Source organism: Streptomyces sp. NPDC017936, from assembly GCF_044328485.1.
GTDB lineage: Bacteria > Actinomycetota > Actinomycetes > Streptomycetales > Streptomycetaceae > Streptomyces.
In genome coordinates, this window is sequence record NZ_JBIRHK010000016.1 from 114861 (window position 1) to 223515 (window position 108655).

At 72.6% G+C, this 108655-nt stretch carries 101 protein-coding genes, 5 tRNA genes, 2 pseudogenes and 1 riboswitch (1 of these 109 running past the window's edge); of the genes and pseudogenes, 33 read left to right on the forward strand and 75 right to left on the reverse strand.

What is annotated here, in order from left to right; translation table 11 throughout:
• The 7 genes from ACH4F6_RS29545 to ACH4F6_RS29575 form a co-directional block, all read right to left on the reverse strand.
• Positions 1-48 carry the start of an inositol monophosphatase family protein gene (locus ACH4F6_RS29545; protein ID WP_397963434.1) on the reverse strand. Its footprint begins 867 nt before the window's first position, so 48 of the gene's 915 nt are visible here — the first part of the coding sequence; the start codon lies at positions 46-48; its stop codon lies beyond the left edge, outside the window.
• A complete protein-coding gene (locus ACH4F6_RS29550; RefSeq protein WP_397963435.1) occupies positions 20-682 on the reverse strand; it encodes a hypothetical protein in 663 nt (220 codons plus the stop codon). Before ACH4F6_RS29550 ends, ACH4F6_RS29545 begins: the two co-directional genes overlap by 29 nt.
• Positions 683-707: 25 nt before the next feature.
• Positions 708-1676, reverse strand: coding sequence for a hypothetical protein (locus ACH4F6_RS29555; RefSeq protein ID WP_397963436.1), 969 nt, complete (start codon positions 1674-1676; stop codon positions 708-710).
• A 74-nt stretch (positions 1677-1750) separates the two neighbouring features.
• Entirely contained in the window at positions 1751-2281 is a 531-nt protein-coding gene (locus ACH4F6_RS29560; protein WP_397963437.1) for a hypothetical protein, read from the reverse strand.
• Entirely contained in the window at positions 2265-2756 is a 492-nt protein-coding gene (locus tag ACH4F6_RS29565) for an RNA polymerase sigma factor (protein WP_397963438.1), read from the reverse strand. The genes ACH4F6_RS29560 and ACH4F6_RS29565 overlap by 17 nt, the downstream gene beginning before the upstream one ends.
• Positions 2753-3409 carry a class F sortase gene (locus ACH4F6_RS29570; protein ID WP_397963439.1) on the reverse strand — a complete coding sequence of 219 codons (657 nt, stop codon included), beginning with the start codon at positions 3407-3409 and terminating at the stop codon, positions 2753-2755. Before ACH4F6_RS29570 ends, ACH4F6_RS29565 begins: the two co-directional genes overlap by 4 nt.
• Positions 3406-3807, reverse strand: a complete 402-nt coding sequence (locus tag ACH4F6_RS29575) for a sortase-dependent protein (protein WP_397963515.1) — start codon at positions 3805-3807, stop codon at positions 3406-3408. The genes ACH4F6_RS29570 and ACH4F6_RS29575 overlap by 4 nt, the downstream gene beginning before the upstream one ends.
• A gap of 176 nt (positions 3808-3983) precedes the next feature.
• Between ACH4F6_RS29575 and ACH4F6_RS29580 the strand changes: the two genes are divergently transcribed.
• The gene (locus ACH4F6_RS29580; protein ID WP_397963440.1) at positions 3984-4931 is read left to right on the forward strand and encodes a 5'-nucleotidase; all 948 of its coding nucleotides are present in this window, start codon (positions 3984-3986) and stop codon (positions 4929-4931) included.
• A 99-nt stretch (positions 4932-5030) separates the two neighbouring features.
• Here the strand turns inward: ACH4F6_RS29580 and ACH4F6_RS29585 are convergent, their stop codons facing one another.
• Positions 5031-6470, reverse strand: a complete 1440-nt coding sequence (locus ACH4F6_RS29585; RefSeq protein WP_397963441.1) for a gamma-aminobutyraldehyde dehydrogenase — start codon at positions 6468-6470, stop codon at positions 5031-5033.
• A gap of 166 nt (positions 6471-6636) precedes the next feature.
• Between ACH4F6_RS29585 and ACH4F6_RS29590 the strand changes: the two genes are divergently transcribed.
• From ACH4F6_RS29590 to ACH4F6_RS29615, 6 genes are all read left to right on the forward strand, one after another.
• Positions 6637-7152: an Lrp/AsnC family transcriptional regulator gene (locus ACH4F6_RS29590; protein ID WP_397963442.1), complete on the forward strand. Its 516-nt coding sequence runs from the start codon at positions 6637-6639 to the stop codon at positions 7150-7152.
• 19 nt (positions 7153-7171) lie between these two features.
• On the forward strand, positions 7172-8536 hold the full coding sequence (locus ACH4F6_RS29595; RefSeq protein ID WP_397963443.1) for an aspartate aminotransferase family protein: 1365 nt from the start codon (positions 7172-7174) through the stop codon (positions 8534-8536).
• A gap of 196 nt (positions 8537-8732) precedes the next feature.
• A complete protein-coding gene (locus tag ACH4F6_RS29600) occupies positions 8733-9479 on the forward strand; it encodes an ABC transporter ATP-binding protein (protein ID WP_397963444.1) in 747 nt (248 codons plus the stop codon).
• Positions 9461-10876 (forward strand): hypothetical protein, encoded by a 1416-nt coding sequence (locus ACH4F6_RS29605; RefSeq protein WP_397963445.1) that lies wholly within the window; start codon positions 9461-9463, stop codon positions 10874-10876. Before ACH4F6_RS29600 ends, ACH4F6_RS29605 begins: the two co-directional genes overlap by 19 nt.
• A gap of 165 nt (positions 10877-11041) precedes the next feature.
• On the forward strand, positions 11042-11461 hold the full coding sequence (locus ACH4F6_RS29610; protein WP_397963446.1) for a VOC family protein: 420 nt from the start codon (positions 11042-11044) through the stop codon (positions 11459-11461).
• 224 nt (positions 11462-11685) lie between these two features.
• Positions 11686-12441, forward strand: coding sequence for an LAETG motif-containing sortase-dependent surface protein (locus ACH4F6_RS29615; RefSeq protein ID WP_397963447.1), 756 nt, complete (start codon positions 11686-11688; stop codon positions 12439-12441).
• 143 nt (positions 12442-12584) lie between these two features.
• Here the strand turns inward: ACH4F6_RS29615 and ACH4F6_RS29620 are convergent, their stop codons facing one another.
• The 9 genes from ACH4F6_RS29620 to rpsB all read right to left on the reverse strand — a co-directional run bounded on the left by ACH4F6_RS29620 (position 12585) and on the right by rpsB (position 22578).
• Complete coding sequence (locus ACH4F6_RS29620) at positions 12585-13604, reverse strand: ABC transporter ATP-binding protein (protein ID WP_397963448.1); 1020 nt, start codon at positions 13602-13604, stop codon at positions 12585-12587.
• Positions 13604-15310: an ABC transporter permease gene (locus tag ACH4F6_RS29625; protein ID WP_397963449.1), complete on the reverse strand. Its 1707-nt coding sequence runs from the start codon at positions 15308-15310 to the stop codon at positions 13604-13606. The genes ACH4F6_RS29620 and ACH4F6_RS29625 overlap by 1 nt, the downstream gene beginning before the upstream one ends.
• The gene (locus ACH4F6_RS29630) at positions 15286-16353 is read right to left on the reverse strand and encodes a thiamine ABC transporter substrate binding subunit (RefSeq protein ID WP_397963516.1); all 1068 of its coding nucleotides are present in this window, start codon (positions 16351-16353) and stop codon (positions 15286-15288) included. Before ACH4F6_RS29630 ends, ACH4F6_RS29625 begins: the two co-directional genes overlap by 25 nt.
• 100 nt (positions 16354-16453) lie before the next feature.
• Positions 16454-16560, reverse strand: a riboswitch (TPP riboswitch).
• A gap of 27 nt (positions 16561-16587) precedes the next feature.
• Complete coding sequence (rlmN, locus tag ACH4F6_RS29635; RefSeq protein WP_397963450.1) at positions 16588-17694, reverse strand: 23S rRNA (adenine(2503)-C(2))-methyltransferase RlmN; 1107 nt, start codon at positions 17692-17694, stop codon at positions 16588-16590.
• A gap of 111 nt (positions 17695-17805) precedes the next feature.
• On the reverse strand, positions 17806-18987 hold the full coding sequence (locus ACH4F6_RS29640) for a phosphatidate cytidylyltransferase (RefSeq protein WP_397963451.1): 1182 nt from the start codon (positions 18985-18987) through the stop codon (positions 17806-17808).
• On the reverse strand, positions 18987-19544 hold the full coding sequence (gene frr, locus ACH4F6_RS29645; protein ID WP_067041614.1) for a ribosome recycling factor: 558 nt from the start codon (positions 19542-19544) through the stop codon (positions 18987-18989). Before frr ends, ACH4F6_RS29640 begins: the two co-directional genes overlap by 1 nt.
• Before the next feature lie 193 nt (positions 19545-19737).
• Positions 19738-20496, reverse strand: a complete 759-nt coding sequence (pyrH, locus tag ACH4F6_RS29650; protein ID WP_397963452.1) for a UMP kinase — start codon at positions 20494-20496, stop codon at positions 19738-19740.
• A gap of 189 nt (positions 20497-20685) precedes the next feature.
• Positions 20686-21522, reverse strand: a complete 837-nt coding sequence (gene tsf / locus ACH4F6_RS29655) for a translation elongation factor Ts (protein WP_397963453.1) — start codon at positions 21520-21522, stop codon at positions 20686-20688.
• A 159-nt stretch (positions 21523-21681) separates the two neighbouring features.
• Positions 21682-22578: a 30S ribosomal protein S2 gene (gene rpsB, locus ACH4F6_RS29660; RefSeq protein WP_397963454.1), complete on the reverse strand. Its 897-nt coding sequence runs from the start codon at positions 22576-22578 to the stop codon at positions 21682-21684.
• A gap of 277 nt (positions 22579-22855) precedes the next feature.
• On the opposite strand from rpsB, the gene ACH4F6_RS29665 reads away from it, so the two are divergent.
• Complete coding sequence (locus ACH4F6_RS29665; RefSeq protein ID WP_397963455.1) at positions 22856-23422, forward strand: peptidoglycan DD-metalloendopeptidase family protein; 567 nt, start codon at positions 22856-22858, stop codon at positions 23420-23422.
• A 161-nt stretch (positions 23423-23583) separates the two neighbouring features.
• On the opposite strand, the gene ACH4F6_RS29670 is transcribed toward ACH4F6_RS29665, so the two are convergent.
• The 17 genes from ACH4F6_RS29670 to ACH4F6_RS29750 all read right to left on the reverse strand — a co-directional run bounded on the left by ACH4F6_RS29670 (position 23584) and on the right by ACH4F6_RS29750 (position 36908).
• Entirely contained in the window at positions 23584-24138 is a 555-nt protein-coding gene (locus ACH4F6_RS29670) for a TetR/AcrR family transcriptional regulator (RefSeq protein ID WP_397963517.1), read from the reverse strand.
• Positions 24139-24232: 94 nt separating this feature from the next.
• A complete protein-coding gene (whiG, locus tag ACH4F6_RS29675) occupies positions 24233-25075 on the reverse strand; it encodes an RNA polymerase sigma factor WhiG (protein WP_397963456.1) in 843 nt (280 codons plus the stop codon).
• 346 nt (positions 25076-25421) lie between these two features.
• Positions 25422-26582, reverse strand: a complete 1161-nt coding sequence (dprA, locus tag ACH4F6_RS29680) for a DNA-processing protein DprA (RefSeq protein WP_397963457.1) — start codon at positions 26580-26582, stop codon at positions 25422-25424.
• The gene (locus tag ACH4F6_RS29685; RefSeq protein ID WP_397963458.1) at positions 26579-28204 is read right to left on the reverse strand and encodes a YifB family Mg chelatase-like AAA ATPase; all 1626 of its coding nucleotides are present in this window, start codon (positions 28202-28204) and stop codon (positions 26579-26581) included. Before ACH4F6_RS29685 ends, dprA begins: the two co-directional genes overlap by 4 nt.
• A 1-nt stretch (position 28205) precedes the next feature.
• Positions 28206-28607 carry a YraN family protein gene (locus tag ACH4F6_RS29690; RefSeq protein WP_397963459.1) on the reverse strand — a complete coding sequence of 134 codons (402 nt, stop codon included), beginning with the start codon at positions 28605-28607 and terminating at the stop codon, positions 28206-28208.
• A gap of 93 nt (positions 28608-28700) precedes the next feature.
• Positions 28701-29009, reverse strand: coding sequence for a DUF2469 domain-containing protein (locus ACH4F6_RS29695; protein WP_003965949.1), 309 nt, complete (start codon positions 29007-29009; stop codon positions 28701-28703).
• Positions 29010-29065: 56 nt separating this feature from the next.
• Positions 29066-29590 (reverse strand): NUDIX hydrolase, encoded by a 525-nt coding sequence (locus ACH4F6_RS29700; protein ID WP_397963518.1) that lies wholly within the window; start codon positions 29588-29590, stop codon positions 29066-29068.
• 25 nt (positions 29591-29615) lie between these two features.
• A complete protein-coding gene (gene lepB, locus ACH4F6_RS29705; RefSeq protein WP_397963460.1) occupies positions 29616-30389 on the reverse strand; it encodes a signal peptidase I in 774 nt (257 codons plus the stop codon).
• Positions 30390-30486: 97 nt separating this feature from the next.
• The gene (lepB, locus tag ACH4F6_RS29710) at positions 30487-31464 is read right to left on the reverse strand and encodes a signal peptidase I (protein WP_397963461.1); all 978 of its coding nucleotides are present in this window, start codon (positions 31462-31464) and stop codon (positions 30487-30489) included.
• On the reverse strand, positions 31352-32449 hold the full coding sequence (gene lepB / locus ACH4F6_RS29715; protein ID WP_397963462.1) for a signal peptidase I: 1098 nt from the start codon (positions 32447-32449) through the stop codon (positions 31352-31354). Before lepB (ACH4F6_RS29715) ends, lepB (ACH4F6_RS29710) begins: the two co-directional genes overlap by 113 nt.
• Positions 32442-33176, reverse strand: coding sequence for a signal peptidase I (lepB, locus tag ACH4F6_RS29720; RefSeq protein WP_397963463.1), 735 nt, complete (start codon positions 33174-33176; stop codon positions 32442-32444). The genes lepB (ACH4F6_RS29715) and lepB (ACH4F6_RS29720) overlap by 8 nt, the downstream gene beginning before the upstream one ends.
• Positions 33177-33221: 45 nt before the next feature.
• Positions 33222-33572, reverse strand: coding sequence for a 50S ribosomal protein L19 (gene rplS, locus ACH4F6_RS29725; RefSeq protein WP_020128707.1), 351 nt, complete (start codon positions 33570-33572; stop codon positions 33222-33224).
• A gap of 134 nt (positions 33573-33706) precedes the next feature.
• The gene (trmD, locus tag ACH4F6_RS29730) at positions 33707-34540 is read right to left on the reverse strand and encodes a tRNA (guanosine(37)-N1)-methyltransferase TrmD (protein WP_397963464.1); all 834 of its coding nucleotides are present in this window, start codon (positions 34538-34540) and stop codon (positions 33707-33709) included.
• Positions 34540-35094 (reverse strand): ribosome maturation factor RimM, encoded by a 555-nt coding sequence (rimM, locus tag ACH4F6_RS29735; protein WP_397963465.1) that lies wholly within the window; start codon positions 35092-35094, stop codon positions 34540-34542. The genes trmD and rimM overlap by 1 nt, the downstream gene beginning before the upstream one ends.
• A 137-nt stretch (positions 35095-35231) precedes the next feature.
• Positions 35232-35471 (reverse strand): RNA-binding protein, encoded by a 240-nt coding sequence (locus tag ACH4F6_RS29740; protein ID WP_003973401.1) that lies wholly within the window; start codon positions 35469-35471, stop codon positions 35232-35234.
• A 2-nt stretch (positions 35472-35473) separates the two neighbouring features.
• On the reverse strand, positions 35474-35893 hold the full coding sequence (rpsP, locus tag ACH4F6_RS29745) for a 30S ribosomal protein S16 (RefSeq protein ID WP_189937321.1): 420 nt from the start codon (positions 35891-35893) through the stop codon (positions 35474-35476).
• Positions 35894-36311: 418 nt separating this feature from the next.
• Positions 36312-36908 (reverse strand): hypothetical protein, encoded by a 597-nt coding sequence (locus ACH4F6_RS29750; RefSeq protein ID WP_397963466.1) that lies wholly within the window; start codon positions 36906-36908, stop codon positions 36312-36314.
• Between the two features lie 540 nt (positions 36909-37448).
• On the opposite strand from ACH4F6_RS29750, the gene ACH4F6_RS29755 reads away from it, so the two are divergent.
• The gene (locus tag ACH4F6_RS29755) at positions 37449-38306 is read left to right on the forward strand and encodes an SAM-dependent methyltransferase (protein ID WP_397963467.1); all 858 of its coding nucleotides are present in this window, start codon (positions 37449-37451) and stop codon (positions 38304-38306) included.
• A gap of 148 nt (positions 38307-38454) precedes the next feature.
• Here the strand turns inward: ACH4F6_RS29755 and ftsH are convergent, their stop codons facing one another.
• From ftsH to ACH4F6_RS29785, 6 genes are all read right to left on the reverse strand, one after another.
• Complete coding sequence (gene ftsH, locus ACH4F6_RS29760; RefSeq protein WP_397963468.1) at positions 38455-40386, reverse strand: ATP-dependent zinc metalloprotease FtsH; 1932 nt, start codon at positions 40384-40386, stop codon at positions 38455-38457.
• A gap of 129 nt (positions 40387-40515) precedes the next feature.
• Positions 40516-42078, reverse strand: a complete 1563-nt coding sequence (gene ffh / locus ACH4F6_RS29765; protein ID WP_397963469.1) for a signal recognition particle protein — start codon at positions 42076-42078, stop codon at positions 40516-40518.
• A 226-nt stretch (positions 42079-42304) separates the two neighbouring features.
• A complete protein-coding gene (locus tag ACH4F6_RS29770) occupies positions 42305-44761 on the reverse strand; it encodes a [protein-PII] uridylyltransferase (RefSeq protein ID WP_397963470.1) in 2457 nt (818 codons plus the stop codon).
• Between the two features lie 26 nt (positions 44762-44787).
• Complete coding sequence (locus ACH4F6_RS29775) at positions 44788-45126, reverse strand: P-II family nitrogen regulator (protein ID WP_003997576.1); 339 nt, start codon at positions 45124-45126, stop codon at positions 44788-44790.
• Positions 45123-46466 (reverse strand): ammonium transporter, encoded by a 1344-nt coding sequence (locus ACH4F6_RS29780; RefSeq protein ID WP_397963471.1) that lies wholly within the window; start codon positions 46464-46466, stop codon positions 45123-45125. Before ACH4F6_RS29780 ends, ACH4F6_RS29775 begins: the two co-directional genes overlap by 4 nt.
• A 324-nt stretch (positions 46467-46790) precedes the next feature.
• Complete coding sequence (locus ACH4F6_RS29785) at positions 46791-48284, reverse strand: hypothetical protein (protein ID WP_397963472.1); 1494 nt, start codon at positions 48282-48284, stop codon at positions 46791-46793.
• A gap of 447 nt (positions 48285-48731) precedes the next feature.
• On the opposite strand from ACH4F6_RS29785, the gene ACH4F6_RS29790 reads away from it, so the two are divergent.
• Entirely contained in the window at positions 48732-49394 is a 663-nt protein-coding gene (locus tag ACH4F6_RS29790; RefSeq protein ID WP_397963473.1) for a bifunctional DNA primase/polymerase, read from the forward strand.
• A gap of 86 nt (positions 49395-49480) precedes the next feature.
• Here ACH4F6_RS29790 and ftsY read toward each other — a convergent pair whose 3' ends face one another.
• The 5 genes from ftsY to ACH4F6_RS29815 form a co-directional block, all read right to left on the reverse strand.
• Entirely contained in the window at positions 49481-50683 is a 1203-nt protein-coding gene (gene ftsY / locus ACH4F6_RS29795) for a signal recognition particle-docking protein FtsY (RefSeq protein ID WP_397963474.1), read from the reverse strand.
• Positions 50684-51046: 363 nt separating this feature from the next.
• Complete coding sequence (locus ACH4F6_RS29800) at positions 51047-52465, reverse strand: sugar porter family MFS transporter (protein ID WP_397963475.1); 1419 nt, start codon at positions 52463-52465, stop codon at positions 51047-51049.
• Positions 52466-52675: 210 nt separating this feature from the next.
• Positions 52676-56401, reverse strand: a complete 3726-nt coding sequence (locus tag ACH4F6_RS29805) for an AAA family ATPase (protein ID WP_397963476.1) — start codon at positions 56399-56401, stop codon at positions 52676-52678.
• 260 nt (positions 56402-56661) lie between these two features.
• Positions 56662-56865 carry a hypothetical protein gene (locus tag ACH4F6_RS29810; RefSeq protein WP_058922942.1) on the reverse strand — a complete coding sequence of 68 codons (204 nt, stop codon included), beginning with the start codon at positions 56863-56865 and terminating at the stop codon, positions 56662-56664.
• Positions 56866-57246: 381 nt separating this feature from the next.
• A complete protein-coding gene (locus tag ACH4F6_RS29815) occupies positions 57247-57528 on the reverse strand; it encodes an acylphosphatase (RefSeq protein ID WP_397963477.1) in 282 nt (93 codons plus the stop codon).
• Between the two features lie 252 nt (positions 57529-57780).
• Here ACH4F6_RS29815 and ACH4F6_RS29820 point away from each other — a divergent pair, with 252 nt between their 5' ends.
• From ACH4F6_RS29820 to ACH4F6_RS29830, 3 genes are all read left to right on the forward strand, one after another.
• Positions 57781-58908, forward strand: coding sequence for a CAP domain-containing protein (locus tag ACH4F6_RS29820; RefSeq protein WP_397963478.1), 1128 nt, complete (start codon positions 57781-57783; stop codon positions 58906-58908).
• A 290-nt stretch (positions 58909-59198) separates the two neighbouring features.
• A complete protein-coding gene (locus tag ACH4F6_RS29825) occupies positions 59199-59708 on the forward strand; it encodes a hypothetical protein (RefSeq protein WP_397963479.1) in 510 nt (169 codons plus the stop codon).
• 143 nt (positions 59709-59851) lie between these two features.
• A complete protein-coding gene (locus ACH4F6_RS29830) occupies positions 59852-60256 on the forward strand; it encodes a hypothetical protein (protein WP_397963480.1) in 405 nt (134 codons plus the stop codon).
• Between the two features lie 58 nt (positions 60257-60314).
• On the opposite strand, the pseudogene ACH4F6_RS29835 reads toward ACH4F6_RS29830, so the two are convergent.
• Positions 60315-60419, reverse strand: a pseudogene (locus tag ACH4F6_RS29835) (NADPH-dependent FMN reductase); the annotation flags it as partial.
• Between the two features lie 136 nt (positions 60420-60555).
• On the opposite strand from ACH4F6_RS29835, the gene ACH4F6_RS29840 reads away from it, so the two are divergent.
• Positions 60556-60957, forward strand: a complete 402-nt coding sequence (locus ACH4F6_RS29840) for a winged helix-turn-helix transcriptional regulator (RefSeq protein ID WP_397963481.1) — start codon at positions 60556-60558, stop codon at positions 60955-60957.
• On the opposite strand, the gene mutM is transcribed toward ACH4F6_RS29840, so the two are convergent.
• From mutM to recG, 8 genes are all read right to left on the reverse strand, one after another.
• Positions 60930-61790 (reverse strand): bifunctional DNA-formamidopyrimidine glycosylase/DNA-(apurinic or apyrimidinic site) lyase, encoded by an 861-nt coding sequence (gene mutM / locus ACH4F6_RS29845; RefSeq protein WP_397963482.1) that lies wholly within the window; start codon positions 61788-61790, stop codon positions 60930-60932. The two genes, ACH4F6_RS29840 and mutM, sit on opposite strands and share 28 nt — an antisense overlap.
• A gap of 70 nt (positions 61791-61860) precedes the next feature.
• Positions 61861-62679, reverse strand: a complete 819-nt coding sequence (gene rnc / locus ACH4F6_RS29850) for a ribonuclease III (RefSeq protein WP_397963483.1) — start codon at positions 62677-62679, stop codon at positions 61861-61863.
• Between the two features lie 19 nt (positions 62680-62698).
• Positions 62699-62872 (reverse strand): 50S ribosomal protein L32, encoded by a 174-nt coding sequence (gene rpmF, locus ACH4F6_RS29855; RefSeq protein ID WP_003951102.1) that lies wholly within the window; start codon positions 62870-62872, stop codon positions 62699-62701.
• 2 nt (positions 62873-62874) lie between these two features.
• On the reverse strand, positions 62875-63519 hold the full coding sequence (locus ACH4F6_RS29860; protein ID WP_397963484.1) for a YceD family protein: 645 nt from the start codon (positions 63517-63519) through the stop codon (positions 62875-62877).
• Between the two features lie 152 nt (positions 63520-63671).
• On the reverse strand, positions 63672-64772 hold the full coding sequence (locus ACH4F6_RS29865; protein ID WP_397963485.1) for a cell division initiation protein: 1101 nt from the start codon (positions 64770-64772) through the stop codon (positions 63672-63674).
• A gap of 99 nt (positions 64773-64871) precedes the next feature.
• Positions 64872-65351 (reverse strand): pantetheine-phosphate adenylyltransferase, encoded by a 480-nt coding sequence (gene coaD / locus ACH4F6_RS29870; protein WP_397963519.1) that lies wholly within the window; start codon positions 65349-65351, stop codon positions 64872-64874.
• Positions 65352-65377: 26 nt separating this feature from the next.
• Positions 65378-65962: a 16S rRNA (guanine(966)-N(2))-methyltransferase RsmD gene (rsmD, locus tag ACH4F6_RS29875; protein ID WP_397963486.1), complete on the reverse strand. Its 585-nt coding sequence runs from the start codon at positions 65960-65962 to the stop codon at positions 65378-65380.
• Positions 65963-66033: 71 nt separating this feature from the next.
• Complete coding sequence (gene recG, locus ACH4F6_RS29880) at positions 66034-68250, reverse strand: ATP-dependent DNA helicase RecG (protein WP_397963487.1); 2217 nt, start codon at positions 68248-68250, stop codon at positions 66034-66036.
• A gap of 166 nt (positions 68251-68416) precedes the next feature.
• Between recG and ACH4F6_RS29885 the strand changes: the two genes are divergently transcribed.
• Together ACH4F6_RS29885 and ACH4F6_RS29890 are read left to right on the forward strand one after the other, a co-directional pair.
• Complete coding sequence (locus ACH4F6_RS29885) at positions 68417-70276, forward strand: HSP90 family protein (protein WP_397963488.1); 1860 nt, start codon at positions 68417-68419, stop codon at positions 70274-70276.
• Positions 70273-73218, forward strand: coding sequence for a tetratricopeptide repeat protein (locus ACH4F6_RS29890; protein WP_397963489.1), 2946 nt, complete (start codon positions 70273-70275; stop codon positions 73216-73218). Before ACH4F6_RS29885 ends, ACH4F6_RS29890 begins: the two co-directional genes overlap by 4 nt.
• A 7-nt stretch (positions 73219-73225) precedes the next feature.
• Here the strand turns inward: ACH4F6_RS29890 and ACH4F6_RS29895 are convergent, their stop codons facing one another.
• The gene (locus ACH4F6_RS29895; RefSeq protein WP_397963490.1) at positions 73226-74920 is read right to left on the reverse strand and encodes a DAK2 domain-containing protein; all 1695 of its coding nucleotides are present in this window, start codon (positions 74918-74920) and stop codon (positions 73226-73228) included.
• Positions 74921-75175: 255 nt separating this feature from the next.
• On the opposite strand from ACH4F6_RS29895, the gene rpmB reads away from it, so the two are divergent.
• The 3 genes from rpmB (at position 75176) to ACH4F6_RS29910 (ending at position 79771) form a co-directional block, all read left to right on the forward strand.
• Positions 75176-75361, forward strand: a complete 186-nt coding sequence (gene rpmB / locus ACH4F6_RS29900; protein WP_003993230.1) for a 50S ribosomal protein L28 — start codon at positions 75176-75178, stop codon at positions 75359-75361.
• 112 nt (positions 75362-75473) lie between these two features.
• Positions 75474-78530, forward strand: coding sequence for an ATP-binding protein (locus ACH4F6_RS29905; RefSeq protein ID WP_397963491.1), 3057 nt, complete (start codon positions 75474-75476; stop codon positions 78528-78530).
• Between the two features lie 35 nt (positions 78531-78565).
• Positions 78566-79771 carry an FAD-dependent monooxygenase gene (locus tag ACH4F6_RS29910; protein ID WP_397963492.1) on the forward strand — a complete coding sequence of 402 codons (1206 nt, stop codon included), beginning with the start codon at positions 78566-78568 and terminating at the stop codon, positions 79769-79771.
• Here the strand turns inward: ACH4F6_RS29910 and thiD are convergent.
• Together thiD and ACH4F6_RS29920 are read right to left on the reverse strand one after the other, a co-directional pair.
• Complete coding sequence (thiD, locus tag ACH4F6_RS29915) at positions 79743-80549, reverse strand: bifunctional hydroxymethylpyrimidine kinase/phosphomethylpyrimidine kinase (RefSeq protein ID WP_397963493.1); 807 nt, start codon at positions 80547-80549, stop codon at positions 79743-79745. The two genes, ACH4F6_RS29910 and thiD, sit on opposite strands and share 29 nt — an antisense overlap.
• Complete coding sequence (locus tag ACH4F6_RS29920; RefSeq protein WP_133930206.1) at positions 80546-81511, reverse strand: thiamine-phosphate kinase; 966 nt, start codon at positions 81509-81511, stop codon at positions 80546-80548. Before ACH4F6_RS29920 ends, thiD begins: the two co-directional genes overlap by 4 nt.
• A gap of 206 nt (positions 81512-81717) precedes the next feature.
• Between ACH4F6_RS29920 and ACH4F6_RS29925 the strand changes: the two genes are divergently transcribed.
• Together ACH4F6_RS29925 and ACH4F6_RS29930 are read left to right on the forward strand one after the other, a co-directional pair.
• A complete protein-coding gene (locus ACH4F6_RS29925; RefSeq protein WP_397963494.1) occupies positions 81718-81951 on the forward strand; it encodes an Lrp/AsnC family transcriptional regulator in 234 nt (77 codons plus the stop codon).
• Between the two features lie 20 nt (positions 81952-81971).
• A complete protein-coding gene (locus tag ACH4F6_RS29930; protein WP_397963495.1) occupies positions 81972-82472 on the forward strand; it encodes a DUF3515 domain-containing protein in 501 nt (166 codons plus the stop codon).
• 77 nt (positions 82473-82549) lie between these two features.
• Here ACH4F6_RS29930 and ACH4F6_RS29935 read toward each other — a convergent pair whose 3' ends face one another.
• From ACH4F6_RS29935 to ACH4F6_RS29945, 3 genes are read right to left on the reverse strand one after another with little or no spacing between them, the layout of a single operon-like run.
• On the reverse strand, positions 82550-83707 hold the full coding sequence (locus tag ACH4F6_RS29935) for a D-alanine--D-alanine ligase family protein (protein ID WP_397963496.1): 1158 nt from the start codon (positions 83705-83707) through the stop codon (positions 82550-82552).
• Positions 83708-83765: 58 nt separating this feature from the next.
• Positions 83766-84776 carry an NAD(P)H-dependent glycerol-3-phosphate dehydrogenase gene (locus tag ACH4F6_RS29940; protein WP_397963497.1) on the reverse strand — a complete coding sequence of 337 codons (1011 nt, stop codon included), beginning with the start codon at positions 84774-84776 and terminating at the stop codon, positions 83766-83768.
• Entirely contained in the window at positions 84773-85603 is an 831-nt protein-coding gene (locus ACH4F6_RS29945; protein WP_397963498.1) for a lysophospholipid acyltransferase family protein, read from the reverse strand. The genes ACH4F6_RS29940 and ACH4F6_RS29945 overlap by 4 nt, the downstream gene beginning before the upstream one ends.
• A gap of 156 nt (positions 85604-85759) precedes the next feature.
• On the opposite strand from ACH4F6_RS29945, the gene cofC reads away from it, so the two are divergent.
• Together cofC and ACH4F6_RS29955 are read left to right on the forward strand one after the other, a co-directional pair.
• Positions 85760-86398, forward strand: a complete 639-nt coding sequence (cofC, locus tag ACH4F6_RS29950; RefSeq protein WP_397963499.1) for a 2-phospho-L-lactate guanylyltransferase — start codon at positions 85760-85762, stop codon at positions 86396-86398.
• Positions 86399-86408: 10 nt separating this feature from the next.
• The gene (locus ACH4F6_RS29955) at positions 86409-86612 is read left to right on the forward strand and encodes a hypothetical protein (RefSeq protein ID WP_397963500.1); all 204 of its coding nucleotides are present in this window, start codon (positions 86409-86411) and stop codon (positions 86610-86612) included.
• A gap of 138 nt (positions 86613-86750) precedes the next feature.
• Here the strand turns inward: ACH4F6_RS29955 and ACH4F6_RS29960 are convergent, their stop codons facing one another.
• The 4 genes from ACH4F6_RS29960 to leuC all read right to left on the reverse strand — a co-directional run bounded on the left by ACH4F6_RS29960 (position 86751) and on the right by leuC (position 90070).
• Complete coding sequence (locus ACH4F6_RS29960) at positions 86751-87398, reverse strand: HU family DNA-binding protein (RefSeq protein ID WP_397963501.1); 648 nt, start codon at positions 87396-87398, stop codon at positions 86751-86753.
• Between the two features lie 137 nt (positions 87399-87535).
• A complete protein-coding gene (locus ACH4F6_RS29965; RefSeq protein WP_397963502.1) occupies positions 87536-87766 on the reverse strand; it encodes a hypothetical protein in 231 nt (76 codons plus the stop codon).
• Positions 87767-88039: 273 nt separating this feature from the next.
• Positions 88040-88633 carry a 3-isopropylmalate dehydratase small subunit gene (gene leuD / locus ACH4F6_RS29970; protein WP_397963503.1) on the reverse strand — a complete coding sequence of 198 codons (594 nt, stop codon included), beginning with the start codon at positions 88631-88633 and terminating at the stop codon, positions 88040-88042.
• Positions 88634-88639: 6 nt separating this feature from the next.
• The gene (leuC, locus tag ACH4F6_RS29975; protein WP_397963504.1) at positions 88640-90070 is read right to left on the reverse strand and encodes a 3-isopropylmalate dehydratase large subunit; all 1431 of its coding nucleotides are present in this window, start codon (positions 90068-90070) and stop codon (positions 88640-88642) included.
• 188 nt (positions 90071-90258) lie between these two features.
• Between leuC and ndgR the strand changes: the two genes are divergently transcribed.
• A complete protein-coding gene (gene ndgR / locus ACH4F6_RS29980; protein ID WP_015036427.1) occupies positions 90259-90975 on the forward strand; it encodes an IclR family transcriptional regulator NdgR in 717 nt (238 codons plus the stop codon).
• A 271-nt stretch (positions 90976-91246) separates the two neighbouring features.
• Here ndgR and ACH4F6_RS29985 read toward each other — a convergent pair.
• Positions 91247-91747, reverse strand: a pseudogene (locus tag ACH4F6_RS29985) (DUF4188 domain-containing protein); the annotation flags it as partial.
• A gap of 81 nt (positions 91748-91828) precedes the next feature.
• On the opposite strand from ACH4F6_RS29985, the gene ACH4F6_RS29990 reads away from it, so the two are divergent.
• Positions 91829-92473, forward strand: a complete 645-nt coding sequence (locus ACH4F6_RS29990) for a MerR family transcriptional regulator (RefSeq protein WP_397963505.1) — start codon at positions 91829-91831, stop codon at positions 92471-92473.
• 115 nt (positions 92474-92588) lie between these two features.
• Here ACH4F6_RS29990 and ACH4F6_RS29995 read toward each other — a convergent pair.
• The 10 genes from ACH4F6_RS29995 to ACH4F6_RS30040 form a co-directional block, all read right to left on the reverse strand.
• A tRNA-Glu gene (locus ACH4F6_RS29995) sits at positions 92589-92661 on the reverse strand.
• A gap of 28 nt (positions 92662-92689) precedes the next feature.
• Positions 92690-92761: transfer RNA gene (locus ACH4F6_RS30000), tRNA-Gln, on the reverse strand.
• Positions 92762-92781: 20 nt separating this feature from the next.
• A tRNA-Glu gene (locus ACH4F6_RS30005) sits at positions 92782-92854 on the reverse strand.
• A gap of 29 nt (positions 92855-92883) precedes the next feature.
• Positions 92884-92956, reverse strand: a tRNA-Glu gene (locus tag ACH4F6_RS30010).
• Between the two features lie 40 nt (positions 92957-92996).
• Positions 92997-93068 (reverse strand) — tRNA-Gln (locus ACH4F6_RS30015).
• A 92-nt stretch (positions 93069-93160) separates the two neighbouring features.
• Positions 93161-93892: an HAD family hydrolase gene (locus ACH4F6_RS30020; RefSeq protein WP_397963506.1), complete on the reverse strand. Its 732-nt coding sequence runs from the start codon at positions 93890-93892 to the stop codon at positions 93161-93163.
• A gap of 79 nt (positions 93893-93971) precedes the next feature.
• Positions 93972-94655: a DUF4241 domain-containing protein gene (locus ACH4F6_RS30025; RefSeq protein ID WP_397963507.1), complete on the reverse strand. Its 684-nt coding sequence runs from the start codon at positions 94653-94655 to the stop codon at positions 93972-93974.
• Between the two features lie 122 nt (positions 94656-94777).
• Positions 94778-96262: a glutamate--tRNA ligase gene (gltX, locus tag ACH4F6_RS30030; RefSeq protein ID WP_397963508.1), complete on the reverse strand. Its 1485-nt coding sequence runs from the start codon at positions 96260-96262 to the stop codon at positions 94778-94780.
• On the reverse strand, positions 96255-97031 hold the full coding sequence (locus ACH4F6_RS30035) for a fumarylacetoacetate hydrolase family protein (RefSeq protein WP_397963509.1): 777 nt from the start codon (positions 97029-97031) through the stop codon (positions 96255-96257). Before ACH4F6_RS30035 ends, gltX begins: the two co-directional genes overlap by 8 nt.
• Before the next feature lie 131 nt (positions 97032-97162).
• Entirely contained in the window at positions 97163-97354 is a 192-nt protein-coding gene (locus ACH4F6_RS30040; protein ID WP_397963510.1) for a hypothetical protein, read from the reverse strand.
• A gap of 598 nt (positions 97355-97952) precedes the next feature.
• Here ACH4F6_RS30040 and ACH4F6_RS30045 point away from each other — a divergent pair.
• From ACH4F6_RS30045 to ACH4F6_RS30080, 8 genes are all read left to right on the forward strand, one after another.
• Positions 97953-101723, forward strand: coding sequence for a nitrate- and nitrite sensing domain-containing protein (locus ACH4F6_RS30045; protein ID WP_397963511.1), 3771 nt, complete (start codon positions 97953-97955; stop codon positions 101721-101723).
• Positions 101724-101732: 9 nt separating this feature from the next.
• Positions 101733-102146 carry a roadblock/LC7 domain-containing protein gene (locus tag ACH4F6_RS30050; protein WP_189937672.1) on the forward strand — a complete coding sequence of 138 codons (414 nt, stop codon included), beginning with the start codon at positions 101733-101735 and terminating at the stop codon, positions 102144-102146.
• Between the two features lie 112 nt (positions 102147-102258).
• A complete protein-coding gene (locus ACH4F6_RS30055; protein ID WP_019058642.1) occupies positions 102259-102657 on the forward strand; it encodes a DUF742 domain-containing protein in 399 nt (132 codons plus the stop codon).
• Positions 102638-103213, forward strand: a complete 576-nt coding sequence (locus ACH4F6_RS30060) for an ATP/GTP-binding protein (RefSeq protein ID WP_132855910.1) — start codon at positions 102638-102640, stop codon at positions 103211-103213. Before ACH4F6_RS30055 ends, ACH4F6_RS30060 begins: the two co-directional genes overlap by 20 nt.
• A gap of 370 nt (positions 103214-103583) precedes the next feature.
• A complete protein-coding gene (locus ACH4F6_RS30065) occupies positions 103584-106841 on the forward strand; it encodes a nitrate- and nitrite sensing domain-containing protein (RefSeq protein WP_397963512.1) in 3258 nt (1085 codons plus the stop codon).
• Between the two features lie 10 nt (positions 106842-106851).
• Entirely contained in the window at positions 106852-107265 is a 414-nt protein-coding gene (locus ACH4F6_RS30070) for a roadblock/LC7 domain-containing protein (RefSeq protein ID WP_004983065.1), read from the forward strand.
• Between the two features lie 96 nt (positions 107266-107361).
• Entirely contained in the window at positions 107362-107943 is a 582-nt protein-coding gene (locus ACH4F6_RS30075; RefSeq protein WP_397963513.1) for a DUF742 domain-containing protein, read from the forward strand.
• Positions 107924-108505, forward strand: a complete 582-nt coding sequence (locus tag ACH4F6_RS30080; protein WP_071369867.1) for an ATP/GTP-binding protein — start codon at positions 107924-107926, stop codon at positions 108503-108505. Before ACH4F6_RS30075 ends, ACH4F6_RS30080 begins: the two co-directional genes overlap by 20 nt.
• Positions 108506-108655: the final 150 nt, after the last annotated feature.

The following is a 108655-nucleotide window of genomic DNA, read 5'->3' on the forward strand; positions in this document are numbered from 1 at the left end:
GGTGAAGCGGGCCGCGGGATCAGAGGGGCGGGTCGGGTTCGGGCTCATGGATCCTCCTGAGGGCGGCCCGGGCGATCCGGACGGTCTGGGCCGCGTCGCACGTCCTGCGGACCACTCGGCGGCCCGGGGCCCGTACCGGCCCCAGGGAGAGGTCCGCCCGGCCGGGCAGTGTCCGCCCCAGCACCAGGGTGGCGGCCGGACGGCCGTCCGGCACCACGGTGGTGTGGAACTCGCCCGCCGGGAGGTCGTAGGTCTGGCCGCGCGCGCTGGTCTGCTCGGCGCCCGGCAGACAGCGCACCAGCCGCTCGGTGGGCCGCAGTTCGTCCACGCCCGAGGGATCGCTGCGCACCTCGAACACCCGGTGGGTGGGGTGCCCGGCGTCCTCGTGGACGCCCATGCGCCGGTTGCCCAGGCGCCCGTACAGCACGGTGCTGGTCAGGTCCCAGCTGTGGGAGTGCACCTGATGTCCCGTCAGGACGGGGTCGGCCGGCCCGAAGAGGTGCACGCACACGCCCTCCGCGCCGTCCCGCAGGACGGGCAGGCAGACGAACCCCAGGGGATGCCGCACCGCGCGCAGCGCCCGGCGTCCCGTGACGACCTGCTCCAGCTCCGATGCGGCCTGCCGCATCACCTCGCCGGCGGCCCCCCGCCGGGCGGCCCGCTCCAGGGCCGGGTAGTCCATCGCTTCCCCCCTCGGCCGGACACGGCTACCTGCGGTAGGGATCCTCCGCCCGCAGCGCCTTGTCGATGATGTCGCCGACGTCCCGGTCGGTGTAGCTCGTCGGCACGGGCAGTGAGAGCCGGTCGAGGAGGCGTCGGACCTCGTCGACGGTCGGCTCGTCGCTCAGCGGCACGGCCTCCCGCAGATCGAGCTTCACCGCCTGCTCGCGGCTCTGGTGCAACTCGGTGACGTAGTAGTCGTACAGCGGCCGGCCCCGCTCCACGCAGAGGCTGACGCGGCGCGGGTCGTCCTGGGTGATGATCAGGCGGCTGTCGGAGAGGTCGAAGCGCAGGGTCGGCGCCACCGGCGACAGGTGCACGTCGATCTCCAGCGTGTCCAGCCGCTGCCGGTGCCAGGCGGCGGCCACCACGGTGGCGTAGGACTCCTTGCGGGTGCGTTCGGTGGTCCACTCCGTGAACGCGCCGCCCTCCTGCCGGTGTCCGAAGGTGCGCCGGAAGCGGGCGTACGCGGCGCAGACCCGGTCGTCGGCCGGATTGACGATGTCGATCTTCATGCTGAGGGAGCGCCGCTGCCGCCGGGCCTCCCGCACGCACTCCGGCAGGGTGACGGCCCGCAGGTAGGTGCCGGTGCCGCCCTTGAACACCCAGCGGGAGGTGGTGCGCCGGGCCTGCTCGTGGGCGAGGGCCACCTCCGGTCCGGCCAGCGTGCGCACCATGGCCAGGTCCTCGATCGCCCGGCCGGTGCCCTCGGTCGCGTGGCGGATGTCGGCCAGCCGCCGCCGGCGCTCCGTCAGCGAGCCGTACACCAGCGCGGCGAGGACCAGCAGGATCGAACCGGTGACGATGTTGTCGTCGAAGTCCTTGTCCAGGATGTCCATCAGTCCGACGACCAGCGCGACCCCGATGGCGACGACGCCGTCCGCGTTCCTGACCGCCCAGGCGATCGTGTCCTCCAGGCGGCGCCCGGACGGCTGTTGCGGTGCGGTGCGCGTCACTCCACCCTCCCCCCGACGGCGGCTTCCAGGGTAGGAGCAGCGACCGGCCTTCGGCTACGGGGCGCGTCCCGGCCTCAGCGGCGCGTATCCGACGGTGAGGGGGCGGGGGGCGCCTCGGTCGGCGCGGCCGGGGGCGCACTCGGCGTCGAGGACGGCGTGTCCGCCGCCGGAGCCCGGTCCGGGGCGGTGGTGGCGGTGGGGATCGCCGCGGTGCCGGTGGGGCTGTCGGTGGCCGGGGACCGGGTCCCCTCGGCAGGGCCCGGGGTGACCGGGGCCGGGGACGCCGGCGGGGTGGGCGTGGCGCCGGCCGGCGCCGGCGGGGCGAGGGGGACCGCCGGGGAGGCGGGCGGCCCGGGCGCCGTCGGGCGGGCCGGCAGCAGGGCGAAGGCGGCGACGGCGACCGCGCAGGCCACGCCGGCGCCGGCGGCGGTGCGCAGGGCCCGGCGGCGGACCGCGCGGCGGCGGATCTCCTCGAACCGGCCGGGAGGCGGTCCGAGACCGCCGGCCGGGGGCCGCAGGAGGACCGTGAGGGGGTCGTCGGCGTCGCGGTCGGGGCCTTCGTCGAAGCCGTCGAAGTCGTCGGAGTCGTCAACGGGTGTGATCAAGGCTTCTCCCCAGATGGGCACGGAGCAGTTCGCGGGCCGCGTGCAGGTCGGCCTTGACGGTCCCTTCCTTGCGCCCGGTCAGCACGGACACCTCCCGGATCGGCATGTCAGCGTAGTAGTGCAGCAGGATCGGCACCCGCAGCCGTTCCGGCAGCGACTGCACGAGCAGACGGACCGAGGGGTCGGCGGTCTCGGCGGGCGGGGTGACGGCGGCCTCGGCGGTGGCCCGGCGCACGGCGTTGCGTTCGCGCTCCAGCTTGCGCCAGTGGTCGCGGACCAGGTTGGCGGCGGTGACGTAGAGGAAGCCCTGGGGTTCGGCCACGGCCGTCCAGCGGGCCCACAGCCGGGTGAACGCCTCGGAGGCGATCTCGTGCGCCGTGCCGTCGTCGTCGACCAGGCGGCGGCACCAGCCGGCGAGACGCGGGTAGAGGGCGGCGAACAGTTCGGCCGCCGCCCGCTCGCGGGATCGTTTCACCGTGCTCCCGGGGAGTTCGCCGCCGGCACCGACGCGGCGAACACGATCACGTTGTCGCGGTAGGCGTCCCCGCTGCGGGGCCCTCCGCACGTGATGAGCCGCATCTCCGGCCGGTCCACGTTCCCGTAGACGGCCTCCGTCGGGAAGTCGGCCTTGGCGACGGTGCGGACGCCGGTGACGGCGAAGGCCGCCGCCGTGCCGTTCTCCAGGCGCGCGACGATCCGGTCGCCCCGGCGCAGCCGGCCGAGGCGGCGGAAGACGCCGTCCCCGTACCGGCCCACCGTGACGTGCCCGAGGATCACGGACGGGCCGGTCCGCCCCGGCACCGGCGAGTACCGGTACCAGCCGGCCCGGTCGTCCGCGGTGATCGGCGGGACCTCCACGCTGCCGTCCCGGGCGAGCCCGAGCCGCATGACGGGGGTGTCGACGCCGATGGCCGGGATCTCCAGCCGGACGGGGACGGAGCTCCCCGTACCGGCGGCCGGTCCGCCGTCGGCGGGCGCCGGGCTCCCGGGGACCGTGGCGGCCGGTGCGGTGGACCGTGCCGGGACCGGCGCGGCCGCGTCCCGCCCGGCCGGTCGGCCGCCGCCGCAGCCCGCGAGCGGAGCCGTCAGGGCCGCGGCGACCAGGGCGCGCCTGGAGAGCGGGCTCATGCGCCGGTCGCCCTCCGGCGCCGCACGACGTAGACCCCGGCGCCGCCCGCCGCGAACACCGCGGCGGCGGCGCCCCCGGCGACCAGCCCGCCGGAGTTCCGCCCCGGCTCCGCGACCGCGCCGGTGTCGGCCGCCCCCCTCGGGACGGCGCTCACCTGGTCCGGGACGGACCCCGGCGCCTCGGTGGGCGCCGGGACCGGTGCGGGGGTGGCGTCCGTGGCCGGCGCCTCGGTGGGCGCCGGAGCCGGTGCGGTGGTCGCGTCCGTGGCCGGTGCGGTGCTCTCGGCCGGGACGGGCGTGGGAGCCGTTCCGTCGGCGGACGCGGGCGCCGCGCCCAGCATCACGGCGGCGCCGGCGACGGCCAGGATGCCGGGGCCCGTTCGGGGTAGAAACCGCATGAGTCGCATCAACCGCTCTCCTTCGTCTCTCCTCCGTCGCGGGTGCGTGACGGATCGAGCGGAGAGACGAGGCGGAGCGGGGGCGGGTTGTAAAGGGAAGGCAAAGGGTGCGACCGGGGTCACGGCCGGCCCGCGCGGGCGCCGCCGTCCCGCGGTGGCGCCGGAGGGGAGCCGTCGTGCCGCCGTACCGTCTCGAGAACCGGCTGGTCATCGGCCTGGCCTCCAGTGCCCTGTTCGACCTGGCGGAGTCCGACGCGGTCTTCCGGAGGGAGGGCGAGGAGAGTTACCGCGTCCACCAGCGCGAGCACCTGGACGACACGCTGCGCCCCGGGGTCGCCTTCCCCTTCATCCGCCGCGTCCTGTCCCTGAACGACCTGGCCCCCGAGGGCGACCCGCTGGTCGAGGTGATCATCCTCTCGCGCAACGACCCCGACACGGGGCTGCGGGTCATGCGGTCCGTCACGGCGCACGGACTGCCCATCAGCCGCGCCGTCTTCATGCAGGGCCGGGCGCCGTACCGGTTCATGCGCGCCCTGCGCATGTCCCTGTTCCTGTCGGCGGACGAGAACGACGTCCGGGAGGCCGTCGCCTCGGGGCTGCCGGCGGGCCGGGTGCTCGGTTCCGCCGTGGCCGACGACCCCGACGACCGGGAGCTGCGGATCGCCTTCGACTTCGACGGCGTCCTCGCCGGTGACGAGTCGGAGCGGGTGTTCCAGCGGGACGGCCTGGAGAGCTTCCGCGCCCACGAGGCCCTGAACGTCGCCACGCCCCACGACGCGGGCCCGCTGCGGGACTTCCTGGGCGAGATCAACACCCTGCAGCGCCGGGAGCGGGAACGGCGCGGCCAGGACGCGGACTACGCGATCCGCGTGCGCGTCTCCATCGTCACGGCCCGCAACGCGCCCGCGCACGAGCGGGCCGTGCGGAGCCTGAACAACTGGGGCGTGACCGTCGACGACGCCTTCTTCCTCGGCGGTGTCGACAAGAGCACGGTCATGGACGTGCTGAAGCCGCACATCTTCTTCGACGACCAGGAGAGCCACCTCGAGGGCACCTCGCGGACGACGCCGAGCGTCCACATCCCGTTCGGGGTCGTCAACGAGGAGGCGCCCGGCGGTCCGTAGCCGACGGGCGCGGACGGTCCGCGGTCACGGCCCCGGAGCGGCCCGTGCCTCCCCGCGCCGACGGGCGCGGGGAGGCACGGGGTCCGCCGGGCGGAGCCGTCACGCGTCCAGGGACGTCATCACGTGCTTGATCCGGGTGTAGTCGTCGAAGCCGTACGCCGACAGGTCCTTGCCGTAGCCGGACTTCTTGAAGCCGCCGTGCGGCATCTCGGCGACCAGCGGGATGTGGGTGTTGATCCACACGCAGCCGAAGTCGAGCTTCTTGGACATGCGCATCGCGCGGCCGTGGTCCTTGGTCCACACCGAGGAGGCGAGGGCGTACTCGACGCCGTTGGCCCACTCCACCGCCTGCGCCTCGTCGGAGAAGGACTGCACGGTGATGACCGGGCCGAAGACCTCCTTCTGGATGATCTCGTCGTCCTGCTTCAGGCCGGAGACGACGGTCGGGGCGTAGAAGTAGCCCTTGTCGCCGACCTGGTGGCCGCCCGCCTCGACCTTGGCGTGGGCGGGGAGGCGTTCGATGAAGCCGGAGACCTGCTTCAGCTGGTTGGGGTTGTTCAGCGGGCCGTACAGCACGTCCTCGTCGTCCGGCTGCCCGGTCTTCGTCTCGGACGCGGCCTTGGCGAGCGCCGCGACGAACTCGTCGTGGATCGACTCCTGCACGAGGACGCGGGTGGCGGCCGTGCAGTCCTGGCCGGCGTTGAAGAAGCCGGCGACCGAGATGTCCTCGACGGCCTTGGCGATGTCGGTGTCCTCGAAGACGACGACCGGGGCCTTGCCGCCCAGCTCCAGGTGGACGCGCTTGAGGTCCCTGGACGCGGACTCCGCGACGGACATGCCGGCGCGCACGGAACCGGTGATGGACGCCATGGCGGGGGTCGGGTGCTCGACCATCAGGCGGCCGGTGTCGCGGTCGCCGGTGACGACGTTGAAGACGCCCTTGGGGAGGATGGAGCCGACGATGTCGGCGATCAGGACCGTGGAGGCCGGGGTGGTGTCCGACGGCTTCAGCACGACCGTGTTGCCCGCGGCGATCGCCGGGGCGAACTTCCACACGGCCATCATCATCGGGTAGTTCCACGGCGCGACCTGCGCGCAGACGCCGACCGGCTCACGGCGGACGATCGACGTCATCCCGTCCATGTACTCGCCGGCCGACCGGCCTTCCAGCATCCGCGCCGCGCCCGCGAAGAAGCGGATCTGGTCGACCATCGGCGGGATCTCCTCGGAGCGGGTCAGCCCGACCGGCTTGCCGGTGTTCTCCACCTCGGCCGCGATGAGTTCCTCGGCGCGCTCCTCGAAGGCGTCCGCGATCTTCAGCAGGGCCTTCTGGCGCTCGGCGGGGGTCGTGTCCCGCCAGCCCGGGAAGGCCGCCGCGGCGGCGGCCATCGCGGCGTCCACGTCCGCCTGCCCGGACAGCGGCGCGGTCGCGTACGCCTCGCCCGTCGCGGGGTTCACCACCTCGGTGGTCCGTCCGTCGGCGGCGTCCCGGAACTCACCGTCGATGTAGTTGCGCAGACGACGCAGCTCGGTGCTCACTGCCGGCCCTCCAAGTTCGGGTGTCCCAATCACTGAGACACCCACACTAATCGCTATCCCGACGTTTTCAACACCCCTGATCCCACCAGGGCTGCGAAATCCGCACGTCTCAGTCGCGTAAACAACGAATTTCATCGCCTCAGCCTTGCGGAACTGTCGAGACGTCGTGCAGAGTGAGCTCGTGGCCAGTCGAAGCGCAGAGCACCGGGACTCCCGCGAGTCCAAGAACGGCACCCCTCACCTGGATGCCGTGAGCCTCGCCATCATCGAGCAGCTCCAGGAGGACGGCCGCCGGCCGTACGCCGCGATCGGCAAGGCCGTCGGCCTGTCCGAGGCGGCCGTGCGCCAGCGCGTCCAGAAGCTGCTCGACCAGGGCGTGATGCAGATCGTCGCCGTCACGGACCCGCTCACCGTGGGCTTCCGCCGGCAGGCGATGGTCGGCATCCACGCCGAGGGCGACGTCGAGGCCATCGCCGACGCGCTGACCGACATGGCGGAGGTCGAGTACGTGGTGATGACCGCGGGCTCGTTCGACATCCTCGCCGAGATCGTCTGCGAGGACGACGACCACCTGTTGGGCGTCATCAACACACGCATCCGTGCCCTGCCCGGCGTGCGCTCCACCGAGAGCTTCGTCTACCTGAAGCTGAAGAAGCAGACCTACATGTGGGGAACCCGATAACCGTGAGGACCCGATAAACGTGAGCACCAAGGACCTCAGCCGCACCGCGTACGACCACCTGTGGATGCACTTCACCCGCATGTCCTCGTACGAGAACTCCCCGGTCCCCACCATCGTCCGGGGCGAGGGCACGTACATCTACGACGACAAGGGCAAGCGCTACCTCGACGGTCTCGCCGGCCTGTTCGTGGTCCAGGCCGGTCACGGTCGCACGGAACTCGCGGAGACCGCGTTCAAGCAGGCCCAGGAACTGGCGTTCTTCCCGGTCTGGTCCTACGCCCACCCCAAGGCCGTCGAGCTGGCCGAGCGCCTGGCCGACTACGCCCCGGGCGACCTGAACAAGGTCTTCTTCACCACCGGCGGCGGTGAGGCGGTCGAGACCGCCTGGAAGCTCGCCAAGCAGTACTTCAAGCTGACCGGCAAGCCCACCAAGCACAAGGTCATATCCCGCGCGGTCGCCTACCACGGCACCCCGCAGGGCGCCCTGTCCATCACCGGCCTGCCGGCCCTGAAGGCCCCCTTCGAGCCGCTGGTGCCGGGCGCGCACAAGGTCCCGAACACCAACATCTACCGCGCCCCGATCTTCGGCGACGACCCCGAGGCCTTCGGCCGCTGGGCCGCCGACCAGATCGAGCAGCAGATCCTCTTCGAGGGCCCGGACACCGTCGCGGCGGTCTTCCTGGAGCCCGTGCAGAACGCCGGCGGCTGCTTCCCGCCCCCGCCCGGCTACTTCCAGCGGGTGCGCGAGATCTGCGACCGGTACGACGTGCTGCTCGTGTCGGACGAGGTCATCTGCGCCTTCGGCCGTCTGGGCACGATGTTCGCCTGCGACAAGTTCGGCTACGTCCCGGACATGATCACCTGCGCCAAGGGCATGACCTCGGGCTACTCCCCGATCGGCGCGTGCATCGTCTCCGACCGGATCGCCGAGCCGTTCTACAAGGGCGACAACACCTTCCTGCACGGCTACACCTTCGGCGGCCACCCGGTCTCCGCGGCCGTGGGCCTGGCCAACCTCGACCTGTTCGAGCGCGAGAACCTCACCCAGCACGTCCTGGACAACGAGGGCGCCTTCCTCTCCACCCTCCAGAAGCTGCACGACCTGCCGATCGTCGGCGACGTCCGCGGCAACGGCTTCTTCTACGGCATCGAGCTGGTCAAGGACAAGGCGACCAAGGAGTCCTTCGACGCCGACGAGACCGAGCGCGTCCTGTACGGCTTCCTGTCCAAGGCCCTCTTCGAGAACGGCCTGTACTGCCGTGCCGACGACCGCGGCGACCCGGTCGTCCAGCTCGCCCCGCCGCTGATCTCCGACCAGGGGACGTTCGACGAGATCGAGCAGATCCTGCGCGCGACGCTGACGGAGGCGTGGACGAAGCTCTGACCGTCAGCCTGATCAGACGATCAACACCGGCCCCGGTGCCGTCCGTTCGAGTGAGAAACGGCGGCCCGGGGCCGTGTGCTGTCCGGATGCCCGGCATGAGCTGCCTAGCGTGCCAGTGACCGACCGGCCCTGCCTTCGTTCCCCCGGACGGGGGAACGGCATCGGGAACTACGGATCTGAACCGAGGTGTACGCCCATGGAGGCCCCGCCGGACAACGACGTGCTGTGGGCACGGTCCCTGCACTTCACGCACCGCGACGGCTCCCCCGCGCTCGGCGGTGTCTCGCTCGGGGTGCGGGAGGGCGAGATCCTCGCCGTCACCGGCCCGCGCGGCAGCGGCAAGACGACCCTGCTGCACTGCCTGTCCGGCCTCGTGCCCGTCCAGCGCGGCGAGGTCTGGTTCAACAGCGTCCCCGTGCACACGATGGGCCCGATGGCGCGCGAGCGGCTGCGCCGCGACCGCTTCGGCTGGATCGACCCGGCCCCGGTCCTCGTCCCCGAGCTCAACGTCTGGGAGAACGCGGCCCTGCCCCTGATGCTGCGCGGCACCGGCCGCCGCCGCGCCAAGGCCGCCGCGCTGGAGTGGCTGGAGCGTCTCGACGTGGGCGAGCGGTCGCGCTGCCGGCCGCACGAGCTGACCCAGTCGGAGCGCCAGCGCGTGTGCATCACCCGCGCCCTGGCCCCGGCCCCCTCGGTCCTCTTCGCCGACGAGCCGACCGCGCCCCTGCACCGCGCGGACCGCGCCCACGTCCTGCGCACCCTCACCACGGCGGCCCGCTCCCACGGCATCACGGTCGTCCTGGCCACCCACGACCCGGAGACCGCGGCCCTCGCCGACCGCTCGGTGCCCCTCCTCGACGGACGCCGGGTGAAGACGGTCCACCTGCCGCCGGTCAGGGAGAACGAGACGGAAGGCCGGGCGGCGTGCTCGCTCTCCGCCTGACCCGCAGCGCCCACCCCGCCGTCCACCTGCGCCGCCTGCTGGTGACGACGGCCTCGGCGGGCACCGGCTTCCTCCTGCTGTGCACCCTCGGCCACGCCCTGACCCACCCCGGCACGCCGGCCGCCTCCGCGCTGCGCCTGGCCTGGTGCACGGTCCCCCTCGCGACGACGGTCCACTTCGCCCTCGCGGTCGCCCGCACCGACCCCGGCACCCGCCCGCGCCCCGGCCTGGCGGCGATCGGCCTGGGTCCCGCCCGGCTGATGGCCGTCTCGGCCACCACCACGGCCCTCTCCACGGCCCTCGGCTCCCTGCTGGCCCTCCTGGTCTTCCTGCACCTGCGCGGCGACCTCACGGGCATGCCCTTCGACGGAGCGGCCGCGGGCCTCCTGGCCGCGGACGTCCCCCTCCCCCTGCCGGCCGCCCTGACCCTGCTGGCGTGGGTCCCGGTGACGGCGTCGGTGGCGGTGGCCCTGTCGCTGCGCCCCCGGGAGACCCGGCCGGCGGCACGGTCCCAGGGCACCGGACGCTCCCTGCGCCGGTTCGACGTCCGGGGACGGGGGGCACGCGAGACGTTCGGGACGTACGGCCGCTTCGGGGCGTGGACGAGGGCCCGTCAGGACGCGGACGGCGGCGCGCCGGCCCGTCGGACCGTGAACGGCGGCGTGACCTCCCGTCACCCCGCGGGCGACGAGGCCGCCGGGGCGGCGCAGGGCGGCGCGGACCGCACCGCGCCGACGCCGGACGGCGCGGACGGCACGCCGGAGGCCGGCGGACGGACGCCGGACCCCACTCCCCCCGACCCCACCGCGCTCCCCTGGGGCGCGGCGTTCCTCGCCGCCGGCCTCGCCGTGGAGGCCTACGCGGCCCACACCCCCGGTGACACGCACGTCACCCTCCCCGGCGGCCCGACCGGCCCCGCCGCGGTCCTCGTCGGCTGGGCGTTCACCGCGCTCGGTCTCGCCCTCGCCGGGCCCGGCCTCACCCACCTGTGCGGCCGCCTGCTGCAGGCGGCCCGCCCCGGCGCCCTCCGTCTGCTGGCGGGCCGCGGCCTGATGCAGGAGGCGTCCCGCATCGGCCGTCCCCTGGGCGTCCTGTGCGCGGTGGCCTCCGGCGCGTACAGCACGGCCGTCCTGTACGACCCGGCCGACCCGGCCCTCGGCCCGCTCACCACCCTCGGCGCCCTGCTCGTCACCGGCTGCACCCTCGCCACGCTCCTCACCGCGGCCGTGGAGGCACGCCAGGCCCGCGCCGACACCACCGCCGCCCTGCTCCGCCTCGGCGCGCCGAACACGACGCTGCGCACCGCGGCAGCGCTCCGCGCCGCCGCCCTGGCGGCCCTCTTCCTCCCGCTCACCCTGCTCGTGGCCGTGCTGGCGGCCCTCCCCCTGGCCGGCTGACCCCGTACGGGAACCGGCACCGGGACCGGGGCGGCGCCCCGCGGGAGAACTCGTGTGAAGAGAATCCGCGAGCGCCGATGAGTTCCGCCCGGTCCCCGGGTCCACCCCACCGAACACCACGCACAAGCGGCGCGGACCCGCCGCACGCACCCCAGGGAGAGACCCATGACCGCCCCCGCCCACCAGCAGATGATCTTCGTCAACCTGCCCGTGAACGACCTCGACGCCTCGAAGAAGTTCTTCACGGAGCTGGGCTACTCGATCGACCCCCGGTTCAGCGACGAGAACGCGGCCTCCGTGGTGATCAGCGACACCATCGTCGCGATGCTGCTCACCAAGCCGTTCTACTCGACCTTCACCAAGAAGGAGATCGCGGACTCCACGAGGACCAGCGAGGTCCTGATCGCGCTGAGCGCGCCGAGCCGCGAGCAGGTCGACGCACTCGTCGACCGCGCCCTGGCCTCGGGCGGCACGCCCAGCGGCGAGACCCAGGACCACGGCTTCATGTACGGCCGGGCCTTCGACGACCTCGACGGCCACACCTGGGAGGTCATCTGGATGGACCCCTCGGCGATCGAGGGCTGATCCGCGGCGGACCGGGCGGTGGCGGGCACGGGCGGGGCAACCGGCTTCGTCCGCCCGGCCGTTCGGCGCGCGGGTGAAGCCGACGGCGGGAAGTGTCCACACGTTGACAGTTCTTATGGAACGCTTATAGACCTGTGAGACTCCCGGGGATGCCGTCGCCTCCGCTTCGGGGGCGTCACCTCCCCTGCCACCCCCCGCAGTTGCGCATCACGTAAAGGACAAACGTGTCCCCATCCCGTCGTACCGCCGCTCGTTCGGTGCGCCTGCTCGGTGTCGCCGCCGCCTCGGCCGCCCTCGTTCTCGGCGCCTCCGACCCGGCACTGGCCACCGACATCCGCACGTTCTCGGCCGAGGCCGCCTGTGACGGCGCGAAGGGCGTCATCACCGTCACCGACAAGGACAAGACGGCGACCCCGGCCGTCGTGACGGTCTTCCTCCAGAACAACAACGCCGATCTGAGGCAGGTCGGCGTGGCCACCACGGTCACCGGCTCCGCCAGGGGCGTCACCATATCCTTCGCCGAGGACTGGGAGCCGGGCGCCGAGTACCGGATCCACGTCAAGGCCGGTGACGACGTCAACGCCGACATCGCACCGAACCTGACCACCCCGTCCAAGGCGTGCACGGCCGAGGACGCCGACGACGAGCCCACCGCTCCGAGCAGCCCGTCGCCGTCCCCGTCGGACTCCGCCTCCGCCCCGGCCGGGACCGGGTCCGCGACGCCGGCCCCGTCGGCCTCGTCGCCCGCGTCCCCCTCGTCGCCCGCGTCGCCCGCGTCGCCCTCGGGGAGTGACAGCACCGCACCCGCGGACCCCGCCGCGAGCAACGCCCCCTCGCCCGCGGTCGGCGAGTCCAACCTCGCCGAGACCGGCGCCGGCTCCCGCACCGGCCTGATCGTCGGCATCGCGGCCGTGCTGGTCGTCGTGGGCGGCGGCGCGGTGTTCCTCGGCATGCGCCGCCGGGGCACGTCCGACCGCTGACCCCCACGGCCCGTTCCCCCGACGGGGGACGGGCCGCCGGTGTCCCGGCCGGACGTCGTCCTCTCCCGCCGGAACCCCGGCGGTCCCCGCTCCCGAGGACCTCCCGCGCGAGCTGTCGCGGCGACGGTCCCGGGGCGGCCCGGTCAGTCGAGCACGACGACCTCGGCCGGGTCGAACGCGACCCCGACCGTGTCCCCGACCTCCGGCGCCAGCCGCAGCGCACAGGCGGCCTCCAGGCGCGGCGCGTCCTCCGGCTGGAGCCGGACGGCGACGTGGGTGCCCCGGAAGGTGCGGGCGGCGACCGTGCAGCGCAAGCCCTCGTCCGCGCCGACCAGCCGCACCCCGGCCGGGCGGACCAGCAGCGTGCGGGGGCCCTGCGCGGAGCCGGCCGGCACCGGCACCTTGCCCCACGGGGTGTCCGCGGCCTCCTCGGCGACGCTCGCCTCCACCACGTTGTCGAAGCCGAGGAAGCGGGCCACGAAGGCGTCCGCCGGCCGCTGCCAGACCTCGAGCGGCGTACCGGACTGGGCGATCCGTCCGTCCCGCATCACCACCACCCGGTCGGCCAGCGCGAACGCCTCGCCCTGGTCGTGGGTGACCGCGAGCACGGTGGTGCCCAACCGGCCGAACAGCTCCCGCAGTTCGACCACCAGTCGCTCGCGCAGCGACCGGTCGAGCTGGCCGAGCGGTTCGTCCAGCATCAGCAGCCGGGGCCGGGGCGCGAGCGCACGCGCCAGCGCGACCCGCTGCTGCTCACCGCCCGAGAGCGCGGCGACGGCCCGGCGGGCGGCGCCCGGCAGCCCGACCAGGTCCAGCAACTCCTGCACGCGCTCGGCCTGTTGGCGCTTGGGCGTGCCGTGCATGCGTAGCCCGAAGGCCACGTTGCCGCCCACGTCCCGCTGCGGGAAGAGCTGGTGGTCCTGGAACATCAGCCCGAGCGCCCGCCGGTGCGCGGCCACCCCGGCCTGGTCGCGCCCGTCGAGCAGGACCCGCCCGGCGTCGAGGGGCTGCAGCCCGGCCACCGCCCGCAGCAGCGTCGACTTGCCGCTGCCGCTCGGCCCGAGCACGCACACCACCTCGTGCTCGGCGACGGCGAGGTCGACGGCGTCCAGCACGGCCCGTCCGCCGAACCGCACGGTCGCGCCCTCGAGCCGCAACAGCATCAGAACTCCCCCGTCCGGTCGATGGGGGTGCCCCCGGTCGAGCCTGTTCGAGACTGGGGGAGCAGCCGCTCCAGCACCAGCAGGGCCACCGCGCACACCAGCATCAGAATCGTCGACAGGGCCATCGCCTGCCCGTAGTTGAGCTCACCGGCCCGCCCGAGCAGCCGCGCCACCGCGACCGGCAGCGTGGGGTTGTCGGGCCGGGCGATGAACACCGTCGCCCCGAACTCCCCGAGCGACACCGCGAAGGCGAACCCGGCCGCGACGAGCAGCGCCCGCCGCACCATCGGCAGGTCCACCTCCCGCCACACCCGCCAGGGCGACGCCCCGAGCACGGCCGCCGCCTCCCGCAGCCGTCCGTCCACCGCCCGCAGCACGGGCAGCATGGTCCGCACGACGAAGGGGACGCCGACCAGCGCCTGGGCGAGCGGCACCAGGATCCAGGTGCCGCGCAGGTCCAGCGGGGGCTCGTCGAGCGCGATCAGGAAGCCGAAGCCGACGGTCACCGCGGAGACGCCCAGCGGCAGCATCAGCAGCGCGTCGAAGCCCCGGACGAGACGTCCGGCGTCCCGCCGGGTGAGGGCCGCCGCGGCCAGCCCGCCGATCAGCAGCGCGAGGGCGGTCGCGGCGGCGGCGTACTCCAGCGAGTTGCCGATCGCCTCGATCGGCGGCACCAGGAAGACGTTGCCCTCCTCGCTGGTCAGCGCCCGGTAGTAGGCGAGGTCCGGCGCGTCCAGCGACCGCTGCACCAGCACGGCCGGCGGCAGCACCAGCAGCAGGGCGATGCTCGCCAGCACCCCGCCGAGCAGCGCCCACTGCCCCGCCCCGCGCGGCCGCCGCGCGGTCAGCTTCGCGTCCACCAGCCGCAGCGCGGTCTCCCGCCGCCGCACCGTCCAGGCGTGCACGGCGAGGATCGCGCCCACGGCCGCGAACTGGACGATCGTCAGGACGGCCGCCGTGGACAGGTCGAAGATCTCGGAGGTCTGCCGGTAGATCTCCACCTCGAGCGTGGAGAAGGCGGGGCCGCCGAGGATCTGGACCACGCCGAAGGAGGTGAAGGTGAAGAGGAAGACCATCAGCGCGGCGGCGGCCACGGCGGGCCCGAGCGCGGGGAGGGTGACCGTGCGCCAGGCCCGCGCCCGGGAGGCGCCGAGCATGCGCGCGGCCTCCTCCTGCCGGGGGTCGAGCTGCGACCACAGCCCGCCCACCGTGCGCACGACGACCGCGTAGTTGAAGAAGACGTGCGCGAGCAGGATCGCCCACACGGTGGTGTCCAGCCGTACGCCCCACAGGTCGTCGAGGAGTCCGCCGCGCCCGACGAGCGCGAGGAACGCCGTGCCGACGACGACCGTCGGCAGCACGAACGGGACGGTGACGACGGCCCGCAGCACCTGCTTGCCCGGGAAGTCCAGGCGCGCGAAGACGTACGCGCCCGGCAGCGCCAGCAGCAGGGTGAGCGCGGTGGAGGCGAGCGCCTGCCAGGTGGTGAACCACAGGACGTGCCGGATGCCGGCCTGCCCGAGCACGTCGAGGAGGCGGCCGAACCGCCACTGCCCGTCGACGTGGAGTCCGCGCGAGACGATCGCGGCGACGGGGTAGGCGAAGAAGATCCCGAAGAACGCGACGGGCAGGGCCATGAGCCCGAGCCGCGCCGCGTTCCCGGAAGGCCTCCTGGCCGGGGTCACTTCAGTACGAGCGAGGTCCACGACGTGACCCACCGGTCGCGGTTCTCGGCGATCCTCGCCGGGTCCATGGTCTCGGGGTCCTGCGCGGCGGGCCCGTACTTCGTGAACTCGGCGGGCACGCCCGCGCCCTCGGTCACCGGGTAGACGAACATGTTGAGCGGCATGTCCTCCTGGAACTCCCGGGAGATCAGGAAGTCGATGAGCGCCTTGCCGCCGGCGCTGTTCCTCGCGTTGCTCAGCAGCCCCGCGAACTCGACCTGCCGGAAGCAGGTGCCGGTGGCCACGCCGGTCGGCGCGGTGGTGGGCCTGGGGTCGGCGAAGACGACCTCGGCGGGCGGCGAGGAGGCGTAGGAGACGACGAGCGGCCGGTCGCCCCCGGCCTTCCTGCCGCCCGCGGAACCGGAGAACTCCTCGTTGTAGGCCTGCTCCCAGCCGGAGACCACCTTCACGCCGTTGGCCCGCAGCTTCTTCCAGTAGCCCTCCCACCCGTCGTCGCCGTACCGGGCGGCCGTACCGAGCAGGAAGCCGAGGCCGGGTGAGGAGGTGGAGGCGTTCTCGGTGACCAGGAGGTTCCTGTAGGCGGGCTTGACCAGGTCGTCGAAGGTGGCCGGCGGGGCCAGCTCGTGGTCGGCGAAGTACTTCTTGTCGTAGTTGACGCAGACGTCGCCGTGGTCGACGGGGGTGACCCGGTGCTTGTCCGCGTCGAGCCGGTACGCGGCGCCGACCCGGTCGAGGCCCTTGGCCTCGTACGGCTGGAACAGGCCGTTGTCGAGGGCGCGGGACAGGAGCGTGTTGTCGACGCCGAAGAAGACGTCGCCCTGCGGGTTGTCCTTGGTGAGGATCGCCTTGTTGACGGCCTGCCCGGCGTCGCCGTCGGTGAGGACCTTCACCTTGTAGCCGGACTGCTTCTCGAAGTCGGCGAGCACGCTCTTCGTCACGGCCCACGAGTCGTGGCTGACGAGGGTGACGGTCTTCGGGTCGCCACCTGATCCGGTGTCGCCGGACGACGAACCGCACGCGGACAGCGTGACGAGACCGAGGCCGACCGCCGCGGCCACGAACATCCTGGTGTGCACTGGATTCCTCCTGGGGTTGACCAGGAAGAGACGCGGCCCTGCCCGGGACCCGCGGAGACTCCGCGGGTACCCGGGCAGGGCGCAACAGCTCGAGTGATGACCGAACTTCCTACCCAGAATGACCTGGGCGAGGTTCAGAGGGTCTGCGGCCGGTTGCCGCACTCTCAGCGCTGTGGCGCTCCCCTGTCGGAATATGAAGGTATGAAGTTGTCCGGGATCAGACTACCGCTCGGTGGCGGCGAGCTGACCACAGGCCCCGTCGATCTCCTGGCCGCGGGTGTCCCGGATGGTGACCGGCACCCCGTGCGCCGCGATGGCCTCGACGAACGCCTTCTCGTCCTCGGGCCGGGAGGCGGTCCACTTCGAGCCGGGCGTCGGGTTGAGCGGGATCAGGTTGACGTGCACCGGTCGGCCCTTGAGGAGCCGTCCCAGGCGGTCGCCGCGCCAGGCCTGGTCGTTGATGTCGCGGATCAGGGCGTACTCGATGGACAGCCGGCGGCCGGACTTCTCGGCGTACTCGAAGCCCGCGTCGAGCACCTCGCGCACCTTCCACCGCGTGTTCACGGGGACGAGGGTGTCGCGCAGCTCGTCGTCCGGGGCGTGCAGCGAGATGGCGAGCCGGCACTTGAAGCCCTCGTCGGAGAACCGGTGGATGGCCGGCACCAGCCCGACCGTCGACACGGTGATCCCGCGCTGCGACAGGCCGAGCCCGTCCGGCGTCGGGTCGGTGAGCGCGCGGATCGCGCCGACGACCCGCTTGTAGTTGGCGAGGGGCTCGCCCATGCCCATGAAGACGATGTTGGACAGCCGGGCCGGCCCGCCCGGGACCTCCCCGTCCCTCAGCGCCCGCATCCCGTCGACGATCTGGTGCACGATCTCCGCCGTCGACAGGTTCCGGTCCAGCCCGGCCTGTCCGGTGGCGCAGAACGGGCAGTTCATCCCGCAGCCCGCCTGGGAGCTGATGCACATCGTCACCCGGTCCGGGTAACGCATCAGCACCGACTCCACGAGCGTGCCGTCGAACAGCCGCCACAGCGTCTTGCGGGTGGTGCCCTGGTCGGTCGACAGGTGCCGGACCACCGTCATCAGGTCGGGCAGCAGCGCCTCGCGCAGCTTGTCGCGCGCCCCGGCGGGGATGTCGGTCCACTCCGCCGGGTCGTGCGCGTACCGCGCGAAGTAGTGCTGCGACAGCTGCTTCGCCCGGAACGGCTTCTCACCGATCTCCGCGACCGCCTCCTTCCGCTCGGCGGGCGAGAGGTCGGCGAGATGCCGCGGCGGCTTCTTGGCTCCGCGGGGGGCGACGAAAACGAGTTCTCCGGGCTTAGGCATGGCCCTACCAGTGTCGCAGATCCACTCGGGTGACCCGGTCGGCCGGCCGGAGCACGCGACGAGCCCCCGTCCGCGGGGGACGGGGGCTCGGGTCGGCCGGGTGCGGACCGGTCAGCCGGAGCCGACGAACAGCACCAGGAGGAGCCAGACGACCGGCGCCGTCGGCAGCAGCGAGTCCAGCCGGTCCATGATGCCGCCGTGGCCCGGGAGCAGCGTGCCCATGTCCTTGATGCCCAGGTCCCGCTTGATCATGGACTCGCCGAGGTCACCGAGCGTGGCGCTGGCCGCGACCGCGAGGCCGAGGAGCAGGCCCTGCCACCAGGTGCCGTCGTCGATGAGGAACTGCATGCACAGCGCGCCGGCGACCATCGCGAACGACACCGCGCCGAGCAGGCCCTCGCGGGTCTTGCCGGGACTGATGCGCGGGGCGAGCTTGTGCCGGCCGAAGCGCCAGCCGACGGCGTACGCGCCGGTGTCGCTGACCACCGTCAGCACCAGGAAGGTCAGCACGCGCTGCGCCCCGTCGTCGGCCGTGAGCATCAAGGCGACGAAGGTGGCCAGGAACGGGACGTAGAAGGCCGCGAAGACACCGGCGGTGACGTCCTTGAGGTAGCCCTCCGGCGGTTCCGTCATGCGCCAGACCAGGACCGCCAGCGCGGTCAGGGCCATGGCGACCCACGCCCCCTCGGCGCCCCTGACGTACCCGGCGACGACCATCGCGGCACCGCCGAGCGCGAGCGGCACCAGCGGCGCCTTGATGCCCTTGCGCTCCTGGAGCCGGCTGGTCAGCTCCCACAGGCCCACGACGACGGCGACCGCTATGACGCCGACGAACACGGCCTTGACGATGAACAGCGAGGCGACGATCACCACGCCGAGACCGACCCCGACCCCTATGGCCGCGCCCAGGTCTCGGCCCGCGCTCTTCTTCTGCGGTGCGGGCGCCGGCTGCGGGGCGTCGGGCATGGGATCCGGATTCTGCGGCACCGCCGCATGGGGCTGCGCCGACGGGGTCTCGTCGCGGAACATCTGGTGCGGGGACGTCCCGCCGTGGAACGTCCCCTCTCGGAACAAGGGGCCGCCCGGCCGGGCGGCCCCCCGGTCGTCATCCTGGTTTCCGCCGTGAGCGGGTACGTCGGGGACGACGGGCATGGGGCGAGTCTGCTGCGCCTCAGGCGCATCGTACGCGGGACCCGCCGGGGCAGCGCCCTGGGCCGGCCCCCGGTCGGTGGGCCCCCAGTACCCGGCCGGTGAACCGGCGTGCGGCGGAGCGCCCCAGGAAGAGTCGTTCATCAGACCTCGAGCAGCTCCGCTTCCTTGTGCTTCAGGAGCTCGTCCACCTGGGCGACGTACTTCGCGGTGGTGTCGTCGAGCTCCTTCTCCGCACGGCGGCCCTCGTCCTCGCCGACCTCGCCGTCCTTGATCAGCTTGTCGATGGCGTCCTTGGCCTTGCGGCGCACCGAACGGATCGACACCCGGGCGTCCTCCGCCTTGCCCTTGGCGACCTTGATGTAGTCGCGGCGGCGCTCCTCGGTGAGCTCGGGGAACACCACGCGGATGATGTTGCCGTCGTTGCTCGGGTTGACGCCCAGGTCGGAGTCCCGGATCGCCTGCTCGATGTTGCGCAGCGCGCTCTTGTCGAACGGGGTCACGACCGCCATGCGCGGCTCCGGCACCGAGAACGAGGCCAGCTGGTTGATCGGCGTCGGCGCACCGTAGTAGTCCGCCACGATCTTGTTGAACATCGCCGGGTGCGCACGCCCGGTGCGGATCGCGGCGAAGTCCTCCTTGGCGACCACGACGGCCTTCTCCATCTTCTCCTCGGCCTCGAGGAGGGTCTCTTCGATCACCACTTGCTCCTGCGTGTCTTGAGTAGGCCCGGCTGCGGTTCCTTGCGGGGGGCGGCGGCCGGCTGCGTCGCGTCTTCTTCCTGCACGGTTCCCGACCGGCAGGACATTGTCCATCCCCCGACCAGGGTCCGTCCCCCGGTCAGGTGTTGCCGTACGGACCGGGTGCGCCGCCGGTCGGACCGGCGGTCACCGGTCAGCTCCGGCTGCCTTGGTCACCCACAAGCGTGCCGATCTTCTCACCCTTGACGGCCCGCGCGATATTGCCCTCGGCCAGAAGCTCGAAGACGAGGATCGGGAGCTTGTTGTCACGGCACAGCGTGATCGCGGTGGCGTCGGCGACCTTCAGCTCGCGCGTGATGACCTCGCCGTAGCCGAGGGAGTCGAACTTGACCGCTTCCGGGTTGGTCTTCGGGTCGGAGTCGTAGACGCCGTCCACCCCGTTCTTGCCCATCAGCAGCGCCTCGGCGTCGATCTCGAGGGCGCGCTGCGCGGCGGTGGTGTCGGTGGAGAAGTACGGCATGCCCATGCCGGCGCCGAAGATGACCACGCGGCCCTTCTCCAGGTGGCGCACGGCGCGCAGCGGGATGTACGGCTCGGCGACCTGGCCCATGGTGATGGCGGTCTGGACCCGGCTGTCGATGCCCTCCTTCTCCAGGAAGTCCTGGAGGGCGAGGCAGTTCATCACGGTGCCGAGCATGCCCATGTAGTCCGAGCGGGCCCGGTCCATGCCGCGCACCTGGAGTTCGGCGCCGCGGAAGAAGTTGCCGCCGCCGATGACGACCGCGATCTGGGCGCCGTCGCGCACCACGGCCGCGATCTCGCGGGCGATCTTGTGCACCACGTCGGGGTCCACGCCCAGGCCCCCGCCGCCGGAGAATGCCTCTCCGGACAGCTTCAGCAGGAACCGGCCGCTCACTTTGCCGTCGTCGCTCTTCTGGGCCTTGGTGGTCATGGGAGATCCCGCCTCTTTCACGTGGTGCACATGCGAAGAAGGCCATTGCCGGTGGGGTGTCGTTCGCAACCCATGCGCGGCAATGGCCTCCTCGTCAGATCTGCTGTCGTCCGTCACGCGTCCAGTGACGACGTACCCGGACGACTGCTGTCGACCCTATCGGGGTCGCGCGTCCGTCGCGGTACGGACTCAGATGCCGACCTTGATGCGCGTGAAGCGCTTCAGGGTGACACCGGCCTCGTCCAGGATCTTCTGGACGGACTTCTTGTTGTCGAGCGCGTACGGCTGGCCGAGCAGCGTGGCGTCCTTGAAGAAGCCGTTGAGACGACCCTCGACGATCTTGGCGATCGCGGCCTCGGGCTTGCCCTCGGCGCGGGTGGTCTCCTCGGCGATGCGGCGCTCGGACTCGACGACCTCGGCCGGCACGTCCTCCTTGGAGAGGTACTTCGGCGCGAAGGCGGCGATGTGCTGCGCGACGCCCTTGGCGACCTCGGCGTTCGGCTTGTCGAGCTCGACGAGGACGCCGATCTGCGGCGGCAGGTCGGGCATCGTGCGGTGCATGTAGGCGAGCACGAAGCCGTCGGCGAACTGCGCGAAGCGGTCCAGGACGATCTTCTCGCCCAGGTTGGCGTTGGCCTCGTCCACGAACGCCTGGACGGTCTTGCCGGGCTCGATCTCGGAGGCGAGCAGGGCCTCGAGGTCGGCCGGGGAGCTCTTGGCGATGTGCTCCGCGATCGTGTTGGCGGCGGCCTGGAACTTGTCGCCCTTGGCGACGAAGTCCGTCTCGCACTTCAGCTCGACCAGCACGCCGGAGGAGTTGTCGTCGGCGATGATCGAGACCACGGCACCGTTCTCGGCGGAGCGGCCCTCGCGCTTGGCGACGCCCTTCTGGCCCTTGATCCGGAGCGCCTCGACGGCCTTCTCGACGTTGCCCTCGGCCTCGTCCAGCGCCTTCTTGCAGTCCATCATGCCGGCGCCGGTGAGCTCGCGGAGCTTCTTGACGTCGGCGGCGGTGTAGTTCGCCATGAGTCTGTGAATCTTTCTCGAAGTCTGGAAGATCGAAGATCTGCACGGTCCGGGAGCCCCGGTCAGCGGGAGCTCTCCGAACTCTGTGCCGACCTACGGGTGAACGGCGGGGGCGGAGTTCATGTCCCTGCCCCCGCCGTCAACGCTGAAGCTGACGGATCAGGCCTGCTCGGCGTCCGCGGCCGGAGCCTCGGTGGCCTCGGCGGCCGGAGCCTCGGCGGCCGGGGCCTCGGTGGCCTCGGCGGCAGGGGCCTCGGCGGCGGCCGGGGCCTCCTCGGCCTTCTTCTCGCCCTCGAGCAGGTCGCGCTCCCACGCGGCCAGCGGCTCGCCGGCGCCCTTGTCGCCCTTGTCGCCGGTGGCGACGCCGGAGCGGGCGATGAGGCCCTCGGCGACGGCGTCGGCGATCACGCGGGTGAGCAGGGTGACGGAGCGGATCGCGTCGTCGTTGCCCGGGATCTTGTAGTCGACCTCGTCGGGGTCACAGTTGGTGTCGAGGATGGCGACGACCGGGATGTTGAGCTTCCGGGCCTCGCCGACCGCGATGTGCTCCTTCTTGGTGTCCACGATCCAGACGGCGCTGGGGACCTTGGACATCTCGCGGATACCGCCGAGGGTCTTCTCGAGCTTGGCCTTCTCGCGGGAGAGGACCAGCAGCTCCTTCTTGGTCAGACCGGACGCGGCGACGTCCTCGAAGTCGATCTGCTCGAGCTCCTTGAGGCGCTGCAGACGCTTGTAGACGGTCGAGAAGTTGGTGAGCATGCCGCCCAGCCAGCGCTGGTTGACGTAGGGCATGCCGACGCGGGTGGCCTGCTCGGCGATGGCCTCCTGCGCCTGCTTCTTGGTGCCGACGAACATGACCGTGCCGCCGTGGGCGACGGTCTCCTTGACGAACTCGTAGGCGCGGTCGATGTACGACAGCGACTGGAGCAGGTCGATGATGTAGATGCCGTTGCGCTCGGTGAAGATGAAGCGCTTCATCTTCGGGTTCCAGCGACGGGTCTGGTGACCGAAGTGGACGCCGCTCTCCAGCAGCTCCCGCATCGTGACGACGGCCATGGCCGTTCTCCTTGGGTTTCTCGGTTGTGCCGCGGATGCCGGACGGCTCCCGCGCCTGACGCCCGCGGTGCGCCGAGCCACGAAGGACCGAGGGGCGCGGATACCGGAGACCGACGTGTCGGATCCGGTACCGGGGCGTGCGAAGTCGACCCGGTGACCCGGATCGCCAGAAGAAGTGTACGGGACCGGCGGGGCGTCGGGTGACGTCGCTGTCCCCAACCGGCGGGTGGTCCACAGGTCCCGGCCGCCGCCGGCGTGTTCGCGGGACGGTTTCCGCATGTTCCCGAAGCGTTGTGCGGCCCTGCTGCCGCTGCTGCTGATCACCGCGGTGGCCTCGTCGGCCCGGGCGGATCCGGCACCGTCCGCTCCCGTCGTGCCGGCCCCTTCCGCACCGGTCCCGGCGCTCGCCCGGTCCTGGCCGGTGGGGGTGCGCCCGGCGGTGGTGCGCGGCTGGGAGCCGCCACCGACCGCGTACGCCCGCGGCCACCGGGGCGTGGACCTCGCGGCCCCGGCCGGCGCCCCGGTCCGCGCGGCGGCGGCGGGCCGGGTCCTGTTCGCGGGACGGGTGGCCGGGAGGGGGGTGGTGTCCGTGGACCTGGCGGGCACGGACCTGCGGACGACGTACGAACCGGTGACGGCGTCGGTCCGCAAGGGTGACGTGGTCGCGGCGGGCGCGGTGGTGGGGCGGGTGGAGGCGGCGGGCTCCCACTGCGCGGTCACGTGCGTGCACTGGGGTCTGCTCAGGGGCCGGTCCTACCTGAACCCCTTGTCGCTGCTCCCGCCGTGGCTGCTGCGCGGGGGGCCTTCGAGGCTGCTGCCGGTGTGGGGGGTGCCGGTGCCGTGACGCCGGCCGGCCGCGCGAGCGGTCGTGTGCCGCCGGGATGGGGAGCCGCCCCTGCTCATGCCGGACCGTGCCTGCTCATGCCGGACCGTGCCTGCTCACGCCACCGGTGCGGTGCCGTGCCGCGCGTGATCCGCACAGGAGGCCCCGGCTCCGAAGAGGCCTCAGCCCCGGACCCCCCGCAGCACCATTCCCACCGCCGCCGCGGTGATCCCGGACGGCTCCTCCGCTCCCAGCTCGATCCTCCGCACGGCCGCGTCCACGACCCCCTGGACGAGCATCGCCGCCAGCCGCGGCTCCGTGTGCCCGAGCTCCGCCAGCGCCTCGACGATCATCGCCACGAGCCCGCCGTGCGCGGCCCGGATCTTCTCCCGCGCCCCCGCGTCCAGCTCGCTCGCCGAGATCGCGACGACGGCCCGGTGCCGCCGGTCGCCCACCAGGGCCAGCTGCCGCCGCACATAGGCCTCGATCCTGGCCTCCGGCCCGTCCGCCGCGGCCATCGCCGCCTCGACCTCCGCCGCCCAGACGGGGAAGTCGACCTCGCACAGCTCCTCGACCACGGCCGCCCGGGACCGGAAGTACTCGTACACGGACGAGCGGGCGAGGCCCGTCCGCTCGGCGAGGGCGGGGAAGGTCAGCGCCTCCGTCCCGCCCTCGGACAGCAACGACCGAGCCGCGTCCAGCAGGGCGGCTCGTTGCATCGACCGGTGCTCGGCCACGGAGGCCGCTCGAATCCTTGGCACGTCGTCCACTGTACGGACGCCGCACCTCCGACGGGAGCGACTCGGCCCGCACGGCCGGCATCCGGCCGGGTCAGCGACCGAAGCTCGCCAGCTTCGCGCGCAGCTGGAGCACGGACTTCGTGTGGATCTGGCTGACCCGGCTCTCGGTGACGCCCAGGACGTTGCCGATCTCCGCCAGGGTCAGCCCCTCGTAGTAGTACAGGGTCACGACCGTCTTCTCCCGGTCGGGCAGCGTGTTGATGGCCCGGGCCAGGAATCTCCGCAGCTCCCGGTCCTCGGCCACCTCGACGGGGTTGTCCGCGGCGGTGTCCTCCAGCGTGTCCATGACGCTGAGCCCGTCCCCGCCCTCGGCCCCGACGTGCAGCAGTTCCTCCAGCGCCACCACGTTGGCCAGCGACAACTGGCTGAACACGGCGTGCAGCTCGTCGACGGGGATGCCCATCTCGGCGGCGACCTCGCCCTCCGTCGGCGTCCGCCGCAGCCGTGCCTCCAGCGTCGCGTACGCCCGCTCCACGTTCCGCGCCTTCTGCCGCACGGACCGGGGAATCCAGTCCAGCGCCCGCAGCTCGTCGATCATCGCGCCGCGGATCCGGGTGATCGCGTACGTCTCGAACTTGATCTCCCGGTCGATGTCGAACTTCTCGATCGCGTCGATGAGCCCGAACACCCCCGACGACACGAAGTCCGCCTGCTCGACGTTGGGCGGCAGTCCCACGCTCACCCGGCCCGCCACGTACTTGACCAGCGGCGAGTAGTGCAGGATCAGCTGCTCCCGCAGCCGCTCGTCCCCCGTCGCCTTGTAGGACCGCCACAGCTCGTCGAGCGTCGAGGGAGCGGGCGGCCGCACGCTGCCACCGTCACGGGCGGCTGGGGGGATCGCCGCCCGGTCGGACCCGGAGGTGTGCTGGGGCATTCGTCGCCTTGTGTCGTTCTGCCGTGAGTGTGTGGGTCGGGGGTGTTCGGGTGAGCTGTCGTGACCGGTGCCGTGGTGATGCCTGTCGTGCCGAACCGTGTGGTGCCGTGCCGTGTGGTGCCGTGCCGTGTGGTGCAGGAGCCTCCGGTCCGTGCCGGAATCCTCGTGAGCGTAGCGTGACTGACGTGTCGCGGTGCGCGAAGAGCGTGGTCGGACCTGTGCGCAGTTGCGTTCCGCGGACCGCGCCGCCGGGGCGCGGCCCGCGCGCCGGGGGGCGGCCGGAACGCGTCAACTGCGGGCGTTTCCAAGGGGTTCGGCGTTCCCCCGGACGGCCGAACCCCGTCGGTCAACACGGGCGACCCCCCTCCCGGACGGAGACCATTGCCTGGCGTGTCAACTTCCAGCCGTCGCCATGTCGTTCGACGTGACCGAGTGCCCTGAGTTCGTACAGTCTCGCGATCGCGTCGTCCGGGGTGGTCGACGCCTCGCGGGCGATCTCGTCGACCGCCGCGGCCCGACGGCCGGGCAGGGCGGCCAGGACCCGCCGGGCGCCCGGTTCCAGCAGGTCGCGCGGCAGCACCGGCCCGCGCCGCTCGGGAGCCAGCTCCCCCATGTCACCGACCAGCTCGACGACCTCGGCCGCGTCGGTGACCAGCACGGCCTCCCCGCGCAGGAGCTCGTGCACCCCCGCCGACAGGCCGCTGGTGGCCGGCCCGGGCACGCCCATCGTGTGCCGGCCCAGCCGTTGCGCCGCCCGCGCGGTGACCAGCGAACCGCTGCGGTGGGCCGCCTCGACGACCACCGTGCCCCGGGTGAGCGCGGCGATCACCCGGTTGCGCTGGACGAACCGGCTCTGCGTCGGGTGGTCCCCCGGCGGCAGCTCCCCCACGACCAGGCCCTGTCCGGCGATCCGGTTGATCAGCTCGGTGTGGCCGCGCGGATAGGGCCGGTCGACGCCGCAGGCGAGGACGGCGACGGTGGCGCCGCCCGCGCCGAGGGCGCCCCGGTGGGCGGCGCCGTCGACCCCGTAGGCGCCGCCGGAGACCACCACCCAGCCGTGCTCGGCGAGGCCGGCGGCGAGGGTGGCCGCCATGTGCGCCCCGTACTCGGTGCAGGCGCGGGCGCCGACGACCGCGACCGAGCGCAGCGCCCACATCCGCAGACTGGGCCGGCCGCGGACCCACAGGCCGAGGGGGCGGGCGTCGCCGAGGTCGTCCAGCGGCCCGGGCCACTCGGTGTCCCCCGGGACCACGAACCGCACCCCCGCCTCCCGTGCGAGGGCCAGGTCGCGGTCCGGGTCGGCCCGCTCGGCCCGCGCCCGCAGCCCGGCCCACCGCCGGGCGGTCGCCCCGGGCAGCGGCTCCCCGCCGCTCCGCAGCCGCCGCGCCACCTCGGCCGCCCCGCGCTCGCGCACCCACTGTCCGCCCACCGGGTCGCCGGGCTCGACGACCCGGGACAGGAAGACCCGGTCGAGCCGGTCCCCGCCCGGGTCCGGGGCGCCGGTCACGCCGGGGCCCCGAGCGCCATCGGCACCCCGCGCGGCACACCCGTGCGCAGTTGCAGCGCCAGGGCGACGTCGGTCGCGTCGGGCCGGTCGTGACCGACCAGGTCGGCGACGGTCCAGGCGACGCGCACGACCCGGTCCAGTCCCCGGGCGGTGAGCACCCCGCGCTCCAGGTTCCGCTCGGCCTCGTCCAGCGCGCCGGACACGGGACGCCAGCGGCTGCGCAGCTCCCGCCCCGGCACTTCGCCGTTGGTCCGCCAGGGGGTGCCGGCCAGCCGGGCCGCCGCGCGCTCCCGGGCGGCGCGGACGCGGTCGGCGACGGTCGCCGTGGACTCGCCCCCGGGGCCGCGGTGGGCGAGCTCGGCCCTGCTGACGGGGTCCACCTCGACCCGCAGGTCGACCCGGTCCAGCAACGGTCCGGAGAGCCGGGCCTGGTAGCGGCGGATCGCCGAGGGCGGGCAGTCGCACAGGCTGTCCCGCTGGGAGAAGCGACCGCACGGGCAGGGGTTGGCCGCCAGCACCATCAGGAACCGCGCGGGGAACCGCACCACGCCCGCGCTGCGGGCGATCACCACGTGCCCCGCCTCGAGGGGCTGGCGCAGGGCGTCGAGGGCGCGGCTGCTGAACTCCGGGGTCTCGTCCAGGAAGAGGACCCCTCGGTGGGCCATGGACACCGCCCCGGGACGCGCCATGTTCGCGCCGCCTCCGACGAGGGCCTGCATCGTGGCGGAGTGGTGCGGCGCGCAGTACGGGGGCACGTCGATCAGGGGCTTGCCGGGCGGCAGCAGGCCGGCCACCGAGTGGACCGCGGTGACCTCCAGGGACTCCTGCCGGTCCAGCCGGGGCAGCACGGCCGGCAGCCGCTCGGCGAGCATGGTCTTGCCCGCCCCCGGCGGTCCCTCCAGGAACAGGTGGTGTCCGCCCGCCGCGGCCACCTCCACGGCCGTGCGTGCCGAGCGCTGGCCCACGACGTCGGCGAGGTCGTGTCCGTGGTCCTGCCGGCCGGGGCCGACGCCGTGCATGCCGGCGGCCGCGCCCGTGCCCGGCATCCGCAGGCCGGCCAGGAGCGGATCGGGGCGGCCCGCCTCGTCCGGTTCCTCCTCGGGCACCGGCTCGTCCGCGAGGACGGCGATCAGCTGGCGCAGACTGCGCACCCCGAGCACGGAGACGCCCGGGACCAGCGAGGCCTCCGCGGCCGCGCACTCGGGCACGACCACCTGTTCGTAGCCGGCGTCCGCCGCGGCCAGCACCGCGGGCAGGATCCCCCTCACCGGCCGCACCCGCCCGTCGAGGCCCAGCTCCCCGATCATCACGATGTCGGCGAGCACCCGTGGGTCGATCCGCTCGGCCGCGCCCAGCACGGCGCAGGCGACGGCCAGGTCGAACCCGCTGCCGGCCTTCGGCACCGACGCGGGACTGAGGCCGACGGTGAGCTTCTTCTGCGGCCATTCGCCGCCCGAGTTGGCCACCGCGGCGCGCACCCGGTCCCGGCTCTCGCTCAGGCTCTTGTCCGGCAGCCCGACCAGGGTGAAGGCCGCGACCCCGGGCTCCAGGTCCGCCTGGACCTCGACCACGACCCCCTCGACGCCCACGAGCGCCACCGAGCACGTCCGTGCGAACCCCATCTCAGGCCACCCCCCGCACGTGCTCGACGACGGGCGCGCCGCGCCGGGGCAGGACGACACCGACGAGGTCGATCCGGACGCCGCCCGGCGGGGCTCCGCCGTGGACCTGGATCCATCGTTCGGCGAGGCCGCGCAGACGCCGGGCCTTCTGCGGCGTCACCGCCGCCATGGGGTGCTGGAAGCCGCCGGCCCGGCGGGTCTTGACCTCGCAGACGACCAGGACGTCGCCCTCCCGGGCGACGATGTCGATCTCCCCGGTCCTGCCACAGCGCCAGTTGCGCTCCAGGACCGTCATCCCGGCGCCGGCCAGCCGCCGGGCGGCCAGTTCCTCGCCGTACCTGCCGAGTGCGCCTCGTGCCAGATCCGTCCTCATGTGGGCACCACCTCCGGCGCCCACGTTCACGCCTGCGCGTCACCGGAAAGGATCTTGGTGCGCAACTCGGCGGCTGTGGACAACTCCACCACCCACAAGGGTGACCGTGTCACCGGGGCCGGCTCACCCGCCCGGGAGCTCCAGGTCGCTCTTGTTCAGCTCCTCGATGTTCACGTCCTTGAACGTGAGGACCCGCACCTGCTTCACGAACCGGGCCGGCCGGTACATGTCCCACACCCAGGCGTCCGCCATCGACACCTCGAAGAACACCTCGCCCTGGACCGAGTGCACCTGCATCTCGTAGTCGTTGGTCAGGTAGAAGCGCCGCTCGGTCTCGATCACGTATTTGAACAGACCGACGACATCGCGGTACTCCCGGTAGAGCTTCAGCTCCATCTCGGTCTCGTACTTCTCGAGGTCCTCGGCGCTCATGGCATGTTCCCCTTCAGCCGTGCGATCCCCCCATTGTGCGCCAGTCCCGTGAACCGCTAGACGATTTCCGTGTCGAGGGTCACGGGGTGGGCCGGGGGACCTTCGTCGAGCAGCCTGCGCAGCAGCTCGGCGAGTCTGGTCGGATACACCGTCTCATGTGCCCGGGTGAGTTCCTGACACGTCCACCAGCGCGCTCCGGCGACGCTGCGCCGTTCCAGCTCGGTCAGGGCGGTGGCCCCGGTCGCCGTCACGGACGTACGCGCCAGGTAGTACCACTCGTCCTGGTCCCAGCGACGGCCCGCGAACGGGAAGGAACATCTGCGCCGCCACACCACCGGGCCGAGCTCGACGTCGGTGATGCCCGTCTCCTCGGCGAGTTCCCTCAGCGCGGCCTGTTCACGGCTCTCCTCGCCCTCCAGGCCGCCGCCGGGCGTGAACCACCAGTCGTCGGCCGGGTCGTCCGGCTCGTGGCCGTGCAGCAGCAGGACGCGGTCCTCGGGGTCGAGGAGGACCACCCGGGCGACCTTGCGCAGCCCGCCGTCGTACGAGTCGACGCCCGCGCCGGCCCCCTCGGCGGGCACGGACGGCTCGGCGGGCGCGGCCGGTTCAGCGGGCACCGGCGGGCTCCTGGCGGGAGCGACGGGAGACGCGCTTGGCGATCGGGCCGTACGCGCCGCCGCCGAGGACGAGGACCGCGCCGGCGACGATCAGCCGGCCGATCGTGCCGATCGGGCCCGGCTGCGAGAGGACGCCGAGGGTCTCGAAGCCGGTGGGGCGCTCGAGCATGCCGTTCATCGGCCAGACGACGGCGTCGACGCGGGCCTTCACGGCGCCGCGCGCGACCGTGCCGCCGGCCGCGTCCGTGAGGTGGGCGGTGGAGTCCAGGGAGCCCTGGCGTTCGTCGCCCAGCAGGAACAGCCGGCCGTCGGGGACCTTCACGGTGGGGAAGTTCTTGATCTCGGCGAGGCTGCCCTCGGGCAGGTACGGTTCCTCGATCTGCTTGCCGTTGACGGTCAGCTTGCCGTCGGTGCAGCAGGAGACCGTGTCGCCGCCGACCGCGACCACCCGCTTGACCACGGGGGCGTTGCTCGCCCAGGTCTTGTCGGTGAAGACCACGACGTCCCCGCGGCGCACCTCGTCGCCGTCCACCACCTCGGCCAGGACCCGGTCACCGGCCTTGATCGTCGGGCTCATGGAACTGGTGGGCACGGTGTACGGCCGGTAGAACAGCGCCGCCCAGCCGAATCCGCCGAGGAACAGCGCGAGGCCCAGCGCGACCGCCACACCGGACAGTCGCTGTCCGGTCCGGCTGCCCGCCGGGCCGCCGCCGGTGCCGCCGCCGGTCCGCGGGGCCGTACGCGTCGTGCTCTCGCCACCCATGGATCCGCACCCTACCCGGCGGTACCGAGCCGGGTCAGCCCTTCGTCCCCGGCCATGGTCACGAGCCGGGGAAAGAGCGTGCCGGGCGAAGGGCGGGTCAGCGGGTCTCCGCCACCCGGGCGCGGCGGCGCCACAGGACGACCGGGACGACGCCGGCGAGGGCGAGTCCCTGCGGGGCGACCGTCAGGGCGGCGGAGGCCGACGCCTGGGTGTTCAGACCGTCCTGGTCGAAGGTGTCCGGCACCGGCAGCGTGCCCCAGCGGTTGATCGGCCAGGCCTTGACGACGGCGCGGCCGACGACATCGTCGACGGGGACCATGCCGTGGTTCTCGTCGGACTGGTTGTAGCGGGAGTCGCGCGAGTTCTGGCGGTGGTCGCCCATGACCCAGATGTAGCCCTCGGGGACCTTCACCGTGAACTGCCCGCCCGAGTCGTCCATGCTGCACGGCGTGTTGCCCGGGTACACGTACGGCTCGTTCAGCGCCTTGCCGTTGACCGTGAGCGGGCCCGTCTTCTTGCAGGAGACGGTGTCGCCGCCGACGCCGATCACTCGTTTGATCAGGTCCTTCTCCTCCGCGGACGGCATCAGGCCGATCCAGCTGAGGAAGGTCTGCACGGCGTTCGGTTCGACGGTGGGCTCGCCCGCGAGCCAGTTGTCCGGGTCGTGGAAGACGACGACCTCGCCGCGCTCCGGCTCGGAGCCGAACCACGGGGTCAGCTTGTCGACGAGGACGCGGTCCCCCTCCTGCAGGGTGTTCTGCATCGAGTCGGAGGGGATCGAGAACGCCTGCACCAGGAACGTCTTGATCAGCAGGGCGAGGACGAGCGCGATGCCGATCAGGATCGGCAGCTCCTTCCAGAAGGAGCGCGGCTTCTTCGCCCTGGGGGACCTGTCGTCCGGCCCGGGCCCCGTCGTGGGGGGCTGCCCGTCCCCGGGGCCGCCGTCTCCGGCCGCCGGGACGTCATCCCCGGAGGTCACGACGCCGTCCGCAACCGGGTCGGACGCGCCCGCGGGACGTCCGCGGTGCTCCTCGCCGTCGTGTCCGGATCGTGCGCCAACCGCCACATCCCCCACGCCAACTCCTCACTCTGTGCCGCTGCCTGCTCCACGTGCGGTGCAGGCCCACCACTCCCATAACGAGCGGGAGTTCCGCAGGGCTCGGGAGTCGGATCATTCCGTTCGGATCGTCGGTGACAACCCTATGCGACGTCCCGGGAGACGCGGCCGTCCCGACGACCGAGTCGGTCACGGAAGAAAAGGTTTGCGGTTCCTTGAGCATGTTCCAGTGGCCCAGGGGCCAGGCGATGACCATGGCGCGTCCCACCACCTCGTCCTCGGAGACGGTGCCGCCGTAGTCGGTGTCCTGATGGGCGCGGGAGTCCGCGGAGTTGGCCCGGTGGTCGCCCATCACCCACAGCCGTCCCTGGGGGACGGTGATGTCGAACTGCGTGGTGGAGGGGGCGTTGCCGGGGAAGAGATAACCCCCCTCGTTCAGGGGAACGCCGTTGACGGTGACCCGCCCTTGCGCGTCGCAGCACTGGACGCGGTCGCCGCCGACGCCGACGACCCGCTTGATGAGGTCCTTCTCGTTGTCCGACGGCAGCAGACCGATGAAGGTGAGCCCTTCCTTGATCTGCTTGACGACGACGGGGTCGTTCTTCTTCGTCGTGGTCTGCTCGTCCTGGAGCCAGCCGCCGGGGTCCTTGAAGACCACGACGTCCCCGCGCTCGGGCTTGGAGCCGAACCAGGGCGTGAACTTGTCCACCAGGACGCGGTCGCCGATCTGGATCGTCTGCTCCATGGAGCCCGACGGGATGACGAAGGCCTGCACGAGGAAGGTCTTCAGGACCAGGGCTATGAGCACGGCGACGCCCACCAGGAGGGGGATCTCCCGGACGGCGCTGCGCCTGCGCTTGCGCTTGACCTTGCGCTGGAGTTTGCGCCGCTCCGCGCGCGTGCGGCCGCCGGCCGAGCCCCCGGCGGCGCGCCGCACCCCGGTGGGGAGGAGGTTGTCCGCGGCGCTGCTCGGGACGCCGCGGGGCTTGCCGCGGTTACCCATGGGCGCCCGCCGCGGTCTTCGGGGCGCCCGCAGCGGGCACACGCGCGTAGGCGTCCGGGCGGTGCAGGCGGGTGAGGTGTGCGGAGGGCCAGACGATCCAGTCGGCGCGGCCGATCACGGAGTCGACGGGGATCATGCCGCCGCCCGGTGAGCCCAGACGGTCGCGGGAGTCGCTGGAGGCGCTGCGGTGGTCGCCGAGGACGAACAGGGTGCCCTCGGGCACCTCCACGTCGAAGGACACCGTGGACGGGCCGTCGCCCGGATACAGGAACGTCGACTCGTCGACCGACCGGCCGTTCACCTGGATCCTCCCCTCCTCGTCGCAGCAGACCACGTGGTCTCCACCCACACCTACAACGCGTTTGACGTAGTCGGCGTCCCCGAAATACCCGGTGCCGTCGAACACAACCACATCGCCACGCCGTGGCTCGGCACCGAAGCGGTACGCCAACCTATTTACGAGAACACGGTCGCCGATCCTCAATCCGTTCTCCATGGATCCGCTGGGAATCTGGAACGGTTTGACCACGAAAGCGTTGAGGAGCAGCAAAAACAGCAGGCAGACCAGCAGGGTCAGGCTGATCCGGCCACCGGGGAGCCGGTCCGTGATCCGTGCCGCCAACGCGAAACGCGACCGTCCCTCCGCCCCCTCCGGATCCGAGGCGTCCTCGGGAACGGAAGGGTGGGAGGAGCGGTCGCGCTCCGTCGGCTGTGCTTCGGTGTCCATCGGAGCCAGATGCTATCCGGCTCCGCTCCGGACCCCGGAGAGCGCTCAGTTGTCGCGCTTCTCCTTGATCTTCGCGGCCTTGCCGCGCAGCTCGCGCAGGTAGTACAGCTTCGCGCGACGCACGTCACCGCGGGTGACGAGCTCGATCTTCTCGACGATCGGGGTGTGCACCGGGAAGGTGCGCTCGACGCCGACGGAGAACGAGACCTTGCGGACCGTGAAGGTCTCGCGGACGCCGGCGCCCTGGCGACGGATCACCACGCCCTTGAACTGCTGCACACGGGAGCGGTTGCCCTCGATGACGCGGACGTGGACGTTGACGGTGTCACCCGGGCGGAAGGCCGGGACGTCGCTGCGCAGCGACGCGGCGTCGACGGAGTCGAGCAGGTGCGACATTTCGTCTGCTTTCTTCGCTGATGCCACAGGTCATCAACGGGAACTAGAGGTTCGGGATGAGAGCCGTGCGCGTCGGGGCGGGCGTCGTGTCCCCCTGTGGCAGGGGCGCACACCGGACGGCGCACAACAGCGGCCTATTCTTCCACGTCCTCTGTCCTGCGCCAAAATCGGCCGTGCGGCTCCCCCTCGGGGTCCGGTTCCCAGCCCAGGACGGACAGCGTCTCGCGGTCCTTCTTGTCGAAGGCCTCGGGCTCGCAGCGCTCGATCAGGTCGGGCCGGTGGGCCGTCGTGCGCCGGAGGGCCTCGTCGCGGCGCCAGCGGGCGATCTTGCCGTGGTGGCCGCTGAGCAGCACTTCGGGGATCTCCCGGCCGCGCCAGGCGGGCGGTTTGGTGTAGACGGGGCCTTCCAGGAGGTTGGCCATGGCGCCGGGCGCGAAGGAGTCGTCGCGGTGGGACTCGGCGTTGCCGAGGACGCCGGGCAGCAGGCGCGCCACGGCCTCCGTGACGACCAGGACGGCCGCCTCGCCGCCGGCGAGGACGTAGTCGCCGATGGAGACCTCGTAGACCGGTATCCGGGTGGCGTACTCGTCGACGACCCGCCGGTCGATGCCCTCGTAGCGGGCCGGCGTGAAGATCAGCCAGGGGCGCTCGGAGAGCTCGACGGCGAGTTCCTGGGTGAAGGGGCGGCCGCTGGGGGTCGGCACGACGAGCGCGGGGGCGTGCGCGCCGGTCTCGTAGCCGTCGGCGAGGACGGAGTCCAGGGCGTCGCCCCACGGCTCGGTCTTCATGACCATGCCGGGGCCGCCGCCGTAGGGGGTGTCGTCGACCGTGTGGTGGCGGTCGTAGGTCCACTGCCGCAGGTCGTGCACGTGCACGTCGAGCTGTCCGCGCGCGCGTGCCTTGCCGACCAGGGAGACGTTCAGCGGGTCGAGGTACTCGGGGAAGATCGTGACGACGTCGAGGCGCATCACGCCTCCTCCTCCGACGCGTCGCGCGTCGAGGCGATCTCCGCGCGGCCGTCGATGAGGCCGGGCGGCGGGTCGATGACCGCGCGCTGCTCCTCCAGGTCGATCTCGGTGACGATCTCCTCGACGAACGGGATCAGCACCTCGGTGCCGTCGGCGCGCTCGACGATGAACAGGTCCTGGGAGGGCAGGTGCGAGATCTCGGTGATCCGGCCGACCTCCACGCCGTCCCGGGTCACCACGTCGAGGTCGATCAGCTGGTGGTCGTAGTACTCGTCCTCGCCCTCGGGGAGTTCCCCGGGGTCCACCTCGGCGATGAGGAGGGTGTTGCGCAGGGCCTCGGCCGCGTTGCGGTCGGCGACTCCCGCGAAGCGCAGGAGGAGACGGCCGCTGTGCACCCGGCCGGTCTCGATCGTGAGCGGCCCCGCCGAGGCGGGGTCCGTGAGCAGTACGGCGCCGGGGCCGAGCCGCAGTTCCGGCTCGTCGGTGCGGACCTCGACGGTGACCTCGCCCTTGATGCCGTGGGCGCGGCCGATCCGTGCGACTACGAGCTGCACTGTTCGAAGATCTCCTGTCGTACTGTCGTCACGACTGTCTCGACGACCGTCGTCTCACTCGACGACCGCTGTCTCAACGACTGCGGGCCGGGGACGGCCCAGTGGCCCTCCCCGGCCCGAGCCGGTTGCGCTAAGCGTCAGCGGACGTGGTCGACGTCGACGAGGTCGACGCGGACACCGCGGCCGCCGATGGCGCCCACGACGGTGCGCAGGGCGCGTGCGGTGCGGCCGTTGCGGCCGATCACCTTGCCGAGGTCGTCCGGGTGGACCCGGACCTCGAGCACTCGCCCGCGACGCAGGTTGCGCGAGGCGACCTGCACATCGTCAGGGTTGTCGACGATGCCCTTCACGAGGTGCTCGAGAGCCTCCTCGAGCATGCTCAGGCCTCGGTCGACTCGGACTCAGCCGCAGCCTCGTCCTTCTTCTCGGCCTTCTTCTTCTGGGTGATCGCCTCACCCTTGCCCTCGTCGTCGCCACCGAGGGCCTCGAAGGACGGACGCGCCTTCTTCGGCTCGGCGACCAGCAGCGGAGCCGGGGCGGGCTCGCCCTTGAACTTCTGCCAGTCGCCGGTCTTCTTCAGGATGGCGAGCACGGGCTCGGTCGGCTGGGCGCCGACGCCGAGCCAGTACGCCACGCGCTCCGCGTCGACCTCGATGACCGACGGGTTGTACGTCGGGTGGTACTTGCCGATCTCCTCGATCGCACGGCCGTCACGACGGGTGCGGGAGTCGGCGACGACGATGCGGTAGTGAGGCGAACGGATCTTGCCCAGACGCTTCAGCTTGATCTTGACTGCCACGGGAGTGGGTTCTCCTGGATTTGACGTGGTGGGGCACGGCGGGAATGCCGCGTGGGGTTGCGGTACCCGAGTGCCCGACGGACGCGTCAGCCGGAGGAGAGAGGGGTCCTGTGCGGCTGTCGAGTACAGCTAGCCATTGTGCCACACCCCGTGGACCGCTTCCGGCCGGGGGCGTCCGGGCACGGCCGATCCACGCGCGGCCGCACGCGCGGCGACCCGCGGGTCCGCGGTCCGCGAGCACGCGGGCCACGGGTACGTGCCGATCGCGGCGCGGGCCCGTGGCCGGGCACGCGTCGCGGTCACGTCGTACGGCGCCGGCCCGGACCGCCCCTCCCCGTCGTCGGGGCGGTCCGGGCCGACGTGCCGTCCGTGTCCTGAACCGGCAGCCACGAGATGCCGGTGTCCGACCGGTCGGCGGTCAGGCCGCGCCCATGACGTCCGGGATCCGGAACGGCTTCCCGCAGCCTCCGCACACGATCGGGGCCTGCGCCAGGACGGACGGCACCACCCGGACGTTGCGCCCGCAGTCGCAGACCGCCTTGACGCGGACACCGCCGCCGGAGGAGCCGTGACGGGCGGCGGGACCGCGGAAGGCGCGGGTGGTTTCGGCGGACGTGGCCGCCGTGTGGGCCTTGAGGGCCCGCTGGAGGCGCTCGATCGTCGGACGGTAGCGGCGCTTGGCCTCCGGATTGAGCGTGACCAGCGAGAAACCGCTGCTGGGATGCGGCTCCTCGGGGTGGTCGAGGCCCAGTTCCTCGGCGATCGCCAGGAATCTGCGGTTGTGGTAGCGGCCGGCGCGGGAGGTGTCGCGGACGCCGCGGGAGGCGGCGATCCCGTGGACTGCCTCATGGAGCAGTCGCTCGAAGGAGAGCTCGTGACCGCAGGCGGACGACGACTCCCCGATCAGGGACTCTGGCGCGGCAAGGTCCGGCAGCTCGGGGTGGTACCGCTGAATGTCGGCCCACGCCTGCGCCAGCTCTGCGGCGAGTACAGGTGGTGTCTGTGTCGTGCTCACGTAATGACAACGAGCGGGGGTGCCACTGTGTTCCTATTCCGGGGCATCCCAAATAATTTGCACGTACCCGTCAGTTTGTACTGATGCGCACTGACGAGGGCGGGTGCGCTGATCTGCGGAGAAGCCTCACAGCTCCCCCCAAGGTGGTGCGTACTTCGTCCTACGCCCCGGCGCGTAACGATGTCCACGCGCCGGGGGGAGGAACGTTCCGCAGGGGCGCAAGAGGCGTTTCGGTCGCTCTCGCGGCGGAGGGCGCCGCCTCCGCGTGCGCGGGCGACGACGGCGACGTTACCGGGTGCGCCCCCGTCCGCCGGCGGCGGCCGCCCCGACGGTCCTCGCCATGGCGTGATGGTACGGCCCCAGGTTGCCGGGGCGTGAAATCTCGCCACACGCGCGCGCAGACCGCAAGCGGGGACCCCCGACCCCTGGACGCCGGGTCGGGTCGGGAGTTACCTGGCATACGGGGGGAGTGCGGGCGCACTGACGGGGGCCACCTGAACGGGTACAGCGGCAACTCTCGGCGGATTGGGGCGCTTTTCCATGACACCTACGCTCGTGCGGCAGCACCTGCCTCACGCGGGGCCGCGGCCTCGCGCTGATCTGGGTGCACGCGCGCGTGACTGGTCCGAGATCCAGGAGCGGATGCTGGTTCCGCTCTACGAGGCCGTCTACGAGCGACTGGAAGTCGGCCCGGGCACCCGGCTGCTGGGCCTCGGCTGCGGCTCCGGACTGGCCCTGCTCATGGCGGCGTCCAGAGGCGCCTCGCTCACGGGGGTCGAGACCTCCTCCCCCGAACGGCTGGCCCTCGCACGCCGGCGGCTGCTGCCGGAGGGCTCGGGCCCGCACGCGCGTGCAGGCGCGCGGCTCGTCTGGGGCTCGCCCGAGGACGCGGCCGACGCGGAGACGCCCGCGTACAACCTGGTGACCGCCTTCGAGCCCGTCGGCTGTCTCGCGGGCGGCTCCGAGGGGCTCGGCGAACTGCTGGCGGCCGCCACGCCGCTGGCCGAGCGGGGTTCGCCCGTCGTGCTCGTCGGCTGGGGCCCGCCGGAACGCTGTGCCACCTCCTCCGTGCTGCGGATCGCCACCAAGCTGGCCGATCCCCTCCGTTCCGCGGGCCGTTGGCGCCCGGCCCTGCGCGACGACCTGGAGGAGGTCGCGCAGCGGGCCGGGCTGAGGCCGGACGGATCGGGGCGGGTGGCCTGCCCGTTCGGGTACGCCTGCGTCGACAGTGCCCTCAAGGGCCTGCTGTCCACCGGCCTGTTCGACGCGGCGATCGCCGCGACCGACCAGGCGCAGGTGGACAAGGAGGTCACGGAGGCGCTGCACCCGTACCGTCGCGAGGACGGCACGGTGTGGATGCCGAACGTGTTCCGGTACCTGATCGCGCGCACCGTCTAGGCGCCGGCCTCCGCCGCGGCGCGGCTCCCCCGCCGGGCGCGGCGGCTCCCGCTCCGGGCGTGGCCGCCCCTTCGGGCGTGACCCGCACGCGGAGCGTGACCCGCGCACCGGGCGCGGCGTCCCCCGGACGGCGCGCGGCCGCGCTCTCCTAGACCTCGCTCTTCGTCAGCCGCGTGATCCCCGCGATGCGGTACGCGTCCTCCTCCTCGAGCGTCTCGTTCTCCAGCAGGGCTTCGGCCAGGGCGTCCAGCTGGTCCCGGTGGTCCTGGAGCTTGCCGCACGCCTCGTCGTAGCACTCGTCGACGATGCGCCGCATCTCGCTGTCGATGACGTCGAGGGTCTGCGGGGCGGCCGCGAGCCCGTACGCCTGCTGGGCGTCGCTCGGAAGGGCGGAGAAACGGCCGACGCGCTCGCTCATGCCCCAGCGGGCCACCATCCCGCGCGCGATGTTGGTGACCTGCTCGAGGTCGCTCTCCGCACCCGTGGTGACGACTCCGTAGACCACCTGCTCCGCCGCCATGCCGCCGAGGGCGCCGATGATGCGGCCGCGCAGGTACCCCTCCGAGTGCGCGTAGCGCTCCACCTCGGGGGTGGACATGGTCACGCCCAGCGCCCGGCCGCGCGGCACGATGGTGATCTTGCGGACGGGGTCGGCGCCGGGCTCGAGCATGCCGAGGAGCGCGTGGCCGCTCTCGTGGTACGCGGTGCGGCGGCGGTCCTCCTCGGGTATCACCAGGGTGCGTTCGGCGCCCAGTTGCACCTTCTCCAGCGCCTCGGACAGATCGTTCCTGGTCACCTGCGGCTGTTTGCGCTTGACCGCGAACAGGGCGGCCTCGTTGGCGAGATTGGCCAGATCCGCGCCCGTCATGCCCGGTGTCACGCGGGCCACCTGGGCGAGGTCCACGTCCGGGGCGAGCGGGATCTCCCGGGTGTGGATCCGCAGGATGGCCTCACGGCCGTCCCGGTCCGGGGGCGAGACGTTGACCACCCTGTCGAAGCGGCCGGGCCGGGTGAGCGCCGGGTCCAGGATGTCGGCCCGGTTCGTCGCCGCTATGACGATCACGCCCTCCGTGCCCGAGAAGCCGTCCATCTCCGTGAGGATCTGGTTCAGCGTCTGCTCGCGCTCGTCGTGACCGCTCACCGAGGCGCCGCCGCTGCGGACCCGTCCAATGGTGTCGATCTCGTCGATGAAGATGATCGACGGCGCCACCTTGCGGGCCTCGGCGAACAGCTCCCGGACGCGGGAGGCGCCCACACCGACGATCATCTCGATGAACTCGGAGGCGGAGGCGGAGAAGAACGGCACGCCCGCCTCGCCGGCCACCGCGCGCGCCAGCAGGGTCTTGCCGGTGCCGGGCGAACCCGCCAGCAGCACCCCCCGTGGCATCTTCGCGCCCATCCGCCGGTAGACGTCCGGATGCTCCAGGAAGTCGACGACGTCGTCCAGCTCGCCCTTGACCTCGTCGATGCCGGCCACGTCGGCGAAGGTCGTGCGCTGTCTGCCCGGCCGGAGCTCGACCGGCTTGGGGGGCGCCTTGCGGCCGAGCATGCCGCCCGCGCCGCCCAGGCCCGCGCCCATCCGGCGGGCGAAGAAGATCCAGACCGCGACCAGGAGCACGATCGGGATCAGGGAGATCAGCAGGTTGGACAGCAGACCGCGCTCCTGGACGACCGGCTGCGCGGTCACCGTCACCTTGTGCGCGCTGAGGCTCTGCCAGAGGTCGTCGTCCGCGAAGGCCGGACGCTGCGTCTTGAACTTCGTGTACTGGCCGCCGCCGTCGGGGTCGTCCCGGGCCTGCTTGAGCTGGCCCTGGATCGCGTCGCCCTTGGAGTAGATCTTGTCCACGTTGCCGGCGTCGACCTGCCGGCTGAACTCGGTGTACGAGATCGTGGGCTCGCCGCCGCCGAGGTAGTTCAGCCCCACGTAGGCCAGCAGGAAGACGATCACCGCGGTGACGATCAGTCCCCACCACCGGGCGCGCATCCTCCTGCCACCGGGCTGCCGCGGCGCCTCGTCCGGGGTGCCTTCGGTGCGCCACGGCTGATCAGGGTTCTTGCGCGGCGGCGCGGCATTGCTCATACCTGGACGTTACGGCACACGGCGGACGTCGGCACGCGCTGAGGGCGCCTCCCCGGCAGGAAGGCGCCCTCGGTGTCCTGCGGCCGCCCGGCGCCCCGGGACCGCCGGCGTCCCGCGTCCGGGCCCCGCTCAGCCCATGAACTTCTTGAACTCGTCCGGGAGCTCGAAGTCCTGGCCGGCCTGCTGGCCCGGCAGGCCGAAGGCGCCGCCGGGAGCGCCGCCCTGGGCGGCGGCCGCGCGGCGGGCGGCGTCCTCCTGCTCCTGCTGCTTGCGCTTCATCGGGTTGCCGGAGCGCTGCTTGCCCTTGGCCTTCTTCGGCTGCTTCTTGGCGCGGCCGGGGCCGCCTCCCATGCCCGGCATCCCGGGCATGCCGGGCATGCCGCCGCCCTGGGCCATGCGGGACATCATCTTGCGGGCCTCGAAGAACCGCTCGACCAGGCCCTTCACCGCGCTGACCTCGACGCCGGAGCCCTTGGCGATACGGGCGCGGCGCGAGCCGTTGATGATCGTCGGGTCCTGGCGCTCGGCCGGGGTCATCGACTTGATGATCGCGGCCGTGCGGTCGACGTCCCGCTCGTCGAGGTTGTTGATCTGGTCCTTCAGCTGGCCCATGCCCGGCAGCATGCCGAGGAGCTTGGAGATCGACCCCATCTTCCTGACCTGCTCCATCTGGGACAGGAAGTCGTCGAGGGTGAAGTCCTGGCCCTTCTTGGAGGCCAGCTTGGAGGCCATCTTCTCGGCCTCGGCCTGGCTGAAGGTCTTCTCCGCCTGCTCGATCAGGGTGAGCAGGTCACCCATGTCGAGGATGCGGGAGGCCATCCGGTCCGGGTGGAAGGCGTCGAATTCGTCGAGCTTCTCGCCGTTCGACGCGAACATGATCGGCTTGCCGGTGATCTGCCGGATCGACAGGGCCGCACCACCGCGGGCGTCGCCGTCGAGCTTGGAGAGCACCACGCCGTCGAAGCCGACGCCGTCGCGGAAGGCCTCGGCGGTGTTGACCGCGTCCTGACCGATCATCGCGTCGACGACGAAGAGGATCTCGTCCGGGGAGACCGCGTCCCGGATGTCCGCGGCCTGCTGCATCATCTCCTGGTCGATGCCGAGGCGGCCGGCGGTGTCCACGATCACGATGTCGTGGACCTTGGACCTGGCGAACTCGATCGAGTTCTTGGCGACCTGGACCGGGTCGCCCACGCCGTTGCCCGGCTCCGGCGCGAAGACGGCCACGCCGGCGCGCTCGGCGACGACGCTCAGCTGGTTGACGGCGTTGGGGCGCTGGAGGTCGCAGGCGACGAGCAGCGGCGAGTGGCCCTGCTCCTTCAGCCAGCGGCCGAGCTTGCCCGCGAGGGTGGTCTTGCCGGCACCCTGCAGACCGGCCAGCATGATCACGGTGGGCGGCTGCTTGGCGAAGCGCAGCCGGCGGGTCTCGCCGCCCAGGATCGTGACCAACTCGTCGTTGACGATCTTCAGGACCTGCTGGGCCGGGTTCAGCGCGCGGGAGACCTCGGCGCCCAGGGCCCTTTCCTTGACGTTCTTGATGAACGACCGGACGACCGGCAGGGCGACGTCCGCCTCGAGGAGGGCGATGCGGATCTCGCGCGCCGTGGCGTCGATGTCCGCTTCGCTCAAGCGCCCCTTGCCGCGCAAGTTCTTGAAGGTCGCTGAGAGGCGATCGGAGAGAGTATCGAACACGGCGGCGTCGGTCCTCGGGGTCGGGGGCGGTATGAGCGTCTTCCAGGGTATCCGGCCGCGCAAGACATTCGTCCCCGCCCGCCGGATTCATTCGGCCGGCGGGGACGGAGAAGCCCCGCGTCGGCGGGGAGCGGCCCGGACCGGTGACGCAGAACACGGCGACGGCGGGATCACTCCCGCTGCGGCGGGGAGCACGCGCGGTACGACGCGTGACGCCTCAGCGGGGTCACGCCCGCAGCGCCTCCTCCAGCTTCCGGGCCGACGAAGCCGCCTCGTCGGCCGGCAGCGGCGCGCCGTCGACGGTGGTCACGTAGAAGGCGTCGACCGCGTTCGAACCGAGCGTGCTCACGTGCGCGCTCCTCACCCGTACCGCCGCGTCCTCCAGCGCGGCCCCGATCCGGAACAGCAGCCCCGGCGCGTCCTGGGCGCGGACCTCGATCACCGTGGCCAGACGGGAGGCCGCCGGGGCCACCGTCACCCGCGGCGGGGGCGCGACCACGCCGCGCCGCCTCGGGTAGGCCGCGTCCCGCTCCGCGAGCCGGCCCGCGATGTCCAGCGAGCCGTCCAGGGCGCGGACGAGGTCGGCGCGGAGCCGGGCGGCCTGGGGCAGCGAGCCGTACTCGGCCGCGACCCGCCAGTCGAGCAGCAGGACGGAGCCCTCGACACCGGCCGGCAGCTCCAGGGCCCGCAGCTCCGCCGTGCGGACGGTCAGCCGGTGCATGGCCAGGACGCCGGCCACCGCGGGCAGCACGCCCTTCTGGTCGGGTACGGCGATGAGGAGCTCCACGCCGAGCGGCTCGGGGTCGCCGGACGGCTGCTCCGCGGCCGGGTCGGCCGGCGGTTCGGTCTGCGCGCGCAGCGCCAGCACGGGGCTGCCCGTGGCGACCGCCTCGATCGCGAGCCGTTCCTGCTCGGCGGTGGCCGCGGCGGTCGCGGGCTCCTCCGGGGCGTCCCCGGCGAGCACCGCCGAGACCCGTGCGACCAGGCCGGCGACGAGCGAGCCCCGCCAGGACGACCAGGCCGCCGGGCCGGTGGCCAGGGCGTCCGCCTCGGTGAGGGCGTGCAGCAGCTCCAGGGTGCCCTGCGAGCGGACCGCCTCGGCGACCGACCGCACGGTGGCCGGGTCCTCCAGGTCACGCCGGGTGGCCGTCTCGACGAGCAGCAGGTGGTGGCGTACGAGGGTGGCCAGGACGGCGACGTCCGCGCGGTCGAAGCCGATGCGGGCGGCGACGTCCTTGGCGATGATCTCGCCGGCCACGGAGTGGTCGCCGGGCCAGCCCTTGCCGATGTCGTGCAGCAGCGCGGCGACCAGCAGCAGGTCGGGACGGCTGACGCGGCGGGTGAACTCGGAGGCCCGCACGGCGGTCTCGATGAGGTGCCGGTCCACGGTCCACAGGTGCACGGCGTTGCGCTGCGGGCGGCAGCGCACCCGCTCCCAGTCGGGGAGGAGCCGCGTGATCAGGCCTTCGGCCTCCAGCGCCTCCCAGACCTCGACGGTGGGCCGGCCGGAGCCCAGGAGGGTGACCAGCTGTTCGCGGGCCTCGGCGGGCCAGGGGGTGGGCAGCGGGCGCACGGTGGCCGCGAGGCGCCGTACGGCGTGCAGGGAGAGCGGGAGGCCGGCCTGGGCGGCGGCGGCCGCGGCGCGCAGCGGGAGCACGGGGTCGCGTTCGGGGCGCGCGGCGCGGGCGAGCACCACCTCGCCGTCCTGCTCCACGACCCCCTCGGCCAGCGGAGACCGTTCGGCGGCCGGTTTGCCGCCGCCCAGCATGGCGCGCAGTCTCGGCCGCGCGGCGCGCGACCTGAGCACGCGCCTCACTTCGCGCCAGGTGACGTCACTGGCGTAGGAGACGACCCGGGCCGCCTCGTAGACCTGGCGCAGGAGGGTGTCCGCGTCCAGGAGCCCCAGTTCGGCCGCGACCTGGTCCTGTTCCTGGAGGGCCAGCCGGTCGGTCGCGCGGCCGGTCGCCAGGTGCAGGGCGTCGCGGACGTCGAGGAGCCGGCGGCGGGCGTCGGCGAGGCCCTCGCGCGGGGCGTCGGCGAGCCAGGAGGCGGCGACGGCGCGCAGGGCGGTGGCGTCGCGCAGACCGCCGCGGGCCTCCTTGAGGTCCGGTTCCAGCAGGTACTGCAGCTCGCCCTGGCGTTCGGCGCGCTCGGCGCAGAGTTCCTGGAGTTCGGGCAGCCGTTTGGGCGCCTGGTTGCGCCAGTCGGCCAGGACGGCCGTCCGCAGTCCCGCCGTCAGCCCCAGGTCGCCCGCGAGGTGGCGGGCGTCCAGCAGGCCGAGCTGCACTTTCAGGTCCTCGCTGGCGGTCCTGCGGGCCTCCGCCTGGGTGCGCACGGAGTGGTCGAGGGCGAGGCCCAGGTCCCAGACGGGGTACCAGAGGCGGTCGGCGAGGGCGGCGACCCCCTTGGGGTCGCTGCCGTCGTGCAGCAGGAGGAGGTCGAGGTCGCTGCGCGGGGACAGCTCGCCCCGGCCGTACCCGCCGACGGCGACCAGGGAGACACCGCGCACCTCCTCGGCGCCGGCGGTGAACAGGCCCGTGAGCCAGTCGTCGGTCAGTTCGGCGAGGGCCGAACGGCGCGGCGGCCCGGACCGCGCCCCCTCGGTGAGGAGGCGCAGCCGGGCCGCCGCGTAGCCGCTGGGTCCCGAGTCCTCTGCATCGTTGCGCACGTCCGTGCTCGTCACCCAGCGACTCCCGTTCTGTCGTGCGGTCAGAGCGCGTCCGGACCGCGCTCGCCGGTGCGGACCCGTACGGCGGTCTCGACCGGGAGGGACCAGACCTTGCCGTCACCGATCTTGCCGGTGCGGGCCGCCTTGACGATGACGTCGATCAGCTGCTCGGCGTCGTCGTCCTCGGCCAGTACCTCGATGCGGATCTTGGGGACCAGGTCGACCGTGTACTCGGCGCCGCGGTAGACCTCGGTGTGGCCCCGCTGACGACCGTAGCCGCTGGCCTCCGTGACCGTCAGGCCGTGGACGCCGAAGGCCTGGAGGGCCTCCTTGATCTCGTCGAGCCGGTGCGGCTTCACGACGGCGGTGATGAGCTTCATGCGTCCACCTTCTTGCTCGCGGTCCCGGCCACCGGGACCGGAACGGCCGTGGTGCGGGCGGCACCGCCACCGGCGCCGCTGAAGTCGTATGCGGTCTCGGCGTGCTCGGCCTGGTCGATGCCGGCGACCTCCTCGTCCTCGGAGACCCGCATCCCGATCGTCCTGTCGAGGAGGAAGGCGAGGACCGCCGAGACGACCAGCGAGTAGGCGAGGACCGCGAAGACGCCGGCGCACTGCTTCCAGAGCTGGTCCAGGCCGCCGCCGTAGAAGAGGCCCGCGACGTCGGACTGGCCCTTGCCGGTGGCGAAGAAGCCGATGAGGAGCGAGCCGAGGATGCCGCCGACGAGGTGGACGCCGACGACGTCGAGGGAGTCGTCGTAGCCGAACCTGTACTTCAGGCCGACGGCCATGGCGCACAGCACACCGGCGATGGCGCCGACGGCGATCGCGCCGAGCGGGGAGACCGCGCCGCCGGCCGGGGTGATGGCGACCAGACCGGAGACCGCGCCGGAGGCGGCGCCCAGCGTGGTGAACGCGCCGTGGCGGATCTTCTCGTAGGCGAGCCAGCCGAGGACGGCGGCGGCGGTGGCGACCTGCGTGTTGACGAACATCAGCGCGCCGACGCCGTCGTCGTTGCCGAGCCACGAACCGGCGTTGAAGCCGAACCAGCCGAACCACAGCAGACCGGCGCCGAGCATGACCAGCGGGAGGCTGTGCGGGCGCATCGGGTCCTTCTTGAAGCCGACGCGCTTGCCGATGACCAGGATCACGCCGAGGGCCGCGGCACCGGCGTTGATGTGGACGGCCGTGCCGCCGGCGAAGTCGATGACGCCGAGTTCGAAGGCCCAGCCGCCGGCGCCCCAGACCCAGTGGGCGACCGGGAAGTAGACGATCGTGGCCCACAGCGTGATGAACAGCGCCCAGGCGCTGAACTTCACGCGGTCCGCGAGCGCTCCGCTGATCAGCGCGGGCGTGAGGACGGCGAACATCAGCTGGAAGACCAGGAACACGAAGACCGGGATCGTGTAGCCGTCCCACAGCTCGGTCAGGCCGATGTCGCTGAGGCCGACCCAGTCGGAGTTCCACCCGATGAGGCTGCCGGAGTCCGTACCGAAGGCGAGGGAGAAGCCGTACAGCACCCACAGAATCGTGACGATGCCCAAGCTGATGAAGCTCATCATCAGCATGTTGAGGGTGCTCTTGACGCGGACCATGCCTCCGTAGAAGAAGGCCAGGCCGGGTGTCATGAGCATCACCAGGGCGGAACAGATGAGCATGAAGCCTGTGTTCGCGGACGACAGCGTGGGTGCGTCCGCCGCAAGCGTGATGGCTGGTGCCATCGGCGTCTCCTCGTCGTTGGTACGGCCCCGTGCGGGCGAAGCCAGAGCGGATTGAGGGGTGGGCCGGTTATGCGCCATGAGATTGGCGCAGCGCCGTTTCGGTGGAAGCCCCTCGTTGTTTCGCCGCCGTGACGAAGGCGCCATGCGTGTTACGCGTCGATGAACCGGCGGATGTCGCCCGCGCCGATCGTTATCGTGGCGCAACCTTCACCGGAGGATGAAAACCGGCCGCGGTCGGCCTTCCGAATGACCTGGCATGGGGGAGCCGAGTCGGGCAGTTCGGGAGGGCCGGCCGCGGCCGGGGTTCCGGGGTGCCGCCGGGTCTCAGACCGCTTCCGCGGTCTCCGGCAGTTCGACGGCGAGCCGGTCGGTGAGGTCGACGACCTCGCTGAGGTCCCCGAAGTCACGGACGGCGGTGTCGACCGTCTTCCGGATACGGGTGTTGACGCGCTCGGAGCGGACCTTCTTGGCTTCCTTCATCGCCCGCGCGGCGAGGACCGTGCTCTGTTCGGGCTCGCGCCGCAGCAGGTGGACGGTGGCCAGGCCGATCAGGTTCAGCACGTAGGAGCGCTGGTGGTCGGCGTCCTCGGCGAACAGGTCGACGGCCTTGCGCATCAGCGGCTCGGCCAGCGAGGCGTAGGTGGGGCTGCGGCCGGCCACGTAGGCCAGGTCGCGGAACGAGTGGGAGTTCTCGCCGTGCAGCTCGGCCTCGGAGAAGAAGCGGATCCAGTCGGGGTCGGGCTCGTCCCACTCCTCCGCCTCGGCGAAGATGTCCTCGGCCATCCGGACCGCCCGCTTGCACCGGCCGGGCTGGCCCATGTTGGCGTAGGCGCGGGCCTCCATCGCATACAGCATGGACTGGGTGCGCGGGCTCGCGCTGTCACGGCTGCCGTACTGGGCCAGGTGGATCAGCTCCAGGGCGTCGTCGGGCCGCCCGAGGTGGATCATCTGGCGGCTCATGCTGGACAGGACGTACGAGCCGAGGGGGCGGTCCCCGGCCTCCTTGGCCGCGTGCAGGGCGAGGACGAAGTACTTCTGCGCGGTCGGCTGGAGCCCCACGTCGTACGACATCCAGCCGGCCAGCTCGGCCAGCTCGGCGGCGACCTTGAAGAGCTTGCGCGCGGTCGCCTCGGGCTGGGGTTCCTGGAGGAGGTCCGTCACCTCGTGCAGCTGTCCGACCACCGCCTTGCGGCGCAGACCGCCGCCGCACTGGGCGTCCCACTGCCGGAACATCACGGTGGTGGACTCCAGCAGGTCCAGCTCGGGCCGGGAGAGCCGGCCGCGGGCGCGGCTGGTGGGGACGGACGAGGCGTCCTCCTGCGGAGCCGGCGGCGAGGGGACGAGCCAGCGCTGCATGGGCTCGATGAGGGACGGGCCCGCGGACAGGGACAGCGAGGTCCCGAGGAAGCCGCGCCGCGCCAGCATGAGGTCGCTGCGCGAGAACTCGCTGAGCTGGGCCACCGTCTGCGGACCCGTCCAGGGGAGGTCGACGCCGGTCGCGGCGGGTGTCTGCCGCGTGGTGCGCAGACCGAGGTCCTCGACGGAGACGACACAGCCGAACCGCTCGGAGAACAGCTCGGACAGGATGCGGGGGATGGGTTCGCGGGGGTTCTCGCCGTCCAGCCAGCGGCGCACGCGCGAGGTGTCCGTGGAGATGTGGTGGGCGCCCAGCCGGCGGGCGCGGCGGTTGACCTGGCGGGCCAGCTCGCCCTTGGACCAGCCGCTGCGCACGAACCAGGAGCCGAGCAGTTCGTTGGGGCGCTTGTCGGCGTGCGCCGCGCTTCCCGCACCCGTCCCGCTTCCGCCGTTGCCGCTCACTGGAACGCCCCCATCCCTGAGACCACTTGTCACTCGAGTGCGCCAAGCCCTATCAGAATGCCGGTCAACACCGCCCGCCGTCCGACGCTTGTCACCCTTCGCACGGAAAGCCGACTTGCCTCCGGCATACCCGCGGAGGCATGTGCCCCGGGTCTCGCACACTCAACGTAATCCCACGATCACGCTTCCGGCCATGGCGGTTGCGGAATCGCCACCATTCGCCACCCCTTCGAATGAACTCACGACGACCGGTCCGCGATTCACTTGACACAGGACGGCCACGAGTGGGCGGAGAGGTGCACGCCGGAGCGCGCACAACCGGCCGCACCACCCGCGACGCCTCCACGCGCCGCCTGGATCAGGCGGCGACGGGAAGGCGACAATACGCAGAGTCACGGTGTGCGTCCGCAACGTAACCACCGGTGCGTCGGACCCGTTGGAGGGGGCATGGGCTTCACGATCGGCGGCATTCGCGAGATCCGCTCCGGCGCGCGCAGGCGCGGTCGCTCGTCCGAGTGCACCGCCGTCGCCGAGTTCACCGGCCTGTGGGGCTGGGACGTGGTGCCGGGCGCGCGCGCCGTGGCGGGCGTCTGCTCGTGCGGGCGCGGTGACTGCCGCGCACCGGGCGCCCACCCCCTGGAGTTCGCGCCCCTCGTCCCGGCCGGCGCCACGCTCGACGACGTGGCCGGCGCCTGGGCCGAGTTCCCGGGGGCCACGGTGATGCTGCCGGTCGGGCGCGCCTTCGACGTGATCGAGATGGCCGAGCCGGCCGGGCACCGCGCCCTGCTCCGGCTGGAACGCATGGGGCTTCCGCTCGGACCGGTGATCGCCACCCCCGAGGGCCGCGCGCAGTTCCTCGTCGCCCCCGGCGCCGCCGCCGGCCTCGGCGGCCTGCTCTACCGCATGGGCTGGGACGACCCGTCGGCCCTGGGGCTGCGCGGCCTGGGCCCGGGCACGTACGTCACGGCACCGCCCTCCGACCGGGGCGGCCTGGGACCGGTGCGCTGGCTGCGCCCGCCCGCCCTGGACTCGGCGACCCGCCCGCCGGCCGCCCGGCTGCTGCTGGGGACGCTGGCGTACGTGGCCCACAGGTCCCGGACCCCGTCCTGAGCCGACCGGCCCGCACGACGAAGCGCCCGTCCCCGGCTGCACCTCGGGGGCGGGCGCTTCTCGTCACGCGCCGGCGGGAGCGGGGTTCAGTCCCCGATCAGGGCGTCGACGAACGCCTCCGGCTCGAACGGCGCCAGGTCGTCCGCGCCCTCACCGAGCCCGACCAGCTTGACCGGCACGCCCAGCTCGCGCTGGACCGCGACGACGATGCCGCCCTTGGCCGTGCCGTCGAGCTTGGTCAGCACGATGCCGGTGATGTCGACGACCTCGGCGAAGACCCGGGCCTGGACGAGGCCGTTCTGGCCGGTGGTGGCGTCGAGGACGAGCAGCACCTCGTCGAGCGGGGCGTGCTTCTCGACGACCCGCTTGACCTTGCCGAGCTCGTCCATGAGCCCGGTCTTGGTGTGCAGACGGCCGGCGGTGTCGATGAGGACCACGTCGGTCCCCATCTCCTTGCCCTCCTTGACGGCGTCGAAGGCGACGGACGCGGGGTCGCCGGCCTCCGGGCCGCGCACGGTGTGGGCGCCGACGCGCTCCCCCCAGGTCTGCAGCTGGTCCGCGGCGGCGGCCCGGAAGGTGTCGGCGGCGCCCAGGACGACCGTACGGCCGTCGGCCACCAGGACACGGGCGAGCTTGCCGGTGGTGGTGGTCTTGCCGGTGCCGTTGACGCCGACGACCATCACGATGCCGGGCTTGCGGCCCTCGGGCTCGGTCTTCACGGTGCGGTCGAAGTCGGTGCCGACCAGCTGGAGCAGTTCCTCGCGCAGCAGGCCGCGCAGCTCCTCGGGGGTGCGGGTGCCGAGCACCCGGACCCGCTCGCGCAGTCGTTCGACCAGTTCCTGGGTGGGCAGGACGCCGACGTCGGCGGTGAGGAGGGTGTCCTCGATCTCCTCCCAGGTGTCCTCGTCCAGGTGCTCGCGCGACAGCAGCGTGAGCAGTCCCTTGCCGAGGGCGTTCTGGGAGCGGGAGAGACGGGCGCGGAGGCGGACGAGACGCCCCGCGGTGGGCTCCGGGATCTCGATGGCGGGAGCCTCGACGACCGGCGGTTCCTCGACGGTGGCGGCTGCGCCGCCGCCCGGGAGGTCCACCTCCTCGATCACGCGGCGCGGTTCGTCGCGCGGCGTCTCGGCCTCGTCGCCGACGTGCGGCTCGGCCGGAGGAGCGGTGATGTCGGGCGCTGCGGGGGGCGGCGGGGGCAGCGGCTTCTTCCGCCGGCTGCCGACGACGAGCCCGCCGAGCACCGCGAGCACGACCACGGCGATGACTACAGCAAGGATGACGGTTTCCATAACGCGTCCAGTATCCATCCCTCCCCGGGGCGGGGCCCTGCTCCTCGGAGCGGGTGTCTCCGGACGGAAAGCCGGTCCGTGGATCGGCCCCGGTGAGGCCCGGTCGGCCGGCCCGCTCCCGTACGGGGCGGCCCTCGCCCGGAACCGCGGCCTCGGCCGGGTGGTACCTCTCCCCCGGGACGCGTCCTGGGGGCGGCCGCAGGAGTGCGCGTGCGCGACCGGCGCCCCGGCGGGAGCCGGCGCCGGTCCGGGGGAACGTGACCGCCGCCCCCGGTCCGGAGTGTGACCGGACCGGGGGCGGCGGGGTGCGAGGAGAGGGGCAGCGGGGATGTCGACCCTCTCCCCGGGTACGCGGGGGGACGGTCAGCCCATCTCCTCCAGCGCCTTGCCCTTCGTCTCCTTGACGTACTTGAGGACGAACGGGATGGAGAGCGCGGCGAAGACCGTGTAGATCACGTAGGTCACGGAGAGGTTCCAGTCGGCCAGCGACGGGAAGCTCGCGGTGATGGCCCAGTTGGCGATCCACTGCGCCGAGGCGGCGACGCCGAGAGCGGCGGCGCGGATCTTGTTCGGGAACATCTCGCCGAGGAAGACCCAGACGACCACGCCCCAGGACAGGGCGAAGAAGAGGACGAACACGTGGGCGGCGATCAGGGCGATCCAGCCCTGGGTGGCGGGCAGCTTGCCGTCGACCAGGTCGAAGGAGAACGCCCAGGCCTCCAGCGCGAGGCCGATCACCATGCCGACGGAGCCGATGAGGGCCAGCGGCTTGCGGCCGATGCGGTCCACGAAGATCATCGCGATCACGGTGCCGACGATGTTGATGATCGACGTCGTGAAGGAGTAGAAGAACGAGTCCGACGGGTCGACGCCGACCGACTGCCACAGCGTCGAGGAGTAGTAGAACGCGACGTTGATGCCGACGAACTGCTGGAAGACCGACAGGCCGATACCGATCCAGACGATCGGCTTGAAGAAGAAGGAGCCGCCGAGCAGGTCCTTGAAGGTCGACTTGTGCTCGCTGCGCATGCCGGCCTCGATCTCGGCCACCCGGGCGTCGAGGTCGAGGTCCTTGCCCTCGACCTCGGTGAGGATCTCGCGGGCCCGCTCGTGGCGGCCGACGGAGATCAGGAAGCGCGGGGACTCGGGGATCGCGAAGGACAGCAGGCCGTAGAGGACGGCCGGGACGACCATGACGCCCAGCATGACCTGCCAGGCCTCCAGGCCCATCAGCTCACCGCGCTGATCGCCGTCGGCGGCGTTCAGCAGGCCCCAGTTGACCAGCTGCGACACCGCGATGCCGACGACGATCGCGGCCTGCTGGAAGGAGCCGAGACGGCCGCGGTAGGCGGGCGGGGCGACCTCGGCGATGTAGGCCGGGCCGATGACCGAGGCCATGCCGATGGCGAAGCCGCCGACGACGCGCCAGAAGGCGAGGTCCCACAGCGAGAAGGGCAGCGCCGAGCCGACGGCGCTGATGGTGAAGAGGACGGCGGCGATCTGCATGCACCGGATGCGGCCGATGCGGTCGGCTATGCGGCCGGCGGTCGCGGCGCCGACGGCGCAGCCGATCAGGGCGATGGCGATGACCTGGGCGAGGGCCGCGGAGCCGATGTCGTAGCGGTCGCGGATCGCCTCGACGGCGCCGTTGATCACGGAGCTGTCGTAGCCGAAGAGGAAGCCGCCCATCGCGGCCGCCGCGGCGATGAAGATGACGTGCCCGAGATGATCGGGGTGAGCCGTCCCGGCTCCTGATGTGGGTGCCTGCGCTGTGCTGGTCACGTGAACTCCTCGGGCCACCGGCAACGCCGCCGATGTGGGGGTCTGCCCTTCGAGGTGAGTGGTACCTGAAGGTAAAAACAACGAAGCCGAGACTATGCCTTCAAGTTTCGAAGTCAATACCGGGTCGTGTGTGAGATACACGGCACGGGTGAAGGCATCGTGTTCAAGTTTTGAAGGGTTGAAGGCGTCGAGAGCGGGAAGACGGGCCCGCTAGCGAAGCCGCTGCGAGATCACCTTCGACACGCCGTCGCCCTGCATGGAGACGCCGTAGAGCGCGTCGGCGACCTCCATCGTGCGCTTCTGGTGCGTGATCACGATCAGCTGCGAGGACTCCTGGAGCTCCTGCATGATGCGGATGAGGCGCTGCAGGTTGGTGTCGTCGAGGGCGGCCTCGACCTCGTCCATGACGTAGAACGGGCTGGGGCGCGCCTTGAAGATCGACACCAGCATCGCGACGGCGGTCAGCGACCGCTCGCCGCCCGAGAGCAGGCTGAGCCGCTTGACCTTCTTGCCCGGCGGCCGGGCCTCCACCTCGACGCCCGTGGTAAGCATGTGGTCGGGGTCGGTCAGGATCAGCCGCCCCTCCCCGCCGGGGAACAGCCGGCTGAACACGCCCTCGAACTCGCGGGCGGTGTCCCGGAACGCCTCGGTGAAGACCTGCTCGACGCGCTCGTCGACCTCCTTCACCACCTGCAACAGGTCGGCGCGCGTCTTCTTCAGGTCCTCCAGCTGCTCGCTGAGGAACTGGTGGCGTTCCTCCAGCGCGGCGAACTCCTCCAGGGCGAGCGGGTTCACCTTGCCGAGCTGCTGGTAGGCGCGTTCCGCCGCCCTCAGCCGCTTCTCCTGCTCGGCCCGCACGAAGGGCCTCGGCCGGTTGCGCGGGTGCTCGGGGTCCTCCGGCAGCTCCTCGCCCTCGGCGGGGGGCGAGGGCGGCACCGGTCGGTGCGGTCCGTACTCGGACACCAGTCCCGCCGGTTCGACACCCAGTTCCTCCAGCGCCTTGGTCTCCAGCTGCTCGATCCGCAGCCGCTTCTCGGCGCCGAGTACCTCGCCCCGGTGAACTGAATCCGTCAACTTGTCGAGTTCGGCCTTGAGTTCGCGCCCGGTGGTGCGGGCGGCGGCCAGTTCCCGCTCACGACGGGCCTTGGCGGCCTCGGCGGCGACGCGCTCGGCGTCCGCCCGCCGGAGCGACACCTCGACGTGGGCGAGCAGCTGCCGCGCGCCGGAGGCGACGGCCTCCGCGACGGCGGCCTCGTGCCGCAGCCGTGCCCGCCGCTGCTCGGCACGCGCGCGTGCCTCGCGTTCCGCGCGGGCGGCCCGGTCCAGCGAGTCGGCCCGTCCGGCCAGTCCCTTGACCCGTTCCTCGTGCGTGCGGACCTGGAGCCGTGCCTCCATCTCGGTCTGCCGCGCGTTGGCCCCGTCGGCGGCGAGCCGGTCCCGTACGGAGGTGTCGGGCTCCTCCTGGACCGGCATCTCCTCGGCGACGGCCAGCCTCTCCGCCAGTTCCTCGGCCTCCTGGACGGCCTTGTCGAGCGCCTCCTGCGCGCGGGCGGCCGCGGCGGCCGACCGCTCGGCCTCCCCGGCGGCGCCGCGGGCCTGTCCGGCGAGGCGTCCGAGCTGCTGGGCGACGGCCGACTTCTCCCGCTCCGCCGTCCGCCGCCGCTCGCCGAGCTCCTCGACGAGCCCGGCGCACTCCCCGCGCCGCTCCCCCGCCGCCTGCTGGGCCCCGGTCAGTTCCTCGCACCGCACCGCCAGCTCCGCCAGCTCGGCGGCGGCCTCGTCCACCGACGCCTGCACCTCGAGCAGGCTCGGCGCCCCGGCGGACCCGCCGTGCGCGAAGTGCGCCCCGAGCAGGTCGCCTTCGGCCGTCACCGCGGTGAGGTCGGGCCGGGCCTGGACGAGGTCCTCGGCGTCCTCCAGGGTGCCGACGACGACGATCCCGCGCAGCAGCCGCCGTACGGCGGGCATGAGCTCGGCGGGGGCACGTACGAGGTCGGCGGCGCAGGGGGGACCGGCGGCGGCCGTGGGCGCGGTGACGCTCGTGCCGGCCGCGGGTGCGTCGGCGGCCGTGGCCGTGCCGGGGGCCGGTGCCGGCGGTCCGCCGTCGGGCGCGGTCTGCCGGCCGGGTCCGCCGAAGCCGCCGGCCCGTCCGGACGCGTCCCCTCCCCCGGCCCCGGTCGCGGAGTCGCTCTCCCCCGCGGGCGACGGTTCCCCGGGAGCTCCCGCCAGCAGGAGGGCCGCGCGTCCCGCGTCCTGCTTGCGCAGCAGGCGGATGGCGTCGGCGGCCGCGGACGGGGTGGTCACGGCGAGGGCGTCCGCGGCGGCGCCGAAAGCGGCGGCCAGGGGGACCTCGTAGCCGGGGGTGAGGGTGAGGAGCTCCGCGGCCGGGCCGAGCAGACCGGTCAGGCGGTCCTGCGCGCCGAGCAGCGCGCCCGTGCCGTCCTTGCGGCGCAGGCCCAGGGCGAGGGCCTCGTGGCGGGCCCGGGTCGCGGCGCGCTCGCGCTCGGCCACGGTGGCCGCCTCACGGGCCGCGCCCAGCGCCGTCTCCGCCTCGGCGAGCTGCCGCTTCGCCGCCTCGTGCCGCTCGGCGAGTTCCGCGTCGCCCGCGTCGAGGCCGTCGACCTCCGCCTTCAGGGCCTCGTACTCCTCCTGCGCGGCCGCGGCCCGTTCCCGGGCCTCGTCCCGGGCGGCGGCCAGGCGGTCGATCTCGGCCTGGGCGGAGGCGGCGCGCGAGCGGGCCGCGTTGACCTGGCCGTGCAGCCGGGCGAGGCCCTCGCGGCGGTCGGCGATGGCGCGGGCCGCGTCCTTCAGGCGCCGTTCCTCGACGGCCAGCTCCCGCTCCAGGTCGGCGCGGTGGGCGACGGTGTCGTCGAGCGCCCGCTGCGCCGCTTCGAGGGCGGCCTCCAGCTCGGCCTCCTGCTCGCGGACGCGGGCGGCCTCGCGCTCCATGTCCTCGGGGTCGCGACCGCGCCGCTCCTCGGGGGGCGCGGAGGTGGCGCTCTTCACGCGGGCGTCGGCCAGCGAGACGGTGCCGCGGACGCGTTCGGCGAGCTGGGACAGCTCGTACCAGGTCTGCTGGGCGCGCTGGAGGCGGGGCGTGAGCCGGCGCACCTCGTCCTCCAGGAGCGCCTCCCGCTGGAGGGCCGTGCGCAGTTCCCGCTCGGCCGCCTCCTTGCGCTCCTTCAGCGCGGCCTCGTCGGCGACCTCCGTCTGGAGGGCCTCCCGCAGCCGCACGAGATCGTCGGCGAGGAGGCGGAGGCGGGCGTCGCGCAGATCGGCCTGGATGACGGCGGCCCGGCGTGCGACCGCCGCCTGCCGGCCGAGCGGCTTGAGCTGGCGCCGCAGTTCGTCGGTCAGATCCTGCACGCGCGCGAGGTTGGCCTGCATCGCGTCCAGTTTTCTGAGCGCCTTCTCCTTGCGCTTGCGGTGCTTGAGGACGCCCGCGGCCTCCTCGATGAAGGCGCGGCGGCCCATCGGGTCGGCGTGCAGGACGGAGTCGAGCTGGCCCTGTCCGACGATGACGTGCATTTCGCGGCCGATGCCGGAGTCGGAGAGCAGGTCCTGGATGTCGAGGAGCCGGCAGGTGTCACCGTTGATCTGGTACTCGCTGCCGCCGTTGCGGAACATGATCCGCGTGATGGTGACCTCGGCGTACTCGATGGGCAGGGCGCCGTCGGAGTTGTCGATGGTCAGGGACACCTCGGCGCGGCCCAGCGGGGGGCGGCCGGTGGTGCCGGCGAAGATGACGTCCTCCATCTTGCCGCCGCGCAGCGACTTGGCGCCCTGCTCGCCCATGACCCAGCTGAGCGCGTCCACGACGTTGGACTTGCCCGAGCCGTTCGGCCCGACGACACACGTGATGCCCGGCTCGAACCGGAGTGTGGTGGCCGAGGCGAACGACTTGAAGCCGCGGAGGGTCAGGGCCTTGAGGTGCACGCAGCTGGACTTTACCTTCCGGGAATGTCTCACTCCATGAACCCGCGGTTTCACCCTTGAACGCGCAGGGCACACCACTCGTTAAAGAAGCTGAAAGGATGCGCGGGGGAAAGAAAAGGCGGGGCCGAAAGGGCGAGGCCGGCGGGGACAGAGAGAAGGGACGCCGAAGCGTCCCTTGCAACTTCTGACACTGAGCGGTCCGACGCGGTTGAGAAAAGTCGCCCAACCACTGCGTGCGCTGTGGTGCAGCGGTGCAGCGATCAGGTGAGCGCAGGCTCCGCCTGGTGTGCGTCGATGCTCTCCATGATCCTGTCGTGAGAAGCGGCAGCCGTCAGGGCGTCGTTCTCGGCCTGGATCCGAACGAGCTCGGATTCCAGGTCCTGGACACGCTGCTGGAGCCGTCGCATCTCGGCGAGGAGTCGCGGGTCGGAGCCGCCGACGTAACCGAGAAGCGCCTTTGCCATGATGGATGGTCCTCCACACTGAGTGACCGACCGAAGCGGTGTGGGTCGTGAGGGATTCGCACCCGCGGTGCTTGGCAGGATCTTGTTCGTGCTGCCGTTCATCCATGCCAAACAGCTAGGTGCGCGGGGTGCTTTCAGCGTCTCACCAAAAAGTTTGACGGTCAACACGATCACGCCCCGTACGGGCGGACAACCCCGGGGCGCGCGGCCGTGAACGGCGGCGCTGCGACTCCTGCGGGGCCCTCGGGGCGTGGCGATCATCCTTGCGTGCGGAGCCTGCCACCGCAAGCGGTTCTTGGCAACCACCTGGCCCTTTCCGCTTCGGGCGGATGCCGGTGGCATGTCCCTCCGCTTCCGGGCGGCGGTTCGGCGCCGACGGCGTCAGCGAACCGCGAAGCCCTCGTAGCCGCCGCGCGGTGTGTCCCATATCTCTGTGACACCGTCCACGCGCCCGGGCGTGTCGCCACTCTGGAGCCAGTCCAGCAGGCCCTCGCAGCCGTTCCTGGAGCCCTCGGCGACCACCTGGACCCGGCCGTCGGCCAAATTGAGAGCAAAACCACTCAGACCGCCGATCTCCAGCGCCTTCGCCCGCGTGAACCAGCGGAAACCCACGCCCTGGACCTGCCCGCGCACCCAGGCGATCAGCCTTGCATCCTCGCTCATGGGTGCAACCTAACCAGGCAATGTCTCTCGGGACACTTCCTCCCCGAGCGGCATGCGGTACCGTCCCCACCCAATGCATCTCATCTGAAACTCACTCGATCGAGTGAGTCAGGTCGACCACTGGGAGTCATGCGTCACAGGGCGCGGGTCGGCCGCAGGGACTCCGCCCGGACCGAGGGACCTCCCCCGGGTCGGAGGGTCCCCTCGGACCCGGGGACCCGCCCGGACCAGTCGGACGAGGAAGGCCAGGACATGGGACGCCACCGACGCTCAGCCGCCGGCCGCGCCGCCACGGGCCGCGCCACGGGTGCCGGCCGCACCGACGGCTCGTACACGGCGGGGCACGGCGGGCGGGACGCGTACGCCGACGACCTGCCCGCGATGGGCATCGCCCCGTACCTGAACCCGGAGGCGTACGCCGATTCGGTGGCCCGGAGCCAGGAGTACCTGTTCGCGACGGACGACGCGTACGCCCGGACGTCCGGCGACACGGCCGTCCTCCCGGCCGAGGGGTTCTCGCCGGACGACGGCCCGCACCGGCCCGGCGCGGGTCGCCGCCGCAAGAAGAAGGCCGTGACCCCGGTCAGGACGGGTCTGCTCGGGATGTCGGCGGCGGTCGCCCTCGGCACGGTCGCGGTGGCTACGGGCGTGGTGCCCGGCCTCGACACCTACCGGCTCGGCGGCGGCGCCGGCGACAAGGTGCAGGCCGCCGACTCGCCCACCAACTCGGCCTCCGGGCAGGGCGGCACGTCCGGCTCCCTCGACACCGGCGGCAGCAGCACCTCGGGCGCCCGGGACGCGGGCCGGTCCGCCTCGCCGTCGGTCTCCCCCTCGGCCCCGGCCTCCGCCTCGCCCTCCCCCTCGGCTCCGACGACCGCGCCGAGCGCGACGCCGACCGCCGGGAAGCCGGGGACCACGCCGGCGAAGGAGCAGAAGAGGACCCCGTCGGCGACGCCCACGAAGGAGCCGGAGAGGACCGACGCCCCGGTGACGGTCTCGGTGGAGGCCCAGGCCGCCGCGGAGGTCCTGAAACTCGTCAACGAGGAGCGGGCCAAGGTCGGCTGCAGCGCCCTGTCCGCCAACAGTGCGCTGGCGGACCTCGCCCAGGAGTTCAGCGAGGACATGGCCGCGCGGGGCTTCTTCGACCACACCGACCCCGACGGCGCGACCCCGTGGGACCGTGCCACGAAGGCCGGCGTCTCCGGCCTCGGCGGCGAGAACATCGCCCGCGGCCAGATGGACGCGGCCTCGGTGATGGAGGCCTGGATGAACAGCCCCGGCCACCGCGCGAACATCCTGAACTGCGACTTCACCACCCTGGGCGTGGGCGTCCACTTCGGGCAGGGCGGCCCCTGGTGGACGCAGGACTTCGGGTACTGAGACAACCGCAGGCCGGACGGCCGGGCACCCTCCTGCGCCGGGTCCGGGGCCCGCTCGACGGCATCGGGTGCGTGTGCGTCCGCGGCGTGAAGCCGCTCTGAAGGGTGGTCAGCGGACCGCCCGGCGCGCCCGCGCGGCACGACGGTCCCCCGTCCGACCCGGCACGCGACCGGTTCCGTGACCTTCTGCGTCGGTACGGCGCGCGCGAACTCGGTCAGCGGAGGAACGCGGACCCGTCCCAGCGCCGTGCACGCCCCGTCCGTCGGCTCCGTTGCACTACGCTCCGCGCCATGAAACTGAAGGCGGTGGCCGTGCCGGTCCTCGTCGTCGCGGGCGGCATGGCCGTCATCGCGGCCACAGGGGTGTGGGCGTTGTCGGGCGGGCTCTACGGCTGCACCAGGGCTGACGAAGAGCTCGCCCCCACCCTGGCGTCCCTGTCCATCCTCGACGCGCACCCGAGCCGGACGCAGCCCCGGCACGAGCGGCACTCCGGATGCGACGAGGACGACGGGTTCGCCTACGCCGGGCAGTACTACCGGCTCACGACGTCCCGGGCCGACGTGCTGGCCTTCTACCGCGAGGCCGCCGCGAAGGACGGCTGGCGGCTCGAGAGTGCCAGTTCCTCGCCGTCCCCGGCACCCGGCGGCCTCGCGGTCGACACCTCGGCACTCTGCTTCGAGAAGCCCGTCGCGGGCACCACCGCCCATCTCGCGGTGTGGTTCCCCGGCGATCTCGGGGACAGTGCCGACGACTTCGGCCTGGAAGTCACCGCCAGCCATGACGGGACCGCCTGGTGCTGACCGGGCCGTGACCGGGCACGGCCACCGGTGCCGACCGGGCCGTGACCGGGCACGGCCACCGGTGCGGAGTCGATCCACGAAGCGGCGCCTGCCGCTGTCTCACCGTGAACAGCGTTCCGGACCGCCCTCGCTCCGGGGGAACCATGACCGTCACCAGGCTGCTCGGATCCGTCCTCGTCGTCGCGCTGCCCGCCCCGGTCGCCGTCTGCAGCGCGTCGTCCGCGCCGGACGGCCCGACGGGCACCGCGACCGGCTCGCCGTCGGCCGGGACGCGTCGTTCGGCGGACCCCGAGCCGGTCGCCGTCACCCTGCCCGACGTCATCGGCGGCGACGCCGGGCGCGCGTACGAGCGGATGGGCTCCGAGCTCGGCCTGACCTTCGAGGACGCGAGCGGACAGGGCCGTCCGGTGGACGACCCGGCGGCGTGGAAGATCTGCGGCTCCCAGCCGGACCCGAACCAGCGGATCACCGGCTTCCCGGTGGTCCTCGACGTGGTGAAGGTGGCGGAGAGCTGCTGGGGCACGGAGCTCAGGCGAGGTGGTAGGTGACCACGGCGCGGACGGGGACCCGGAGGTGGTCGTCGACCGTGGGAGAGCGCTCGACCATGACGCTGGCGCCGGCACCGGCGGCGCCGGAGCGGACGGCCTCCGCGAGGACGGCGGTGTGGCCGTGTCCGGAGTGGAAGGCGATGGAGACAACGGGGGTCGTCACGTGCGGACTCCTCGAGAGCAGGGAAAAGGAGAGCCGCGAACGGGACGAGCGGCCCAGCGGCGGTAACCAAAGGAGGGCACTAACTTTTGGTTAGTGCAACCTGTCGGTTAGCGCTGCGCTCGCGTAGGCTGGGAGGATGACCGGCACTCAGGAACGCACCCCGGAGCAGGACCTCCCGTACAACGTGTTCGCCAAGGTCTGCCCCTCGCGCGGCACCCTGGAGCACGTCACGGGACGCTGGGGCACGCTCACGCTGGGAGCGCTGCACGAGGGCTCCCTGCGCTTCAACGAACTGCGCCGCCGCGTCGACGGCGTGAGCGAGAAGATGCTGTCCCAGACGCTGCACGCGCTGGAGCGCGACGGTCTGGTGCACCGCGAGGCCCAGCCGACCAACCCGCCCCGCGTGGACTACGAGCTGACCCCGCTGGGCCATGAGGTGGCGGAGCGGCTCCTGGGCCTGATCCGCCTGGTGGAGGGCCGGATGGACGACGTCCTCGCGGCACGCACGCGCTACGACGAGGCGCGCGGCGGCCTCTGACACCTCGGGCAGAAGTAGCTGGACCGGTTCATCCACGGGCGCCGGCGCATCGGCGTGCCGCAGCGCTTGCAGGGCAGGCCCTCGCGCCCGTACGCGTCCAGGGACCGGTCGAAGTAGCCCGACTCGCCGTTGACGTTGACGTACAGGCTGTCGAAGCTGGTGCCGCCGACGGCCAGGGCCGCGTTCATCACGTCCCGGACGTGGCCGAGGAGTTCGGCCGTGCGGGGCCGGGTGAGGGTCGCGGTCGGACGGTCGTAGTGGATGCGGGAGCGCCACAGGGCCTCGTCCGCGTAGATGTTGCCGACCCCGCTGATCAGCGACTGGTCGAGCAGGGCCCGCTTGATGGTGGTCCGCTTGCGCCGGAGCGCCCGGTGGAAGGCCTCGTCGTCGAAGAGCGGGTCGAGGGGGTCGCGGGCGATGTGCGCGATGACGTCGGGCAGGCCGTCCGGGGTGGTGTCGTGCAGCGACAGACCGCCGAAGGTGCGCTGGTCGACGAAACGGAGCTCGGTGGCGAGGGCGTCGGCGAAGCGGACGCGGATGCGCAGGTGCTTCTCGTCGGGTGACCCCTGCGGCTGCACCAGGAGCTGACCGCTCATGCCGAGATGGGCCAGGATCGCCTGGGCCGTGTCCTCCAGCGGCAGCCAGAGGTACTTGCCGCGGCGGCTCGGGACACCGACGGTGTGGCCCTTGAGCCGGTGCGCGAAGTCGTCGGAGCCGGCGAGGTGACGGCGTACGGCGCGCGGGTGCAGCACCTCGGCCTCGGCGACCGTGCGATGGGCGACCCACCGTTCCAGGCCGCGGCGGACGACCTCGACCTCGGGCAACTCGGGCATGCAATCCCCCAGGTACGCGGCGCCCGTCCCTCAGCCGGTGAGGGACGGGCGTCGTCCTGTCGTGTTCCGATCAGGCGGAGGCGGACTCGGCGTCCGCGTCGCCGGTGGCCTCGGCGGCCGCGGTGTGGGCCGCCTCCGCCGCCCCGGCCCGCTCGTCCGCCGCGGCCCGGATGGACCGCCACGCGGACTCGGCGGCCTGCTGCTCCGCCTCCTTCTTGCTGCGGCCGGTGCCGGTGCCGTACGAGACGCCTCCGACGCGGGCGGCAGCAGTGAAGGTCTTCTCGTGGTCGGGGCCGGTCTCCGTGACCAGGTACTCGGGCACGCCGAGCCCCTCGGTCGCGGTGAGCTCCTGGAGGGACGTCTTCCAGTCCAGGCCGGCTCCGAGGTTCGAGGACTTCTCGATCAGCGGGTCGAACAGGCGGTGCACCAGTTCGGAGGCCGCGTCGAGGCCCCGGTCGAGATAGACCGCGCCGATCACCGCTTCCAGGGTGTCGGCGAGGATGGACGCCTTGTCCCGGCCGCCCGTGCCCTCTTCACCACGGCCCAGCCGGATGAAGGAGCCCAGGTCGAGGCCGCGACCGACCTCCGCCAGCGCACGCGAGTTGACCACCGCGGCCCGCAGCTTGGCCAGCTGGCCTTCGGGCAGGTCGGGGTGGGTGCGGTACAGCGTGTCCGTGACGACGAGGCCGAGCACGGAGTCCCCGAGGAACTCCAGCCGCTCGTTCGTCGGCAGACCGCCGTTCTCGTACGCGTAGGAGCGGTGGGTCAGCGCACGCACCAGAAGGGCGGACTCGACGTGGTAGCCGAGCCGCCCTTCCAGAAGCGTGTGGGACGAGGCCGCGTTGTCCGCCTTTTTCTTGGCGGGCGATTCCGCCTTGGCGTCAGACATGAAGCCTCTCACCAGCCGCTCAGACCTCGAGGACCTGGCGCTTGTTGTAGGTGCCGCAAGACGGGCACGCGATGTGCTGCTGCTTGGGCTCGTGGCAGCGCTCGCACGCAACCAGGGTGGGGACCGCAGCCTTCCACTGCGACCGGCGGTGGCGCGTGTTGCTGCGCGACATCTTCCGCTTCGGAACAGCCACGGCTACTTCTCCTGCTTCTCGTCGACGCCCGGTTCGGCGCCGCTCATCTCGTCCTTCTCGCCGTCTTCGAGTGAACCGGCGAGTCCCTGCAATGCCGCCCAACGGATGTCGACGGCGTCGTGGTGGTGGTCCGGGTCGTCCGCGAGCCGCTCTCCGCATTCGGAGCACAGGCCCGGGCAGTCTTCCTGGCACACCGGCTGCATCGGCAGTGCGAGCACCACCGCGTCGCGCAGCACGGGTTCGAGGTCGAACAGGCCGTCCTCGAGAAAGAGCCTGTCCTCGTCTTCCTCGGCGTCGTCGGCCGGTTCCGCCTTCACGCGGCCCCGGTCATCGGCGTCAGGGTACGAGAACATCTCCTGGAAGTCCGCTTCGAGCTCCAGCTCGAGCGGCTCCAGACACCTTACGCACTCCCCCTCGGCCTGTGCACGGGCGGTGCCTGTGACGAGCACACCTTCCATGACCGACTCGAGCCGGAGTTCGAGCTCCACCGGGGCGCCTTCCGGCACTCCGATGACCCCCTGGATACCGAGGTCCTTGGGGGCGTCGATCGTGCGGCTCAGGCGCTGCAGCGCACCAGGACGCCGACCCAGCTCATGCGTGTCGAACACGAGGGGGTTGCGGTGGTCGAGGCGGGCGTTGGAAGCCATTCCTGCTTTCGATCTTTCGAGCTCCGAGGGCGCTGCCCTTCGGCGTTCCGGGCAGCGGTGATCGCGAGCGTACTCGCGACCGAAGAAACAGGATACTGGAGCTTTCGCTCACAGCCCAATCCGGGCCCGCGGCCCCTCGCCCGTCCCGGCCGTCACAGGCCGCGGCCCTGCTCGTAGGCGCGCAGCTGCTCGGCACTGATCATGCTCGTGTCGAACAGGCTCGTCTCGTCGAGGGCGTACGCCTGGGGGTCCTGCTGGGGCTGCTGGGACTGCTGTGCGCCCTGGTGGGGGTCGTACGGGGCCTGGTGGGTGTCGTAGCCCTGGAAGGGGGCCCCTCCCGCCGGAGCGTAGCCGGAGGCGGGGGAGTAGGGGTCGGCCTGCTGGTAGCCGTACGGGTCCTGTCCCCCGTCGTAGGCCTGCTGCGGGTAGCCGGAGGCGTAGGCGTCCTGCTGCTGGTAGCCGTAGGCGGGCTGGGCGGGCTGCTGGTCGTACTCCTGCTGGTGCTGCGCGGGCTGCCCGGCCGGGGTGTCCTGGTCCGCGAGGGCGGCGAGGTCGGCGAGGTAGTCGGCGTCGGAGGAGTGCTGGAAGGTCGTGGTGTCGTCGGCGAGGGCGCCGAGGTCGTCGGTGGCGATCCGGCCGTGCAGCTTCTGCCGGCCGCGGCCGACCGCGTCCAGGGTCTTGGCCAGCACCGCCTCGAAGGCGCCCAGCTTGGCGTCCACGTAGGCGTCGGCGTCGCGGCGCAGGGTCTCGGGGTCGTGGCTGCGCTCGGGGGCGTCCTCGTCCTCGTAGCCGTTCTCGTCGAGACCGGAACCGGTGCCGAGGAGCTTCTCCCGGCCCCGGCCGACCGAGCCGATGGTCTTGGTGAGGACGACCTCGAAGTTGGCCAGCTTGGAGTCGACGTAGTCGTCGGCCTCGGCGCGGATCTCCTCGGCCTCCTTGCGGGCCTCGGCGAGGATGCGGTCGGCCTCGGCCTGGGAGCGGCGGGCGATCTCGGTGTCGGAGATCAGGGAGCCGCGCTCGGCGTGCGCGGTCTCGATGATCCGGTCGGCCTCCTGGCGGGCCTGCTCGACCATCTGCTCGCGGCCGCCGATCAGCTCCTGGGCCTGGGCGAGGGAGTCGGGCAGGGCCGCGCGCACCTCCTCCAGCAGGGCGAGCAGGTCCGCGCGGTTGACCACGCACGAGGCCGACATCGGCATAGACCGGGCACTGGAGACCGCCGTGACGATCTCGTCGAGCTTCTTCTGCACGTCCACCGCTTGCTCGCCACTCTCTACAGCCGGGTTGGAGACGGACGGGACGACTGTACGGCCAGGACGTGTCCGCCGGACAGCGGGTGACGGGCCGTCAGGCGCTCACGCGTCGCGCAGCCGTTCGGTCAGGGCCTCCAGGACGATCGGCGGGACCAGGTGGGAGACGTCTCCGCCCCAGGTCGCGACCTCCTTGACCAGGGAGGACGAGAGGAAGCTGTAGGTGGGGTTGGTGGGCACGAAGAGCGTCTCGACGCCCGAGAGGCCGTTGTTCATCTGGGCCATCTGCAGTTCGTAGTCGAAGTCGCTGACCGCGCGCAGGCCCTTGACGATGGCGGGGATGTCGCGCTGCTTGCAGAAGTCGACGAGGAGGCCGTGGAAGGCCTCGACCCGGACGTTCGCGTACTCGGCGGTGACCCGGCGGATCAGGTCGATCCGCTCGTCGATCTCGAACAGGCCCTTCTTGGACTTGTTGATCATCACCGCGACGTAGACCTCGTCGTAGAGGCGGGAGGCGCGGGAGATGATGTCGAGGTGTCCGTTGGTGATCGGGTCGAACGACCCGGGACAGACGGCACGGCGCACTTGTGATCCCTCGCTCTCCGGTCCGGTCATCGTGCGTCTTCGCACGTAGAGGCGGCGCGACCGTACCAAAACGTTCCCTCGCCGTAGCGACGGGACCTGATCGCCTCGAAGCCGGCCGGCCAGGCGAAAATGCCGCCCCTGGTGCTGCGCTCCACGGTGACGAGGGCTTCCGGCACGAGCCAGCCCTCGGTGCGGAGTGTGAGCAGAATCTCCCGGAGATCGTCGTCCGTGACGGCGTACGGAGGGTCGAGGAAGACCAGGTCGTACGGCTCGGCGGGAGGCGTCTGGATGATCTGCCGGGCCTTGCCCGCCCGGACCTCCGCGCCGGGGAGGCCGAGGCTCCGCACGTTCTCCCGGACGGTGCGGGTCGCGCGCGCGTCGGCCTCGACGAGCAGGACGTGGCCCGCGCCGCGGGAGAGCGCCTCCAGACCGACGGCCCCGGAGCCGGCGTAGAGGTCGAGCACGCGCTCGCCGTCCAGGGGACCGCCGAGGAGGGACTGCCAGGTGGAGAAGAGACCTTCGCGTGCGCGGTCGGAGGTGGGGCGGGTGCCGGTGCCTGGCGGGACGGCGAGGCGGCGTCCGCCGGCCGCGCCGGCGATCACGCGGGTCATGTCCTGGGTCCTTGTCGGTGCGCTCGGGGGTGGCTCGGGCGGGGTGCCCGAACGGTGCCGTTCCCAGTCTGTCAGCCTTTCTCCAGGTACTGCTCCCTCTCCTCGTCGAGCAGGGCGTCCAGGGCCGTGCGCAGCCCCGGGAGGCGGGTCAGCTCCGGGTCCGCCGCCACGAGCGCCGTGGCCTCCTCCCTGGCCTCGGCGATGATCTCCTCGTCCTCGATGACGGCGAGCACGCGCAGGCTGGAGCGGACGCCGGACTGGGCCTGGCCCAGGACGTCGCCCTCGCGGCGCTGTTCGAGGTCGATGCGGGAGAGCTCGAAGCCGTCGAGCGTGGCGGCGACGGCGTTGAGCCGCCTGCGGGCCGCGGCGGCCTCCGGCGTCTCGGTGACGAGGAGGCAGAGCCCGGGCGCCGCGCCACGGCCGACGCGGCCGCGCAGCTGGTGCAGCTGGGAGACGCCGAAACGGTCGGCGTCCATGATCACCATCGCGGTGGCGTTCGGCACGTTGACGCCGACCTCGATGACGGTCGTGGCGACCAGGACGTCGGCTTCGCCGGCGGCGAAGCGGCGCATGACCGCGTCCTTGTCGTCCGGGGGCATGCGGCCGTGCAGCACCTCGACCCTGAGCCCGCGGAGCGGGCCCCCGGCCAGCTGGTCGGCCACGTCGAGGACGGCGAGCGGGGGGCGCTTGTCCGCCTCGTCCTCCGGCGGCTTCTTCTTGCCGGCCTTCTTCGGGTCCGCCGGTTCGTCGGCGTCGTCGCCGATGCGCGGGCAGACGACGTAGGCCTGGTGGCCGTTCGCCACCTCCTCGCGGACCCGCTCCCAGGCGCGGGCGAGGAAGTGGGGTTTGTCGGCGGCGGGGACGACATGGCTGGCGATGGGCGAGCGGCCGGCCGGGAGCTGGTCGAGGACGGAGGTCTCCAGGTCGCCGAAGACGGTCATGGCGACCGTGCGCGGGATGGGGGTGGCGGTCATGACGAGCAGGTGCGGCGGCTGTGTGCCCTTGCCCCGCAGGGCGTCGCGCTGCTCGACGCCGAAGCGGTGCTGTTCGTCGACGACGACCAGGCCCAGGTCGTGGAACCGGACCTTGTCCTCGATCAGCGCGTGCGTGCCGATGACGATGCCGGCCTCCCCGGTGACGAGGTCGAGCAGCGCCTGCCGTCGCGCCGCCGCGCCCATCGACCCGGTGAGCAGCACCACCTTGGTGGCGTCCTCGGCTCCGCCGAGCATGCCGCCCTCGGCCAGCTCGCCCATCATCTCCACCACGGAGCGGTGGTGCTGCTGGGCGAGCACCTCGGTGGGCGCGAGCATGGCGGCCTGACCGCCGGCGTCGACGACGGCGAGCATCGCGCGCAGCGCCACCAGCGTCTTGCCGCTGCCGACCTCTCCCTGGAGCAGCCGGTGCATCGGGTGCTCCGTCGCCAGGTCGTCGAAGATCTCCTCGGACACCTTCCGCTGCCCCTCGGTGAGGGTGAAGGGGAGGCGGTCGTCGAAGGCGGCGAGGAGGCCGTCGGGGCGGGGTCTGCGGGGGACCGCGGGGAGTTGGGCGTCGGCGTGGCGGCGGCGGGCGAGGGCGACCTGGAGGACGAAGGCCTCGTCCCACTTCAGGCGGGCGCGGGCGTCGGCGATGTCGGCCTTGGTGTGCGGACGGTGGATCTTGAGGAGTGCCTCGGGCAGGGAGAGCAGGCCGCGGCCCTCGCGGAGACCCTCGGGGAGGGGGTCGAGGGCCTCCTGGACGCTGGGCAGGACGGTCTGGATCGCCTTGCCGATCTTCCAGGACTCGAGTTTGGCGGTGGCCGGGTAGAGGGGGATCAGGGCGCCCGCCCAGGTCTCGACCGTCTCCTCGCTGTCTCCGCGCAGCAATTCGTAGGCCGGGTGCTGCAGTTGCAGGCGGCGGTTGAAGACGGAGACCTTGCCGGCGAACATCGCGCGGGTGCCCGGCAGGAGCTCCTTGTGGGGTTTGTGCACGCCGTTGCCGAAGAAGACCAGCTGGAGCCGGCCGTTGCCGTCGGTGATGGTGACTTCCAGCCGCTGGCCCTTGCCGCGCGGCGCCTTGGCGGAGGCGAAGGTGTGCAGCCGGGCGTCGGCGACCATGGCGACCACCGTGACGTGCTCGTCCATGGGGAGGTCGGCGAGGTGCGTGAGCTGGCCGCGCTCCTCGTACCGGCGGGGGTAGTGGTGCAGGAGGTCGCCGACGGTGTGCAGGCCGAGGTGCTCGGCCATCACCTTCGCGGTCGGTGGGCCGAGCACCTTTTTCAGTGGTTCTTCGAGTGCGGGCACGGCATCCATTGCACACCACACCACTGACATTGCCGCATACGTGTCTCGAAACCCCTGGTCAGGCGGCTCGTTCGGGCTCTAGGATGGCGCGCTCCGGCCATCCCCGCGGTCACCGCCCCACCGGGACCGCCCGACCCCGCGCCGTCGACGCTCCCCCATCCGCGGCGCTGCAGCGATGGACTCCCAGACCTCACAGTCATCCCAGGCACCACCGTCACCTCATACGTTCCAGGTCGACCTGCGCGGTCTGGTGGACCTGCTGTCCCATCACCTCTACTCCAGTCCCAGGGTGTACCTGCGCGAGCTGCTGCAGAACGCCGTGGACGCCGTCACCGCCCGGCGGGCCGAGGAGCCCGGCGCACCGGCGCGGGTGCGGCTGTCCGCGTCGGGCGGGACGCTGCGGGTGGAGGACTCCGGTGTCGGTCTCACCGAGGCCGACGTGCACGACCTGCTGGCCACCATCGGGCGCAGTTCGAAGCGGGCGGACGGGCTCCAGGAGGCCCGGTCCGGATTCCTCGGGCAGTTCGGCATCGGCCTGCTGGCCTGCTTCGTGGTCGCCGAACGGATCCGGGTGGTCAGCCGCAGCGCCCGTACGCCCGGCGCGCCGCCCGTGGAGTGGACGGCCCGCGACGACGGTTCGTACACGGTGCGGACGCTGCCCGACGAGGAGCGGCCCGAGCCGGGCACGACCGTGCACCTGGTGGCGCGGGCGGGCGCCGGGGAGTGGTTCACCGAGCAGCGGGTCCTCCGGCTGGCGCGGGACTTCGGCTCCCTGCTGCCGTACGACGTCCGGGTGGGCGAGGAGGCGGTCACCGACCTGCCGGCGCCCTGGGACCGGCCGTACCCCTCCCCCGCCGGCCGGCGGGTGGCGCTGGCCCGGCACTGCCACGAGCTGTTCGGTTTCACGCCGCTGGACTCGATCGAGCTGAACGTGCCGCTGGCCGGGATCCGCGGGGTGGCGTACGTGCTGCCGGCGGCGGTCAGTCCGGCGCAGCGGGCGGGTCACCGCGTGCACCTGAAGGGCATGCTGCTCACCGAGCGGGCCGAACAGCTGCTGCCCGACTGGGCGTTCTTCGTGCGCTGCGTCCTGGACACGGACAGCCTGCGGCCCACGGCCTCGCGCGAGGCGCTGTACGAGGACGAGACGCTGGCGGCCGTGCGGGAGGCGCTGGGCGAGCGGATCCGGTCGTGGCTGACGGGTCTGGCCGCCGGTGACCCGGACCGTCTCGCGGCCTTCCTGGCCGTGCACCACCTGGGGGTGAAGTCCCTGGCGCGGCACGACGAGGAGATGCTGCGGACCATGCTGCCGTGGCTGCCGTTCGAGACGACGGACGGGCGGCTGTCCCTGGAGGAGTTCGCGCAGCGGCACCCGGTGGTGCACTTCACGCGGACGGTGGAGGAGTACCGGCAGGTCGCGCCGATCGCGTCGGCGCAGGGCGTCGGGGTGATCAACGGCGGCTACACCTACGACGGCGAGCTGGTCGAGGCGCTGCCGTCGGTGCGGCCGGGGACGGTGGTGGCCGAGCTGGACGCGGACACCGTGACCGCGCACCTGGACGCGGTCGACCCGGCCGAGGAACTGGCGCTGTCGGGTTTCCTGGCGGCCGCGCGGGCGAAACTCGACCCGCTGGGCTGTGACGTGGTCCTGCGCGCCTTCCACCCCCTCTCCGTGCCCGCGCTGCACCTCGACGACCGGGCGGCGCGGCACGAGCAGGCGCGGGCGGACGCGCAGGCGCAGGCCGACGACCTGTGGGCGGGCATCCTGGGCTCGCTGCGCGGCAGCGCCCCCCGCGCGCGTCTGGTGCTCAACCACCTCAACCCGCTGGTGAGGCGGATCAGTTCGCTGCGCGACGCGGAGCTGATCGGCACCGCCGCGGAGTCGCTGTACGGGCAGGCGCTGCTGATGGCCCAGCGGCCCCTGCGGCCCGCCGACTCCGCGCTGCTGAACCGCGCGTTCGTCGGGCTCCTGGAATGGGCCACGCACGGGGACGGCGCCCACGGGGGCGCCGCGCACGGGGAGGACGGCCACCGATGACCGGGATCACGGACTTCGACTCCCTCCGCCGGGCGATGGCGGAGAACTCCGAGCAGCCCGAGGGCCCGGCGCGCAACGCGCGCGCGGAGCAGCTGCTGGCGGAGGCCGAGGGGCTGAACGTCCCGCTGGCCGTGATCGAGGCGCTCGGGCACCAGCTGAAGGTCTACAACTACAGCTCCGAGAAGGACAAGATGTTCGTCCCGTTCGCGCGGCTGCTGCGCATGTGGGACGAGCGGCCCGAGGACTTCGACGAGTACGAGGCGCACTCGCTGCACTGGGTCTTCAAGTGGATGTCGGCCGGCATGCTCGACCAGCCGCACGTTCCGCTGGCGTCCGTGGAGAAGTGGCTGGGCGAGATGGAGCACCGCTACCGGCTCGCCGGGCACTCCGAGCGGGCGGTGCGCAGCGCCGAGTTCAGCGTGGCCGCGCACATCGGGGACGTCGCCCGGGCCGACCGGGCGTTCGCGGCCTGGCTGGCCGCGGACCGGGACGCCATGGCCGACTGCCACGCGTGCGAGCTGCACGGGCAGGGCTGGTGGCAGGCGGAGCGGGGCCGGGACGCTCAGGCCCTGGAGCTGTGGGCGCCCGTCCTGGAGGGCGCGTACACCTGCGCGCACGAGCCGCACACCGTGCTCGCGTCGTCCCTGGTGCCGCTGCTGCGGCTGGGCCGGCTGGAGGAGGCGCGCGCCCACCACCTGCGCGGCTTCCGGCTGGTGCGGGGCATGGAGAGCATGCGGGGCGCGTACGCGGACCACGTCGAGTTCTGCGCGCTGACCGGCAACGAGGCGCGGGGTCTGGAGCTGCTCGCGGAGCGGCCGGCGTACTTCACGGACGAGGGGCATCCGCGCAGCAAGCTGGAGTTCCTGAGCGTGGTCGTGCTCCTCATGGAGCGGCTGTCCGCGCTGGGTCTGGGCGGTCAGCGGGTGCCCGGCCCGGCCGGACGGGCGTGGACCGCCGAGGCCCTGGCCGCCCACGCGCGCGTCGAGGCCCTCGCGCTGGCCGCCCGCTTCGACGAGCGCAACGGCACCGCGCACGTCGGCGAGCGGGCACGCGCGCGCATGGCGCAGCGGCCGCTGGTGGAGCGGCTGCCGCTGGGGGTGCGGGCCGTGCGGCCGGCGGCCCCGGCGGTCGTGCCGCCGGCCGCCGCGGCGCCCGCGACCGCCGTCGAGCCGGAGCTGTCCGACCTGCTCGCCGAGGCGCGGCGGCTGTCGGACACCCTGCAGCCGCACGCCGTCGAGGCGTGGGCGGCGGTCGCGCGGGCCGCCGAGGGCGTCGGGCTGGACGCGCGCGACCGGGCGGAGATCGCGGACCACGAGGCGATGGGGCTCGGTCCGGCGGGCGCCGAGACGTTCGAGCGGGCCGCGGAGCTGTACGCGGAGGCGGGCGACCCCGGGGAGGCCCTGGCGGCACGCGCGCGTGCCGCGTACGTCCGCGCGCTCGCCGGGGAGACGGACCGGGCGCTCGCGGCGGTCGCGGACCCCTACGACCGCGTCCTCGCGCTGTACGCCGAGGGCGGCACCGGGGTGCCGCAGACGGCGGGCGTCCTGATGGGCAGGGCCCGGATCCTGATGCGGCGCGTCCACGAGGCGGACGGACCCGTGGCGGAGGCGGTCCTGGCGGAGGCCGAGTCGGCCGTGCGGGAGGTGCTCGCGCTCGTCGAGGGACGGGCCGGGGACGACGTACGGCTCGCGGCGCGGGTCGCCGAGGGGCACGCGATGCTCGCGGAGCTGGCGGCGCGCTCGGGGGACCCGCGGGCGGGCGCGGAGTTGTTCGCGCGGGCGGCGCGGGAGTTCGTCGCGGCGGGGCTGCCGTGGTTCGCCGTGGAGTACGAGGCCCGGCTGGCCGGGCTCGCGCACCACCTGGGCGACCTGGTGGAGGCGGAGCGGGCGCTGCGGGCCGCCCTGGAGCACGGTGGCGCCCAGCTGGAACCGGTCGGGCGGGCCCAGCTGCACCTCCAGCTCGCCGAGGTGATCGGCGGCCTGGGGCGGGCGGAGGAGGCGGCGGAACACGCCCTGGAGGCGGCGCACTGGGCCGACGAGGCGGGTGAGGGGCCGACGTTCGGCGCGTGGGCGCGGCACCAGCTGGGCGGGTTCCTGGTGCGGCAGGGCCGCTGGGCGGAGGCCGCGGAGGTGCTGGAGTCGGCGCTGACGGACCTGAGCGCCGAGACGCACGGCGACGGCGTGGTCGTCCAGACGCAGTGGTGGCTCGGCGACTGCCTGAGCGAGCTCGGGGAGCACCGGGCCGGCGCCGAACGCCGGCTCCAGGCCGCCGAGATCGCCCGGCACTGGCCGGAGCAGCACGACCACGCGACGCTGGCGCACCTGGCCGCCGAGTCCCTGGGCCAGGCGGGGCTGCCCGCCGACGCGGACCGGGCCTACGCGCGCGCGGGCGAGCTGTGGCGCTCCCTGGGCAACGTCCACGGTCTGGTGCGCTCCCTGCGGGCCCGCGCGTGGCTGGCGCTGCGCACGGAGGACGGCACGGACGCGGCACGGCGGCTGATGACCGGTGCCGTCGAGGAGTGCGCGGACGCGCTGGACGCGGCGGAGGACGAGGAGGCCCGCCTGCGGCTGGTCGTCGAACTCGGTCACACCCACCGCCAGTTCGGGGACCTGCTCGCCCGTTCGGCTCCCGAGGACGCCGACGACGACTCGATCCGGGCCGCTCTGGAGGAGGCCCTGGGCCAGATGGCGGAGGCGGTCGCGGTCTTCGTGTCCCTGGGGGACGACGCCCCCGTGCACGCCCGCACCGGCGCCGAACTGGCCGCCGGCTGGCTGGAGACCGATCTGGGACGCCCGGCACGGGCGGCGGCACGCGCGCGTGCCGTGCTGCGGGCCTACGCGGACGGGGAGGCGGACGTCGAGGGCGGCGACGAGACCGTACGGGCGCGGCGGGCGGAGGCGGAGCAACTGCTCCAGGCCGTGGAGGAGCAGGCGGCGGACTGAGCTCCGGCTACTCCACGCCGATCAGCAGCAGCGCCCCCTGCCGGCCGCCCCGGTACACCACCGTGTCGACCGCGAGGTAGCCCTCCCGCACCCGTGCCCGCAGGTGCTCGGCGACGCCTTCGGGAGCCTCGTCGCCGAGCACCAGGGTGACGAGCTCCCCGCCCGCCGCCAGCATGCGGTCCAAGACGGTCTCGGCGATGGCGGTGACGTCGGCGCCGATGACGGCCACGTCGCCGTCGACGAGCCCGAGGACGTCGCCGGCCTGGCAGATGCCGGCCATGGTCCACGACTGGCGCTCGGCGACGGTGACCTCGGCGTAGCGGGTCGCGCCGGCCGCCGAGGTCATCGAGACGACGTCCTCGTCGAAGCGGCGGTCCGGCTCGTGCACGGCGAGCGCGGCGATCCCCTGGACCGCGGACCGGGTCGGGATCAGGGCCACCCGGATGCCCTCCGAGCGGGCCTGCTCGGCCGCCGCGGCCGCGGTGTGGCGCAGGTCGGCGTCGTTGGGCAGCAGCACGACCTCGCGCGCGTGGGCCCGCCGCACGGCGTCGACGAGTTCGCCGCTCGCGGGCGGTTCGCCGGGGCGGGCGAGGACCGCGGTCGCGCCGGCCCCGGTGTAGAGCCCGGCCAGGCCCTCGCCCGGCACGACGGCCACGACCGCCCGCTGGGCGCGCTCGCGGGGCGGGCGTTCGCCGCCGTGCGCGTGCACGTCGTCGACGCCGAAGTGGGTGATGCGGATCCGGTACGGCCGGCCCGCCTCCACGCCGGCCTCCACGGCGGCGCCGGCGTCGTCGACGTGCACGTGCACGTTCCACAGCCCGTCGCCGCCGACCACGACGAGCGAGTCCCCGAGCGCGTCGAGCCGCTCCCGCAACCGGTCCACGGCCGTCTTCTCGGCCTCCAGCAGGTAGATCACCTCGAAGGCGGGGCCGCCGTTCCCCATGCCGTCCTCGCAGACTGCGGCGCACGCGTCCGCCGCCTCGGGCGCCGGGGACGGCCCGCGCGCGTCGGCCCGGGCGCCGGAGCGCGCCGGCGCCCCCGGCTTCTCCCCCGTGAACGTCTCCACCAGGGCCGCCAGCACCGCCACCAGCCCCCGTCCGCCGGCGTCCACCACCCCGGCACGCTCCAGGACGGCCAACTGGCCCGGCGTCGCGGCGAGCGCCGTGCACGCCCCCTGGTAGGCCGCCCGGGCGACCGACCCGCAGTCGCCGTCGGCCCGCGCGGCCGCGTCGGCGGCGGCCGAGGCGACCGACAGGACCGTGCCCTCGACCGGGTGGGCCACGGCCTGCCGGGCGGAGTCCGCCGCGTGCCGCAGCGCCAGGCGCAGTCCCGCCGCGCCGGTGTGGGGGTGCTCGCCCTCGGCGAGCACCTGGGCCATGCCGCGCAGCAGCTGCGCGAGGATCGTCCCGGAGTTCCCGCGCGCGCCTATGAGGGCGCCGTGCGCCATGGCGTGCGCGGCGTCGGCGAGGGAGGGGCTCCCGCCGGCCGCCGGGCCGGCCTCGTGCCCGGCGAACACGGCCTCGACGGCGGTCACCGCCGACTCGACGGTCAGGTACAGGTTGGTGCCGGTGTCGCCGTCCGCGACGGGATAGACGTTGATCGCGTCGATCTCCTCGCGCGCCCTCCCGAGCGCGTGCAGGGCGAGACCGCACCAGGTGCGCACCGCGAGAGCATCGAGGAATGTCTGCGGCACCTGCGGCACCTGCGCCTCCTAGAGCTGCTGGACTGGGACGCAGCGTAGACCGTGGGCGGGTGCGGGCCGGAAGAGGGCCGGAGCCGGGCCCCGGGAGACCGTGGTAGTTTCGTTGTGCTGGCGCAGCCGTTGTATGCTGCTCCGGTTGCCCGATCCAGGTCGGGCCGTCCCCCTGGCAACGCCACTCAGATCTTTGATCCCACGATCGCGATCCCGGCATGCCGGGATCAACCGTAAGTGCATCTGAAGTCTTTGGAGTGACCCGTGGCTGCCAACTGCGACGTCTGCGGCAAGGGGCCGGGCTTCGGCAACAACATCTCGCACTCGCACCGCCGTACGTCCCGTCGCTGGAACCCGAACATCCAGCGTGTGCGTACCGTGGTCGGCGGGACGCCGAAGCGCGTGAACGCCTGCACCTCGTGCATCAAGGCCGGCAAGGTCTCGCGCTGACGCTCAGCTGAGCGCGCGGCCACTGCCGGTTCGCTGCACTGAGCCGGTCCACCCCAGGGTGGGCCGGCTTTTTGCTGTGCCCGACGACCGGGGGGCCTGCCAGACTCCGGCCATGCGCTTCGGCATCCTGGGCCCCCTCGACCTCCGCACCGACGACGGCACCCCGCTCGACGCCGGGGGCCCTCGTCCTCGCGCCCTGCTCACCCTCCTGCTGCTCGACGCGGGCCGCAGCGTCTCCCCGGACCGCCTGACCGAGGGCCTGTACGGCGCGGAGCCGCCCGCGGGGGCCGCGAACGCGCTCCAGTCCCAGGTCTCCCGGCTCCGGCGCCGGCTGGCCCCGCACGCCGAGATCGAGGCGGGCCCCGCCGGGTACCGGATCGGCGCCGGGCCCGACGCCGTCGACGTCCACCGCTTCGAGCGGCTGGCCGGGGAGGGCCGGACCGCGCTCGCCGCCGGCGACCACCCCACGGCCGCCGCCGTCCTGCGTGACGCCCTCGCCCTGTGGCGTGGACCGGCGCTGCCCGACCTGCCGGACGCGCACGCCGAACGCGCCCGGCTCGACGAACTGCGGCTGACCGCCGTCCAGGACCGGATCGAGGCGGATCTCGCGCTCGGGGGCGGGGCGGAGCTCGTGCCGGAGCTGCGGGCGCTGCTGGCCGCGCATCCGCTCGGCGAGCGGCTGTACGGGCAGCTGATGCGGGCCCTGTACGCGGGCGGGCGGCCCGCCGAGGCGCTCACCGTGTACGAGGAGGCCCGACGCGCCCTCGCCGACGAGCTGGGCGCCGATCCGTCGCCCGAGCTGGCCGCGCTCCACCTGGAGCTGCTCCGGGGCGGGCCCAGGCGGCCGCCGGTGCCGGTGCAGCTCACGCGGTTCATCGGGCGGGAGGCCGAGCTGGAGCGGATCGCCGAGGCGCTGTCCGAGGCGCGCCTGGTCACGCTCACGGGTCCGGGCGGCGCCGGCAAGACCCGCCTGGCGATCGAGGCGGCACGCGCACCCGCGGACGCGGGCCCGCCCGTCACCGGTCCCCCCGCCCCCGTCCCGGCACGCGCGCGCGTGGACGTGTGCTTCGTCGAGCTGGCGCCGCTGTCCGACGGGGCACGCATCCCGTACGCCGTCCTCACGGCGCTCGGGGTGCGGGAGAACCCGCGCGGCCCCGCCGGGGACGCCACGGACCGGCTGCTGGCCGCGGTGGAGGACCGTGAGCTGCTGCTGGTCCTCGACAACTGCGAGCACCTCGTGGACGACACCGCCCGGCTGGCCGCGCTGCTGCTCGCGGTCTGTCCGGGCGTGCGCGTCCTCGCCACGAGCCGGGAGTCCCTCGGCATCACGGGGGAGGTGCTGGTGCCGGTGCCGCCGCTGCCGCCGGATCCCTCGGTGCGGCTCTTCCTGGACCGTGCGCGGGCCGTGCGGCCCGGTTTCGGGGGCCACGCGCGGGTGCCCGACATCTGCGCGGCCCTCGACGGGCTGCCCCTGGCGATCGAGCTGGCGGCGGCCCGGCTGCGCACGCTGACGCCGCAGGAGCTGGCCGACCGGCTCGACGACCGGTTCCGGCTGCTGTCCCGGGGGGACCGTTCCAAGGCGCCCCGGCACCGCACCCTGCGCGCGGTCGTGGAGTGGAGCTGGGAGCTGCTGGACGAGGAGGAGCGGGAGCTGGCCCGCCGGTTCACCGTGTTCTCCGGGGGAGCCACGCTCGACGCGGTGGAGGCGGTGTGCGGGCTGCCGTACCCGGAGGACCTGCTGGCCTCGCTGGTGGAGAAGTCCCTCCTGGGGGTGGCCGAGGGCCGCTACCGCATGCTGGAGACGATCCGTGCGTTCGCCGCCGGGCAGCGGACCGGGGAGCGGGCCCTGCGGGACGCGCACGCCGGGTACTTCCTGCGGCTGGCCGAGCGGGCGGAGCCGCACCTGCGCGGCGCGGACCAGCTGCCGTGGCTGGCCCGGCTGGACGCCGAGCACGACAACCTGGACGCGGCCGTGGCCCACCTGACCGCCGCCGACCCGGCGGCGGCGCTGCGCCTGACGGCGGCGCTGACCTGGTTCAGGTGGCTGCGCGGGCTGCACGGCGAGCAGCTGCCGCAGGCCCGCGCGCTGCTCGCGGCCGTGGGCGACGAGCCGCCCGAGGGGCTGGCCGAGGAGTACGCGCTGTGTCTGATGAACACCGTCACGGGGGACGGCGACGACCCCGCGGAGCCCGGCCGTGTCGCGCGCGCGGCGGCCCTCGTGGAGGCGTTGGAGGGACCGCTGCGGCTGCCGTTCACGATGGTCCTGTGGTCGCTGACCGGCGGCCCGCTGGCCACCTCCCTCGACGACCTCGTCCGGGTGCGGATCGGCGACGGGGCGTGGGGGCGCGCGCTGCTGGACCTCGGCAGCGCCTACCAGGCGCAGTTCGCCGGCGACGCGACCGCCTCCGAGGCCTCCTTCGTCCGCGCGCTGGCCGGCTTCCGCGCGACCGGCGACCGGTGGGGCATGGCGAACTGTCTCGATCCGCTGGGCGCGTTCGCCGGCCGGCGCGGGGAGTACGCGCGCGCCGTGGAGCTGTTCGACGAGGGCCTGACGTACGTGCGGGAGCTCCGGGCGCCGGAGGAGACCGCGGACCTGTTGCGCTCGCGCGCAACGGTGCTGCTGCACCGGGGCGACCTGGAGGAGGCCGTCACGCACTTCACGCACTCGATGGCCCTGGCGCGCACGGCGGGCGCCTCCGACAAGGTGGCGGCCGCCCGGCGCGGGCTCGGCGACGCGGCCCGGCTGGCCGGGGACCCGGCCCGCGCGCGCGTGCAGTACGAGAAGGCCCTGGAGGCGTGCGCGGCCACCTGGTTCAGCCTCGGCGAGACCGTCCTCATCCTGGTCGGGCTGGGCCGCACGGCCGTGGCCGAGGGCGACCCCGACCAGGCCCGTGACTGGTTCGCCCAGGCCCGCGCGCTCGCCGGCGAGTCGCCCGGCACCGAGGCCCTCGCCGCCGTGGCCGAGGCGTCCGCCTCCGTCGCCGGGGACGCGGAGCGGGCGGCGGAGCTGCTGGGCGCCGCGGCGGGCCTGCGCGGCACCGGCGCGCACGCCGACCCCGACGTCGTCCGCACGGAACGCGCCGTCCGCGCCCGGCTGTCGCCCGAGGCGTACGCGAAGGCCTTCGAACGGGGCCGGAGCCGGCGGTCGGCGGCGGTCAGCGAACGGTAGGCGGACGGTCAGCGCCGTCCCCGAGGCTCCTTCCCATGACGAAGACACACAGCCTCGGCCACCTGCACGTCCTGATCTCCGGCGCCAGTGTCGCCGGCCCGGCGCTCGCCCTCGACCTCCTGAGGTACGGCGCCCGCGTCACGGTCGTCGAGAAGGCCCCGGACCTGCGCGCCGGCGGCTTCGCCGTCGACTTCCGCGGCCACGTCCACCGCGAGGTCCTCACCACCATGGGCATCTGGGACGAGATCCACGCCCGCCAGACCCACATGGGCCGCCAGACGGTCGTCGACGCCGACGGCAGGGCTGTCGTGGACCTGCCGTCCGAGATGATGAGCGGCGACGTCGAGATCTTCCGCGGCGAACTCGCCCGGATCATGTACGAGCGCACCAGGGACCGCGCCGAGTACGTCTTCGGCGACTCGATCGCGGCGCTCACGGAGACGGCCGAAGGCGTCGACGTCGCTTTCGAGCGGAGCGCCCCGCGCCGCTTCGACCTCGTGATCGGCGCCGACGGCCTGCACTCGAACACCCGGCGGCTGGTCTTCGGCGACGAGTCCCGCCACCTGCGCTTCTTCGACCACTACGTGGCGGGCTTCACGGTCCCCAACGACCTGGGCCTGGACCGCACCGGCCGCGTCTACAGCGAGCCCGGCCGGGCGGTGGCGATCGGCAACTACGACGGCGACCCCGACCGTGCGGGCGCCCTGCTGGTCTTCCGCTCCGGGCCCCTGTCGTACGGCCACCGGGACGTCGCCGCGCAGAAGCGGATCCTCGCCGAGCGGTTCGCGGGGATGGGCTGGCGGACCCCGTCGGTGCTGAAGGCCCTGGAGGACGCCGACGACCTCTACTTCGACGCGATCGCCCAGGTCCACGTCGACCGGCTGGCCAAGGGCCGCGTGGCGCTGCTCGGGGACGCCGGGTACGGCGCGACCATGGGCGGCATGGGGACGGGCGTGGCGATCGTCGGCGCGTACGTGCTCGCCGGTGAGCTGGCCCTCGCCGGCGGCGACCACCGCGCCGCGTTCGCCGCGTACGAGGCGCGGATCCGGCGCTTCGCCCGGGGCTGCCAGAAGACCTCCGGCAACGCGGGCCCGTTCTTCGCCCCGCCGACCGAGCGGCGCATCCGCAGCCGGAACCGGATGTACCGGCTGCTGAGCTCGCGCCCGCTCGCCGGCTTCTTCAGGAGGCTCACCGAGAAGGCGGCGACGGACATCAGTCTCCGGGCGTACCCGGCCGCGTGAGGCCCCAGCCGTGGTCCACCGGGCCGATGCCGCCGCCCAGCGCGAACCCGGCCGCGATCGCTCCGGTGACGTACTCCTTGGCCGCCGTCACCGCCTCCGGCACGGACCGCCCCTTCGCGAGCTGCGACGCGATCGCCGACGCGAGGGTGCAGCCCGTGCCGTGCGTGTGCCGGTTGTCGTGCCGGGGCGCGCGCAGCCAGTGCTCGGCGGAGCCGTCGGTGAGCAAGTCGACCGCGTCACCGGGGAGATGACCGCCCTTGACCAGCACCCATCGGGGTCCGTACGACAGCACGGCGGCCGCCGCCTCCCGCAGCTGCTCCTCCGACTCGACGTGTACACCGGTGAGTTGGGCCACCTCGTCGAGGTTCGGGGTGGCGACGGTCGCGGCCGGCAGCAGCCTGGTCCGCACGGAGTCCAGCGCGGAGGCCGCGAGCAGCGGGTCCCCGTGCTTGGAGACGCCCACGGGATCGACGACGACCGGCGCGTCCGTGCCGGCGACCAACTCGGCCACCGCTTCGACGAGTTCGGCGGTGGCCAGCATCCCGGTCTTCACGGCCTGGACGCCGATGTCGTCGACGACGCTGCGGTACTGGGCCCGCACCGCGTCCACGGGCAGCTCCCAGGCGCCCTGCACCCCCAGGGAGTTCTGGGCGGTGACCGCGGTGACGACGCTCATGCCGTGCACACCGAGCGCGAGCATGGTCTTCAGGTCGGCCTGGATGCCCGCGCCCCCGCCGGAGTCGGAGCCGGCGACCGTGAGCACCCTCGGGAGACTCATGACTCGATGTCCCCGAAGTGGTCCCAGCCGCCCTTGCTGGTCCAGGGCGCCCCGTCGACCGTCACCTGGGGCAGGGCGGAGGGGTTGAGGACCTCGCCGATCACCTTCCAGCGGGCGGGCAGCTTCACGTCCGGCGGGAAGGTCGCCACGATCGCGTGGTCCTCCCCGCCGGTCAGCACCCACTGCATGGGGTCCACGCCGACGGCCTGGCCGATGTCGTTCATCTGCGTGGGGATGTCGATCGCGCCGGACCGGATGTCGATGCGCACCTTGCTGGCCTCCGCGATGTGCCCCAGGTCGGCGATCAGACCGTCGCTCACGTCGCACATCGCGGTCGCGCCCAGGCCGGCGGCCGCCGGGCCCGCGTGGTAGGGCGGCTCGGGGCGGCGGTGGGCCTCGACGAAGGCGCGCGGCGAGCGGAAGCCGCGGGAGAGGACCGCGTACCCGGCGGCGGACCAGCCCAGCCAGCCGGTCACCGCGACGAGGTCGCCGGGCTGGGCGCCGGCCCGGGTGATCGGCTCCTGGTTGCGCAGGTCGCCGAGGGCGGTGATCGACACCATGATCGTGTCGCCGCGGACGACGTCACCGCCGACGACCGAGGCGCCGGCCACCTGGCACTCGTCGCGCAGGCCGTCCATCAGCTCGGTCGGCCAGGTCACCGGCAGTTCGGCGGGCACGACGAGACCGAGCAGCAGGGCCGTCGGCACGGCGCCCATGGCGGCGATGTCGGCGAGGTTCTGGGCGGCGGCCTTGCGGCCGACGTCGTAGGCGGTGGACCAGTCGCGGCGGAAGTGCCGGCCCTCCAGCAGGATGTCGGTGCTGGCCACGACCCGCCGGTCGGGCGCGGCGACCACCGCGGCGTCGTCGCCGGGGCCGACCCGCACCGCCGGGGTGGTGGTGAGACGGGAGGTGAGCTCCCTGATGAGCCCGAACTCCCCGAGCTCACCAACAGTGCCCTTCATCGCCCTTGCTCCCCTTCTGTCCCTGTCCGTGCCCGGTCGCGCGTCACCAGTGTCCCCGATACGGTCGAGATGACCGTCAGCTTCCGTCCCGTCCGCACCCCGGCACGCGCGCCGGGGTGCGCGCAGGTCTCCCCGCGGCGAGCGGCGACGCGATACCGTGGCGTTCCTTTTCCCCACATGATCCTCGTGGCCGCCCTGGAGGTTCCGTGGTACAGGCGTACATCCTGATCCAGACGGAGGTCGGCAAGGCGTCGACCGTCGCCGAGACGATCAGCAAGCTCCCCGGGGTCGTCCAGGCCGAAGACGTGACGGGTCCCTACGACGTGATCGTGCGGGCCCAGGCCGACACGGTCGACGACCTCGGCCGCATGGTGGTCGCCAAGGTCCAGCAGGTGGACGGGATCACCCGTACCCTGACCTGCCCGGTCGTGCATCTGTAGCCCCCGTCTACCCTTGGCCGGTGAACCTTTTCCGTCACCGGCTCAGTGGCCTTCCCGCCCTCGTACTGCTGTGCGCCGCCGTGGGCTGCTCATCGGCAGACGACAGCGCGTCGGCGGCGGTTCCCAGTCCCACGACGAAGGTCGCGGAACTGTGCCGGAGCCTGGACGAGGCGCTGCCGTCGAAGGTGGACGGCGAGGGCCGCCGGGATCCCGAACCCGCCTCCGCGCTGACGGCGGGCTGGGGGAACCCGGCGATCATACTGCGCTGCGGCGTGGAACGGCCGCCGAAGATGGTGGACCCGAAGGTGGCCCAGGGCCGGGACGCGGACGCCGTGGCCGGCGGGGTGAACGGCGTCGACTGGCTGATGGAGAAGCAGGACGGCGGCGGGTACCGCTTCACCAGCGCCAATCGCCGTGCGTACGTCGAGGTGACGGTGCCGCGGGACGCGGACAGCTCGTCGGTGCTGATCGACCTGGCCTCCGCGGTCAAGAAGGCGGTCCCCGAAGGGATCGCCGACTAGCCGCCGCACCGGCCGGGCCGTCGTCCGGCCGCGGGTCGCAGCCGGACGAGCACGCGGTTCCCGCGCCCCGAGGCGGGCTACCGCAGACCCGTCGAGCGCCGCAGGGCCGCCTGGATCAGGCGGTCCACCAGCTCCTCGTAGCCGATGCCGGTCGCCTGCCACATCGCCGGGTACATCGAGATCGGCGTGAAGCCCGGCATCGTGTTGATCTCGTTGATGACGAAGTCGCCCTCGTCCGTGAGGAAGAAGTCCGCGCGGACGAGGCCCTCGCAGGAGGCCGCCTCGAAGGCGTCCACGGCGAGCCTGCGGACCTCGGCGGTCTCCTCGGGGGTGAGGGGTGCAGGAACGATTCCGGGCGTGGAGTCGATGTACTTGGCCTCGAAGTCGTAGTACGCGTGCGCGTCCGGCGGCGGGATCTCGGCCGGCACGGAGGCCCGCGGGCCGTCCTCGAACTCCAGCACCCCGCACTCGATCTCACGGCCCCGCAGCGCGGCCTCGACGAGGATCTTCGGGTCGTGGCGCTGGGCCTCGGCGATCGCCTCGTCGAGACCGGACAGGTCGTCGACCTTGGTGATGCCGATCGAGGAGCCCGCGCGCGCCGGCTTCACGAAGAGCGGCCAGCCGTGCTCCCCGGCGAAGTCGACGATCTTCTTGCGGGCGGCGGACTCGTCCCGCTGCCACTCCCGCGGGCGGAGCACCACGTACGGGCCCACCTTCAGCCCGAAGGAGGTGAACACCCGCTTCATGTACTCCTTGTCCTGACCGACGGCCGAGGCGAGCACGCCCGACCCCACGTACGGGACGCCGGAGAGCTCCAGCAGTCCCTGGAGGGTGCCGTCCTCGCCGTACGGGCCGTGCAGGACGGGGAAGACCACGTCGACCTCGCCGAGCGCCTTGGGCACCGAACCGGGCTCGCTGTAGACGACTTCGCGGCTCGCGGGGTCGACGGGGAGCACCACGCCGCCCTCCTGCGAGTCGGCGAGCTCCTCGACGCTGGGCGTACGGCGGTCGGTGATCGCCATGCGCTCCGGGGCGTCGGCGGTCAGCGCCCACCGGCCCTCCCGGGTGATGCCGATCGGCAGGACCTCGTACTTGGTCCGGTCGACGGCCTTCAGGACGGCGCCGGCGGTGACCACGGAGATCCCGTGCTCGGAGCTGCGCCCGCCGAACACGACGGCCACACGCGGCTTGCGGGACGGCTGCTCGGGGCTCTGGGGGAGGTTCTCGGTGCTCATATCGGGTTGAGAGTACCCGGTGGCAGGGCCCGGGGGCAGCGTCGACTCGGGGGGTCGCTCAGCGTCGTTCGGGCTTCGCGCTGCGCGACATCAGTTCCTTCAACGCCACCACCGGCGGCTTGCCTTCGTGGACGATGCCGACGACCGTCTCGGTGATCGGCATGTCGACGCCGTGCCGGCGGGCCAGATCCAGCACCGACTCGCAGGACTTGACGCCCTCGGCGGTCTGCCGGGTGACCGCGATGGTCTCCTGGAGGGTCATGCCCCTGCCGAGGTTGGTGCCGAAGGTGTGGTTGCGGGAGAGCGGCGAGGAGCAGGTGGCCACCAGGTCGCCCAGGCCCGCGAGCCCGGAGAAGGTGAGCGGGTCGGCGCCCATCGCGAGCCCGAGCCGGGTGGTCTCGGCGAGACCGCGGGTGATCAGCGAGCCCTTGGCGTTGTCGCCGAGGCCCATGCCGTCCGCGATGCCGACGGCGAGCCCGATGACGTTCTTCACGGCGCCACCCAGCTCGCAGCCGACCACGTCGGTGTTGGTGTAGGGGCGGAAGTACGGGGTGTGGCAGGCGGCCTGGAGGCGCTGGGCGACGTTCTCGTCGGTGCAGGCGACCACGGCCGCGGCCGGCATCCGGGAGGCGATCTCCTTCGCGAGGTTGGGCCCGGTGACGACGGCGACCCGCTCCGGGGCCACCTTGGCGACGTCCTCGACGACCTCGCTCATCCGCATGGTCGTGCCCAGCTCGACGCCCTTCATCAGCGAGACGAGGACGGTGTGCCGGGCGAGCAGCGGCCGCCACTCCGCGAGGTTGGCGCGCAGGGTCTGCGAGGGGACGGCGAGGACGGTGAAGTCGGCGCCGGCGGCGGCCTCGGCGGGGTCCGCGGTGGCGCGCAGGTTCTCGGGGAGCTCGACGCCGGGAAGGTAGTCGGGGTTGGTCCGCGTGGAGTTGACCGCGTCGACGAGCTCGGGGCGGCGTGCCCAGAGCGTCACCTCGCAGCCCGCGTCGGCCAGGACCATCCCGAAGGCGGTGCCCCAGGACCCGGTGCCGAAGACAGCCGCCTTGACGGGCTCGCTCACGTGCCGATCTCCCCTTCTCGGCCGGTCCCCCCGGCCTGTGTCCGTGCTCGCGCCGGCGTCTCCGTCCGGGGCTCCGGCTGCGCCGGCGGCTTCTGCGCCTGCGTACGGCGCCGCTGCTCGATCCGCTCCTGACGGGGGTCGTACGGCGTGGCGGGCGCCTTCTCGCCGCGGATCTCCTCCAGCTGGCGGGTGACGGCGGCCATGATGACCTCCGTCGCCTCCTTCAGCAGCTCGGGAGTCATCTCCTTGTCGTAGAACCGCGCGAGGTCCACCGGCGGGCCGGCCAGGACGCGGTGGGTCTTGCGCGGAAGGAGGTTGGGCTTCTTCGCGTAGGGCGGCAGCAGTTCGTTGGCGCCCCACTGCGCGACCGGGATCACCGGGCACTTGGTCTGCAGGGCGACGCGCGCGGCACCGGTCTTGGCGGTCATCGGCCAGCCGTCCGGGTCGCGGGTGAGGGTGCCCTCGGGGTAGAAGGCGACGCACTCACCGCGTTCCACGGCGTCGATCGCGGCCCGGAAGGCGCTGAGCGCGTCGGTGCTCTCCCGGTAGACGGGGATCTGCCCGGTGCCGCGCATCGCGGCGCCGACGAACCCCTTCTTGAAAAGTCCGCTCTTCGCCAGGAATCGCGGCACTCGTCCGGTGTTGTACTGATAATGCGCGTAAGCGAAAGGGTCGACGTGCGAATTGTGATTGACCGCGGTGATAAATCCACCCTCGGCCGGCATGTGCTCCATTCCGCGCCAGTCCCGCTTGATCAGAACCACCAGCGGCGGTTTGCAGAGGACCGCAGCGAAGCGGTACCAGAAGCCGATTCTGCGGCGGGGCACGCGGAACACCTTCCTCTAGGACTTCCTCCGACGCCCGGGGGCCGCACAAGTGTCGCCCCGGGCCGCCGGTCTGTCGAGAACACCGTACGCCCCGATCGAGGTGTCGCCGGAAGGCCCGGGTGACAATGACCACGACGAGAGAGGGACGGTACTCCGGTGCGGTGGAGCTTGGTCATACCTTTGAAGCCCCTGGCCCTGGCCAAGAGCAGGCTCGCGGACACCGCGGGCGACGGGCCGCGCCCGGGACTCGCCCTCGCCTTCGCCCAGGACACGGTCGCGGCCGCGCTGGCCTGCCCGGCGGTGCGGGATGTGGCGGTCGTCACGGACGACGCCCTCGCCGGGCCGGAGCTCGCCGCGCTGGGCGCGCGCATCGTCCCCGACACGCCGCGCTCGGGTCTCAACGCCGCCCTGACGCACGCGGCGGCCGCCGTCCGCGCCGCGCACCCCGAGAGCGCGCTCGCCGCACTGAACGCCGATCTCCCGGCCCTTCGCCCCCTGGAATTGGCCCGTGTCCTGGACACGGCCGCGCAATTCCCCCGCTCTTTCCTCCCCGACGCGGCCGCAATCGGCACGACGCTTCTCGCGGTGGCTCCCGGCCGTGAATTGCTTCCGGCATTCGGTGCGGATTCCCGCGCCCGTCACCGCGCCTCCGGGGCCACGGAACTCGTGGTGGACGCGGTGGATTCCGTGCGCCAGGACGTGGACACCGGCGAGGACCTGCGGGCGGCCCTGGCCCTGGGCGTGGGTCCGCGGACGGCCGCGGCGGCCGCGCGGCTGCTGATCCCGGAGCAGTAGGCTGCCGACCATGCAGGCCACCGCGTACACCTACGACCCCGACACCCGCAGCGGACAGGTGCTGCTGGACGACGGCACCCCGGTGCCCTTCGACGCGCCGGCGTTCGACGCGGGCGGTCTGCGGCTGCTGCGACCCGGGCAGCGGGTGCGGATCGAGACCGAGGGCGAAGGGGAGGCCCGCCGCATCACGCTGGTGACCCTGCAGACGTTCTGAGCGCGGCGCTCGGCGCTTCCGGCGGCGGGAGAGGCGGCCCCGGCCGGGGAGCGGGCCGGGAGAGCGGGGCCGGACACGCCGCGGGCCGGACTCCGACGGAGTCCGGCCCGGCGCGTGAGTGCCCCTGACCTCCGCGCCTCAGCGGGCGGTGGTGGTCTTCTTGGCGGTGGTCTTGCGCGCGGTCGACTTCTTGGCGGGGGCCTTCTTGGCCGTCGCCTTCTTCGTCGCCGGGGCCTTCTTGGCCGTGGTCTTCTTCGCCGCGGCGGTCTTGGCGGTGGTGGTCTTCTTCGCGGCCGCCGCCGTCTTGGTGGTGGCCTTCTTCGCGGTCGTCTTCTTCGCTGCGGCCGTGGTCTTCTTCGCTGCGGCCGTGGTCTTCTTCGCGGCCGTCGTGGTCTTCTTCGCCGGGGCGGTCTTCTTCGCGGCGGCCTTCTTCACCGTCGCGGTGGCACCGCCGGACAGGCTGCCCTTGGGGGCCTTCTTGACGGCGACCTCGCCGCCCCGCGGCAGCTTCTTCGAGCCGCTCACCAGGTCCTTGAAGCCCTGACCTGCGCGGAACCGCGGCACCGAGGTCTTCTTGACCCGAACCCGCTCGCCCGTCTGGGGGTTCCGGGCGTAACGCGCGGGACGGTCGACCTTCTCGAACGATCCGAAGCCGGTGACCGAGACCCTCTCCCCCGCGACGGTCGCGCGGACGATGGCGTCCAGGACCGCGTCGACCGCGTCGGCGGCCTGCTGGCGACCGCCCAGCTTGTCGGCAATCGCTTCTACGAGCTGCGCCTTGTTCACGTCTTCCCCTTCGGAGACATCGCCAGAACGAAAGTGTTCAAGCTTTTTCGCACGTTAGGCAGATATATACCGCAAATCAAACACGAAACGGGCTAATCACCCTTGTGCCGCAACGAAATCGGCTGCTCCGGAGGCGATCAGCGCTCCTCTTCGGGCATGCGCCCCTCGTCGAGGTCCGCCATGAACCGCTCCAGACGCCTTGTCGCGTCGGCGAGATCGTGCTTGGCCGCGGCCGTAATGACCAGCAGCTTCCGGGTCAGCGCCATCCGTACGCCCTCCGGGACTTGCAGTGCGCGCACGCTTGCGTGCGCTTCCTTGAGTCGGTTCGCGACCGCCGTATAGAGCTGGAGTTGGCCGTCGTGCTCCATGCACAGATTGTGCCATCTGGGGCGAGTTGTCGCCCGCCCAGGGGGCAACTGCCGCCGCAGACGGTCGTCCGGACATCCGCGGAGGCCGCGTCCTCAGAAAGCACGTACCCCGGCAACCACCTGCGTAACGTGCGACGTTGAGGGGAGCGGCGGGGACCGGCGGGGCCGAACGGGTGCGAAAACGGCCGTACCCCCGATCGGACCGATCGGGGGTACGGAGGGGGTGTCGCGGTGGCCGAAAGTCGACCGGCGCCGGTCGCCCGCGGCGGGAGATCAGACCTCGAGCGTCCGCGGCTTGTACGACGGACGCTTGGCCTCGTACGCGGCGATGTCGGCCTCGTTCTGGAGGGTGATGGAGATGTCGTCCAGCCCGTTCAGCAGCCGCCAGCGGGAGTTCTCGTCCAGCTCGAAGGAGGCGGTGATGCCCTCGGCCCGCACCTCACGCGTCTCAAGGTCCACAGTGACCTCAGCCGTCGCGTCCTTCTCGACGAGTTCCCACAGCGCGTCCACGGTCTTCTGCTCCAGCACCACCGTGAGCAGCCCGTTCTTCAGCGAGTTGCCGCGGAAGATGTCGGCGAAGCGGGAGGAGATCACGGTCTTGAAGCCGTAGTTCTGGAGCGCCCAGACGGCGTGCTCGCGGGAGGAACCGGTACCGAAGTCCGGACCGGCGACCAGGACGGTCGCGCCCTGCCGCTCGGGACGGTTGAGCACGAACTCCGGGTCCTTGCGCCACGCCTCGAACAGCCCGTCCTCGAAGCCGTCCCGGGTCACCTTCTTGAGCCAGTGAGCAGGGATGATCTGGTCGGTGTCGACGTTCGAGCGGCGCAGCGGGACGGCCCGGCCGGTGTGCTTGGTGAATGCTTCCATGGCTGATCAGACTCCAGCGGGCGTACGGGTCTCGGTGTCGGACAGGTCGGCCGGGGAGGCCAGGTGGCCCAGGACCGCGGTGGCCGCCGCGACCTGCGGCGACACCAGGTGCGTACGACCGCCCTTGCCCTGCCGGCCCTCGAAGTTGCGGTTGGAGGTGGAAGCGGAGCGCTCACCGGGAGCCAGCTGGTCGGGGTTCATGCCCAGGCACATCGAGCAGCCCGCGTGCCGCCACTCGGCGCCGGCCTCCTTGAAGACGACGTCCAGGCCCTCGGAGACGGCCTGCAGACCCACGCGCGCGGAGCCCGGGACGACCAGCATCCGTACGCCGTCGGCGACTTTGCGGCCCCGCAGCAGGTCCGCGGCGGCGCGCAGGTCCTCGATGCGTCCGTTGGTGCAGGAGCCTACGAAGACGGTGTCCACCTTGATGGAGCTCAGCGGCTGGCCGGCCTCCAACCCCATGTACTCCAGGGCCTTTTCGGCGGCGAGGCGCTCCGAGGCGTCTTCGTACGAAGCCGGGTCGGGGACGGACGCGGAAAGCGGCGCGCCCTGGCCGGGGTTGGTGCCCCAGGTGACGAACGGCGACAGTTCGGCGGCCTCGATGACGACCTCGGCGTCGAACTCGGCGTCCTCGTCCGTCCTCAGTGTCTTCCAGTACGCGACGGCCGCGTCCCAGTCCTCGCCCTTCGGGGCGTGCGGACGGCCCTCGAGGTACGCGAAGGTGGTCTCGTCGGGGGCGATCATGCCCGCGCGGGCGCCGGCCTCGATCGACATGTTGCAGATGGTCATCCGGGCCTCCATCGAGAGCTTCTCGATGGCGGAGCCGCGGTACTCCAGGACGTAGCCCTGGCCGCCGCCGGTGCCGATCCTCGCGATGATCGCCAGGATCAGGTCCTTGGCGGTGACGCCCTCGGGCAGCTCGCCGTTGACCGTGATCGCCATGGTCTTGGGGCGGGCCATCGGCAGCGTCTGGGTGGCCAGCACGTGCTCGACCTGGGAGGTGCCGATGCCGAAGGCCAGGCCGCCGAAGGCGCCGTGCGTGGAGGTGTGCGAGTCGCCGCAGACGACGGTCATGCCCGGCTGGGTCAGGCCCAGCTGCGGGCCGACGACGTGCACGACGCCCTGCTCGACGTCGCCGAGCGGGTGCAGGCGCACGCCGAACTCGGCGGCGTTCTTGCGCAGCGTCTCCAGCTGGACCCGGGAGACCGGGTCAGCGATGGGCTTGTCGATGTCGAGGGTCGGGGTGTTGTGGTCCTCGGTCGCGATGGTGAGGTCGAGACGGCGCACCCGGCGGCCGCTCTTGCGGAGGCCGTCGAAGGCCTGCGGGCTGGTCACCTCGTGCAGCAGGTGCAGATCGATGAAGAGGAGGTCGGGCTCGCCCTCGGCGCGCCGGACGACGTGGTCGTCCCAGACCTTCTCCGCGAGTGTCCTACCCATCGCTTTCCCTCCGGCCGGCCACGGTGCGCCGACCCAACTAGAGATCTTGTGGAGGCGACGCCCTCGGCCCCTGTCCCGGGCGCCCGCCGCCTGGCCCGTTGGTTCGCGGGCCGCTGTGCGTCCAAGGGTTGCGCGTCTCACGGAAAAATGAACTTGCGTTTCACAGAGTGAGACGGGAATATCGTTGCATGGACAACAGTAGCGGCGTCGGCGTTCTGGACAAGGCAGCCCTCGTCCTGAGCGCTCTGGAGTCCGGTCCGGCCACCCTCGCAGGGCTGGTCGCGGCGACCGGACTGGCACGACCCACGGCCCACCGGCTGGCCGTGGCCCTGGAACACCACCGCATGGTGGCGCGGGACATGCAGGGCCGGTTCATCCTCGGCCCGCGCCTGGCGGAACTGGCCGCGGCCGCGGGCGAGGACCGCCTCCTCGCGACCGCCGGCCCGGTGCTCACCCACCTGCGCGACGTGACGGGCGAGAGCGCGCAGCTCTACCGCCGTCAGGGCGACATGCGCATCTGCGTCGCCGCGGCGGAACGCCTGTCCGGCCTCAGGGACACGGTCCCGGTCGGTTCGACCCTCACGATGAAGGCCGGTTCGTCGGCCCAGATCCTCATGGCCTGGGAGGAGCCCGAGCGCCTCCACCGCGGCCTGCAGGGCGCCCGCTTCACGGCGACGGCCCTGTCGGGCGTGCGGCGCCGGGGCTGGGCCCAGTCCATCGGCGAGCGCGAGCCGGGCGTCGCGTCCGTCTCCGCGCCCGTGCGCGGCCCGTCCAACCGTGTCGTCGCCGCCGTCTCGGTCTCCGGACCGATCGAGCGCCTGACCCGTCACCCGGGCCGGATGCACGCCCAGGCGGTCATCGACGCGGCGGCCCGCCTCTCCGAGGCCCTGCGCCGCACGGGCTGAGCCCGCCCGCGGGACACCCGGGACGCCCCCGGGGAGAGCCGGCCCCAACGCCGCGGCAGGCTCTCCCCGGTCCCCCGGCTCCCCCCTGTCATCCGGTCCTCTCGCCGGCCCTCCCGGAAGCACCGGCCTCCCGGGAGGCGTCGGCCTTCCCGGCGGCGCCGGCGCTCTTCGGGGCACCGGGCCCGGCGGACGCGTCGGCACCCCCCGGAACACCGACGCTCCTCGGAACACCGACGCTCCCCGGAGCACCGGCGGCCCGCGAGGCCCCGGCGTTCCCCGACCGGTACGCGTACCGGTCCTTCGCGTACCGCCCGCGCCGCTCCAGCGGCACCTGGCCGTGCGCCGCGGCCAGTCCGAACGGCGGCATGTCCCCGTAGACCGCCTCGTACCGCCCCTCCGGCACGACGTACGCCTCGTGCCAGATCCCCACGTGCCCCCGCGTCCTCCCGTCCCGTTCCAGGCGGTTGATCTTCGCCCACGCCTGGTGGTGGAACGCGTCGGGCGCGCTCGCGTAGGCGTACAGCTTCTCCTTCGACTCCCAGTACTGGACGACGTAGTAGGTCCGCGGGGAGGCGGTCAGCAGGACCCGGGAGAGGAGCCCCCGGCCCGGGTCCTTCTTCAGCTCGGCCAGCATGCGGAACATCGCCAGCATCACCGGCAGCCACTGGTGCACGGCCCAGAAGTGGTTGACGCGCATCCCGATCAGCAGGACGACGACGTCACCGCGTGCGTCCGCCGTCGTACGCGTGGCTGCGGCCGGCTTGACGGGCATGGCTGTCCTCCTGGTCGGTCAGCGGCACCACCCGAGTGGGCATGCTTGGATAGTGCCGCTGACCAAGGAAGGGCGCAAGGGATGCGGCTGGCCGAACTGAGCGAGCGCAGTGGTGTGTCCACGGCGACGATCAAGTACTACCTGCGTGAGGGGCTCCTGCCGCCCGGCCGCCAGGTCAACGCGACGACCGCCGACTACGACGAGGAGCACCTGCGCCGGCTGCGGCTGGTGCGGGCGATGATCCAGGTGGGCCGGGTGCCGGTGGCCACGGTCCGGGAGGTGCTCGGCCACGTCGACGACGACTCGCTGGGCCGCACGGTCCGGCTCGGCGCGGCCCTGTGGGCCCTGCCGCAGGTCCCGGAGCCGGACGCGGACGACGCGTACGTGCGGGCCGCCCACCGCGAGGCGGAGGACCTGCTGACCACCCTGGGCTGGGGGAACGCCCGTCTACTGACCACGATCTCGCCGGCCTACCGGTCGCTGGTGGTGGCGGTGGCCGCGCTGCGGCGGCTGGGCTACGCGTGGGACGCCGAACTCCTCGTGTCCTACGCCCGGTTGATGCACCAGGCGGCCGTCCTCGACCTGGACTTCGTGGAGACGCAGGCGTCGGAGGCGGAGCGGATCGAGACGGCGGTGCTCGGGGCGATCCTCGTCGAGCCGATGCTCCAGGCACTGCACCGGCTGGCACAGGAGGAGGAGTCGGCGCGGCGGTACGGCTTCGAGTGAGCGCGCGGTCCGGGCGGCGCGGTGATCGGGCGGTGCGCGCGGTCCGGGCGGCGCGCGCCGGCGGCGCCCGGGGACGACGAAGGCCCTCCACCGAAGTGGAGGGCCTGTCCTCGTGTACCCCCGACCGGATTCGAACCGGCGCTACCGCCTTGAGAGGGCGGCGTGCTAGGCCGCTACACAACGGGGGCGTGGACTCTGCGTTTCCGCAGGTCCGAGCTGGTCTACCTGGACTCGAACCAAGACTAACTGAACCAGAATCAGTCGTGCTGCCAATTACACCATAGACCAATGTGGTTTAGACCAGTCAGTACCCCCGACCGGATTCGAACCGGCGCTACCGCCTTGAGAGGGCGGCGTGCTAGGCCGCTACACAACGGGGGCCCTAGCGATTCCGAGTTGATCGGAACCAGTACCCCCGACCGGATTCGAACCGGCGCTACTGCCTTGAGAGGGCAGCGTGCTAGGCCGCTACACAACGGGGGCTTCGCGGATGGGATCCGCGGGTGCAGATGAGCTCTGCGAGCTGGCCTACCTGGACTCGAACCAAGACTAACTGAACCAGAATCAGTCGTGCTGCCAATTACACCATAGGCCACTGGAACGCAAGCCCCTGAGGGGATCTTGTTCTAGCTCTGCTCCTCGGGGCTCCGGCCTTTCGGCCCGCTCCCCGGCGGCGCAGAAAGAACATTACCCGAAGGTGGACTGCGCTCCAAAACGGGTATCGGCGCCGAGGATCGCGGGCAGTTCGGAGAGGGTGGCGATCCGGTGCCGTCCGGAGGGCAGCTCGACCGTGGCGGTGCCGCCGCAGCGGTCGATCCACACGGAGAGCAGGCCGGCGTCCGCGGCGCCCTGCCCGTCGATCTCCGGGTGGTCTCCGACGTACGCCACCTGGTGCGGCGGCAGGGCGAGGGCCTCGCAGGCCGCCAGGAACGCGGCGGCCTGGGGCTTGGAGACGCCGAGCTCGGCGGCGCACAGGATGGCCTCGAAGCGGTCGTGGACGCCGAGGACCCGCAGCTTGCGGTCCTGGACGTGGATGCTGGAGTTGGAGAGCACCGCGTGGCGGTGGCTGGCGGCGAGCGCGTCCAGCACGGGCAGGACGTCCGGGAAGAGGGCCCAGGCGGCCTCGTAGTGACCGATGTAACGCCGGAACCAGGCGTCGGCCTCGGCGTCGGTCATCTGCCGGTCCAGGAAGACCCGTACGCGGTCGCGGCGCTGGTCCTCGAAGGTGGCCTCGCCGGCGGCGAAGCGCGCCCACTGCTCGTCGGTGACCTCCCGCCACCGGGCGAGGGCCTGCTCCGGGCTGTCGTACCCGGCGAGCAGCCCCTCGGCGGCCAGGTGCGCCCGCATCCCCTCGCGGTCCGCCGTCGTGTAGTCGAAGAGGGTGTCGTCCACGTCCCAGACGACGGCGCGAATGCTCATGGTCCGACGGTAACGCGCGGCCCCGGGGTCTGTCCGCCGGTCGCCGGTCCGCCGTCGGCCGGGCGGGCGCCGGGGCCGGTCAGGCGGGCGCCGGGGGCTCCTCGCCGGGGCCGGGGGCCACGAAGAAGTCGGTGAGGAAGCAGGTGACCTCGCCCCGGGCCGAGCGGCCCGTCCAGGTCGGGTAGCAGCCGTCGCCCCAGCCGGAGGTGAAGGCCGCCAGGGTGTGGCCGGTGGCGGGGGACCTGACCAGGTGGGGACCCTCCGACCAGTCGCTGTCCTCGAAGGCGTCCCAGAGCGGTCCCTCGTCCTCCCGCGCCTCGGGGAAGGCCTCCTCCGCCGAGGCGTCGTAGAAGCAGCCGGTGCCGGCGTCGACGCCGTAGCCGAAGAACTCGTCGTCGCCGAGGTCGGCGGGGTCCTGGCCGGGGAGCAGGGCCAACTCCCAGGTCGCGGCGGGTTCGTCGCGGATGACGAGGCGGGCCGCCGCTACCCGCGTGTGGGGACGGCCGGCCGGCGGCTCGCCGGGCCGGGTGAGCGTCGCCACGGCCGCCTCGACCCGGTAGCGGCCGGGGGCCACCGCGACCGTGAACGGCTCGACGTCCCCGGTGCCGAGGTACACGAACGGGTCGCAGGCGACGACCCGGCCGGTGGGCAGGTCCAGTTCGCCGCCGTCGGCCACGTGGATGACGCCGGTGGTCCCGGACGCGTGGCGGAACGTGCTGCCCGGGGTGAACAGCCAGGTGTAGTCGCGAGGGGGCATCGGCATGGCGGGGCCTTTCCTGATCAGGGGACGGGACGAGCCGGAACCCTAATGCGCGCCGCTGACAACGACGCCGAGGGGCGGCAGCCGGTCGTCCGGCTGCCGCCCCTCGTGCCGTGCGCCGGGTGCTACGCCGCCAGCTTCGCCAGGGCCGCGTCGACGCGGGCCAGCGTCTTCTCCTTGCCGAGGACCTCGAGGGACTCGAAGAGGGGCAGACCCACCGTGCGGCCGGTGACGGCGACGCGGACCGGGGCCTGGGCCTTGCCGAGCTTGAGGCCGTGCGCCTCGCCGGCGGCCAGGACGGCCTCCTTCAGGGAGTCGGGGGACGTCCAGTCGGCCGCCTCCAGCTTCTCCCTCGCCGTGCGCAGCAGGGCGTCGGAGCCCTCCTTCATCGCCTTCGTCCAGGACGCCTCGTCGAAGACCGGCTCGGCCAGGAACAGGAAGTCGACGTTGTCGGTGATCTCGGACAGGACCTTCAGGCGGGTCTGCGCGTGCGGGGCGATCGCCTGCCACTTGGCCTCGTCGAAGTCCTCCGGCGCCCAGGTGGCGAACGGGGCCTTCAGCCACGGGCGGCAGCGCTCGGTGAAGTCCTTGACCTCCAGCAGGCGGATGTGGTCGGCGTTGATCGCCTCGCACTTCTTCAGGTCGAAGCGCGCCGGGTTGGGGTTCACGTCCGCGACGTCGAAGGCCGCGACCATCTCCTCGATCGGGAAGATGTCCTGGTCCGCGCTGAGCGACCAGCCCAGCAGGGAGAGGTAGTTGAGCAGCCCCTCGGGCAGGAAGCCGCGCTCGCGGTAGAGGTTGAGGGACGACTGCGGGTCGCGCTTGGAGAGCTTCTTGTTGCCCTCGCCCATCACGTACGGCAGGTGGCCGAACTCGGGGACGCCCTTGGCGACGCCCAGCTCGATCAGCGCCTTGTACAGGGCGATCTGGCGGGGGGTGGAGGAGAGCAGGTCCTCGCCGCGCAGGACGTGGGTGATCTCCATCAGGGCGTCGTCGACCGGGTTGACGAGCGTGTACAGCGGGGCGCCGTTGGCGCGGACGATGCCGTAGTCCGGGACGTTCTCCGGGAGGTAGGTGATCTCACCGCGCACCAGGTCGGTGAAGGTGATCGTCTCGTCGGGCATGCGGAAGCGGACGATGGGCTCGCGGCCCTGGGCCCGGTACTCCTCGACCTGCCCGGCGCTCAGGTCGCGGCAGTGGCCGTCGTAGCCGGAGGGCTTGCCGGCGGCGCGGGCGGCCTCGCGGCGGGTGTCCAGCTCCTCCTGGGAGCAGTAGCAGTGGTAGGCGTGGCCGGCGTCCAGGAGCTTGGCCGCGACGTCCTGGTAGAGGTCCATGCGCTGCGACTGGCGGTACGGCGCGTGCGGGCCGCCGACCTCGGGGCCCTCGTCCCAGTCGAAGCCGAGCCAGCGCATCGCGTCCAGGAGCTGCTCGTAGGACTCCTCGGAGTCGCGGGCCGCGTCGGTGTCCTCGATGCGGAAGACCAGGGTGCCCTGGTGGTGGCGCGCGAAGGCCCAGTTGAACAGGGCGGTGCGGACCAGGCCCACGTGGGGGTTACCGGTGGGCGAGGGGCAGAAACGGACACGGACTGCTGGGGCGGATGCGCTAGCCACGCTTGACAACCTTGTTGGTGAGAGTGCCGATGCCTTCGATGGTGACGGCGACCTCGTCGCCGACAGCCAGGGGGCCGACCCCTGCCGGGGTGCCCGTGAGGATGACGTCGCCGGGCAGCAGCGTCATGGCCTCGGTGATGTTGACGATCAGATCCTCGATCGAGTGGATCATCTCGCTGGTGCGGCCGAGCTGGCGCTGCAGGCCGTTGACCGTGAGCTGGATGGTGAGGTCGCCCGGGTCCAGGTCCGTCTCCACCCAGGGGCCCAGCGGGCAGGACGAGTCGAAGCCCTTGGCCCGCGCCCACTGCTTCTCGCGCTTCTGGACGTCCCGCGCGGTGATGTCGTTCGCGCAGGTGTAGCCGAAGATCACGTCCTTGACGCGCTCGCGCGGGACCTCGCGGCACATGCGGCCGATCACCACGGCGAGCTCGGCCTCGTGGTGGAGGTCCTCGGAGAAGGGCGGGTACCGGATGTCGTCCCCGGGGCCGATCACGGAGGTGGACGGCTTGAAGAAGGCGAACGGGGCGTCGGGCACCTCGTTGCCGAGTTCGCGGGCGTGCTCGGCGTAGTTGCGGCCGAAGGCCACGACCTTGTTGGGGAGCACGGGCGGGAGCAGCCGGACCTTGCTCAAGGGCACCTTCGTGCCGGAGAGCTCGTGTTCCGCGAACGGGATGCCCTTGATGATGTCGAGGACGAGCTCGTCCGGCTTGTCGCCCTCGACCGCGCCGAAGGCGACGTTCCCGTCGATGGAGAACCTGGCGATGCGCACGGGTTGGTTGGCCCCTCGCTGAGCTGGCTGGAGTCTGACGCTCCAGGCTAACGCGGAAGGGCGCCCCCGGCCGGGGACGCCCTTGGCATCCGTGCGCGGCCGCCTTGAGCACGCGGCGGCCGTTCGCCGTACTACTCCGCGGAGGCGGCGGCGGCCGCCGCGGGGATCTCCATGAGGACGGTGCGCTTGGGGTTGGCGGTCTGGGCCGGCAGGTCGACGGAGTGCTCCCGCTCCGGACGCTGCAGTTCGTCGGCGTCCTCGAGGTGCGCCAGCGTGGTGCGCCGCGGGTTGGCGATCTTGTGGAACATCGTCGTGGTCTTCACTGTTGTACTGAGCCCTGTCGTGTCCAGGCGCCCGCGGACCGGTGACGTCCCACCGTCGGGGCGCGGCTTGTCGGATTTGCCATATCTGTAAAGCGTCAGGCTAAACACGCCCTTCCCGGGGAACACGTGAAGGTCTCATGATCAGGGTGTGAGTTTGCTCACGAACCCTCAGCCAAACCGGTCAATTCAGGCCCTTGAATCACCCCTATGAAACGGACATTGACCCCCTGAAGCCCCCATTCCGCTCCTGATCATGGCGACTGGGACACCGGCCGGGCACTCCCGCTTCACCCGGATGCGCCCGTTTTGCTCCGGATCAGTTTGCACGGCCGGTGACGCACCCCTCACGCCGTGTCACGGATGTCACAGCCCGGCCAACACACCTTGTTGGAGATCCTGCACTGTGCTGGAATTCCACGGACCGCCGCGGGATCGAGCCGGCGCGCAGAGGGCGCACAGCAGCGCCGAGTGGCGGCGAGAAGGGGGAACCTGCGCCGGTCACTCACGACTCGGAGGGCGTATTCAGGACGCCCTTCAAGACGCCGACACCGTCCTTCCGTCACCCGGGAGGGCGCCTGGTCCAGAGGTTGCGACGCTAGTGCAGGGACGTTTCAAGAGGGATGGCAGTGCTTCGGCGGAGCCGGAGCCGCACGGCGGGACTGCCCCCAGCAATGGCAGCTCCTCGCCCCAGCACGCCCAGAACCCGGGTTCGGCCCCGTCCGGCGACGGCCCCGGGCGGCCCGGTGCGTCCGGGTCGTCGAGCGCCCTCCCCCCGACTCCGACGGTCAAGCCGCCGGCCGGCCCGACCGGTCCCGGCTCGCGCGTGGCCCTGCGCAACTGGCGCATCTCGACGCGTCTGGTGGCGCTGCTGACCCTCCCCGTGGTCGCGGCCACCACCCTGGGCACCCTGCGCATCAACCAGTCGATGGACGACATCCAGCAGCTCGACAACATGAAGCTGCTGACGGACATGACCAAGCAGGCCACCGACCTGGCCGAGGCGCTCCAGGAGGAGCGCGACAAGTCCGCCGGTCCGCTGGCCCACGGCGCCAAGGCGACCGACTTCACGGTCAAGGGCGTCCGCGAGAAGACGGACCGCACGCTGTCCGCGTTCTCCGACGCGTCCGAGGAGATCGACGCCTCCAGCCAGGACGGCAACCTCGAGGGCGTGCGGGACAGCCTCGTGGGCCTCCTCAGCGACCTCGGCAACCTCGCCAAGATCCGCAAGTCGGCCTACGCCGAGCCGAAGAACTCCGCCCAGACGGTGGAGGCCTACCACCGCCTCATCACCAACCTGCTCGACCTGTCGCAGGACATGGCGCAGGCCACCAGCAACCCGGAGATGATCCAGCGCACGCGTGCGCTGGCCGCCTTCTCGTCCGCCAAGGAGTACGCCTCCGTCCAGCGCGCCACCCTCGCGGCCGCGCTGCCGGTGAACGACGACGTCTACGGCGACCTCTCCGAGAACGACCGCAAGTACGCCGAGGCCGCGCTGGAGAACCAGGAGTCCGACCTCGCGAGCTTCCGCAGCATCTACGGCGACGAGGGCGCCGAGGAGCTGCTGCAGCCCATCGAGCAGGGCAGCCCGACCATCGAGGACGCCGACACCTACGCCACCCGTGCGCTGAGCTCGGCCAGCGGTCTCACCTCGCTGGACAAGCGGTCGTACCAGGACTGGCTGGACGCCAGCACGACCAAGATCAAGCAGATGTCCAACATCGAGCTCACGCTGCTCGAGGACATGGAGCAGAAGGCGCGTGAGCTGCGCGCCGAGTCGGAGCGCGAGGCGATCATCTCCGGTGCGCTCATCCTGCTCGTGCTCGGTGTGTCGCTGGTCGGCGCGTTCGTCGTCGCCCGGTCCATGATCCGCTCGCTGCGCCGTCTGCAGGAGACCGCCACCAAGGTCGCCCAGGACCGTCTGCCCGAGCTGGTCAAGCAGCTGTCCGAGTCCGACCCGCAGGACGTCGACACGTCCGTGGAGTCGGTCGGTGTGCACTCCCGGGACGAGATCGGCCAGGTGGCCGCGGCCTTCGACGACGTGCACCGCGAGGCGGTCCGCCTCGCCGCCGAGCAGGCCCTTCTGCGGGGCAACGTCAACGCGATGTTCACCAACCTCTCGCGCCGCTCCCAGGGCCTGATCCAGCGCCAGCTGTCGCTGATCTCCGAGCTGGAGTCCCGCGAGGCCGACCCGGACCAGCTGTCCTCGCTGTTCAAGCTCGACCACCTCGCGACCCGCATGCGCCGTAACGGCGAGAACCTCCTCGTCCTCGCGGGTGAGGAGCCCGGCCGCCGGTGGACCCGCCCGGTCCCGCTGGTCGACGTGCTCCGCGCCGCCGCGTCCGAGGTGGAGCAGTACGAGCGCATCGAGCTGGCCTCGGTGCCGACCACCGAAGTGGCCGGCCGGGTCGTCAACGACCTCGTGCACCTCCTCGCCGAGCTGCTCGAGAACGCGACCTCGTTCTCCTCGCCGCAGACCAAGGTCAAGGTGACCGGTCACGCCCTGCCCGACGGCCGGGTGCTGATCGAGATCCACGACACCGGTATCGGTCTGTCCCCCGAGGACCTCGCCGCGATCAACGAGCGGCTCGCCTCGCCGCCCACCGTGGACGTCTCCGTCTCCCGCCGCATGGGCCTCTTCGTGGTCGGTCGTCTGTCGCAGCGCCACGGCATCCGCATCCAGCTGCGCCCGTCCGACTCCGGTGGCACGACCGCGCTGGTCATGCTGCCCGTCGATGTCGCCCAGGGCGGCAAGAAGCCGCAGCCCAAGCCCGGTCAGGGCGGCGCGTCCGGCGGCCCCGCCGCCGCGCAGGCCGCCGCCGGCGCGGCCGCGGCCCGTCGCCAGAACGGCCAGCAGGGCGGCGCCCTCGGCGCCGGTCCCGGCGCCGGCGGCCGGCTCGCCGCCGGCCAGGGTCCCCGGGCCGCGCTGCCCGGCCGGGACGGCGGTGGCCGCCCCGGTGCGCCGCGCGCGCCGCAGGGTCCGGCCGTCCCGCAGCAGGGCCGCCCGGCTCCGGCCGGCGCCGGCTTCGGCGGGCAGGCTCCGGGGACTCCCCAGAACCTTCAGGCGGCCGGTCCCGGTGCGCCCGGGCAGGGCCAGGACATGTTCGGCAACGGACGTCCGCAGGCGGCGCCGCAGCGCCAGAACGACAACCGGGCCGAGCAGGGCGGCCGCGGCCGCCGGCCGCAGCTGCCGCCGCGCGGCGGCCCGCGCGCCGAACTGCCCGGCGGCGACCCGCAGCAGCGCGCCGCGGCGAGCTGGGCCGACGACAACGCCCAGCCGCCGGTGCCGCGCACTCCGCTGGACGCCCCGCGCGGCCACGAGGAGCCGGACGTCGCCCAGACCTCCCGCATGCCGCGCGTCGACGACCGCCAGGGCCCCGGCTCCACCGCGGAGATACCGGTGATCCCCGGCAACGACGGGCGTCAGGGCCCGGCGGGCCCCGCCGACTTCACGCGTCCCGGCGTCGACAACACCCAGGGCGCCGGCGGGTTCCCCGGTGTCAACGCGGGCCAGGACACGGGCCAGTTCCCCGCGCCCGGCACGGCCGGTCAGCAGGACGGCTTCGTCCGCTCCGACGTCTTCGGCACCCCCGGCGGGGGGAACACCCCGGCGGGTCCGGGCCGGTTCGCCGCTCCGGCGGCTCCGCAGGGCTACGACAACGGCTCCACCGGCCAGTTCGCCGCGCCCGGCTACGACGCCTCCCCCACCGGGCAGCACTCCCTGCCCGGCCACCAGGACCCCCAGTCCACGGGGCAGTTCGAACGTCCCCGGAACAACGGCGGCAACGGCTACGGCTCCCCGCAGCAGCAGCCGGTCCCGCCGCGCGCCGCCCGTCCCGAGCCCCCCGCCAGGAGCGCCGCGCAGCGGCCCGACGAGGGACGGGGCGACGGGTGGGCGCTGCCGCCGGCCCCGGGTCCCGGCGACGGCCGTACCCCGCTGTACGACACCCTGGAGACCAACTGGTTCCGCGGGCAGCAGGGCGACGGGAACGGTTCCGGTCCGGCGCCGCAGCAGCAACAGCCGCCGCAGGCTCCGGCTGCCCCCCAGCAGCGTCCCGCGGCCGCCGGCGCCGCCGGCGCCTCGTGGCGCACCTCGCCGAACGACGAACTCGTCCGGCAGGCCGAACGCGTCCGGCAGCCGGCCGCGGGCGGCGTCACCACCTCCGGCCTGCCGCGCCGGGTGCCCCGGGCGAACCTCGTCCCGGGCACGGCTCAGCAGCAACAGCACCAAAGCGGTCCGCAGGTCTCGCGCGCGCCTGACGACGTGCGCGGACGGCTGACCAATCTTCGTCGGGGCATCGCGCAGGGTCGTCAGGCCGGCAACGGCCAGACCGGCAGTTTCCCGAGCCCCACTCACCAGCAGGAGCGTTAGTTGAGCCAAATGAGCCAGGCGGCACAGAACCTGAACTGGCTGATCACCAATTTCGTGGACAACACCCCAGGGGTGTCCCACACGGTGGTGGTCTCCGCCGACGGTCTCCTGCTCGCGATGTCCGAGGGCTTCCCGCGCGACCGTGCCGACCAGTTGGCGGCGGTCGCGTCGGGACTCACCTCGCTGACGGCCGGCGCGTCCCGGATCTTCGAGGGCGGCCATGTGGCCCAGACGGTCGTCGAGATGGAACGAGGTTTCCTCTTCCTCATGTCCGTCTCGGACGGCTCGTCCCTCGCCGTTCTCGCGCACCCCGAGTGCGACATCGGCCTCGTCGGCTACGAGATGGCGCTCCTGGTCGACCGCGCGGGCGCGGTGCTCACGCCCGACCTGCGCGCCGAGCTCCAAGGCAGTCTGCTCCACTAGCGTCCGCGGTACCACCCACCTCACGAAATCACCGTCCGGCCGACACAATCCCCCCACCGGCCTCGACGGACGGCACGACTGACCGAGACATGCTGTCCCGCCCGGAGGATTCATGACCCCGCCCACCGCCTCTCATGATCCGTACGCGGAGCCGTACGGGGACGAGGGCGACCAGCCGCTGGTGCGTCCGTACGCGATGACCGGTGGCCGGACCCGGCCGCGCTACCAGCTCGCCATCGAGGCGCTGATCAGCACCACGGCCGACCCGGCAGCGCTCATGGGGCTCCTCCCGGAGCACCAGCGCATCTGCCATCTGTGCCGCGAGGTGAAGTCGGTCGCCGAGGTCTCGGCGCTCCTGGCCATGCCGCTGGGCGTGGCGCGGATCCTCGTCGCGGACCTGGCCGAGGCCGGACTGGTGGCCATCCACCAGCCGGGCGGCGATGAGAACAACGGCGGCGCTCCGGACGTGACGCTGCTCGAAAGGGTGCTCAGTGGACTTCGCAAGCTCTGACGGGGGACGGGCCACCACCTCCGCGAAGATCGTGGTGGCGGGCGGCTTCGGCGTGGGCAAGACCACGTTCGTGGGCGCCGTCTCGGAGATCAACCCGCTGCGCACGGAGGCCGTGATGACGTCCGCCTCGGCGGGCATCGACGACCTCACCCACACCGGGGACAAGACGACCACCACGGTCGCCATGGACTTCGGCCGCATCACGCTGGACCAGGACCTGATCCTGTACCTCTTCGGTACGCCGGGCCAGGACCGCTTCTGGTTCATGTGGGACGACCTGGTGCGCGGCGCCATCGGCGCGGTGGTCCTGGTGGACACCCGCCGGCTCGCCGACTGCTTCCCCGCCGTGGACTACTTCGAGAACAGCGGCCTGCCGTTCGTCGTCGCCCTCAACGGCTTCGACGGGCAGCAGCCGTACCAGCCGGAGGAGGTGCGCGAGGCCCTGCAGATCGGCCCCGACACCCCGATCATCACCACCGACGCCCGCCACCGCGCGGACGCCAAGTCGGCGCTGATCACGCTGGTCGAGCACGCGCTGATGGCCCGACTGCGGTAGTTTTCCGGTGCCGTACGGCACCCGTCGCAGGACCTTCCGGAGCCGGCCGTGGCCTTTGACACGGCCGGCTCCGGTGTTCATAACGTTTCGGCAGAGGAATCGGGTGGTACGGCAACGCGTCGCGGTCGCTCGGTCTCGCTGCGCGCACGACGGCCCCGCCTTTTGGCGGGGCTCGCTCTTTATGACCGTTTTATCTGGGGCTTACATCACAAGGATTCGACGCTTCCTACTGTTTGGAAGAGCGCAGGTCGTCGTGCTGGAATGCCTGAACTGCCCAATAGTCAATGACGTACACATGGTCGATGGCTGACCGGGCTCTGAGACACTGCGGCACGACGAAGGTGCCGACCGCCGAGAGGTTGTTGGTCGAGTGAGGCGAAGCAAGAAAAGTCCCGAGCCGGCGGCGCGGGGCAACTTCACCCCGCCGCCGCGCGGAGCGGCGCCCGCCCCTGTGCCCGGCTCGGAACCGCCGGCTGAGCCCGCCAAGAGCGGGGGCCGTCTCTCTCCGCGCAACTGGCGGGTGCCGACCAGGCTGAACGCGATCCTGCTCATACCCGTGCTGGTCGGCCTGGTCATGGGCGGCTTCCAGGTGAAGAGCTCGATCGACACCTGGCAGGAGGCCGAGGACGCGGAGAGCACCGCGCGTCTGGTCCAGGCCTCCCTCGCCTACGCCGACGCGCTGTACAAGGAGCGGGACAGCAGCGCCGCTCCGCTCCTCGCCGGCAAGAAGGACGACCCGGACGTCACCGCGGCCCGCAAGAACACCGACAAGGCCGCCGCCGCCTTCGACGTCGCCGCGCAGGACATGCCGCAGAAATCCGGTCTGCAGCGCCGCCTGCAGCTGTTCCGCAAGGGCGAGACCAAGCTGACGGCGCTGCGCGCGGCGGCCTACACCTCCCAGCTCACCGGTGTGCAGACCGAGGAGGGTTACGTCGAGGTCGCCCACCCGCTGATGGAGTTCGCCAACGAACTCGGCCTGGGCACCGGAAACATCACCTCCTACGGCCGCACCGTCTACGCGATCTCGCTGACCAAGGCCGCCCTGTCCCTCGAGCGCTCGATCGGCACGCACCTGCTGGTCAACCCGGGCCCCAAGAAGACCGACCTGGCCAAGCAGCGCGTCGCCTTCTCCTCGTACGCCTACCTCGAGGGCATCGCGCTCGAGGAGTACCTCGGCGGTGGCACCGACGCCGACGCGCAGAGGCTCGAGGACGCCGAGGCGAAGATCAAGACGGACGCGGCGGCGCAGGTGGCCGCGGCCAAGCAGAAGGACGAGGACTACGTCCCGCCGCCGTCCGACCCGAGCGACATGATCTCCGCCCTGGCCTCGCTGCAGAGCACCGAGGGCTCCGAGCGCGCCGGGCTCGCCGCGCAGGGCGTCACCGCGGACAACTGGTGGGCGTACACCACGCTCAAGTACGACGCCTACCTCGAGATCGAGTCGGACATGGCCGACAAGGCCGTGACCGAGGCCTCGGACATCGCCGCCGACGCCAAGACCTCCGCGATCATCACCGGTGCCGCCGTCGTGGTGGCCCTGCTCCTGGCGTTCATCCTCGCCGGTACGGTGGCCCGCCAGATGAGCCGCTCGATGCGCCAGCTGCGCAACGCCGCCTTCGGCATCGCCGAGCAGCGTCTGCCGATGCTGGTCGACCAGCTCTCGCGCACCGACCCCGGCCGCGTCGACACCCGCGTGCAGGCCATCCCGATCACCACCACGGACGAGATCGGCGAGGTCGCCCGCGCCTTCGACCAGGTCCACCGCGAGGCCGTCCGGCTCGCCGCCGAGCAGGCCCTGCTGCGGGGCAACATCAACGCGATCTTCACCAACCTGTCGCGCCGCAACCAGTCGCTGATCGAGGGCCAGCTGACCCTGATCACCGACCTGGAGAACAACGAGGCCGACCCGGACCAGCTGGAGAGCCTCTTCCGCCTGGACCACCTCGCGACCCGTATGCGCCGCAACGGCGAGAACCTCCTGGTCCTCGCGGGCGAGGAGCCCGGCCGCCGCTGGGACCAGCCGGTCCCGCTGGTCGACGTCCTGCGCGCCGCCTCCTCCGAGGTGGAGCAGTACGAGCGCATCGAGCTGTCGGGCGTCCCGGAGGCCGAGATCCACGGCCGTGCCGTGACCGACCTCGTGCACCTGCTCGCCGAGCTGCTGGAGAACGCCACCACGTTCTCCTCGCCGCAGACCAAGGTCCGCGTCACCGCGACCCGTCTCCCCGACGGCCGCGTCATGATCGAGATCCACGACAAGGGCATCGGCCTGACGGCCGAGGACTTCGCGGACATCAACCACAAGCTGGCCAACCCGCCGACCGTGGACGCCGCGATCTCCCAGCGCATGGGCCTCTTCGTGGTCGGCCGGCTGTCCGACCGGCACGGCATCCGCGTCCAGCTGCGCCCCTCGGGCGAGCAGGCCGGCACCACCTCGCTGGTCATGCTGCCGGACGCGATCACGCACGGCGGTGGCGGCGAACAGCCCGTCGACCGCGACGAGTTCACCGTCTCGCAGATCATCCCGGAGCAGAGGTTCCAGGGTGAGGACTTCAACCAGCAGCCGATGCGCACGGCGGCCGAACTCGGCTTCGACGACAGCCGCTACGAGGTCCCCGACGACCTCCGCGACCTGGACCCGGTGGGCCGCTCCCTGATGCGCGAGGAGCGCCGGGCGGCCCTGGAGGCCCAGTCGGGCGGCCAGCCGGGGCAGCAGCCCGAGACCGCCGGGTACGGCGAGGGCTTCGACCGGACGCAGCAGCAGCCCGCCTACGACGCCTCCCCGAACGGCTTCGCGGGCGCGCAGAACGGCTACGACACCGGCGCGGCCGAGGCCACCGGTTACGCCGAGCAGGGCGCGTCGTACGACCAGCAGACGACGTACGAGGAGCAGCAGCGCCAGGCGTACGAGGACCCGTACCTCGCGTCGAACGGCACCGCCGCCCGGAACGACGCCTTCTCGTCGAACGGCGGCTACCCGGATCCCGCGTATGCGGACCCGGCCCAGGAGGAGCGCGCGCCCGCCCAGGCGTCCGCGCCGGAGGGCTACCCGTCGTACGACGGGCAGTCCTACCAGGACGACTGGCCGCAGCAGACCGGTTACCAGAACGGCTACCCGGACCAGTACGCTCCGGAAGCGGAATCCGCGCAGGCCGCTGACGCGGGTGAGCGGGACCGCGTAGGCTTCGAGCGTCCGGGACCGGCTTCCTCCGCCGCCCACGCGCTGACCGACGCCGGACTGCCCCGCCGCGGCTCCCCCGCGGCGAGCGGTTCGAACGGCGCCGCGCGGCCCGTGAACCGCGAGACGCCGGCCCCCACTCCGGAGAACAACGGCGGCAGCAACTGGCGTTCGGCGAACGACGAGCGCTGGCAGCAGGCCTCGCAGCTCCGGAAGCCGAAGGCGGGCGGGGTCACCTCCTCCGGCCTGCCGCGGCGGGTACCCAAGGCCAACCTGGTCGAGGGCACCGCCGAGAGCACCCCCCAGGGAGGCCCACAGGTCTCCCGCGCCCCGGAGGACGTCCGAGGCAGGTTGAGCAACCTGCGTCGGGGCGTCCAGCGCGGACGCAACGCAGGCAGTGAAACGAACGGCCAGGGCTTCGGTCCTGACAGCACCTACAACCAGGAGCGTTAGTGTGAGCCCGATGAGCCAGGCGGCACAGAACCTGAACTGGTTGATCACCAACTTCGTGGACAACACCCCGGGGGTGTCCCACACGGTGGTGGTCTCCGCCGACGGACTCCTTCTGGCGATGTCCGAAGGCTTCCCCCGCGACCGCGCCGACCAGCTCGCGGCCGTCGCCTCCGGTCTGACGTCACTGACGGCAGGCGCCTCCCGGATCTTCGAGGGAGGCAGCGTGAACCAGACGGTTGTGGAGATGGAGCGGGGATTCCTCTTCATCATGTCCATCTCCGACGGTTCGTCGCTCGCGGTTCTCGCACACCCCGAGGCGGACATCGGCCTCATCGGGTACGAGATGGCCCTTCTGGTGGACCGTGCCGGCACGGTCCTGACGCCCGATCTTCGTGCGGAGCTCCAAGGGAGCCTTCTCAACTGAAGGACGGGCGGTGCGTATCGGCGTCCCGAGGCCGTAGGGTTTCGGGACGCGGCTTCCACGTGATGGATGCCAGGCACAGTCGGAGGAGGAGAGAAAGTGGCAACACCCCCAGGCGGTTCCCATTCAGGCAACTGGTCGTACGGCCCTGCCCAGGGTCAGAACGACGGTTCCCAGAACCCGAACCGTTACGACTTCCCCTCCGCTCCGAACCAGCGTCAGCCGTACGCGCCGCAGGGCCCGCAGGGGCCGTCGCCGTACGACCAGCCGCACTCGCCGCGCATCCAGCCCGTGCAGCCGCAGCGCCGCAGCCCCGAGCCGACGCCCGCCGGGGCGTCCAACAACCCCTTGGTGCGTCCGTACGCCATGACCGGCGGCCGGACCCGCCCGCGGTACCAGCTCGCCATCGAGGCACTGGTGCACACCACCGCGGCTCCGCACCAGATGCAGGGGCAGCTGCCCGAGCATCAGCGGATCTGCAACCTCTGCCGTGAGATCAAGTCGGTAGCCGAGGTCTCGGCCCTGCTGACGATCCCTCTCGGCGTGGCCAGGATCCTCGTCGCCGACTTGGCGGAGGCGGGACTGGTCGCCATCCATCAGCCCGGCGGCGACGAGAACGCCGGCGGCCAGCCAGACGTGACACTGCTCGAAAGGGTGCTCAGTGGACTTCGCAAGCTCTAGCGGCGGTCCTTCCCGCTCCACCACCTCCGCGAAGATCGTGGTGGCGGGCGGCTTCGGCGTGGGCAAGACCACGTTCGTCGGTGCTGTCTCGGAGATCAACCCGCTGCGCACAGAGGCCGTGATGACATCCGCTTCGGCGGGCATCGACGACCTCACCCACACCGGAGACAAGACGACCACCACGGTCGCCATGGACTTCGGCCGCATCACGCTGGACCAGGACCTGATCCTGTACCTCTTCGGTACGCCCGGCCAGGACCGCTTCTGGTTCATGTGGGACGACCTGGTGCGCGGCGCCATCGGCGCGATCGTCCTGGTGGACACCCGCCGGCTCGCCGACTGCTTCCCCGCGGTCGACTACTTCGAGAACTCGGGTCTTCCCTTCGTCATCGCCCTCAACGGCTTCGACGGCAACCAGCCGTACCAGCCGGACGAGGTGCGCGAGGCCCTGCAGATCGGCCCCGACACCCCGATCATCACCACCGACGCCCGCCACCGCGCGGACGCCAAGTCGGCGCTGATCACGCTGGTCGAGCACGCGCTGATGGCCCGACTGCGGTAACGCGGCCGCACACCGGCACGCCAAGGGGGCGCCCTCTCCGACACGGAGAGGGCGCCCCCGTTACCTTTTCCGTGGCCCCGCAATGGGGCTCCCGGTCTCCGGGTCCGGCATGACTTGCGCCCCTTGTCGACCATGGTCGAAAAAGTGGTG

Coding starts and splice junctions, on each gene's coding strand:
- rlmN (WP_397963450.1), bottom strand. CDS start 17,694: ATGCCTAAGCCCGGAGAACTCGTTTTCGTCGCCCCCCGCGGAGCCAAG.
- ndgR (WP_015036427.1), top strand. CDS start 90,259: ATGGACAACAGTAGCGGCGTCGGCGTTCTGGACAAGGCAGCCCTCGTC.
- ACH4F6_RS29885 (WP_397963488.1), top strand. CDS start 68,417: ATGGACTCCCAGACCTCACAGTCATCCCAGGCACCACCGTCACCTCAT.
- ACH4F6_RS29905 (WP_397963491.1), top strand. CDS start 75,474: ATGCGCTTCGGCATCCTGGGCCCCCTCGACCTCCGCACCGACGACGGC.
- ACH4F6_RS29830 (WP_397963480.1), top strand. CDS start 59,852: ATGACCGTCACCAGGCTGCTCGGATCCGTCCTCGTCGTCGCGCTGCCC.
- leuC (WP_397963504.1), bottom strand. CDS start 90,070: ATGGGTAGGACACTCGCGGAGAAGGTCTGGGACGACCACGTCGTCCGG.
- rplS (WP_020128707.1), bottom strand. CDS start 33,572: ATGTCGCACCTGCTCGACTCCGTCGACGCCGCGTCGCTGCGCAGCGAC.
- ACH4F6_RS29965 (WP_397963502.1), bottom strand. CDS start 87,766: ATGGAGCACGACGGCCAACTCCAGCTCTATACGGCGGTCGCGAACCGA.
- ACH4F6_RS29755 (WP_397963467.1), top strand. CDS start 37,449: ATGACACCTACGCTCGTGCGGCAGCACCTGCCTCACGCGGGGCCGCGG.
- rsmD (WP_397963486.1), bottom strand. CDS start 65,962: ATGACCCGCGTGATCGCCGGCGCGGCCGGCGGACGCCGCCTCGCCGTC.
- whiG (WP_397963456.1), bottom strand. CDS start 25,075: ATGCCCCAGCACACCTCCGGGTCCGACCGGGCGGCGATCCCCCCAGCC.
- ACH4F6_RS29790 (WP_397963473.1), top strand. CDS start 48,732: ATGGGCTTCACGATCGGCGGCATTCGCGAGATCCGCTCCGGCGCGCGC.
- ACH4F6_RS29935 (WP_397963496.1), bottom strand. CDS start 83,707: ATGAGCACCGAGAACCTCCCCCAGAGCCCCGAGCAGCCGTCCCGCAAG.
- ACH4F6_RS29640 (WP_397963451.1), bottom strand. CDS start 18,987: ATGAACGACTCTTCCTGGGGCGCTCCGCCGCACGCCGGTTCACCGGCC.
- leuD (WP_397963503.1), bottom strand. CDS start 88,633: ATGGAAGCATTCACCAAGCACACCGGCCGGGCCGTCCCGCTGCGCCGC.
- ACH4F6_RS29820 (WP_397963478.1), top strand. CDS start 57,781: ATGGGACGCCACCGACGCTCAGCCGCCGGCCGCGCCGCCACGGGCCGC.
- ACH4F6_RS29610 (WP_397963446.1), top strand. CDS start 11,042: ATGACCGCCCCCGCCCACCAGCAGATGATCTTCGTCAACCTGCCCGTG.
- mutM (WP_397963482.1), bottom strand. CDS start 61,790: ATGCCCGAGTTGCCCGAGGTCGAGGTCGTCCGCCGCGGCCTGGAACGG.
- ftsY (WP_397963474.1), bottom strand. CDS start 50,683: ATGGAAACCGTCATCCTTGCTGTAGTCATCGCCGTGGTCGTGCTCGCG.
- ACH4F6_RS29890 (WP_397963489.1), top strand. CDS start 70,273: ATGACCGGGATCACGGACTTCGACTCCCTCCGCCGGGCGATGGCGGAG.
- ACH4F6_RS29825 (WP_397963479.1), top strand. CDS start 59,199: ATGAAACTGAAGGCGGTGGCCGTGCCGGTCCTCGTCGTCGCGGGCGGC.
- thiD (WP_397963493.1), bottom strand. CDS start 80,549: ATGAGTCTCCCGAGGGTGCTCACGGTCGCCGGCTCCGACTCCGGCGGG.
- ACH4F6_RS30050 (WP_189937672.1), top strand. CDS start 101,733: ATGAGCCAGGCGGCACAGAACCTGAACTGGCTGATCACCAATTTCGTG.
- rnc (WP_397963483.1), bottom strand. CDS start 62,679: ATGTCTGACGCCAAGGCGGAATCGCCCGCCAAGAAAAAGGCGGACAAC.
- ftsH (WP_397963468.1), bottom strand. CDS start 40,386: ATGAGCAATGCCGCGCCGCCGCGCAAGAACCCTGATCAGCCGTGGCGC.
- pyrH (WP_397963452.1), bottom strand. CDS start 20,496: ATGACCACCAAGGCCCAGAAGAGCGACGACGGCAAAGTGAGCGGCCGG.
- ACH4F6_RS29860 (WP_397963484.1), bottom strand. CDS start 63,519: ATGGCTTCCAACGCCCGCCTCGACCACCGCAACCCCCTCGTGTTCGAC.
- tsf (WP_397963453.1), bottom strand. CDS start 21,522: ATGGCGAACTACACCGCCGCCGACGTCAAGAAGCTCCGCGAGCTCACC.
- ACH4F6_RS29570 (WP_397963439.1), bottom strand. CDS start 3,409: ATGAGCCCGCTCTCCAGGCGCGCCCTGGTCGCCGCGGCCCTGACGGCT.
- ACH4F6_RS30025 (WP_397963507.1), bottom strand. CDS start 94,655: ATGCCGATGCCCCCTCGCGACTACACCTGGCTGTTCACCCCGGGCAGC.
- ACH4F6_RS29620 (WP_397963448.1), bottom strand. CDS start 13,604: ATGCTGTTGCGGCTCGAGGGCGCGACCGTGCGGTTCGGCGGACGGGCC.
- ACH4F6_RS29630 (WP_397963516.1), bottom strand. CDS start 16,353: ATGTTCGTGGCCGCGGCGGTCGGCCTCGGTCTCGTCACGCTGTCCGCG.
- ACH4F6_RS29910 (WP_397963492.1), top strand. CDS start 78,566: ATGACGAAGACACACAGCCTCGGCCACCTGCACGTCCTGATCTCCGGC.
- ACH4F6_RS29780 (WP_397963471.1), bottom strand. CDS start 46,466: ATGGCACCAGCCATCACGCTTGCGGCGGACGCACCCACGCTGTCGTCC.
- ACH4F6_RS30070 (WP_004983065.1), top strand. CDS start 106,852: ATGAGCCAGGCGGCACAGAACCTGAACTGGTTGATCACCAACTTCGTG.
- ACH4F6_RS29665 (WP_397963455.1), top strand. CDS start 22,856: ATGTTCCCGAAGCGTTGTGCGGCCCTGCTGCCGCTGCTGCTGATCACC.
- ACH4F6_RS30020 (WP_397963506.1), bottom strand. CDS start 93,892: ATGAGCATTCGCGCCGTCGTCTGGGACGTGGACGACACCCTCTTCGAC.
- ACH4F6_RS29575 (WP_397963515.1), bottom strand. CDS start 3,807: ATGCGGTTTCTACCCCGAACGGGCCCCGGCATCCTGGCCGTCGCCGGC.
- ACH4F6_RS29810 (WP_058922942.1), bottom strand. CDS start 56,865: ATGGCAAAGGCGCTTCTCGGTTACGTCGGCGGCTCCGACCCGCGACTC.
- lepB (WP_397963460.1), bottom strand. CDS start 30,389: ATGGGTGGCGAGAGCACGACGCGTACGGCCCCGCGGACCGGCGGCGGC.
- ACH4F6_RS29955 (WP_397963500.1), top strand. CDS start 86,409: ATGCAGGCCACCGCGTACACCTACGACCCCGACACCCGCAGCGGACAG.
- trmD (WP_397963464.1), bottom strand. CDS start 34,540: ATGCGCCTCGACGTCGTCACGATCTTCCCCGAGTACCTCGACCCGCTG.
- ACH4F6_RS29740 (WP_003973401.1), bottom strand. CDS start 35,471: ATGCTCGAGGAGGCTCTCGAGCACCTCGTGAAGGGCATCGTCGACAAC.
- recG (WP_397963487.1), bottom strand. CDS start 68,250: ATGGATGCCGTGCCCGCACTCGAAGAACCACTGAAAAAGGTGCTCGGC.
- ACH4F6_RS29840 (WP_397963481.1), top strand. CDS start 60,556: ATGACCGGCACTCAGGAACGCACCCCGGAGCAGGACCTCCCGTACAAC.
- ACH4F6_RS29990 (WP_397963505.1), top strand. CDS start 91,829: ATGCGGCTGGCCGAACTGAGCGAGCGCAGTGGTGTGTCCACGGCGACG.
- ACH4F6_RS29775 (WP_003997576.1), bottom strand. CDS start 45,126: ATGAAGCTCATCACCGCCGTCGTGAAGCCGCACCGGCTCGACGAGATC.
- ACH4F6_RS29815 (WP_397963477.1), bottom strand. CDS start 57,528: ATGAGCGAGGATGCAAGGCTGATCGCCTGGGTGCGCGGGCAGGTCCAG.
- ACH4F6_RS29550 (WP_397963435.1), bottom strand. CDS start 682: ATGGACTACCCGGCCCTGGAGCGGGCCGCCCGGCGGGGGGCCGCCGGC.
- lepB (WP_397963463.1), bottom strand. CDS start 33,176: ATGGACACCGAAGCACAGCCGACGGAGCGCGACCGCTCCTCCCACCCT.
- lepB (WP_397963462.1), bottom strand. CDS start 32,449: ATGGGTAACCGCGGCAAGCCCCGCGGCGTCCCGAGCAGCGCCGCGGAC.
- ACH4F6_RS30055 (WP_019058642.1), top strand. CDS start 102,259: ATGACCCCGCCCACCGCCTCTCATGATCCGTACGCGGAGCCGTACGGG.
- rpsB (WP_397963454.1), bottom strand. CDS start 22,578: ATGGCCGTCGTCACGATGCGGGAGCTGCTGGAGAGCGGCGTCCACTTC.
- ACH4F6_RS29920 (WP_133930206.1), bottom strand. CDS start 81,511: ATGAAGGGCACTGTTGGTGAGCTCGGGGAGTTCGGGCTCATCAGGGAG.
- ACH4F6_RS29695 (WP_003965949.1), bottom strand. CDS start 29,009: ATGAGCGCCGAGGACCTCGAGAAGTACGAGACCGAGATGGAGCTGAAG.
- ACH4F6_RS29685 (WP_397963458.1), bottom strand. CDS start 28,204: ATGGGGTTCGCACGGACGTGCTCGGTGGCGCTCGTGGGCGTCGAGGGG.
- ACH4F6_RS29600 (WP_397963444.1), top strand. CDS start 8,733: ATGGAGGCCCCGCCGGACAACGACGTGCTGTGGGCACGGTCCCTGCAC.